Raw genomic sequence first — 110817 nt, forward strand, 5'->3', positions numbered from 1 at the left:
GGCCGCGCGCAGGCCGAAGCCGAGGCGGTCACCCAGGCCAGCGATACGCTGCGCGCCCGCACCCTGGCCGTCCTGCGCATCGCATTCCTGTCCTCCGCCGTGCTGGAGTTCTTCGCCGCGCTCGGCGTGGCGGGCGTCGCTGTCTACATCGGCCTGAGCTACCTGGGCTACCTGGATCTGCGCGGACAGGCCCTGTCCCTCCAGGCGGGGTTCTTCTGCCTGCTGATGGCGCCGGAAGTCTATGCGCCCCTGCGGCAGTTCGCCGCCCACTATCATGACCGCGCGGCCGCACGGGCCGCCGTCGCCCAGATCGAAGCGTCCTTCGATTCCCTGCCGGCCATCGACACCCCCCCGCAGGAGCGGCCAGCCGGCCCATCCGGGACGCGGCACCGGGACGCGCGCGAGGCCGGCATCTCCGTACACGCCGGCCCATTGCGGCTGAGCCTGCCGGAACGGCCCAGGCCCATCCTGGATGGTCTGTCATTGTCGATCCAGGCGGGCGGGCACGTCGCCCTGCTGGGCGGCAGCGGCGCCGGCAAGACGACCTTGCTCGAAGTCCTGGCGCGGCTCCAGACCGCCGAAGGCCCCCTGATGCTCGACGGACGCCCCCTGGCCGAATGGCCGGAGGAAAGCCTGCGCGATCGGGTCGTCCTGATCGGCCAGCGCCCCTTCCTGCTCCAGGGTTCGATCGCCGACAACATCCGGCTCGGGCGCCCCGACGCAAGCGCAGCGGAAATCGCCCGCGCCGCGCAACGGGCCTGCGTGACCGAATTTGCCCGGCATCTGCCCCACGGCCTGGACAGCCGGATCGACCCGCGCGGACACGGCCTGTCCGGCGGCCAGGCGCAGCGTGTCGCCCTGGCGCGGCTGTACCTGCGCGACCCCGGCCTCATCCTGCTCGACGAACCGACCGCCCATCTGGACGAGGCCATGCGCGATGCCGTGCTGGACGGACTCCTGGACTTCGCGCGCGGGCGCACCGTGCTGCTGGTCACCCATTCCGCCGAGGTGGCGCGCCGGCTGCCCCGCCGCGTCCGGCTCGCGAACGGCCTCATCGAGACGGCGGCATGAACTCTTCGGACCGCCCCGGACGCATGCCTGCGGACGCGAGACCAGGCGACCGCCCGATGGGCCGCGGGCACCTTCTGCGCCAGATCTACCGGCGCCATTGGCCAAGCCTGGCCGCCACCGTCGCCCTGGCCCTGCTGACCGCGGCTGCCGGCGCAGGCCTGCTGGGCGTCGCCGGCTGGTTCCTGACCGGCGCGGCCCTGGCCGGAGCCGCCTCGGCAAGCGCGGCCCAGACATTCAACCTGTTCGCGCCATCGGCGCTGGTGCGCGGGTTCTCGTTCATCCGCATCGGTGCCCGCTATGCGGAACGCCTGGCCGGCCATACGGCTACATTGCACCTGCTCGCGGAACTGCGCGGCACGCTTTTCCGGGCACTGGCCCGGTTGTCGCCACGCCAACTGGCCCGTTATCGCTCGGGCGACCTGGTGGCGCGCCTGACATCGGATGTCGATGCGCTCGACACTCTGTTCCTGACCCTGATGGCGCCCCTGCTCAGCGCGCTGCTGGCCGGTCTGGCCATGACGGCGATCCTGGCATGGCAACTGCCGGCAGCCGCCGGAGCCGTCGCCGCCGTTTTTCTCGCGGCCTGTCTGCTGGTCCCGGCCATCCTGCTGCACCAGGCCAAAGCGCCCGGCCAGGCCATACAGGACAGCGCGGCCCAATTGCGCACAGCGGTCCAGGAAGCCGCCGAAGGCCATGCGGACATTCTCTCTTTGGCGCTCTCGGCACCCGTCCTGCGGCATTTCGACCAGTCCTGCCGCCGGGCAGCCCGCGCCCGGGGCATCCAGACCGGCCTGGGCGCCGGCGGCCAGGGTCTGATCCACGCCGCCACCGGCGCCGCCCTGCTGGCCATCCTGTGGGCCGGCCTGGATGCCGTTGCGCGCGGCCTGATGCAGCCCCCCGTGCTGGCCGGGCTGCTGCTGGCCACCCTGGGCCTGTTCGAGACCGCGGGCCCCGTCGTCCGGGGCGCGGCCCGCATGGGCGCGGCGCTTGCGGCGTTGACGCGCATCGAGGCCATCACGGGCGCGGAACCCGACCTGCACGATCCGCCGGAGCCCGGCAAGCTGCCGACGGCAGGCGCCCTGCAGATTCGGGGCGTGCGCTATTCCTATCCGGAGGCTCCAGACAGGGTAGTCCTGGACGGGATCGACCTCGATCTCCCCCTCGGCAGCCGCACCGCCTTGACCGGAGCCAGCGGTTCGGGCAAATCCACCCTGCTTCACCTGCTGCTGCGGCTGGACGATCCCCAGTCGGGCTGCATCCGCTTCGGCGGGGTCGATGTGCGCGACTGCGCCCAGCGCGACCTGCATCGCCGCATCGCCCTGCTGGCCCAGGATGCGCCGCTGTTCCTCGGTACGATACGGACCAACCTGCTGATCGGCGATCCGCGGGCCGATGACGATTCCCTGTGGCACGCCCTCGACGCCGCGCGCCTGGGCGGCTTCGTCCGCGGCCTGCCGCATGGCCTGGATACCTGGATCGGGGAAACGGGGGCCGGCCTTTCGGTCGGCCAGGCACGCAGGCTGGCCCTGGCACGGGTGCTATTGTCGCCCGCGGTCGTCCTGCTGCTGGATGAGCCGACCGCAGGCCTGGACGCCGACACGGAGGCGGAATTTCTGGCCGACCTGCCCCGTGCGACCCAGGGCCGTACCGTCGTGCTGGCCACGCATGCGGCCCTGCCGCCCGGAGCGGTGGACCAGACTATGGCGCTGGATGCTCCGTCCCGGTCTCGAACTCACAGACCGTATACACCGGCAGGCCCGATTCCCGGACCGCCTTCGAGCCGCCCAGGTCGGGCAGGTCGATGATGGCGGCGGCCTCGGCCACGTTGGCCCCCAGGCGCTGCAGCAGGCGGGACGCCGCCATCATCGTGCCGCCGGTGGCGATCAGGTCGTCGATCAGCAGCACGCGCTGGCCGGGCCGCACCGAATCCGTGTGCATCTCCACCGTCGCGTTGCCGTATTCCAGGGCGTATTCCTCGGCCACCGTGCGGAACGGCAGCTTGCCCTGCTTGCGCACCGGCACGAAACCCAGGTTCAGCTCGTAGGCCAGCACCGAACCGACGATGAAGCCACGCGCGTCGATGCCCGCCACCAGGTCCAGGCGCTGGCGCATGTAGCGGTAGACGAACAGGTCGATCAGCACCCGGAACGAGCGCGGGTCCTGCAGGACCGGGGTGATGTCCCGGAACTGCACGCCGGGCTTCGGCCAATCGGGCACGGTGCGGATCGTGTCGCGGATGTACTGGGCCGGGTCGGTTTGCATGGCTGGATCCTGTGGGGGGGCATGGGGGCGGGCACAGTTTAACAAGCCGTCCCCCTCACCGGGGGGCCGGTTCCGCTTAAAATCGCGGGATGCATGCCCACCCCAAGCCCAGCCCGGAGGCGATCCGCGCCAGCGCCGACCGCACCTTCGGCATCGAGATCCAGGCCCTGCAATCCCTGCGGGGCCGCGTCGACGCGCGCTTCGACCAGGCGGTCGGCCTGATCCTGGACTGCCCGGGCCGCGTCGTCGTCACCGGCATCGGCAAATCCGGCCACGTCGCCCGCAAGATCGCCGCCACACTGGCGTCCACCGGCACGCCGGCCTTCTTCATGCACGCGGCCGAGGCCATCCACGGCGACCTGGGCATGCTCACCGGCCAGGACATCCTGCTGGCGATTTCCTATTCCGGCTCGGCCCAGGAACTGATCACCATCATTTCCGTGGCCAAGCGCATGGGCACGCGCATCATCGCCCTGACCGGCCATCCCGACTCCGAACTGGCCCGCAGCGCCGACCTGGCGCTGGACGCCGCCGTGGACCAGGAGGCCTGCCCCCTGAACCTGGCGCCCACCGCCAGCACCACGGCCGCCCTGGTGCTGGGCGACGCCATCGCCGTCGCCTGCCTGGAAGCGCGCGGCTTCAACCGCGAGGATTTCGCCCGCTCGCACCCCGGCGGCGCCCTGGGACGGCGGCTGCTGACCTCCGTGGCCGACATCATGCGCAGCGGCGCGGCCCTGCCGCGCGTCGCGCCCGGCACCCTGATCCCCGACGCCCTGACCGAAATGTCGTCCAAGGGCATGGGCATGGCCATCGTCCTGGAAGGCGAGCGCCCCGTGGGCCTGTTCACCGACGGCGACCTGCGCCGCATGATCGCCCAGCACGGCGACATCCGCGCCCTGCCGGTCTCCGCCGGCATGAGCCGCCACCCGCGCTCGATCGCGGCCGACGCGCCCGCCATCGAGGCCGCCTCGATCATGGACGCGCACAAGCTCAACCAGATGCTGGTGCTCGACGGCGACGGGCTATTATTGGGGGCTCTGCACATGCACGACCTCCTCGCCGCAAAGGTCATCTGATGAACGAACAACCCGGTTTCTCCCACCCCACCGAAGCCCAGATCCTGGCCCGGATTCCGGAAGCGGTCCGCGACCGGGCCCGCGCCGTGCGCATGATGGTGTTCGACGTCGACGGCATCCTGACCGACGGCAGCCTCTGGTACGGCGAGCACGGCGAGGCCGTCAAGCCCTTCAACGCGCTGGACGGCCACGGCCTGCGGCTGCTGCGCGAGCAGGGCATCCGCGTCGCCTGGGTCAGCGGCCGCAAGAGCGCCATCACGGCCCGCCGGGCGGCCGAGCTGGGCATCTCGCCCGTGCTCCAGGGCGTCCGCGACAAGATCACCACGGTCGAGGACCTGGCCCGCGAGGCCGGCCTGTCCCTGCAGGCCGTGGGCTACATGGGCGACGACATCATCGACCTGCCCGTGCTGCAGCGGGTCGGCTTCGCCGCCAGTGTGCCCAACGCCCCCTTCTACGTCGGCCAGGCGGCCCACTGGATCAGCACCCTGCGCGGCGGCGCGGGCGCCGTGCGCGAATGCTGCGACCTGGTCCTAGCGGCCCAGGGCCGCCTGGGCGCCTGCTTCACGGCGTCCCTGTCCACGCTGGGCGGGGCCATCCAGTGAAGGACCGCCTGCCCAGTCTCGTGGCCGTGCTGCTGCTCGGCCTGCTGGTGCTGGGCACCTGGTGGGCGTCCGACTACGCCCTGCGCTCGATCGAGGTCGACCCGCCCCGGCGCGTGACGCACGAGCGCGACTCCTGGTCGGACCGGTTCACGATGGTGCGCACCGACCCCGCCGGGCGCGCCATCAACCGCCTGGAAGGCACGGCCATGGAGCACTTCCCGGACACCGGCGCCTACGAAATCACCTCGCCGCGCGCGGTCGGCCACCAGCCCAACGCCCCCATCACCGAAGGCACCGCCGACCACGGCACGCTCGACGAACGCGGCGACCGCATCGTGCTGAACGGCAACGCCCACCTGAAGCGCCTGCCCGACGCCGACCACCAGTTGCTGGACGTGCGCAGCACCCAGCTCATCATCGAACCCAACCGGGACCTGGTCCACACGGACCAGCCGGCGCTGGTCGTCAACGGCCATTCCACGCTGCGCGGCAAGGGCATGCGCTACGATAACCGCACCCGCCAGCTCACCGTCACGGCGGCCAGCGACGTCAAGATCTCGGGCGAAGACCAGGCTGCCCGCAACGCCGGACCCAAAAAGAACGCTCAACCATGAAACTCCCGTCTTCCACCCTGATCGCATCGATCGCCGCCTGCGCCCTGTCCCTGGCCGCCCAGGCGGCCACCGCGCAGAACAAGCCCGCGCCGGCCAAGGACGAACCCGACACGGTGATCCTGTCCGACACCCTGCACTACGACGACGTCAACAAGACCAGCACCTTCACCGGCAACGTGGTCCTGACCCGGGGCGCGATGACCCTGCGCGGCGACAAGCTCGTCACCCGCGAGGACGCCCAGGGCAACCAGTTCGGCACCGCCACGGCCGCCAAGGGCAAGGTCGTCACCATCCGCCAGGAAAACCCCGAGAAATTCGAGACGCTCATCGCCACCGGCCTGCAGGCCGACTACGCCGGCGCCTCGGGCGACATCACCCTGACGGGCCAGGCGACCGTGACCCGCCAGATCTGCGGCGAAGCCTTCGACAACGTGCGGGGCGCCCGGATCATCTACCACGAGAAATCCGGCACCTACGAAGCGTTCGGCGGAGAAAACTCGGCCGCCGCCGGCGGACGCGTCCGGTCCCTGGCCCAGCCCCAGTCCCGCATCGACCAGGCCATCGCCCGGTGCAAGGCCAAGAAGGCGGGCCGCCCGTAACTCCCATGCCCGCACACGATCACCACGCCTCCGCCGACACCGCCCGCGTGTCCGGCAGCCTCCAGGCCATCGGCCTGGGCAAGACCTTCGGCCGCCGTGCCGTCGTCCAGGACGTTTCCCTGTCGGTCGACAGCGGCGAAGTCGTCGGCCTGCTCGGCCCCAACGGCGCCGGCAAGACCACCAGCTTCTACATGATCGTGGGCCTGATACCGGCCGACACGGGCCGGATCATGATCGACGAGCACGAAGTCACCGGCATCCCCATGCACCGGCGTGCCCGGCTGGGCCTGTCCTACCTGCCCCAGGACGCCTCGGTCTTCCGCCGCCTGACGGTGGAACAGAACATCCGCGCGGTGCTGGAACTGCAGCGAGACCCCCAGGGCCACGCCCTGTCGGCCGCCGCCCTGGAAGAACGCCTGGAATCCCTGATCGACGAGCTGCAGATCGAGCACATCCGCCGCAACATGGCGATTTCGCTGTCGGGCGGCGAACGCCGCCGGGTGGAAATCGCCCGCGCCCTGGCCACCCACCCGCGCTTCATCCTGCTGGACGAGCCCTTCGCCGGGGTGGACCCGATCGCCGTGATCGAAATCCAGCGCATCGTGCAGTTCCTGAAGGGCCGCAACATCGGCGTGCTGATCACCGACCACAACGTGCGGGAAACCCTGGGGATCTGCGACCGCGCCTACATCATCAGCGAAGGCCGCGTCCTGACCAGCGGCCACCCCAACGAGATCGTGGACAACGAGGCCGTGCGCCAGGTGTATCTGGGGAAAAATTTTCGAATGTAGGCAGCCTGGCGCAAGGCCAGCTGAATTGGGCAGGCCCGCCCACGTCGCGGCGTGTACGCCGCTCCGATTCGCCAGGCACAGCGCAGTCCGCAGGGACTGCCCTGTGTCCAGGCTCATCCCCTCGGGGCCGATCCCGCTATCCTACACCGAAAGCAGGCCCTTGATGTGGCGGGGGCAATGGGTACACTGGACCTGTCATCGAACTGTCAGAAAAGGAGGCTGATCCCGTCCGTACCCGGTTCCATCCGGAACCCTCCCCGTCTTTCCGCAAGGAGTCTGCACTATGAGCCTGACAATCACCGGTCGCAATCTGGAAATCACCCCGGCCATCCGCGAATACGTCCACACCAAGACGGCGCGCGTCCTGCGGCACTTCGATCAGGTCATCGACACACAGGTCATGCTCTCGATCGAGCCCCTGAAGCACACCGCCGAAATCACCATGCGCCTGCGTGGCAAGGACCTGCACTGCGAAGCCTCGGATGACAACCTGTACGCGGCCATCGATCTGCTGGTCGACAAGGCCGACCGTCAGGTCATCAAGTACAAGACCAAGGCTCAGAACCACGTCCACGAACCTCCCAAGCGCCAGGAAATCCCCGCCTGACGGCGGCTGGCGGGGCCGCTTCCGCGGCCCGGACAACCACATGGCCTCGAGACGATCGTCCGGGGCCATATTGTTTCCACGCGGCCCGTTTCATGCGGCCGCGCGCGCACGGCCCGGCGCGGCGCCCCTCCCCCGGCCATCCCTTGCGAGCCCTCCTCCGCCGGCGGCCCGCCCCCGGCGGGGGCATTCCTTCGATGGCCCATTTACCTATAATGGACGCCATGAATCTCACACCCCGCATCCTGCCGCCCGACAATATCGTCCTGGACCTGGCCGCCACCAGCAAGAAGCGCGCCTTCGAGCACGCCGGCCTGCTGTTCGAGAACCACCAGGGCGTCGCGCGCACCGCGGTCTTCCACAGCCTGCTGGCCCGCGAACGGCTGGGCTCGACCGCGCTGGGCCACGAGGTCGCCATCCCGCACGGGCGGCTCAAGGATCTGCGCGAGCCGCACGCCGCCTTCATCCGGCTGGCCGAACCCGTCCGCTTCGACGCCAACGACGGCCGCACCGCCCGCCTGCTGTTCTTCCTGCTGATTCCGGAAACCGCCACCCAGACCCACCTGGACCTGCTGGCCGGCATCGCCCGCCTGATGTCCGACGCCGGCATCCGCCAGGCCCTGACACAGTCCACGGACCCCCGGGAAGTCCACCACCTCATCCTGACTGGCGCGAGCGCCCCGGCCCCTGAACATGCTGACCATCCAAGAGCTGATTCGTGACAACGCCGAGAAGATCCCCTTCTCCTGGATCGCCGGCAAGGACACCGCCGGCCAGCGCCTGATTTCCGATGGCGGCGGCGCCGCCGCCGACCTGGTCGGCCACCTGAATCTGATCCACCCGGGCCGCATCCAGGTCTTCGGCGCCGAGGAAATGTCCTACTACCTGCGGCTCGAACCGCGCCGCCGCCGGCACCACCTGGACGAACTGGTGGCCGGAGGCGTGCCGGCCATCTTCCTGGCGGCCGGCACCCAGGCGCCCGACGATCTCCAGGCCTACTGCCTGGAACACGGGATCCCGCTGCTGGCGACGCCCACCGACGCCGCCCTGCTGATCGACCTGCTGCGCATCTACCTGGGCAAGCGGATGGCGCCCAAGACCACGGTGCACGGCGTCTTCATGGACGTGCTCGGCCTGGGGGTCCTGATCACCGGCGAATCCGGGCTGGGCAAGAGCGAACTGGCCCTGGAGCTGATTTCCCGGGGCCACGGGCTGGTGGCCGACGACGCGGTCGAACTCTCGCGCACCGCGCCGAACTTCGTCGAGGGCCAGTGCCCGCCCCTGCTGCAGAACCTGCTGGAAGTCCGCGGCCTGGGGCTGCTGGACATCCGCACGATCTTCGGCGAGACCTCGGTGCGGCGCAAGATGAAGATCAAGCTGATCGTCCACCTGGTGCGCCTGACGCCCGACACCTTCGAGCGTCTGCCCACCCAGGACGAATACCAGGACATCCTGGGCATTCCGATCCGCCGGGTGATGCTGCAGGTCGCGGCGGGCCGCAACCTGGCCGTGCTGGTCGAGGCCGCCGTGCGCAACACCATCCTCAGCCTGCGCGGCATCGACACCATGGGCGACTTCATCGAACGCCAGGCCCTGGCCATCATGGAAAGCTCCCGGGAGGCCCGGCCATGACCGCGCGCCCGGGCGCGGTCATCGTCGTCCACGGCGGCGCCGGGCCAGGCTTCCTCCACCCGGGGCCGCAGGCCCCCTCGCCGCGCGCGCCATGCTGAACATCGTCCTCATCACCGGCATCTCCGGCTCCGGCAAGTCCGTGGCCCTGCGCATGCTGGAAGACACCGGCTACACCTGCATCGACAACCTGCCGGTGCGGTTCCTGCATGAATTCATCGCCAGCACCCGGGACAGCGGCCTGGAGCGCGTGGCGGTCGCCATCGACGTGCGCACGCCGGGCGACCTGGACGACCTGCCCGGGATCCTGACCAGCCTGCGCGCCATGGGCACGGCGCTGCACGTCATCTTCCTGGACGCCGACGACAACACCCTGATGCAGCGCTATTCCGAATCCCGGCGCCGCCATCCCCTGACCGACCGCCTGCGGCACGAGGGCCTGGACCCCTCGCTGCAGGACTGCATCACCCGCGAACGGGAACTCCTGGCCCCCCTGCGCAACCAGGAGCACGTCATCGACACCTCGGACTTGGCGCCGGGGCAGTTGCGCGCCTGGGTGCGCGACCTGGTCCAGACCGATCGCCCCGCGGTGATCCTGACCTTCGAGTCCTTCGCCTACAAGCGCGGGGTGCCGCGCGACGCCGACCTGGTCTTCGACGTGCGCTGCCTGCCCAATCCCCACTACGACTCGCAGCTGCGTCCCCTGACGGGACGCGACGCCCCGGTCGCCGCCTGGCTGGCCCAGTTCGGCAGCGTCGAGGCCATGATCGACGACATCGCCGCCTTCATCCGCAAATGGCTGCCCCTGTACATGCAGGACACGCGCAACTACCTGACGGTGGCCATCGGCTGCACCGGCGGCCAGCACCGCTCGGTCTACGTCACCGAGCAGCTCGCCCGGCGCTTCGCGGATCACTCCCCCCTGCTGGTGCGCCACCGCAACCCCAAACTGCAGGAGCCCAGGCCATGAGCGCGCAGGGCCGTCCCAAGCGCGAATTCCCCCACGGGGGGATGGCGCGCCAGCGCCAAGGGGGCACCATGAACGCGCAGGGCCGCCGTCTTGGGCATCGGATCATCCTGGGCCTGCTGGGCGCCGCGCTGGTCGTCCTGGCGGGCTGCGCCTCGCGCTCGGGCGGCTACTACAAGGACGACGGCCCCGGCAGCGACATTCCGGCCGACATCGCCTCCATCCCGGACGCCGTCCCGCGCATCGAGCAGCATGCCCCGGCCAATTTCCGCCCCTACGAAGTCTTCGGCGTGCGCTACATCCCGATCGCCGAAGACCAGCCCTACCGCCAGGAAGGCCTGGCCTCGTGGTACGGACGCAAGTTCCACGGCGAGAAGACCGCCAACGGCGAGACCTACGACATGTACGCCATGACGGCGGCGCACCCGACCCTGCCGATCCCCAGCTATGCGCGGGTGACCCGGGTGGGCACCAGCCGTTCGGTGATCGTGCGCATCAATGACCGGGGTCCCTTCCATCCGGGGCGCATCATCGACCTGTCCTACGTGGCCGCCGCCAAGCTGGGCCTGATCGGCCCCGGCAGCGGCCGCGTGGTCGTGCAGGCCATCACCAACGCCGACATCCGCGCCGGCCGCTACCCGGCCGCCCCCCTGATGGCCTCGGCCTCGAACCCGACAGTCCCGGCCCCGGCGGCCCCGCCGTCCGGCGAGGCCCAGGCGCAGCCGGTCAGCCTGCCCGCCGGTCCGTCCGCCCCCCTGGCGCCATCGCCTTCGCCCGAGCCCGCGTCCCCGGTGTCCGACACGCGGCGGCCGGGCGGCATCTACCTGCAGTTCGGCGCCTTCTCCTCCGCCCAGAACGCCCAGGCGCTGGCCCGCCGCGTCAACATCGAGACCGAGGGCCAGGCCGGCCCCGCCACCGTCACCCACCAGCCGCCGCTCTACAAGGTCCGCATGGGCCCCTACCTGTCGCGCGACGAAGCCGCCCACACCGCCTCGCGGCTGGCGGAGTCCGCCGGACTGAACCCCGTGATCGCACTGGACCAGGGGCTGTAGGCCCTCAGCGGCCTTCCCGTGCCAATGCCCAGGCGTACAGCCGGTCGCGCGCCAGCCCCGTGGCCCGGGCCCCGATCCGCGCCGCGTCGCGCACGGACAGGTCCTCCAGCAGCGCCTCCATGACCCGGCGCTGCTCGGGCGACAGGTCCTCGTCCGGTTCCTCGATCCCCACGGCGGCGTGCACCACCAGCACGAACTCGCCCTGCTCCCGGTGGACGTCCCCGTCCAGCCAGGCGAGGGCCTCTCCCGCCGGCAGGGTCCGGATCTCCTCGAAGCGCTTGCTCAGCTCGCGCGCCACGGTCACCCGCCGGTCCGGCCCGGCTGCCGCCGACAGGTCCCGGAGGGCCGCGCGCAGGCGATGCGGCGTCTCGAACATCACCACCGGCACTGGCCAGGCGAGCCACCGTTCCAGCCATTTGCGGCGCGCCTGGGCCTTGGACGGCATGAAGCCGGCGAAGGCGAAGCCAGGCTCCTCGTCGCGGGTGGCGCCGCTCGCCATGAGGGCGGCGATGACGGCGCTGGGCCCCGGCAGCGGCACGACCCGGTGGCCGGCCGCCTGGACCTCGCGCACCACCCGCGCCCCCGGATCGCTGACCGCGGGCGCGCCGGCGTCCGACACCAGGGCGATGCGCTCGCCCCGGGCCAGCCGCCGGATCACCGCCTCGGCCGCCTCGCGCTCGTTGTGGCGGTGGGCCGCCAGCAGCGGCGTGGCGATCCCCCAGGCATCCAGCAGCGCCCGGGTGGTGCGGGTGTCCTCGGCCGCGATCGCGTCGCAGCGGCGCAGGGCCTCCCAGGCGCGCAGGCTCAGGTCCTCCAGGTTGCCGATCGGCGTGGCCACCACGTACAGGCAGCCCTCAGGCCAGGACTGGCCCGCCGCCAGTTCCGCGTGACGTTTCCACGTCGGTCCGGCCTTTTCCCAGTCTGCGCTGTCCGTCATACTCGATCCTTCCTCATGCCGATTGGATTTTCCATGCCCGCGGACCCCTACGAAGCCGCCCGGCAGGCCCAGCGCCGGGCGGTGGCGCGCCGCAAGCGGCGGTCGCGGCGCACCGGTCCGGCGGCCGCCGGACCCGCCGGCGAGCCGCCTGCCGGATCCCCGACCCAGCGCCAGGGCCGCGAGGCCGAGGCGCGGGCCGCGCGCCACCTGGAGGCGCGCGGCGCCCGCATCCTGGCGGCCAACCTGCGCTGTCGCGCCGGGGAAATCGACCTGGTGGCCCGCGAGGGCCGCCTGCTGCTGTTCATCGAGGTGCGGGAACGCCGCAATCCGGCCTTCGGCGGCGCCGCCGCCAGTGTAAACCGCCCCAAGCAGGCCCGGCTGATCCGGGCCGCGCGCCATTTCCTGCCCTGGCTCGCGCGGCTGCATTTCGACGGGGTCGCGCCGGCCTGCCGCTTCGACGTGGTGGCCTTCGACATGGACCGGCCCCTCTGGATCCGGGACGCCTTCCGCGCGTAAAACACCTAGGTTCTAAAATTGTCGCATCCCCCCACCTCCCGGCCTGCAGGCCGGTCGGATTCGTCAGGCATCGAGCAGTCCGCAGGGACTGCTCGATGTCCGGACTCATCCCGCAAACTGTTACGTTCACGTGTAACGGAGCCGCGCGCTCATGCGATAATCGGCGCCATGGACATGACCTCCCGCATGACGTCGCACTTCGACGACGCCGTCGACGCGTTTCGCTCCAGCGCCCGCGAACTGGCCCCCGCCCTGGCGGCCGCGGTCGACCTGCTGTTCGGCGCCCTGACCAACAACGCCCGCATCCTCGCCTGCGGCAACGGCGGCTCCGCCGCGGACGCCCAGCACTTCGTGGCGGAACTCGTCGGCCGCTTCGAGCGCGACCGCCTGCCGCTGGCCGGCATCGCCCTGAACACCGACACCTCGATCATGACCGCCGTGGGCAACGACTACGGCTTCAATTCCGTGTTCGAGCGCCAGGTGGCCGCCCTGGGCCAGCCCGGCGACATCCTGGTGGCCATCACCACCAGCGGCAATTCGCCCAACGTCCTGCGCGCCATCGAGGCCGCGCACGAGCGCGACATGCAGATCATCGCCCTGACGGGCAAGGGCGGCGGCCAGATCAATTCCCTGCTCTACGAGACCGACATCCACCTCTGCGTCCCGCACGACCGCACCATGCGCATCCAGGAAGTCCACATCCTGCTGCTGCATGCGCTGTGCGACGGCATCGACGCCCTGCTCCTGGGAGACCCTCTCTGATGACCGTTCCCGCCCGCACGCTCGCCCGCCTCCTGATCGGCCTCTCCTGCCTGTCCGCCCTGTCGGGCTGCGGCCTGTTCGTCGTGGGCGGCGCTGCCGCCACCTCCGCCGCCGTGGCCACGGACCGGCGCACCGCCGGCGAGCAGGTCGACGACCAGACGATCGAACTGCGCGTCTCCAGCGAAATGGACAAGGCCTTCGGCGACAAGGCCCGCATCAGCGGCACGTCCTACGCGGGCCGGCTGCTGCTGGTGGGCGACGTCCCCACCGAGGCCGACCGCCAGCGGGCCGAGACCATCGCCCGGGGCATCACCAAGGTCCGCTCGGTGGACAACTACATCCGCGTCGGGGACATCACCCCCCTCAGCGTGCGCACCAACGACACCTGGCTGACCTCCAAGGTCAAGAGCCAGCTGGTCGCCACCGAGAACGTGCCCTTCCGCACCATCAAGGTCACGACCGAACGCGGGGTCGTCTACCTGATGGGCAAGGTCACCGACGAGGAAGGCCGCCGCGCCGCCGCCGCCGCCTCGGGTATTTCGGGGGTCAACAAAGTCGTAAAATTGTTCACGATCGTGGCGCGCGAGACCCTGCTCACCGAACCCGGCAAGCAGGGCGCCGCGCCCGTCACCGATTCCAGTTCATCCGGCGCCGCCGCCCCGCCGCCCGCGGGCGATGACGGGGGCGTCCAGACCATGCCCGTGCAATGAAAAAGATATTGATCGGCCTGGCGGCCGTCGTGGCGATCGGCGCCGCCGCCCTCTGGCAGTTCCAGGGTTCCGCCCAGGCGGCGCCCGACGTCGCTTTCACCGACCTGAACGGCCACACCGTCACCACGCAGGACCTGCGCGGCAAGGTCGTGCTGGTCAAGTTCTGGGCCACCAGCTGCACCACCTGCGTGGCGCAGATGCCCGACACCATCCGCCACTACCAGGAACTGAAATCCCGGGGCTTCGACACCATCGGCGTGGCCATGCAGTACGACCCGCCCAACTACGTCAAGAACTTCACCGAAACGCGCCAGCTGCCCTTCCCGGTGGTCATCGACGCCCAGGGCAAGATCGCCCAGGCCTTCGGCGACGTGCGCCTGACCCCCACGGCCTTCCTGATCGACAAGCAGGGCCACATCATCAAACGCTATCTCGGCAACTACGACGAAAAGGCCTTCATGGCCACGGTCGAACAGGCGCTGGCTTCCTGACATGACGAACACCGCCCAGGACATCACTTCCCAGACTTCGGCCGCCCTCAAGGCCGAAGTCCTCTCCGAGGCCCTGCCCTACATCCGCCGCTTCCACGGCAAGACCGTCGTCATCAAGTACGGCGGCAACGCCATGACCGACGAGCACCTGCAGCGCAGCTTCGCGCACGACGTGGTGCTGCTGAAACTCGTCGGCCTGAACCCGGTGGTGGTGCACGGCGGCGGCCCGCAGATCAACAGCGCGCTCAAGCGCATCGGCAAGGAAGGCACCTTCATCCAGGGCATGCGCGTCACCGACGCCGAAACCATGGAAGTCGTCGAATGGGTGCTGGGCGGCCAGGTGCAGCAGGACATCGTCATGATGGTCAACGAGGCCGGCGGCAAGGCCGTGGGCCTGACCGGCAAGGACGGCTGCCTGATCCAGGCGCGCAAGAAACTCATGCCCGATCCCGACCACCCCGGCGAAATGCTGGACATCGGCTTCGTGGGCGACATCGAGCGCATCGAGCCGGCCGTGGTCAAGGCGCTCCAGGACGACCAGTTCATCCCCATCATCTCGTCCATCGGCTACGGCGAGGACGGCCAGGCCTACAACATCAACGCCGACGTCGTCGCCGGCAAGATGGCCGAAGTCCTGGGCGCCGAGAAGCTCGTCATGCTGACCAACACCCCCGGGGTGCTGGACAAGGACGGCCGGTTGCTGCGCAGCCTGTCGGCCCAGACCATCGACGCGCTGTTCCAGGACGGCACCCTGTCGGGCGGCATGCTGCCGAAGATATCCTCGGCGCTGGACGCCGCCCGGTTCGGCGTCAACTCGGTGCACATCATCGACGGCCGCGTGCCGCACTGCCTGCTGCTGGAAATCCTGACGGACCGCGGCGTGGGCACCATGATCAGCTCGCACTGATGTCCCGCACGGCGTCGGCGCGCATCGCCCGCGGGGACGGCCGGTGAGTCCGCTGCGAGCGCCCAGCCCCCTGCGGCGCCGGCGGGCCGCCGGGCCCGACGACCCGGTCTGGCTGTTCGACCTGGACAACACCCTGCACGACGCCTCGCGCGGCATCTTCCGCGCCATCGACCGGCGCATGGGCGCCGCCGTGGCCCAGGCCCTGGACCTGCCTCGGGACCAGGCCGACGCCCTGCGCCTGCGCTACTGGCAGCGCTATGGCGCCACCGCCATCGGCCTGGCGCGCCACCATGGGGTGAACCTGCGCCAGTTCCTGGCCACTTGCCACGATTTCGACATCGCCCCGCTGGTGCACTCGGAAACCGGCCTGGCCGCCCGGCTGCGCGGCCTGCCGGGCACGCGCATCGTATTGACCAACGCCCCGGCCCATTACGCCCGCCGCGTGCTGGACGCGCTGGGGATCCTGCAGGAATTCGACGGCCTGTGGGCCATCGACCACATGATGCCCATGGGGCTGGCGCGGCCCAAGCCTTCGCCCGGCCTGATGCGCATGGTGGCCGCCCGGCTGGGCGTACCGCCCCGCCGGATCATCCTGGTCGAAGACACCGAGCGCAACCTGAAATCGGCCCGCCAGGTCGGGATGCGCACCGTCTGGCTCTACCATCCCGGCACGCCGTTTTCCCGCCAGCGCAACGGCCGCGACCTGTACGTGGATGCGCGGATCAACCGCCTGGGGACGCTGCTGCTGCAGGCCCGCGCCGGGCGCATGCCGGGCAGCCGGGATCGCGCCTGAAGCGGATCGTGTGCCACTGCATGCGCAGGGCGTCGACCGACAGCAGCCGCCCGACCAGGGGCTCGCCCATGCCGGTGATCACCTTGATGGCCTCGGCCGCCTGGACGCTGCCCACCATGCCCACCAGAGGCCCCAGGACCCCGGTGGTGGCGCAGCGCAATTCCTCGACGTCGTCGGCTTCCGGAAACAGGCAGTGATAGCAGGGCGCGTCCGCGTCCCGCAGGTCGTAGACGCTGATCTGGCCGGAGAATTTGATCGCCGCCCCCGAGACCAGGGGCGTGCGGGCCGCCACGCAGGCGCGGTTGATGGCGTGCCGGGTGGCGAAGTTGTCGCTGCAGTCCAGAACCACGTCGGCATCCAGGGCCAGTTCGCACAGCCGGGCATCGTCCAGGCGCTCCACCAGCGCGCGCACCCGGACGTCGGGATTCAGGGCGAGCAGCGCATCCCGGCCCGATTCGGCCTTGGGCCGCCCCAGGCCGGTCATGTCATGCAGGATCTGGCGCTGCAGGTTGCTGAGTTCGACGAGGTCGTCGTCCACCAGGGTGATGCGCCCCACGCCCGCGGCGGCCAGGTACAGTGCCGCCGGGGATCCCAGGCCGCCCGCGCCGACGATGAGCGCCCGGGCCGCCAGCAGGCGTTCCTGGCCCTCGATGCCCAGCTCGTCGAGCAGAATGTGCCGGGCATAGCGCGTCAGCCGCGCGTCGTCCAGGACGGCCGCATCCCCCATCATGGGATCCGGATCAGGCCTTCCGGGGTGACGCGATAGCGTTCGACCCCGTCGCCGGCATTATTCAGGGTTTTTTTTTCCGCCGGAGCGGATTTCCCGGCCGCGCCGCCGGCCGCATCGGCCGCGGGCTTCGCCGCCGCGCCAGCCGGATTTTCCGCCTGGGCTTCGGCGCGCGCCTGCCGCACCTGGGCGGGATCGGACTTCTGGATCGGACGGCCCTGCAGGGCATTGACGGCCTGCCGCAGCTGCCAGTCGTCGGCGCCGCCGAATTCGAACATCTTGATCTCGCCCTGGACGAAATCGCCGTCGTCCGCATCGCCCGTCTGGGCGTCGGACTGGGTTTCCAGGTGGTGCTGCAGGTCGACTTCGCGCTGCATGCGGAACAGGTTGCCGGCGGCGCTGTCGTCCACGACGTGGTCGGGGGACACCCCCGTGTTCTGGATCGAGCGGCCGCTGGGCGTGTAGTAGCGCGCCGTGGTGAGCTTGATGCCCGTGTCCTTGTCCAGCTGCAGGACCGACTGCACGGAACCCTTGCCGAACGTGCGGTTGCCGATGATGCGGGCGCGCTTGTAGTCCTGCAGGGCGCCGGCCACGATTTCCGAGGCCGAGGCCGAGCCGACGTTGACCAGCACCACCATCGGCACCGTGCGCGTCCAGGAGGGCAGCTGCCCGCCGTCCTCGACGCCATGGCTGCCGTCCAGGGGACGGGCATAGAATTCCTCGTTCGAGGACGGAATGCGGCCCTTGGTGGACACGACCAGCTTGCCGGGCTCAAGGAAGGCGGAGGCCACGCCGATGGCGCCGTCCAGCAGGCCGCCCGGATCGTTGCGCAGATCCAGCACCAGGCCCTTGGGCGCCTGCTTCTTCGACAGGCTGGCCAGCATCCGCACCAGGTCGGACGTGGTGCGGTCCTGGAACTGGCTGATGCGCACGTAGGCGATGTCGCCGTCGAGCATCTTGCCGCGCACGCTGCGGGTCTTGATCATTTCCCGCACGATGCGGAACTTCAGGGGCTTGGGGCTGCCGGCGCGCTGGATCGTCAGGTTGATCGGAGTGCCGGGCTCGCCGCGCATCTTCTTCACGGCGTCGTTCAGGTTCATGCCCTTGGTGGGCTCGCCGTCGATCTGGGTGATCAGGTCGCCCGTCAGGATGCCGGCGCGCGCCGCCGGGGTGTCCTCGATCGGCGCGATGACCTTGGGCATGCCGTCCTGGGTGCCGATCTCGATGCCCAGCCCGCCGAAGCCGCCGCGCGTGATGTCCTGCATCTGCTTGTAGGCTTCCTCGTCCAGGTACACCGAGTGCGGGTCCAGGTCCGAGAACAGGCCCTTGATCGCGTCGTCGATCAGCGTCTGGTCGGGCACGGGCTCGACGTAGCTGGACTTGATCGCGCCGTAGACGTTGGCGAACTGCTGCAGCGCCCTGAGCGGCAGGGGCTCGCCCTTCTGGGCGGCCGCCGAGATGCCGAGGCTGACCAGGATCCCCCCCAGAAAGCCCACCAGAATCCAGCTCAACGATCGATTGTTTCGAGTGCCCATGCACGTTCCTAAGCGATGTCCGGGCCGTCGCGGCGGCGCGGGGCGCGCCTGGGACGGCGAATGACACATAGTACAGAAATTAGACTGCGGAAAGCCACCAGGCGCCTACCTCAACCATATTTCAGGATTGATCGGGGCCCCGTTGTGCCGCAATTCGAAATACAGGCCGGGCTCGACCTGGCCGCCCGTGGCCCCGACCCGCGCCACCTCGTCGCCGCGCGCCACCACGTCGCCGACCTGGCGCAGCAGGGACTGGTTGTAGGCGTAGATGCTGAGGTACTGCTTGCCGTGATCGATGATCAGCAGGTTGCCGAAGCCGCTCAGCCAATGGGCGTACACCACGCGGCCGGCGGCCACGGCGCGCACGGGCGTGCCCGCCGCCGCGCGCAGCACGATGCCGCGCCACAGGCCGCCTTCGGGCCGCTGCGTGCCGAAACGCCCCTGGACGTCGCCCGCCACGGGGCGGGGCAGGCCCTTGCTCAGCCCGGGAAAACCGCCATCGGGCTCGGTCCGGACGGCGGCCGCGCCGCCCGGCGAGGCCTCGTCCGCGCCCTGCCGGGCCTTTTCCTTCGGTTCCTCGTCCGGCCGGACTTCCCTCTCCCGGACCGGCGGCCGGACCGCGGGCGCCTCGGCGGCCTTCGTCCCGTCCTCTTCTTCCCGTATGTGGCGCTCGGCCTGCTCGCGCACCTGGCGCGCCTGTTCGGCGGCGCGCGCGCGCTCCTGTTCCTGGCGGGCCTTCTCGGCCTTGGCGCGCGCGGCCTGTTCGCGCGCGCGGCGTTCGGCCTCGGCCTTCAGGGCCGCCTGGCGCCGGGCCTCGGCCCGGGCGATTTCGGCGTCCAGGCCCTTGATCAGGTTCCCCAGGCGCGCATCGCGCGCCTGGAGCTGCCTGGCCTGGCCGCGCTCGTCCTCCAGCCGGGTGCGGATCTTTTCCAGCACCTCGCGGCGCTGCGCCTGCTGGTCCTGCAGGTCCTGGCGGCGCTTCTGGACGTCGGCGCGCACCTCGTCGAGATCCCGGCGGCCCTCGTCGGTCTGTCGCCGCAGGTCGGCCAGCCGGTCCAGCGTGGCCCGCAAGGCGTCGAGCGCCTGGGTGCGGGAACGGGTGACGTAGGCCAGCCAGGCCAGCTCGCGGCCGATCTCCTGCGGATCGCGGCCCGAGAGCAGGGCGGTCCAGGGCGACAGGCCGCTGGCGTACTGGGCGCGCAACTGGGCGGCCAGGGCCTGCTGCTGGCGTTCGAGTTCCTCGGACTGCTGGCCGCGGGCGGCATCCAGCCGGCGCAGGGTGTCCTGCAGCGCGGCCTCGCGCCGGTCCAGCTCGGCCAGCTCGCGGCTGATGTCGGAAATCGCCTGCTCGGAGGCCTGCAGCGCGCGGCTGGCGTCCTCGCGCGAGGATTCCGACGATTCGATGCGCTTCTGCAGCGTCTCGATCTGCTCGCGCAGGGCGGCCCGGTCCTCGCGGGCGCGCGCCTGGCGGGCTTCCAGGGCGGAATCCGCCCAGGCCGCCTGGCAGGCCAGGACGGCGGCCAGGCACAAGGCCGGCCCCGGCCACCCGCGCGCGCGCGGCTTGCGCCGGATGCGCGTGTTCGGGCGACCGCCCGCCCGGGCGATGAGGTTCATGATCTGGCCTGGGGTCGTCGGGCGCTAGACCGCCTTCGCCTTGCCCTGGTTGGCGACCGCTTCCATGGCGGCGCGGATCTGGTCCTCGTCGCCCAGGTAGTAATGGCGCAGGGGGCGCAGTTCGTCGTCCAGTTCGTAGACCAGCGGCTGGCCGGTCGGGATGTTCAGGCCGACGATGTCCTCGTCCGAGATCCCGTCCAGGTGCTTGATCAGGGCGCGCAGGCTGTTGCCGTGGGCCGAGACCAGCACCCGCCGCCCGGAGCGGATGGCGGGCGCGATGGATTCGTTCCAGAAAGGCACCACGCGGTTCACCGTATCGCGCAGGCATTCCGTGGCCGGCAGCTCGCCGGCCGGCACCCGGCGGTAGCGGGCGTCGAAACGCGGATGGCGCGGATCGTCCTCGGACAGGGGGTCGGGGGCGATCGCGTAGGCGCGGCGCCATTGCAGCACCTGGGCCTCGCCGTAGCGGGCGGCCGTCTCGGCCTTGTTCAGGCCCTGCAGCGCGCCGTAGTGGCGCTCGTTCAGCCGCCAGTGCAGGGCGATGGGCGTGTGCATGGCGTCCATGGCGTCCAGCGCGATCCACAGGGTGCGGATGGCGCGCTTGAGCACCGAGGCGTAGGCCAGGTCGAATTCATAGCCCTGCGCGCGCAGCAGCTCCCCCGCCTGGCGCGCCTGCTCGCGGCCGGTGTCGGTGAGGTCCACGTCGGTCCAGCCCGTGAAGCGGTTTTCGAGGTTCCATTGGCTTTCGCCATGGCGCATGAGTACCAGTTTGTGCATGATTCGCAAGCCCGCAAAGTCCAAAACTGCCGACCATTTTATAATCCCCCGGGCTTTCTTTTTTTGCCGCCGGGCCACCCCAAGGCAAAACGCCTCCCGTCACACGTTACAGGAACCGCCGTGGACTTCTTACTCAGCCAGAACAACCTCTGGATTCTGCTCATCGCCCTGGCTTCCGGGGGCCTGCTGCTGTGGCCCAGCCTGTCCAGGGGCCGCTCGACCGGGCGTGTCGCCCTGGCCGAGGCCATCCGCCTGGTCAACCAGGAACACGGCCAGTTCGTGGACCTGCGCCCCGCCGACCAGTTCAAGACCGGCGCCATCCCCCAGGCCCGCAACATCCCCCTGGACACGCTGGAATCGCACCTCAACAGCCTGCCCAAGGACAAGCCCATCGTGCTCGTGGACGCCCACGGGCGCGACGGCGCCAAGGCCGTGGCCCAACTGCGCAAACAAGGCTTCGATCGGGTATCCTGCCTCGAAGGCGGGCTGAACGCCTGGACCGAGGGCGGCCTGCCCCTGAAAAAATCCTGACCGGAATCCTCCCCCCATGGCTCAAGTCACCATGTACTGCACCTCCGTGTGCCCCTATTGCGTACGCGCCGAAATGCTGCTCAAGCAACGCGGCGTGGACAACATCCACAAGATCTTCATCGACCGCGATCCGGACCAGCGCGCCATCATGATGGAACGCACCGGCCGGCGCACCGTGCCGCAGGTCTACATCGACGAGCGCCACATCGGCGGCTTCGACGACCTCTCGGCCCTGGACCGCGCCGGCGGCCTGCTGCCCCTGCTGCAGGCCTGATCCCGCCACGGCCCCGGCCGCCTCCCCACTCCCCATACCGGAAACCCATCATGTCCGACGAAAACCACTCCCAGAACGGCCAGGCCCCCAGCTTCGGCCTGCAGCGCACCTACGTCAAAGACCTGTCGCTGGAAATGCCCAACGCCCCGGAAATCTTCCTCGAGCAGGAAGGCCCGACCGTCGAAGTCTCCATCCAGGTCGGCGGCCAGCAGCTGGCCGAATCCGTGTTCGAATCCACGGTGACCGCCACGGTGACCACGCGCATCGGCGACAAGGTCCTGTACCTGGTCGAACTCTGCCAGGCCGGCATCTTCGAAGCCTCCAACATCCCGGCCGAACAGCTCGATCCGCTGCTGGGCATCGTCTGCCCGACCATGCTCTACCCCTACCTGCGCGCCAACGTCGCCGACGCGATCACGCGCACCTCGATGCCGCCGCTGCACCTGAGCGAAATGAACTTCCAGGCCCTGTACGAACAGCGCCTGGCGCAGCAGCAGCCGGACGCGCAGGCCCAGGGCGAGGACTCCGGCCTGATCCTGCCCCCCGGCGCGCGCAACTGACCGGCGGGGTCCGCACGACATGGCGCCGGTCCGGCTTTGCGTCCTGGGAGCGGGCAGCTGGGGCACCGCCCTGGCGGCCCTGGCCAGCGCCCGGTCCGACGCCCTGATCTGGGCCCGCGACCCGGACCAGGCGCGGGACATCGACCGGTTGCACATCAACCCCCGCCACCTGCCCGACATCGCCCTGCCGCCCGCCCTGCGGGCGACCGGCGACTTCGACGCCGCGCTGGCGCACGTGCTGGACGGCCCCGATCCGGCCGACCGCCTGATCGTGCTGGGCGTGCCCATGTCGGGCCTGGCCGACGTCTGCCGGCGCATCGCGCGGGCGCTGCCGGCCCGCGCCCCCGACGCCCCGCCGGTCCATCTCCTGTGGACCTGCAAGGGCATCGCGCCCGACACCCATCAATGGCCGCACCAGATCGTGGCCGAAGCACTGTCCTGCATCGCCTGGCTGCGCACGGGCGTGCTGTCCGGCCCGTCCTTCGCCCGCGAAGTGGCGCAGGGCCTGCCGGTCGCCCTGACGGTCGCCGGCCGCGACCCGGACACCGGCCGCGCCGCCCAGGCGGCCTTCCACGGCACCCGGGCGCGCATCTACGGCACCCGCGACGTGATGGGAGTGGAAGTCGGCGGCGCCCTGAAGAACGTCATGGCCATCGCCTGCGGCATCAGCGACGGCCTGCGGCTAGGCACCAACGCCCGCGCGGCCCTGATCACGCGCGGGCTGGCGGAAATCCAGCGCCTGGGCGTGGCGCTGGGCGGACAGGCGGACACCTTCGTCGGCCTGACCGGGCTGGGCGACCTGGTCCTGACCGCCACCGGCGAGCTGTCCCGCAACCGCCAGGTGGGTGTCGCCATCGGCCAGGGCCGGTCGCTGGACGACATCCTGGCGGGCGGCATGACCGCCGAAGGGGTGCGCTGCGCGCGCGCCGCCCAGGCCCTGGGCCGGGAGCACGGGCTGGACCTGCCCATCACCGACGCCGTCTGCGGCGTGCTGTTCGGCGGCGTCGCCCCGCCCCAGGCCGTGGCCGCATTGCTGGCGCGCGATCCGCGCGACGAATGACGCCGGGCCCGGTCCCGGTCAGATTCCTCCGGCGTAGCCCGCCTGCCGCCAGGCCTCGAACACCGTGACCGCCACGGCATTGGACAGGTTCAGGCTGCGCTGCCGCGGCCGCATGGGCAGGCGGATGCGCTGCGCGGGGGGAAAGGCGGCCAGTTGCTCGTCCGACAGACCGGCGGTTTCCCGCCCGAACACGAACACGTCCCCCGGCCGGAACGCATGTCCGCCGATCAGGGACGACCCGCGCGTGGTCAGCGCGAAGCGCCGCGACGGATCGCCGCCGATCGCCGCCAGCGCCTCGTCCAGGCCGTCGTGCACCCGCATGTCCGCCCACTCGTGATAATCCAGGCCCGCCCGCCGCATGCGCGCGTCGTCCAGGGCGAAGCCCAGCGGACGCACCAGGTGCAGGAAGGCGCCGGTGTTGGCCGCAAGACGGATCGCGTTGCCGGTGTTGGGCGGAATTTCGGGTTCGACGAGGACGATGTGGAACATGGAATGGATTCGATGAAGACCGCGCGGCGATCCAGCGGACCGCTATTGTAGAACCCGGCCGGAGGCTGGCTCGCCGGGCGCGGCGCCATGGCCGGCCACGGCGCGGGCCAGGACCCAGCCCTCGATGCGCACGGCGCCGGCGTCCTTCAGCGCCGCCGCCACCGCCTGCAGCGTCGCGCCCGTGGTCAGCACGTCGTCCACCACCGCGATCCGCCGGCCGGCCAGCGGGCGGGAAAGATCCGCCGGAGCCCCCGGCGATCCGCCGCCCATCGGCGGATGCGCCCGGCGCCCGGTCCCGGCGACCGCAAACATCCCGGCCTGGGCCCGCAGGCGCAGCGCGCGGTCCAGCCCCGCCTGCCGGGATCCTTCGCGCGCCCGCCGCACCCCGTCCAGATGGCAGCGCAAACCCAGCCGCCGGGCCAGCAGGCGGGCCACCTCGGCCGGCGGGCTGAAGCCGCGCCGCAGCAGCGCCTCGCGCCGGGCCGGCACCGGCACGATCCAGTCCGGCCGGCGGTCCGCCGCCTCGGCGGCGGACACCGCCTGCGCCAGCAGGTCCGCCAGCAGCCGCGCCAGGGACAGGCGGCAATGGATCTTGTAGTCCCGGATCAGGTCCCGCCCCAGGCCCGCATAGTCGAAGGCCGCCACCACGCGGTCGTAGGCCGGCGCCCGCGGGCCGCAATCGGGGCAGCGCCCATCGGCCAGGGGATGCGCGCAACGCCGGCAGCGCGGCAGCGCCGCGTCCGGCCGCAGGCGCGCCAGGCACCCGGGGCACAGCCCCTGACCGCCCATGCGCCGGCCGCAGCCCGGGCAGTCGGCCGGAATCCAGTCGCGCCAGCGGTCGATCGGCAGATGCAGCATAATGGCGTGTCCTTCCGCAGGAAACCTCCATCACAGCACGCTTCGGGCCGTCCCGGAGCCGGCCTTGATCGTTTATGCCACAGCTTCCCCGTCTGCCCATCGACTCCCAGGCCGTGACGCGCCAGTTCGCCCGGCGCGCCCCCCTGGACGCCCCGCAGTTCCTGTACGGGGAAATCGCCCAGCGCATGCTGCGCCGCCTGAGCTACATCCGCATCGCCCCGCACGACATCCTGGACGCGGGCTGCGGCGCCGCCCATGCGCTGGACCCGCTGCGCGCCCGGTATCCCGACCAGCATTACATCGGCCTGGACGCCTGCGGCGCGCTGCTGGACACGGCGCGCGAGCGCTACTCGGCCAAGCCCGGCTTCTGGCACCGGCTGCGCAACAAGCCCACGCCGGCCGCCGATTTCCGCCAGGCCGACCTGGCCGAAACCGGCCTGCCGGACGAAAGCCTGGACCTGGTCTGGTCGAACCTGGCCCTGCACTGGCACCCGGAACCCCACCTGGTGCTGCAGGAATGGCGCCGCGTCCTGCGCAACGACGCCCTGGCGATGTATTCCAGCCTGGGACCCGGCACCTTCCGCGAACTGCGCGAGGCCCTGGCCGAGGCCGATCCGGACACGCGGCCCATGGAATTCGTCGACATGCACGATTTCGGCGACCTGATGCTGCAGGTCGGCTTCGCCGACCCCGTCATGGACCAGGAAATCATCACCCTGACCTACAAGACCGCCGACAAGCTGCTGGAAGACGTGCGCGCCCTGGGCGGCAACCCCCACCCCGAACGCCGCCGCGGCCTGCCCGGCCGCGCCTGGCGCGAACGCCTAGTCCACGCCCTGGAACGCCGCCGCCATGCCGACGGCATGATCCACCTGAGCCTGGAAGTCGCCTACGGCCACGCCTGGCGCGTCGCCGCGCGGCGCGGCGTGTTCGGCGACCTGCCCGTGACCACCTTCAAGCGCGCCCAGCCGCTGGAGGCCGGCAAGCCGCCCCCGCGCGTGGTGCCGCGCAAGCCGGACGGGGAAGACTAGGGAACCCGGGCGGGCTTCAGGAGGGCCTGCTCAACCGCCGGTGCAGCAAGCCCCGCAGATCCCGGCGGGTATTGCAGACGATATGGATGTAGAGCCGGTCTTCCCGGGTTTCATAAATGATCCGGTTCATGCCGGCGACGATCTGCCGGTATTGCGGCAGACCCAATTCGGCGAGTTCGTCCGGCAGGCGGCCGGCTAGGGGGAACGATTCGGCGGCACGCACCGCCGTCCTGATCCCCTCGAAAGATTCCCGCCAGGTGTGCGGCCCGAATTTCCGAAGTACATACCGCCGCAATTCACGTAAATCGACTTCGGCACCCGGCAGAAAAACCGCTTTCACGCACCCGCCTCGTCTTCCCGATCCAGATCGGCGAAGACGTCTTCGGCATCCCGCCAGAGGCCCGCATCGATATCCCGCTGCCCCATGGCCAGCAGCTTCAACAGCGCCAGGGCCTGCTCGTTCTGCTCATAGGCCGCCACGTCCATCAGGACCAGCCTGGCTTCTCCGTTCTGTGTGATCAGCATGGGCTCGCCGGTCTCGGCCACGTCCCGTGCGATCTCGGCGGCATGAGACTTCAGGTAGCTGATCGGTCGAACATGAGTGGCAAGTTTCATGGGCACGATTTCCTCATGCAAGATATCGTCATGGGGAAGAATATAGACCGAATCCAGTCCGACGCAAAGCCCGTGCCGGCCAGGCCCAAGTTCCACACGGCCGGCTCAGACCGGCACGCCGTACAGGTCGTATTCATCCGCGTCCTCGATCCTCACCTGAATCAGGTCGCCCGGCGCGCGGCCGGCGGCGTCGCGCAGCAGCACGCTGCCGTCGATTTCCGGCGCGTCGGCCATGGAACGCGCGGTGGCGCCGCCGTCCTCGTCGACCTCGTCCACCAGCACCGTCAGGGTGCGGCCGACTTTCGCCGCCAGGCGCCGCGTGGAGATCGCCTGCTGGTGCGCCATGAAGCGCTCCCAGCGTTCGGCCTTGACCTCGTCGGGCACAGGATCGGGCAGCTCGTTGGCGCGCGCGCCCTCCACGGGCGAATATTGGAAACAGCCGACGCGGTCGAGCTGGGCTTCGGTCATCCAGTCCAGCAGGTACTGGAAGTCCTCCTCCGTCTCGCCGGGGAAGCCGACGATGAAGGTGGACCTCAGGGTCAGGTCCGGACAGGCCTCGCGCCACTGGCGGATGCGGGCCAGGGTGCGGTCCTCGAAAGCGGGGCGTTTCATGGCCTTCAGGATGCGCGGGCTGGCGTGCTGGAAGGGAATGTCCAGGTAGGGCAGGATGCGGCCTTCGGCCATCAGGGGGATCAGCTCGTCCACGTGGGGATAGGGATAGACGTAGTGCATGCGCACCCAGACGCCGAATTCCCCCAGGGCGCGCGCCAGCGCCGTCAGCTGCGTCTTGACCGGGCGGCCGTCCCAGAAGCCGGTGCGGTACTTGACGTCCACCCCGTAGGCGCTGGTGTCCTGGGAGATCACCAGCAGTTCCTTCACGCCAGCGTCCACCAGGCGGCGGGCCTCGCCCAGCACGTCGCCGATCGGACGGCTGACCAGACGGCCGCGCATGGACGGGATGATGCAGAAGCTGCAGTTGTGGTTGCAGCCTTCGGAGATCTTCAGGTAGGCGTAGTGGCGCGGCGTCAGGCGGATGCCCTGGGGCGGCACCAGGTCCACGTAGGGGTCGTGCGAACGCTCGTGCGGGGCGGCCTCGTGCACGGCGCGCACCACCTGCTCGTACTGCTGGGGCCCGGTGACGGCCAGCACCGCCGGATGCACGGTGCGGATCATGTCGGCCTCCACGCCCAGGCAGCCGGTGACGATGACCTTGCCGTTCTCGACGATGGCCTCGCCGATGGCGTCCAGGGATTCGGCCTTGGCGCTGTCGATGAAGCCGCACGTGTTCACCACGACGACGTCGGCCCCTTCGTAGTCGGGACTGATGGTGTAGCCGTCGGTGCGCAGCTGGGTCAGGATGCGCTCAGAGTCGACCAGGGCCTTGGGACAGCCCAGGCTGACGAAACCGACACGGGGGGATTGGGTCATGGGAATACTCGGTGGAATGCGGCGGGAATGGCTCGGGGCCGCCCCGGCCATGCGGAGCCGGCGGGCGGGCCAGGCCGGGACAGCCCTCGATTTTAGCCAATCGGTGCTAAAGTCCCGCAATCCGCTCCGCAACATCCCCATTCTGGATCCATTTCGTGCCGGAATCGCCACAATCCCCCGCCCTGTCCGGCCAGTTGCTGGCCGCCGCCCGCGCCATCCGGGCGGTGCTGGACGGCCAGTCCCTGTCGGAGGCGCTGGAATCGATCCCCGCCGCGCAGCGCCCCGCCGCGCAGGCCCTGTCCTTCCACGCCATGCGCCGCCTGGGCCACGCCCGGGCGGCAAGCGGACGGCTGGTGCCGCGCCGTCCGCCGGAACGCCTGGTCGAGGCCATGATCCTGCTGGGCCTGAGCCTGCTGGAAGCCAGCCTGCGGCAGGCCGAGGGCGCCGCGCAGCCGCCCGGCACGCCGATCTATCATGAGCACACCCTGGTCCACCAACTGGTCGAGGCGGCCGCCGCCGACCGCCGCGCCCGGCCGGCCAAGGGCCTGATCAACGCCGTGCTGCGCCGCTACGGGCGCGAACGCGCGGCGCTGCGGACCGCGCTGGCGGCGCTTCCCGAAGCGGTCTGGAACCACCCCGCCTGGTGGATCGACACCGTGCGCGGCGCCTGGCCGGACGACTGGCGAACGATCCTGGAGGCCGCCGACCAGCCGCCGCCCATGGCCCTGCGCGCCAACGTCCAGCGCATCGCCCGGGACGCGCTGCGGGCGCGCCTGCAGGAAGCCGGCCTGGACACCCGGTCCGTGGGCGAGGACGGACTGATCCTGGACGCGCCCCGCCCCGTGCGCGACATCCCCGGCTACGCCGAGGGCTGGTGGTCGGTGCAGGATCCCTCGGCCCAGCGGGCCGCGCGGCTGCTGCCGCTGCGCGACGGCCTGCGGGTGCTGGACGCCTGCGCGGCGCCCGGCGGCAAGACGGCCCACCTGCTGGAGCGCCACGCGCTGCGCCTGACGGCGCTGGACAGCGACGCCCGGCGCCTGGAGCGCGTGGGCGACAACCTGCGGCGGCTGGGCCTGGAATCCCCCGACGTTTCCCTGCGCTGCGCCGACGCGGCCCGGCCCGCCGACTGGTGGGACGGACAATCCTACGACGCCATCCTGGCCGACGTGCCCTGCACCGCGTCGGGCGTGGTGCGCCGCCATCCCGACATCCGCTGGCTGCGCCGCGCCGACGACCTCGCACGCACGGCGGCCCTGCAGGCCCGCATCGTGGACGCGCTGTGGCCGCTGTTGGCCCCGGGCGGCCATCTGCTGTACGCCACCTGCTCGATCTTCCCCCAGGAAGGCGAATCGCAGGTCCTGGCCTTCCTGGACCGGCACCCCGACGCGCGACGGCTGCCGGCCCCCGGCCACATCCTGCCCGGCGGCCCCGACGAAGGCGACGGCTTCTTCTACGCCCTGCTGCGAAAACCGGCATGAACGCGCCGCGTCAACCCGGGCGCGGCTTGCGCTTTGGCGCGGGCTCAACAATACTGCGACTGTCCGTGACTTCCCGCTCCACCGCCGCCAGCGCATGCCACGCTTCCTGATCCTCCTGGCCTTCAGCCTCCTGTTCCTGGCCGCTCCGGCCGCCCGGGCCGACGACGGCCAGGTCACGCGCATCGAGCCGACGCTGCACCAGGGCCGGCTCCTGCTGGACGCCGACATCGACTTCACGCTGAGCGACGAACTGCACGACGCCGCCCGCAAGGGCGTCCCGCTGTACTTCACGGTGGACCTGGTCGTCGAGCACCCGCGCTGGTGGTGGTTCGACGAGACGGTCCTGTCGCTCAGCCAGACCTGGCGCATCCAGTACAACGCCCTGACGCGCCAATGGCGGGTCGGCACCAGCGACCTGTCCCTGCCCGCCACGTCCCTGGACGAAGCCCTGGACCTGGTGCGCCACATCCGCGACTGGCCCCTCGGGGACGCCGGCCGCTTCGCGCCGGACCAGACCTACCAGGGACGGCTGCGGCTGCGGCTGGACACCTCCCGCCTGGCCCGCCCCTTCCAGGTCGACGCCCTCAACAGCGCGGCCTGGACTCTGACGACCCCATGGAAAGACTTCACCTTTTCGATTTCCGCCGCAACGCCCCGCGGCTGATCCGCTGGGCGCTGCGCTCCGCGCTGGGGGTTGCCGCCGCCAGCGCGATCGCGCTGCTGGGCCTGCTGGTCTGGTCCACCGGCAACGCCTCGCGCTACGCTCAGCAGTACGACGTGCTGCTGCTGCTCAACGGCGTGCTGGCGATCGCCCTGATGTCCTGGGTGGCCATGCTCACGGTCCGGCTGCTGCGCCAGATCAGGCGGCGCCAGTTCGGCGCCCGGATGACCGCCCGCTTCACGCTGTACTTCACCCTGATCGGCATCCTGCCCGGCATGCTGATCTACGTGCTGTCGGTGCAGTTCATGTCGCGCTCGATCGAGTCCTGGTTCAACGTGCGGGTGGACACCGCCCTGGAAGCCGGCCTGAACCTGGGGCGCGCCGCCCTGGATGCCCAGCTCACCGAGCTCAGCGGCCGGGCGCGCAACATGGCCCTGCGGCTGAGCGCCGCCAGCGACTCCGAGACCGCCCTGCTGATCACCTCGCTGCGCGCCGCCAACGAAATCGACGAGGCGATGGTCTTCACCGGCAACGGCCGCCTGGTCGCCTTTTCCTCGTCGGCCTTCAGCCAGCTGCTGCCGGACCTGCCCCCCAGCAGCGTCATGAACCAGCTGCGGGTCGCCCAGGGCTACGCCGCCGCCGAGGCCGACGTGGCCGCCGGCGGCGGGCCGACCAGCGACGGCCTGCACCTGCGCGTCGTCATCCCGCTGGATTCCGCCGCCTCGGACCGGCTGGGCAACCCCATGAGCCTGGGCGGCGACTCGCGCTGGCTGCAGGTGATCCAGGCCGTGCCCGAGCGCATCGCCCACAACGCCAGCCAGGTCCAGCAAGGTTTCCGCGACTACCAGGAACTGGCCCTGTCGCGCCTGGGGCTGCGCAAGCTCTACGGCATCACCCTGACCCTGGCCCTGATCCTGGCCGTCTTCGCCGCCGTGGTCGTGGCGCTGGCCGTCTCGCGGCGCTTGGTGCGGCCCCTGCTAAGCCTGGCCTCGGGCACGCAGGCCGTGGGGGTCGGCGACTACCGCCCCCTGCCCGAACCGCCGGCGCGCGACGAGGTCGGCCAGCTGACGCGGTCCTTCAACGCCATGACGCGGCAGCTGGACGAGGCCCGCCAGATGGTCGACCGCCACCGCCGCCAGCTGGAGCAAAGCAACCTGTACCTGGAATCGGTGCTCAGCAACCTGTCCTCGGGCGTGCTGGTGTTCGACCGCGCCTTCCGCCTGACGCTGTTCAACCAGGGGGCCCAGACCATCCTGCACATCGACCTGCGCACCGTCCAGGGCCGCCCGCTGGAAACCGCCGACGGCGCCCTGCCGCTCGCCAACCTGATCCGCCAGGCGTTCTCCGCCCACGACGCGGTCGAATCCACGCGCCCCTACTGGCAGCAGCAGTTCGAGGTCGAGCTGCGGGACGCGCCGGACAACGAACGCAAGAAGCACGTCGTCACCCTGCTCGCCCGCGGCACCCGGCTGCTCATGGACGGCCACGAGGACGGCTACCTGGTGGTGTTCGACGACATCAGCGAGGTGATCTCCGCCAACCGCACGGTCGCCTGGGGCGAAGTCGCCCGGCGCCTGGCCCACGAGATCAAGAACCCGCTCACCCCCATCCAGCTGTCGGCCGAGCGGCTGGCCATGAAGCTGGCCGACCGTCTGGCGCCCGACGACGCCGCCATGCTGCAGCGGTCCACCCAGACCATCGTCAATCAGGTCGCGTCCCTGAAGCGCATGGTGGACGACTTCCGCGAATACGCCCGCACGCCGCCGGCGCAGATGCAGGACATCGACCTGAACGCCCTGCTGACCGAAGTCCTGACCCTGTACGGCTGGGATCCCGCCGAACCCGCGCCCCAGGCCGCCCCGGGCGCGGCCCGCTTCGACGCGATGCTGGCGGCCGACCTGCCTCTGATCCAGGGGGACCCGGCCCAGTTGCGCCAGGTCATCCACAACCTGCTGGCCAACGCCCGCGACGCCGCCTGCCAGCACGCCGCGCCCGGCACGGCCGAGATCCGCGTGCAGACCCGCCTGATCCGCCCGGACGACGGCTCGGGCCGCGCGCGCGTCCGGCTGACCGTCTCCGACAACGGTCCGGGCTTCGCGCCCGAGGTCCTGCACCGCGTCTTCGAACCCTACGTGACGACCAAGTCCACCGGCACCGGGCTGGGGCTGGCCATCGTCAAGAAGATCGTCGAGGAACATGCCGCCCAGGTGGACATTTCCAACCGGGTCGAAGGCGGCGCGCGCATTTCCATCCTGTTCTCCCGCCTCGCGGAAGAACCCGCCCGGCTGGACGCGCCCAGGCAAGCACACGATAATACGCAGAACAAAAAGTGAGGTGATATGGCCAGAATTCTGGTGGTGGACGACGAAATAGGCATCCGCGAACTGCTGTCCGAAATTCTCTACGACGAAGGCCACACGGTCGAACTCGCGGAAAATGCGGCGCAGGCTCGCGAATCCCGCCTACGCCAGCGCCCCGACCTGGTATTGCTGGACATCTGGATGCCCGACATCGACGGCGTCAGCCTGCTCAAGGAATGGTCCAGCCAGGGGCTGCTGAACATGCCCGTCATCATGATGAGCGGGCACGCCACCGTGGACACCGCCGTCGAGGCCACCCGCATCGGCGCCGTGGATTTCCTGGAAAAGCCCATCACCCTGCAGAAGCTGCTGAAGGCCGTCGCCGCGGGTCTCGCGCGCCCGGTGATCCCGGCCTCCATGCGCAGCCGCACTGAACGCCCGGCGGCGGCCGCCGATCCGGTCTTCACCCAGCCGCCCGCGCTCGCGGGCGGCCCCGCCGCGCCGCAGCCCATGGGCGCGGCGCCCGCCGCCCCCGTCCACGACGATTCGCACCTGGGCAGGATCTCGCTCAACCAGCCCCTGCGCGAGGCGCGCGACGAATTCGAGCGGATCTACTTCGAATACCACCTGCTGCACGAGAATCACAGCATGACGCGGGTGTCCGAGCGCACCGGCCTGGAACGCACCCACCTGTACCGCAAGCTGAAACAGCTCGGCATCGACACCTCGCGCAAGAAATCGTCCGGCGGCTGACCGGCCTCCGGCCCGGCCGCCGCGCGCCCGGGGTCCGGAACGCGCCACGGCCGCGCGGCTACCCGCGATACGACCGCATGAACTCGGCCACGGCCTGGCGCCGCCCGCCGGGCTTCTGCAGCGCCGTCACGCGCAGCACGCCATCCGCCGTCGCCACGTCGATGCCGTCCGGCCCCAGGCCCACGATCGCGCCGGGCGCCGGCGCATCGCCGCCCGCCGCACCGGCGGCCGGCAAGGCCCGCGCGCCCCAGACCTTCACCGGCTGGTCAAAGCCGGGCAGCGCCATCGTCGTGCCGGGAAACGGATCGAAGGCCCGCACCCGGCGCGCCAGTTCCGCCGCGGAGCGGGAAAAATCCAGTGCCGATTCGGACTTCAGCAGCTTGCCGGCATAGCACACGCCCGCCTCCGGCTGGGGCACCGGCACCGGCGCGTCCCCGGCCTCCAGCCGCGCGAGGACGTCCACGATGGCGCGCGCGCCGTCGGCCGCCAGTCCGTCATGCAGGCTGGCGCCGGTCTCGTCCGCCGCCAGCGGGCGCTCCACCCGATGCAGCATGTCGCCCGTGTCCAGGCCCGCGTCCATCCGCATGATGGTCACGCCGCTGACGGCGTCGCCCGCCTCGATGGCGCGCTGGATGGGCGCCGCCCCGCGCCAGCGCGGCAGCAGGCTGGCATGGATGTTCAGGCAGCCATGGCGCGGCAGGTCGAGCACCCATTGCGGCAGGATCAGCCCATAGGCCGCCACCACCATGACATCCGGCGCCAGATCCAGCAGCGCGGCCCGGGCGGCGGCGGCGTCTTCGGGATATTTGCCGTCCAGCCGCAGGCTGCGCGGCTGCAGCACGGGGATGCCGGCGGACTGGGCGGCCTGCTTGACGGGGCTGGGCGCGAGCTTCATGCCGCGTCCCGAGGGGCGATCCGGCTGGGTCAGCACGCAGGCGACCCGATGCCCCGCCCCGATCAGGGCGTCCAGTGCCCGCCGGGCGAATTCCGGGGTTCCCGCAAAGGCGATGCGCACGTCCTCAGACCCCGGCGGCTTCGCGCTGGGCCTCGCGCTGCTGCTTGCGCAGGCGCGTGCGGATCCGGTTCTGCTTGAGCACGGACAGGTATTCGACGAAGACCTTGCCCAGCAGATGGTCCAGTTCGTGCTGCACGCATACGGCCAGCAGGCCTTCGGCGTCGAATTCGTAGGGCTCGCCGCGCTCGTCCAGGGCGCGCACGTGGATGCGCGCGGAGCGTTCGACCTCGTCGTAGACGCCGGGCACCGACAGGCAGCCCTCTTCGTAGACCTGGAGCTCGTCGCTCTTCCAGGTGATTTCGGGATTGATCAGCACGTGCAGGTCGTTGCCGTCTTCCGAGACGTCGATGACCACGACCCGTTCGTGGACGTCCACCTGGGTCGCGGCCAGGCCGACGCCGGGCGCGGCGTACATGGTTTCCGCCATGTCGCGCACCAACTGGCGGATGCGGTCGTCCACCTGCCGCACCGGCGCGGCGACCGTGTGCAGCCGGGGGTCCGGATATTTGAGAATGGGAAGCAGAGCCATGTTGAAAACCGTGACGATGATGCCAAAGCTCCATGATAAATCAGGACCATGGCGCAGGACAGGAACATCCCGCCCGCCGCGAGATCCGGCCGCTTTCATGGCACACTGGCGCGATCCTCCCGACCCGAGCGAACGAGCCCCGACGCGATGCCCCTGAACGCCCCCGAAACCGAACTGCGCGCCTGGATCCGCCTGAGCCTCGAACCCGACCTGGGCGCGGCCCGGATCCGCCTGCTGCTCTCGGTCTTCGGCATGCCGCAGAACATCGCCGCGGCCACCACCGGCAGCCTGGCCCGCTATCTGGACCCGGCGCTGGCGGCCCGCCTGCGCCAGCCGCCCGGACCGGACATCCAGGCCGCCATCGACCAGGCGCTGGACTGGCTCCGGGCGGACGTGCACCATCTCCTGACCCTGGCCGACCCCCACTACCCGCGGGCGCTGTATGCGCTGGCCGACCCGCCGCCGATCCTGTACGCCCATGGCCGGCTCGACATCCTGAACCGCCCCATGCTGGCCATCGTCGGCGCGCGCCATGCCACGGCGGACGGCGAACGCAACGCCCACGCCTTCGCGCGCCACCTGGCCCTGCAGGGCTGGTGCGTGGTCAGCGGCCTGGCCAGCGGCATCGATGGCGCGGCCCACGCCGGCGCGCTGGACGCCGGCGAAGCCGGCGGCGGCACCCTGGCCGTCCTGGGCACCGGCATCGACCGGGTCTATCCGCCCGCCCACCACGCCCTGGCCCACCGCATCGCCACCCACGGCCTGCTGCTGTCGGAGTTTCCCCTGGGAACGCCGGGCCTGCCCTTCCATTTTCCGCAGCGCAACCGCATCGTCGCCGCCCTGAGCCAGGGCGTGCTGGTGGTCGAGGCCGCCGCGCGCAGCGGCTCGCTGATCACCGCCCGGCTGGCGGGCGAACTGGGGCGCGAAGTCTTCGCCATCCCCGGTTCCATCCACTCCCCCCTGTCGCGCGGCTGCCACGCCCTGATCCGCCAGGGCGCCAAGCTGGTCGAATCCGGCCAGGACATCGTCGAAGAGCTCCGGCAGGGCGCGCTGCCGGGCCTGCGGGCCACGCCGGCGCCCGGCGCGGATCCTGGCGCCGCGCCGCCCGGTGCCCCGCCTCCGGCCGCGCCGGACACATCCGCCACCGGCCCCGGCGTGGACACCGCCCCGGAAGCCGGCCTCGGCCCCGACGCCGACGCCCTGCTGCGGCGGATCGGCCTCGATCCGGTCGACCTCGACACCCTGCGGGCGGACCTGGACTGGCCCATCGACCGCCTGCAGGGCTGCCTGACCCCGCTGGAAGTCGCCGGCCGGATCGAGCGCACCTCCGACGGCCGCTACCGGCGCGGGACCCGGCCCCCGGCTGCGCTATGATGGATCCCTCTCCCGATCGGGGATCCCCACCGGACGACATCCATGGCCGAACACATCAAGATCGTCGAAGTCGGGCCGCGCGACGGCCTGCAGAATGAAAAGCAGTTCGTCGACACCGCCATCAAGATCGAGCTCGTCGACCGCCTGGCCGCCGCCGGCTTCGCCAACGTCGAGGCTGCGTCCTTCGTCTCCCCGAAATGGGTGCCGCAGATGGCCGATGGCGCGGAAGTCATGGCCGGCATCGCCCGCCGCCCCGGCACGATCTATTCCGTCCTGGTGCCCAACCTGCGCGGCTTCGAGGGCGCCCTGGCCGCCCGCGCCGACGAAGTCGTGATCTTCGGCGCCGCCAGCGAGGCCTTCTCGCAGCGCAACATCAACTGCTCCATCGCCGAATCCATCGCCCGCTTCGAGCCCGTGGCCGCCGCCGCGAAAGCGGCCGGGCTGCGCCTGCGCGGCAGCATCAGCTGCTCACTGGGCTGTCCCTACCAGGGCGAAACCCCGGTGGCCGCCGTGGTCGACGTGGCCGAACGCTTCCTGCGCCTGGGCTGCGACGAAATCGACGTGGCCGACACCATCGGCGTGGGCACGGCCGCCCAGGTCGGGCGCGTGCTGCGCGCCGTCGGCCAGGTCGCCGACCTGGGCACCCGGGTCTCGGGACATTTCCACGACACCTACGGCCAGGCCCTGGCCAACATCCTGGCGGCGCTGGAATGCGGCGTGCGCATCTTCCACAGCTCGGTCGCCGGGCTGGGCGGCTGCCCCTACGCCAAGGGCGCCACCGGCAACGTCGCCACGGAGGACGTGCTGTACCTGCTGCGCGGCCAGGGGCTGCACACCGGAGTCGACCTGGACGCCGTCGTGGACATCGGCCAGTGGATCTCCGAACGCATCGGCCGCCCCACGTCCAGCCGCGCGGGCCGCGCCCTGGCGCTGAAAAAGGCCTGACCCGCCGCATGAACACTCCGATATCCCCCTTCGGCCGTCCCTCCCCCGAGGAACACGACGCCCTCATGGCCCAGATCGGTCCGCTGCCGCTGCGCGGCCGCGCCTGGCCGCGCTGGATCGCCGCCATCGCCTGGATCATCATGGCCGTGATCGCCACGCGCCTGGTCATCGTGCTGGAGCTCTCGCCCGAACAGGCGCTGCCCATGCCGGTCATCGCCAGCATCGTGGTGTGCTTCGGCGCCCTGCTCTGGATGAGCGTCCACATGTGGACCTCGGTCACGGAAGTTTCCGACTGGGGCATCCGCCAGTCCTGGATCACGCGCCGCGAGGTGCCCTGGACCGAGATCCAGTCCACCAAGTTCATCCCGCTGCTCGCCTCGAAGAAGCTGGTGTGCTTCGTGCAGAAGGGCCGGCCCGTGACCTTCCAGGCGGGCACGCCGGAACTGCAGGCGGCCTTCGCCCGCATCAGCCTGGTGTACAGAAAAAGGACAATGTAAAAAGCCTGCGTCCCGAAGGAGGCAGGCTTCTGGCGAGCCCAAACGGGCGGTTTACCGGATCGGCAGCGGATAGATCAGGCCGCCGTCCTTCCAGAGGGCGTTCAGGCCGCGCTGGATCTGCAGCGGGCTGCCCATGCCGACGTTGCGCTCGAACGATTCGCCGTAGTTGCCGACCTGCTTGACGATGCGGTAGGCCCACTGCTCGTCCAGGCCCAGGTTCTTGCCCGCGCTGCCGGTCACGCCCAGCAGGCGCTGCACGTTGGGATCGGCGCTCTTCAGCTGCGCATCGACGTTGGCCGAGGTCACGCCCAGTTCTTCGGCGCCGGTCATGGCGTGGAAGCTCCATTTGACGATGTTCAGCCAGGCGTCGTCTCCCTGGCGCACGAAGGGGCCGAGGGGTTCCTTGGAGATGATTTCCGGCAGGATCACGTAGTCGGCGGGCTTGGACAGCTTGGAGATGCGGATCGAGGCCAAGCCCGAGGCGTCGGTGGTGAACACGTCGCAGCGGCCGGCCGCGAAGGCGTTGACGACCTCGTTGAACTGCTCGATCACGACCGGCTTGTACTGCACGTTGTGCGCGCGCGCCCAGTCGGCCATGTTCTGCTCGTTGGACGTGCCGGTCTGCATGCAGACCGTGGCGCCGTTCAGGTCGCGGGCGGAGGTGATGCCCAGGGACTTGGGCACCATGAAGCCCTGGCCGTCGTAGAAATTGATGGCGGCATGGACGGCGCCCAGCGCGGTGTCGCGCGACTGCGTCACGGTGGTGTTGCGCGCCAGCAGGTCGATCTCGCCCGACTGCAGGGCGGTGAAGCGCTGCTGCGCGTTCAGGGGCACGATCTTGACCTTGGACGCGTCGCCCAGCACGGCGGCCGCGACGGCGCGGCACATGTCCACGTCCAGGCCTTTCCATTCGCCCTTGGCGTCGGGCGCCGAGAACCCGGCGAAGCCGGTGGTGACGCCGCACTGCACGGCGCCGTGCTCCTTGACCACGGACAGGGTGTCGGCCTGGGCCAGGGGCATGCCGGCGCCCAGCAGGACGGCCAGGCCGGCGATCATCTTGAATCCACGCATGGAAGAGTCTCCCTCAGTCTGCTTCACGGATTTGCACATAGTAACTGAGGGAGCCCGGGAATCGATATGCCCGGACGCAATATGCCCATGGACGAGCCCACGTCGCGGCCTGCATGCCGCTCCGATTCGTCCGGCATAGGACAGTCCTCAGTGGACTGTCCTATGTCCCGCCTCATCCCTGCGGCGAAAAGATCATGCCGAGCCACGCCACCGCTCAATCGTAGCGGCGGACGTCCTCGATCACCTTGCCGTCGTTGGGCAGGCTGCCGGCCGCCACGATCTCGACGACGGCCCGCAGCTTGGTCTGCTCGCGCACCGTGGCGGCCACGGCCTCGGCATCGAGCGCGGCGTCGGCCTCGACCCGCAGCGTCATGACGTCGTGTCCCGCGTCCCCCGACACCACCAGGCGCGCCCGCCCGATTCCCGCGTGCCGGTCCAGCACGCGAGCGATCTGCTCCGGATGCACGAACATGCCGCGCACCTTGGTCGTCTGGTCGGCGCGCCCCAGCCAGCCGCGGATGCGCAGGTTGGTCCGGCCGCAGGGCGAGGCCCCCGGCATCAGGGCCGACAGGTCGCCGGTGCCGAAGCGCAGCAGCGGGTAATCCGCGTTCAGGGTCGTGACCACCAGTTCGCCGACTTCGCCGTCGGGCACCGGCTGGCCGGTGCCGGGCCGCACGATCTCCAGGATCAGGTCCTCGTTGGCGACCAGTCCTTCGCGCGCCGGGGTCTCGAAGGCCACCATGCCCAGGTCGGCGCTGCCGTAGGCCTGGAAGCCCTGGATGCCGCGATCCCGGAACCAGGCCTGCAGCGACGGCGGATAGGCCTCGCCCGAGAACAGCGCCCGGCGCAGCGACGGCAGCGCCACCCCCATCTCGTCGGCCTTTTCCAGGATGATGCGCAGGAAGCTGGGCGTGCCGGTGTAGGCGTGCGGCGCCAGGTCCGCCATGGCGCGCACCTGCTGCTCGGTCTGCCCGACCCCGCCGGGAAACACCGTGCAGCCCAGCGCGTGGGCGGCGGTCTCCATCATGGAGCCGGCCGGGGTGAAGTGATAGGAGAAGCAGTTGTGCACCAGCATGCCGGGACGCACCCCCGCCGCATGCAGGGCGCGGGCGAAGCCCCAGTAGTCCGGACGCGGGCCTTCGGGTTCGTAGATGGGCCCCGGCGAGGCGTACACCCGCCGCGCCTCGCCCCAGCCGACGGTGGAAAAGCCGCCGAACACGCGCAGGCGCTCCGCGTCGGCGGTGGCGCCCGGCGGCGCGATGCGGGCCGCGTGCTGGACCTGCAGCAGTTCGCTCTTGCGCAGCACCGGCACGCGGGCCAGGGCCTGGCGCGAATCCAGCCCCGCCGGATCGATTCCCCGGAGCTGCCGGGCGATGGCCGGCGCCCGCGCCCGGGCCCGCTCCAGGGCGGCGGGCAGGCGCTGGAACAGCAGCCGCTCGCGCTCGTCGGCGGGCTGGGTCTCGCGCGCATCGTAGTATGCCTGCATGCCATTCCCCCGTGTCAGGCCAGCCAGCGCTTGCGCCGGCGATAGAACTTGGTGTCGCGGAAGCTGGTGCGGCCCGCCCCCGAGACGCCCAGATAGAATTCCTTCACGTCCTCGTTTTCGGCCAGCGCGCGGGCGGCGCCGTCCATCATCACGCGGCCGTTCTCCAGGATGTAGCCGTAGTCCGCGTAGCGCAGGGCCACGTTGGTGTTCTGTTCCGCCAGCAGGAAGCTCACGCCCTCGCGCTGGTTCAGGTCGCGCACGATCTCGAAGATTTCCTCGACGATCTGCGGCGCCAGGCCCATTGAGGGCTCGTCCAGCAGGATCATGCGCGGGTCGGCCATCAGCGCCCGGCCGATGGCGGCCATCTGCTGCTCGCCGCCCGACGTATAGCCCGCCTGGCTCTTGCGGCGCTGCTTCAGGCGCGGGAAATAGCGGTAGACCCGCTCCAGGGCGGCGTCCAGGTCGGCGCGCCCCAGGCGCCGCGTGTAGGCGCCCGTGAGCAGGTTTTCCTCGATGCTCAGGTGGGCGAAGCAGTGGCGGCCTTCCATGACCTGGACCACGCCGCGCTGCACCAGGTCGGCCGGCGACAGGGACTCGATGCGTTCCCCGCGGTATTCGATCCCGCCCTTGGTGACCTCGCCGCGCTCGCCGCGCAGCAGGTTGGAGATCGCCCGCAGGGTGGTGGTCTTGCCCGCGCCGTTGGCGCCCAGCAGCGCCACGATCCTGCCTTCCGGCACGGTCAGGGACACGCCCTTCAGCACCAGGATGACGTGGTTGTAGATGACCTCGATGCCGTTGACGTTCAACAGCACCGCGGGTTCGGACGCCTGTGCGCTATCCATGGTTTCCTCTCCCAGGGGCCGCCCGGGGCCGGGCCGGACCCGGCCCCGGCGCGGCTTACTCGGCTGCGCAGTCGCGCGTCGGCAGTTTCTTCTCGGCGGCGTACTTGTCGCCCAGGGATTTCACCAGCGGCTGCACGTACTTCGGGTTGGACTGGTACCAGTCGGACACGACGTCGAACTTCTTGCCGTCCCACTGGATGATGCGCGCCCAGTCGTCGCCCATGTGGTTCTCGCACGAGGTCTTCACCGGACGCATCAGCTTGGCGAAGCCCAGCTGTTCCAGGCGGGCCTGGTCCAGGTTCAGGTTTTCATAGCCCCAGCGCACCTGCTCGGGCGTCATGTGCTTGCCCTTGCCGAACTTTTCCTGGGCGGTGCGGATGGCCTCGACCTGCAGCATGGAAATCATCATGCCGCGCGTGTAGGCCAGCGAACCGAAGGTGCTGCCATCCTTGTCGGCGCCCTCGCCCTTGTCGTAGACGTATTTCTTCACGTCGTCGTGCACCCGGCCGTGTTCCGCGCTGTTCTGGATGGTGATGCCGTTGTAGCCCTTGGCGACGTCGCCCAGATCCTTGACGTCGGTCTCGGAACTGGCCCACCAGATGCCGTACATCTTGTCGCGCGGGTAGCCCACGCCCTGGGCCTCGCGGATGGCGGTCGGGGTCATGATCCCGGCGCTCCAGAGGATCACGTAGTCGGGGCGGTTCTTGCGGATCTGCAGCCAGGTGGATTTCTGCTCGACCCCCGGGGCGGCGACCGGATAGAGCTGCAGATCGAAGCCGTTGTCCTTGGCGCGTTCCTGGAGCAGCGGGATGGGCTCCTTGCCGAAGGGCGAGTCGTGGTAGACCAGGGCGATCTTCTTGCCCTTGAGCTTGTCCTCGCCGCCCAGCTTCTTGGCGATGTCCTGGATCATGACGTCGGCCGCCGTCCAGTACGTGCCCAGCAGCGGGAAGTTCCACTTGAAGACCCGGCCGTCGGCCGATTGCGACAGGCCGTAGCCCACGGTGACCACGGGCTGTCCGTCGACGATCGCCTTGTCGGTCACGGCGAAGGTGATGCCCGTGGACTGGGTGTCGAAGCCGGAGGCCCCGCCGTTCTTGTTCTTCAGGCGTTCGTAGCATTCCACGCCCTTGTCGGTGGAATAGGCGGTCTCGCATTCCTCGTAGGAAATCTTGACGCCGTTGACGCCCCCGTCGCGCTCGTTGACGAGCTTGAGGTAGTCGATCTTGCCGTTGGCCCAGGGAATGCCGAGCGGGGCGAACGAGCCGGTCCGGTAGACCAGCAGGGGAACGAACTGCTCCTCGGCGGCCTGGGCCGTGCCGGCGGCGCCCGCCAACCCGACGGCGGCCAGCAGGGCGGTGGCGGCGGTCTTCGTCAATGCATGCTTCATCTGTAGCTCCTCCTGGTGCGTGTGGCACCTATCGTGTCAACAAAGAACGGGTCCGATCGAACGCCGCCCCAAAGCCCCCCTCGGTCCATCAATGGGGGAACGGCCAGATCCTGAGTTTTTCCTTGGCGATGCTCCACAGCCTGGCCAGACCGTGCGGCTCCGCGATCAGGAAGAAGACGATCAGGAAGCCGAAAACCATGTGTTCGATGTGCGAGGCCACGTCCACCGGCAGGTCCAGGCCCAGCCAGTGCGGCACGTTGGTCAGCAGCACCGGCACCAGCACCATGAAGGCCGCGCCGAAGAAGCTGCCGACGATGGAGCCCAGGCCGCCGATGATGATGATGAACAGCAGCTGCAGCGAGCGGTTCAGGTCGAAGGCCAGGGGTTCCCAGGAACCCAGGTGGATGTAGGCCCAGAGCGCGCCCGCCACGCCGATGATGAAGGAGCTGACGGCGAAGGCGGTGAGCTTGGCGTACACCGGGCGGATGCCGATGACGGCGGCCGCCACGTCCATGTCGCGGATCGCCATCCACTGCCGGCCGATGGCGCCGCGCACCAGGTTCTTGGCCAGCAGGCCGATGACCGCCACGAAGCACAGCACGAACAGGTATTTCTGCGCGGGCGTCGTCACCGGCAGGCCGAAGGCCTCGAGCGCCGGCACGGACACGTTGCCCGAGGACGAATAGTTGGTGAAGTAGGGAATGCGCAGGAAAGCCCAGTCCATGAAGAACTGCGCCGCCAGCGTCGTCACCGCCAGATACAGGCCGCGGATGCGCAGGCTGGGCACGCCGAACACCACACCCGCCAGGGTGGCGAACACGCCGCCCAGCAGGATCTGGACCACCAGCGGCAGGTCCAGGCGCACGCCGAAGTTCCAGGCGGCATAGGCGCCCACCGCCATGAAGGCCCCCGAGCCGATGGAGATCTGGCCACAATAGCCGACCAGGATGTTCAGGCCGATGGCCGCCAGCGACAGGATCAGGAAGGGGGTGAGGATCGCCTGCAGGAAGTAGTTCGACGCGCCCAGCGGGATGGCGACGAAGGCGACCAGCAGCAGGCCGGCGATGAACCAGCGGTCCTGGCGGATCGGGAAGATCTGCTGGTCCGAGCGGTAGGTGCTCTTGAACTGGCCGTTTTCACGATAGAACATGGGCGGGGCTTCCTGTCAGACGCGGTCGATGATTTTTTCGCCGAACAGGCCCTGGGGCCGGAACAGCAGGAACACCAGGGACAGCACGTAGGCGAACCAGATCTCGATGCCGCCGCCCACGAAGGGCCCCAGGTAGACCTCGGACAGCTTCTCGCCCACGCCGATGATGAGGCCGCCGACGATGGCCCCGGGCACCGAGGTCAGGCCGCCCAGGATCACCACCGGCAGGGCCCGCAGGGCGGCCGTGGACAGGGTGAACTGCACGCCGAACTTCGAGCCCCAGACGATGCCCGTGACCAGGGCCACCAGGCCGGCCACCGTCCACACCACCACCCAGATGCGGTTGAGCGGGATGCCCACCGACTGCGCCGCCTGGTGGTCGTCGGCCACGGCGCGCAGCGCCCGGCCCACCGTGGTGTACTGGAAGAAGAAGGCCAGCACCGCCACCAGCACGGCGGCCACGACGGCGGCCGTCAGGTCTTCGAGGCTGACCAGCACGCCGCCGTCGAACACCGTGTCCAGGATGATGACGGGGTCCTTGGGCATGCCGACGTCGATCGAATACACCGAACTGCCGAACAGGATCTGGCCGATGCCGTCCAGGAAATAGCTGATGCCGATGGTGGCCATCAGCAGCGTGGTGGCCTCCTGGTTGACCAGGTGGCGCAGCACCAGGCGCTCGACCAGCGCGGCGACCAGCCACATGAACAGGGCGGCCAGCACGAAGGCCAGCAGGTTGGCCAGCACGGGCGAGCTTCCGCCCAGCCAGGCGTCGATCCAGCCCGACAGGCGGGCCATGGCGAGCGCCGCGATCAGCACCATGGCGCCCTGGGCGAAATTGAACACCCCCGACGCCTTGAAGATCAGCACGAAGCCCAGCGCCACCAGGGCGTAGAGCATGCCGCTCATCAGACCGCCGATCACCGTTTCCAGAAAGAATCCCATCGTGGTTCCTCGAGTAGCGTGAATGGCCCTAGTGGCTGGCGCCCAGATAGGCCCGGATGACTTCCGGATTGCCGCGCACCTCGTCCGGCGTGCCGTCGCCGATCTTGCGGCCGTAGTCCAGCACCACGACCCGGTCGGAGATGTCCATGACCACGCCCATGTCGTGCTCGATCAGCACGATCGTGGTGCCGTATTCGTCGTTCACGTCCAGGATGTAGCGGCTCATGTCCTGCTTTTCCTCGATGTTCATGCCCGCCATGGGCTCGTCGAGCAGCAGGATGCGCGGCTCCATGGCCAGCGCCCGGCCCAGGTCCACGCGTTTCTGCAGGCCGTAGGGCAGGCGCCCGACCGGGGTCTTGCGCCAGGCCTGGATCTCCAGGAAGTCGATGATGTTCTCGACCACCTCGCGGTGGGCGATTTCCTCGCGCTCGGCCGAACCCAGCCGCAGCGCCTGGGCCAGCACGCCGCTCTTCATGCGCAGGTTGCGGCCCGTCATGATGTTGTCCAGCACGCTCATGCCCTTGAACAGGGCCAGGTTCTGGAAGGTGCGGGCGATGCCCATTTCGGCGGCGCGGCGCGGATTCATCCGGGCGAACTGCCGGCCCTGCAGCAGGATGCGGCCTTCCTGGGGCGTGTAGACGCCGTTGATGACGTTCAGCATCGAGCTCTTGCCCGCGCCGTTGGGGCCGATGATGGCGCGGATCTCGTGTTCGCGCACGTCGAAGGAAATGTCCGTCAGCGCCTTGACCCCGCCGAAGGACAGGGAAATGTTCTGCAGGTCCAGGATGACCTCGCCGATCCGCCCTGCCCGGCCGGCGGCGCCGTCCTGCGCCGTTTCGCGGTTCTGTTCCATCGCCAGTTCGGTCATTCAGGCCACCTTCTTCAGGGGTTCGGGCCGCGCGACGGCCGCGGGTTCGATGCGCAGGTCGGCGGAGATCCGGCCCGTGCGGCCGTCCTCGAACTTGACCTCGGTTTCGATGAACTGGCTCGCGCGGCCCTCGAACAGCGCTTCGACCAGCACGGCGTACTTCTGCGCGATGAAAGCGCGGCGGACCTTGCGGGTGCGGGTCAGCTCGTCGTCGTCCGGATCCAGCTCCTTGTGCAGGATCAGGAAGCGGCTGACCTGGGAGGCCGCCAGTTTCGGGTCCTGGGCAAGGTCGGCGTTGACCTGCTCGACGCAGTCCCGGATCAGGGCGTAGACCTCGTCCTTGCCGGCCAGGTCGGTATAGCCGGCGTAGGGCAGGCCGCGGCGCTCGGCCCAGTTGCCGACGGCCTCCAGGTCGATGTTGATGAAGGCACAGACCTCGGGGCGGTCCGCCCCGAAGGCCACGGCTTCCTTGATGAAGGAGAAGAATTTCAGCTTGTTCTCGATGTATTTCGGCGCGAACAGGCTGCCGTCGGACAGGTGGCCGACGTCCTTGGCGCGGTCGATGATCTTCAGCTGGCCGTCCGTATCCAGGTAGCCCGCGTCGCCGGTGTGGTACCAGCCGTCCTCCGTGTAGGATTCGGCCGTCGCCTTGGGATTGCGGTAATAGCCGGAGAACAGGCCGGGGCTGCGCAGCTGGATCTCGCCGTTCTCGGCCACGCGGATGTCCACGCCCTCGCAGGGCGGGCCGACCGTGTCGTCGCGCACCTGGCCGTTGGCCTGGACGCAGACGAAGACCGAGGTTTCGGTGGAGCCGTAGAGCTGCTTCAGGTTGATGCCGATGGAGCGGTAGAAGACGAACAGGTCGGGGCCGATGGCCTCGCCCGCCGTATAGGCCACGCGCACCCGGCTCATGCCCAGGGTATTGCGCAGGGGGCCGTAGACCAGCAGGTCGCCCAGTGCGTATTTCAGGCGGTCGAGCAGGCCGACGCCCGCGCCGCCGTCCAGGATCCTGTCCCCCACCCGCCGCGCCAGGCCCATCGCCCGGCGGTACAGCCAGCGCTTGAAGCGGCCGGCGTCCTCCATGCGGATCGTGACGTGGGTCAGCAGGCCCTCGAGCACGCGCGGCGGCGCGAAATAATAGGTGGGGCCGATGTCGCGCATGTCGATCGACACGGTTTCGGGCGATTCCGGATGATTCACGGTGAAGCCCGTGGTCAGGAACTGCGTGTAGGAAAACATGTTCTGCCCGATCCAGGCGGGCGGCAGGTAGGCCAGCACGTCCTCCCGGTCGGTCAGGCCCTCGAAGCGCTCGATGACCCGCGCCCGGTCGATGAGCGCGTGGTGGCTGAGGACCACGCCCTTGGGCTTGCCCGTGGTCCCGGAGGTATAGAACATCGCGGCCGTGTCGTCGGGGCCGATGGCGGCGATGCGGCCGTCGATCTCGTCCGGCAGCCGGTGGGCGCGCTCGTCGCCGCGCGACAACAGGGCTTCCCAGGCCAGCAGGCGCGGATCGTCGTAATGGCGCAGGCCGCGCGGATCGTCGTAGACGACGTGGCGCAACGCCGGGCAGCGGCCCGAGACTTCCAGCATCTTGTCGACCTGCTCCTGGTCCTCGGCCACCACCACGCCGACCTCGGCGTCCTGGAGCACGTAGGCCATTTCCTCGGCCACCGCGTCCTGGTAGAGCGGCACGGGAATGGCGCCCAGGCACTGGGCCGCCATCATCGCCATGTACAGCCGGGGGCGGTTCTCGCCGACCACGGCGACGTGCTCGCCCGAGCGGACCCCCAATTCGGCCAGCCCCGAGGCCACGCGCCGGACCTCGGCCGCCACCTGGGCCCAGGTCAGCGTCTGCCAGATGCCCAGGTCCTTTTCCCGGATCGCGGGCCGCGAACCGCGCGCCCGCGCATGGTGCATCAGCAGGGCGGGGAACGTCGTTGCGGCGGTGGTTTCCTGTACCATGATGTCTCCTCGGCCGTGCGCGGATCCTGCGCTGCGCAGGGCCTTCAGTGCGCCTCTGATGGGCGGTGTCGCGGACTAAGGTACAGGCAGCGGCCCGCCCCCGACTGTCGCACGTATGACATTCGATCTCGATCTAGGGTAAGTCCCCATGAACCTGACTCAGGCTTTGCCGGCGCGCGCCGCCTGGTTCGACCTGCTGGACGACGAGCAGCAGGCGCGCGTCCTGCAGGACACCGCCGTGGCGCACGTCGAGGCCGGCACCATCGTCGAGCACAAGGGCGTGGTCGCCTGCTCCTGGATCGGCGTGCTCGACGGGCTGGTGAAAGTGTCGGTGGGCAACGCCGACGGCAAGCTGGCGTCCCTGACCGGGGTGCCGGCCGGCGGCTGGATCGGCGAAGGCTCGCTGCTGAAGCGGGAAGCCCGCAAGTACGACATCATCGCCCTGCGCCGCAGCACCATCGCCCGCCTGCGCGGCGACACGTTCTACTGGCTGCTGGACGCCAGCATCCCCTTCAACCGCTACCTGCTGCACCAGTTGAACGAACGGGTGGCGCAGTTCATCGGCAAGGCCGAATACGACCGCCTGCTGGCCCCCGACGCCCGCGTGGCGCGCTGCCTGGCGGAACTGTTCAATCCGCTGCTGTACCCTGGCAATTCGATGCGCCTGGAAATCACCCAGGAGGAAATCGGCTTCCTGGCGCGCATTTCCCGCCAGCGCACCAACCAGGCCCTGCGCGCGCTGGAAGCCGCGCGATTGCTCAGGGTCGAATACGGCGCCGTCCAGGTGCTGGACCTGGACGGGCTGAAGCACTACACGGGCTCGGAAGACGTTCAGTGCCCGCCCAGGTAGGCCGCGGCCACGGCGGGATCGTTGCGCAGCCGCTGCGCGGGGCCTTCGACGGCGATGCGGCCGTTTTCCAGCACGTAGCCGTAGTCCGCGACCGCCAGCGCCGCCGCGGCGAACTGTTCCACCAGCAGCATCGTCACGCCCTCGGACTTCAGGCGCGAGATGATGCGGAACACCTCGTCGACCAGGATGGGGGCCAGCCCCATCGACGGCTCGTCCAGCAGCACGACCTCGGGGTCGAGCATGACCGCGCGCGCCATGGCCAGCATCTGCTGCTCGCCGCCCGACAGGGTGCCCGCCAGCTGCGCGCGCCGTTCCTTCAGGCGCGGGAACAGGTCCAGGGCGCGATCCAGGTCGCGGGCCACGTCGCCGCGCGCGCGGCTGCCCGTCAGGCGCGGAAAGGCGCCCAGCAGCAGGTTGTCCGTGACGCTCAGCGTGGGGAAGACGCGCCGGCCTTCGGGGGAATGCGCCAGGCCCAGGCGGGCGATCCGGTGGGATTCCAGCCCCTGGATCGCCCGGTTGCCCAGGACGATGGTGCCCGCCGAAGGCCGCAGCATGCCGGACACGGCCCGCATGGTGGTGGTCTTGCCCGCCCCGTTGGACCCGATCAGGGTCACGACCTTGCCGGCGGGCACGTCCAGGCTGATGCCGTGCAGCACCTTGACCTTGCCGTAGCCAGCTTCCAGGTTCTCGATCTTCAGCATGCCTGCGCTCCCGCCTGTTCACCGCCCAGATAGGCCTCCACGACCCGGGGGTCGGCCTGCACGTCGGCGGGCAGCCCCTCGGCGATCTTCTGTCCGAAATCCAGCACCGACACCGCGTCGCAGACCCCCATCACCACGTCCATGTGGTGCTCGATCAGGATCACGGTGAGGCCGCGCGCCTTGAGCTTGCGCATGATGTCCAGCAGTTCCTCGATGTCCGGGGCCGTCAGGCCGGCCGCCGGCTCGTCGAGCAGCAGCAGCTGGGGGTCGAGCGCCAGGGCGCGAGCGATTTCCAGCAGGCGCTGCTTGCCGTAGGGCAGGTTGCGCGCCTCTTCGTGGGCCAGCGGCGCCAGGCCGACGAATTCCAGCAGTCCGAGCGCCCGGGCGCGGGCCTGGCGTTCTTCCCGCCGCCAGCCGGGCGTGCGCAGCGCGACGCCCGCCAGCCCGCTGCCGAAGGAATGATGCAGCCCGACCAGCACGTTTTCCAGCGCGCTCATCTCGCCGAAGAGCTGCACGTTCTGGAAGGTGCGCGCCACGCCCCGCGAGGCGATCTGCGCGGAGGTCAGGCCGGCCAGGTCGCGGCCGGCGAAGACCACGGAACCGGACGTGGGCATGTAGATGCCCGTCAGCACGTTCATCATGGTGCTCTTGCCCGAACCGTTGGGGCCGATCAGCCCGTGGATCGTGCCGCGCCGCACTTCCAGGTCGACCCCGTTGAGCGCCTTGAGCCCGCCGAACTGCATCACGGCCTGGCCGACGGCGAGCAGCACGCCGTGCGAGGCGTCCGGCAGCCCGCCGTCCTCGGCCGCCGGGACGGCCTCCGCCCGCCCGGCCAGGGCCGGAGCCGGAGCCGCCTGGGAACGGCCCAGCGCGTGCGTCACGAAGCCGACGATGCCGTCCGGCAGGTAATAGACGACGAAGAGGATCATCAGGCCGAAGATCGACAGCCGCCAGTCGGTCATCTGGTCCAGCGCCAGCGAACCGCCGGCCAGGACCAGGGCGCCGATCACGGGCGCCGCCATGCGCGCGGGCGTGGCCCGGCCGCGCCGCACCGCCATCGCGGCGCCGGCCACGACCAGCACCGCCAGGCCCACGGCCAGCGGCCGGAAGGTGGACACGTCGTCGAGCATCTTGGGCAGCAGCACGATGATGGCCGCCCCCAGCAGCGCGCCCGAGCGGGTCTTGCGCCCGCCCATGATGAGGGCCAGCAGGAACAGCACCATCAGCTCGAAGGTATAGGTGTTGGGCGAGATGTATTGCTCGGAATAGGCGTGCAGCGCGCCCGACAGGCCGGCCAGGCCGGCGCTGATGACGAAGGCCACGACCTTGTAGCGGTAGACCGACACGCCCATGCAGTCGCAGGCGATGGGGCTGTCGCGCAGGGCCTCGAAGGCGCGCCCGTAGTGCGAGCGCGCGACGCGCTCGGTGAACAGCACCGCCAGTGCCAGCAGGGCCAGCACCAGCCAGAAGAACTCCGGGCCGCTCAGCATGTGGCCGGCGATGACGGGCTTTTCCAGGCTGATGCCCATGGGCCCCGCCGTGAGGAAGTCCATCTCGTTGATGAGGATCTGGATGATGGTGCCGAAGGCCAGGGTCACCATGGCCAGGTAGGGGCCCGTCACCCGCAGCGCCGGCAGGGCCAGGATCGCGCCGAAGCCCGCCGTCACCACGACGGCGGCGGGCAGCGTGATCCAGAACGGCATGTCCAGGTGCAGGACCAGGGTCCCGACGGTGTAGGCGCCGATCCCGAACAGGCCCGCGTGGCCGAGGGACACCTGGCCGGTGTAGCCCACCACGATGTCCAGCCCGAGCAGCAGGACCGCGTAGATCAGGATGGTCTCGATCAGGTGCAGGTAGTAGGGATTGTCGACGCCGAGCGGCACCATCGCCAGCACGGCGGCCAGCGCGGCGAAAGACAGCAGATGCTTCTTGTTCATGATGGGATCAGACCTTCTTGATGGCGGTCTTGCCGAACAGCCCGGCGGGCCGCACCGTCAGGACGAGCAGCAGCAGGATCAGGCCGGGGACGTCCTTGTAGCCGGTGGAGAGATAGAAGCCGGTGGTGGTCTCGATGACGCCCAGCAGCAGGCCGCCCACGATGGCGCCCAGGCCGCTGTTCAGGCCGCCCACGATGGCCACGGCGAAGGCCTTCAGGCCCAGCACCGCGCCCATGGAGGCGCCGGTGAGCGTCAGCGGAGCGACCAGCACGCCCGCGAAGGCGGCCGTCAGGGAGGACAGCGCATAGGAAAACGTGATGACCAGCTTGGTGTTGATGCCCATCAGGCCGGCGGCGTCGCGGTCGCCGGAGGTCGCCACCACCGCCTTGCCGTAGATCGACACGCGGTTGAACAGCTCGATGGCGCCCATGATCAGCAGCGCGCCCGCGACCACCAGCAGTTCCATCGGCAGGATGTTGGCGCCCAGCACGCTGAAGGGGGTTTCGGACACGGGCGAAGGGAAGTGCAGCGCGTCGCGGCCCCAGATGTTCTCGGCCGTGTTGCGGAAGATGATGCCCAGGGCGATGGTCGCCATGATCCAGCCGAACTCGGACCGCGCCTCGATCGCGGGGCGCACGGCCACGCGCTCGACCACGGCGCCCTGCGCCATGCCGAAGATGCAGACCAGGGGGATCATCAGCCAGTAGCTCACGCCCATCCCGACCAGGGTCAGGCCGACCAGCCCTCCCAGCATCAGGGCGTCGCCCTGGCCGAAGTTCAGGGTCTCGGAGGTGGCGTAGGTCAGTTGGTAGCCGAAGGCGATGACCGCGTAGATCATGCCCAGGGCCACGCCGCTATAGGCCAGTTGCAGAAAAATCGTCATGTTCTTTCCAGCGGGAACGCGCCGCCCGGGGCGAAGGCGCCCCGGGACCGCGCATCGGAACGCGCGTCCCGCCGCGAGGCGGGACGCGGCGGTGCGGCGGTGCGGTTACTGCGCGGACTGGCCGGCGTTGGCGACGCTGCGCTGCTCGTCCTCGGGGTGGGCGAAGACCACGCGGCCCTTGGACACCTCGCCCATGTAGACCAGGTCGGGACCGTCGATGGTCTCGTGGTCGGCCGTCGAGTAGGGTGCCTTGTAGGTCATGATCACGCCTTCGACGGGCTTCTTCAGGCTTTCGAGCGCGGCGCGGATGTCGGCGCCCTTGGTGTTGCCGGCCTGCTCGATGGCGGCCGCCAGCAGCAGCACCGAGTCGTAGCCCTGGGCGGCGGACACGGCCGATTCGATCCGGTCGTGCTTGGGCTTGAAGGTCTGCACGTAGGCGTCGATGAAGGCCTTGCGCTTGGGCGTGTTGGGGTTCTGGATGAAGGTCTGGGGCATCAGGGCGCCGTCGCCGTTGGCGCGCGCCGTGTCGATGAAGTTCGCCATGGCCAGCGTCCAGCTGCCGATCAGGGGCACCTTCCAGCCGAGCTTGGCCATGCCGTTGGCCAGTTGCGCGAGCTCGGGGCCGATGCCGTAGGTCAGCAGAGCCTCGGCGCCGGCTTCCTTGGCGCGCAGCAGTTGCGCGGTCATGTCGACGTCGCCGATGTTGAACTTTTCCACCGCCACCGGCTTGACGCCCAGCTTGTCCAGCGCCTTTTCCATGTCCTCGCGGCCCAACTGGCCGTAGTTGGTGGAATCGGCCATGATGGCGACCTTCTTGAAGCCGCGCTTGGTGACGGCCTCGGCGGCGATCATGGGCGCCTGGATGTTGTCGGCGGCCGACATGCGGAACACGTAGTTGTGCTCGTACTTCGGCGGCAGGAACTGCTGGGTGACCACCGAACCCGTCGCCACGTTGGCGATGGCCGGGATGGCGGCGTTCTGGTAGAAGCGGGTCGAGGCCAGGGCCACGCCGGTGTTGATGAAGCCCACGGTCGCGACGACCCGCTCGCGGTTGATCAGTTCCTGGGCGATCTGCACGCCGCGCTCGTTCTTGGCCTCGTCGTCGCGCTCGACCAGTTCGAGCTGGCGCCCCAGCACCCCGCCCTTGGCGTTGATGTCCTGGGCGGCCAGGCGCACGCCGTCGCGCATGCTCACGCCCATGGAGGAAGACCCCCCCGTGAAGGGCCCGGATACGCCGACCTTGATGGTGTCGGCCGCCTGGGCGGTCGCTGCCAGCGACAGGGTGATGGCCAGGGCCAGGCAGGTCTTTTGGAATGTCATGTCGTCTCCCGTTCTCGATGCGGCCGGCGGACGCGCCGGCCTGTTTCACATGCACGGCGGAAAGTCTATCGACCGTCCCGGAGCGCTGTCGGAAATTGCATCGGGCCAGGGTGGAAAGAAATTCCGCACCCCGGCGCAAGGCCTAGGAAGACTGGGAGATCCGGGCGCAGAGCGCCTTGATCCATAGGGAAAACGCTAAGTGCGCGCCCGTCAGCGGCGTGGAGGCCTCGCGGCACAGGTAGTAGTGGGAATCGGGCGCCGCCCGGATCCCGAACGGCGCGACCAGGCTGCCTTCGTCGAGGTAGGCGCCCGCCAGGCTGCGGCGCGCGATGATGACGCCCTGGCCCGCCCGCGCGGCGGTCATCGCCAGCCCCACGTCGAAGAAGCTCACGCCCCCTTCGGGTTCCGGCCAATCCAGCCCGGCGGCGTCGAACCAGGGCTTCCAGGGGTCCAGGGGGCAGCGCAGCAGGTTCGCGCCGGCCAGGTCGGCGGGACGGCGCAGGGCGCCGTGGCGCGCCAGGTAGCCGGGGGCGCACGCCGGGAACACGGCGTCGCCCGTCAGGCGCTCCGACACCGCGCCCGGATACCGGCCCAGGCCGAAGCGCACCCAGAAGTCCGCCTGCGTGGGGCCGATGTCCAGGTAGGGGATCGACAGCACCACGCTCATGTCGACGTTGGGGTGGACCGAGGTGAATTCGTGCAGGTGCGGGCCCAGGATGTAATGCCCGAAGGTCGGCGTCGTGACCAGCCGGATGCGCTCCCGGGGCCGGGACCGGCGATGCAGGGAAATGTCGGACAGCAGGTGCAGCGCGGTTTCGATCTGGTCCAGGTATTCGTGGCCCGCCGCGGTCAGCGCGACGCCCCGGCTGCCGCGGTCGAACAAGGGCTGGCCAAGCGCGGCTTCCAGCTGGGTGATGCGCTTGCCGATGGCGCTGGCCGTGATGCAGAGCTCTTCGGCCGCCCGGCCGAACGAACCCAGCCGGGCGGCGGATTCGAACGCCTGGATGGTGGCCAGGGAAGGCAGGCGGAGGTTCTGGTGGGCGAATCGGAGCATGTGGCTTCATGGCGACGGGCCGGACGCCGGCCACCCCGCGCCATTCTGGCACGGAGCCCCGCCGCCGCCCATCGGGATTCGCCCCAGCCCGGGACGGTTCCCGGACGGGGCGGGACCGCCCCGGATCGCGCGCTCAGCGCCGGACCAGTCCCGCCGCCGCCGTCTGGTTCGTGGCCGTGTCGATCAGGATGAAGGCGCCCGTGGCCCGCTGGTCGTCGTAGTCGTCCAGGACCAGGGGATCGCGGGCCCTCAGTTGCACGCGGCCGATGTCGTTCATGGCCAGGGTGCCGTTCCAGTCCACCGAGCGCAGCTCGTGGATGTCGCGCCGGGTGCGCACGGCCTGGACGCGGACCTGGGTCAGGCGGGTGCCCTGCTTCAGCCAGTACAGCCGCGCCGGATTCAGCGCCTGCTGGTCCAGCCAGCACAGGTCCGCCTCGAAGTCCCGGTCCAGCGCCGGCTGCGCCTGCGCGTCGACCAGCACGTCGCCCCGGGACAGGTCGATGTCGCGGTCCAGCACCACCGTGATGCTGTCGCCCGGCAGAGCCTGGTCGACCGCCTGCGCGCCGCGCAGCAGGCCCGCGATGCGGGCGGACTCGCGGCTCGGCAGCACCTGGACGGCGTCGCCGACCTGCCAGGCGCCGCCCCGCAACTGTCCGGCGTAGCCCCGGAACGCGTCGGGACCGCTGCCGTTGTGGCGGATCACCCACTGCACGAAGAAGCGCGCCTGCCCTTCCTCGCGCTCCGCGTCCACCGGCAGGTTCTCCAGCAGGGTCAGCAGCGGCGGCCCCTGGTACCAGGGCGTCCGCTCGCTGGGCCGCACCACGTTGTCGCCCGACAGGGCCGACAGCGGCACGATGTGGAAGGCCGGGATGTCCAGGCGCTCGGCCAGGTCGCGGTAGGCCGCGTGGATCCGCTCGAACACCGCCCGGTCCCAGTCGACCAGGTCCATCTTGTTGACCGCCACCACGATGTGGCGCAGCCCCAGCAGGCGGGCCAGGGTGCTGTGGCGCTTGGTCTGCGGCAGCAGCCGGCCGTCGCTCGCCCGGCTGGCGTCGATCAGGATCACGGCGGCGTCGGCCGTCGAGGCCCCCGTGACCATGTTGCGCGTGTACTGCTCGTGGCCGGGCGCGTCGGCGACGATGAACTTGCGCGCCGGCGTGGCGAAATAGCGGTAGGCCACGTCGATGGTGATGCCCTGCTCGCGCTCGGCCTCCAGGCCGTCGGTCAGCAGCGCCAGGTCGAGCCCGCTGTCGGGGGCGCGGGTGTATTTCGAGCCCGCGATGGCCTTGAGCTGGTCGGCGAACACGCCCTTGCTGTCGACCAGCAGGCGGCCGATCAGCGTGGATTTGCCGTCGTCCACGGACCCGGCGGTGATCAGGCGCAGCACACTGGTTTCCGGCGCGGCCTGCCATTGTTCATTGATTGCGTTCATGGTGGGGGATTCCTTTGTCCGGGGCGGGCCGCTCAGAAGTAGCCCTGCTTCTTGCGCCGTTCCATCGACGCCTCGGAGGTCTGGTCGTCCATGCGCGTGGCGCCGCGCTCGGTGATGGTGGTGACGGCCGTCTCGGCGATGATGTCGGCGGGCGTGGACGCCGTGGACGCCACCGGGCAGGTGCAGGACACGTCCCCCACCGTGCGGAAGCGCACGCTCAGGCGTTCGACCGGCTCGTCCTCGCGCGGCGGGGTCAGCGGCGTGACGGGCACCAGCAGGCCGTTGCGGCGCACGACCTCGCGTTCGTGCGCGTAGTAGATCGAGGGCAGGTCCAGGTTCTCGCGCTCGATGTACTGCCAGACGTCCAGCTCGGTCCAGTTCGAGATCGGGAAGACGCGGATGTTCTCGCCCGGATGCACGCGGGTGTTGTACAGGTTCCAGAGTTCCGGGCGCTGGGCCTTGGGGTCCCACTGGCCGAATTCGTCGCGGAACGAGCAGATGCGTTCCTTGGCGCGGGCCTTTTCCTCGTCCCGGCGGGCGCCGCCGATGCAGGCGTCGAAGCCGAATTCCGCGATCGATTCCAGCAGCGTCGTGGCCTGGGCCGCGTTGCGCGAATCATGGGCATGGCGCAGCACCACCGTGCCGCGCGCGATGGAGTCCTCGACGCCGCGCACGATCAGTTCCTCGCCCAGTTCCGCCGCCCGGCGGTCGCGGAAGGCGATCACTTCGGGAAAGTTGTGGCCGGTGTCGATGTGCATCAGCGGAAAGGGGAAGCGGCCCGGGCGGAAGGCCTTTTCCGCCAGGCGCAGCAGCACGCAGGAGTCCTTGCCGCCGGAAAACAGCAGCACGGGCCGCGCGCATTCGGCGGCGACTTCCCGCAGGATGTGGATGGCCTCGGATTCCAGCCAGTCGAGATGGGTCCGGGCGAGAAGGGCGGTGCTCATGATGTCAATGTTTCCGTAGTGTCCGTGGGGATGGGGTCGCGCGGGCGCACCCCGGGTCGTCCGGCCGCGCGCAGGTTGCCGGCGTGCAGGCCGCATTCGCGGCTGTCGCGCTGTTCCCACCACCAGCGGCCGGCGCGCGGATCCTCGCCGGGGTGCACGGCGCGCGTACAGGGTTCGCAGCCGATCGAGGGGTAGCCCCGGTCGTGCAGCGGGTTGTAGGGCACGCCCAGCGCGCGCACCACGCCCCATACCTCGTCGGTCGTCCAGAACGCCAGGGGATTGAATTTGCGCAGGCCGAAGGTGTCGTCCCATTCGGTCTCGGGCAGTTCGACCCGGGTCAGGGACTGCTCGCGCCGCTGGCCGGTGATCCAGGCCGTGCGGCCCGCCAGCGCGCGGCGCAGCGGCTCGACCTTGCGGATGCCGCAGCAGGCCTTGCGCAATTCCACGCTTTCGTAGAAGGCGAACTCGCCATGCGCGGCCACGTGGTCCCGCACGGCCCCGGGGTCGGGACGCATCACGCGCACCTCGATGCCGTAGCGCTCGCGCACGACGTCCACCATGGCCAGGGTCTCGGCGTGCAGGCGGCCGGTGTCGAGCATGAAGACTTCCAGCGGCCGGGAAAGCTGCGCCACGGCATGGATCAGCAGGGTATCCTCGACCCCCATGGACGACGCCAGCAGCGCGTCGGGATGCAGGTCCGCGATGCGCCACAGGCTGGCCAGCAGGGCCTCCCAGCGCGCCGCCAGCGGCGGGGACAGCGACATCGGCACGATCGATCTCCAACAGGACGAAGCCGGCCTTCCCGCCGGCGGAAGCACCCAGTGTGCCCGTCCGCCGTCCTGGCCGGAACGAAAAAAACGTTGGTTCCATATAACCGGAGCCCCCTCGTCCGGCCGATGCGGGCCACAGAATGCCGCCGCCGCACTAAAATGGGGCCGGTAGTATGTCCCTGACTGTTCTGCACTCATTACAAAAGGTCGCACACCATGCCCGAACCGATTTCCCAAGCCCTGCCCTCCTACATGGATCCGGCCCACCCCGGCCCCTGGGGCATCTATCTGGAACAGGTCGACCGCGTCACGCCCTACCTGGGCTCCCTGGCGCGCTGGGTCGAAACCCTGAAGCGCCCCAAGCGCATCCTGATCGTGGACGTGCCGGTCGAACTGGACAACGGCACGGTCGCCCACTTCGAGGGCTACCGGGTGCAGCACAACACCTCGCGCGGCCCCGGCAAGGGCGGCGTGCGCTACCACCAGGACGTGACCCTGTCCGAAGTCATGGCCCTGTCGGCCTGGATGTCGGTCAAGTCCGCCGCCGTGAACCTGCCCTTCGGCGGCGCCAAGGGCGGCATCCGCATCGACCCGCGCAAGTATTCCCAGGGCGAACTGGAACGCATCACGCGCCGCTACACCAGCGAAATCCACGACATCATCGGTCCCAACAAGGACATCCCCGCGCCGGACGTCAACACCAACGGCCAGATCATGGCCTGGATGATGGACACCTACTCCATGAACGAAGGCGCCACCACCACCGGCGTGGTGACCGGCAAGCCGATCTCGCTGGGCGGCAGCCTGGGCCGCGTCGAAGCCACGGGCCGCGGCGTGTACGTGGCGGCCTGCGAAGCCGCGCGCGAATCCGGCATCGACATCAAGGGCGCGCGCGTCGCCATCCAGGGCTTCGGCAACGTGGGCGGCACCGCCGCGCGCCTGTTCCACGAAGCCGGCGCCAAGGTCGTCGCGGTCTACGACCACACCGGCATCGTCCACAACGCCAACGGCCTGAACGTCCTGGCCCTGTTCGACCACGTGCGCGAAAGCGGCGGCGTGGCGGGCGCCCCCGACGCCCAGTCGCTCAGCCCCAAGGAATTCTGGTCGCTGGAAACCGAGATCCTGATCCCGGCCGCCCTGGAAGGCCAGATCACCCGCGACAACGCCGACCTGATCCGCACCCGCATCCTGGTCGAAGGCGCCAACGGTCCGACCACCCCCGAGGCCGACGACATCCTCTCGGCCAAGGGCACGGTCATCGTCCCGGACGTGGTCGCCAACGCGGGCGGCGTCACGGTCAGCTACTTCGAATGGGTGCAGGACTTCTCCAGCTTCTTCTGGACGGAACAGGAAATCAACCACCGCCTCGAAGCCATGATGCGCGCCGCCTACGCGGCCGTGTCCGCGGTGGCCCGCCAGCACGGGGTGTCGCTGCGCACGGCGTCCTTCATCGTGGCCTGCACCCGCATCCTCGAAGCCCGCCAGGTGCGCGGCCTGTACCCCTGATGCGGCCACGCCTGGTCCTGATCGGCACGGGCGGCACCATCGCCGCCACGGCCGGCGACGCCCGCACGCTGACCGGCTACCGGGTCACCCAGGGGATCGAGGCCATGCTGGCGGCGATCCCCGGGGCGGCCGACGTGGCCGACATCCGCTGCGAACAGCCGTTCAACGTGGACAGCCGGGACCTGGGCACCGCCCGGGTCCTGCGGCTGGCGCGCGCCGTGGAGCGCCACACGCGCGACGCGGACGTGGACGCGGTGGTCGTGACCCACGGGACCGACAGCCTGGAGGAAACCGCCTTCTTCCTGCACCTGACGGTGCGCAGTCCCAAGCCCGTCGTGCTGGTCGGCGCCATGCGCCCGGCCTCGGCCCTGAGCGCCGACGGGCCGCTGAACCTGGTCAACGCCCTGCTGACGGCGGCGGATCCCGCCAGCCGCGACCGGGGCGTGCTGGTGGTCATGAACGACCGCATCGTGGCCGCGAGGCACGCGGCCAAGCGCCACACCACCCGGGTCGACGCCTTCGGGGCGGACGGCGAGGGCGTCCTGGGCGCGGTCACCGACGGCCGGGTCCGCTATGCCCTGCGTCCGGACCTGCCCGACGCGGCGGAATTTTCCCTGGCCGGCCTGCGCGCCCTGCCCCCGGTGGACATCATCCTGGATTACCAGGACGCGCCCCCGCACCCCTACGCCGCCGCGATCCGGGCCGGATCGCGCGGCATCGTGGTCGCGTCCATGGGCAACGGCAGCCTGAGCCCGGCCGCCGCGCGGGGCTGCGCCCAGGCGATCCGCCGGGGGCTGGTCTGCGTGCGCGCCAGCCGGGTGCCCGACGGCCTGGTCACGGACTCCGGCGCCGGCGGCCCGCTGGCGGCCCATGCGCTCAATCCCCTGCAGGCGCGCATCGCCCTGCGGCTGGCGCTGGCGCGCGGGATGGACCGCGCTGAAATCGGCGACCTGCTGCGGCGGCTGTAGTCAGTCCCAGCTCAGGACGACCTTGCCGCTCTGCCCCGACAGCATCGCCTCGAAGCCCTGGCGGAAGTCCGCCACCGGATAGCGGTGCGTCAGGATGGGCGACAGGTCCAGGCCGCTCTGCAGCATGGCGACCATCTTGTACCAGGTCTCGAACATCTGGCGGCCGTAGATGCCCTTGATCTCCAGGCCCTTGAAGATCACCTGGCTCCAGTCGATGCCCACGCCGTCGGGCAGGATGCCCAGCATGGCGATCTTGCCGCCATGGTTCATCTGGTCCAGCATCGAGGAAAAGGCGCTGGGCACGCCGGACATTTCCAGGCCCACGTCGAAGCCCTCGGTCATGCCCAGTTCGCGCATCACGTCGCGCAGGTCCTCGCGGGCCACGTTCACCGTGCGGCTGGCGCCCATGCGGGCGGCCAGGTCCAGGCGATAGTCGTTGACGTCGGTGATGACGACGTTGCGCGCCCCCACGTGGCGGGCGATCGCCGCCGCCATGGCCCCGATCGGGCCGGCGCCGGTGATCAGCACGTCCTCGCCCACCAGGTCGAAGGCCAGCGCCGTATGGGTGGCGTTGCCGTAGGGATCGAAGATGGCGGCCAGGTCGTCGGACACGTCGTCCGGGATGCGGAAAGCGTTGAAGGCCGGGATCGCCAGGTAGTCGGCGAAGGCGCCGGGGCGGTTGACGCCCACGCCCTGGGTGTTGCGGCACAGGTGCCGGCGGCCGGCGCGGCAGTTGCGGCAATGGCCGCAGGTGATGTGCCCTTCGCCGGAGACGCGGTCGCCGATCCGGAAGCCCTGGACTTCCTGGCCGATCTCCACGACCTCGCCCACGTATTCATGGCCGACGTGCATGGGCACGGGGATGGTGCGCGCCGCCCAGTCGTCCCATTTCCAGATGTGGATGTCCGTGCCGCAGATGGCGGTCTTGCGGATGCGGATCAGCAGGTCGTTGTGCCCGATGACGGGCTTCGGGACATCCACCATTTCCAGCCCGGCGGCGGGCTGCGTTTTGGCCAAGGCTCTCATGGAGACTCCTGTTCCTGTATCAGGCGATCACGCCCAGTTCACGTCCCACGCGGGCGAAAGCCCGGACGGCGCGGTCGATGTCCTCGGGCGCGTGAGCTGCGCTCATCTGGGTGCGGATGCGGGCGCGGCCCTTGGGCACCACGGGATAGGAAAAACCGATCACGTAAATGCCTTGCTCCAGCAGGGCGTCGGCCATGCGGCCGGCCAGGGCGGCGTCGCCCAGCATCACCGGGATGATCGGGTGTTCCCCGGGCACCAGGTCGAAGCCCAGCGCCTGCATCTCGCGGCGGAAGTGCGCACCGTTGCGGTGCACGCGGGCGCGCAGTTCCGCGCCTTCGGCGTCCTGGAGCAGCCCGATCACCCGCCGGGACGCCGCCACGATGGCCGGCGCGAGCGTGTTGGAAAACAGGTAGGGGCGGGAACGCTGGCGCAGCAGGTCGACGATCACGGGATCGGCCGCGACGTAGCCGCCCGAGGCCCCGCCCAGCGCCTTGCCCAGCGTCCCGGTCAGGATGTGGACCCGGCCCGCGACGCCGCAATGTTCCGGCGTGCCGCGCCCGCCCGCGCCCATGAAGCCCACGGCATGGGAATCGTCCACCATCACCAGGGCGTCGAACTCGTCGGCCAGGTCGCAGATCGCCGCCAGGTCGGCAATGATGCCGTCCATGGAGAACACGCCGTCCGTGGCGATCATGACGTGCCGCGCCCCGCCGTCGCGGGCCGCCTGGAGCTGCGCGCGCAGGTCGTCCATGTCGTTGTTGGCGTAGCGGTAGCGGCGCGCCTTGCACAGGCGGATGCCGTCGATGATGCTGGCGTGGTTGAGGGCGTCGCTGACGATGGCGTCCTGCTCGTCCAGCAGGGCCTCGAACAGGCCGCCGTTGGCGTCGAAACAGCTGGAATACAGGATGGCGTCCCCCATTCCCAGCCAGCGGGCCAGGTCGGCTTCCAGGGCCTTGTGCCCCGTCTGGGTGCCGCAGATGAAGCGCACCGACGCCAGGCCGAAACCGTCGGCGGCCAGGCCCTCGGCGGCCGCCTGGATCAGGCGAGGATCGTTGGCCAGGCCCAGGTAATTGTTGGCGCAGAAGTTCAGCACCTCGGCGCCGCCGGCCAGCCGCACGCGCGCGGACTGCTGGCTGGCGATGACACGCTCGGACTTGTAGAAACCATCTTCGCGCAGCTGCCCGATCCGGGCGCGCGCATCAGCAAGGAATCGCTGGGACATGATTCACCTTTTGGGGGAATGCATCGGAATGGAAACGCGTGCCGGCATTGTACGCCGCCGCCCTCGCATCCCCGAAGCCCCGCGCATCCCCGGCGCCGGATCCGGCTGTCTTGACATTGTTCACAATCTCGACAACTGATGACAATCCTGCGGGCTGTGCAGCACTTTGCCGCGCCGCGCCCGGCACTATGATGTCCTCTTTTGGCTCCATGCCAGGACGCGCCGGAAACCGTTCCGCCATCGAGGAACCGCGCGCAGCCCAGCCGGGCACCCGGATACCGGACCGAACCCTATGGCCTCTCGCGACCGCACGCACCGCGGCATCCTCCTGCCAGCCCTGGCGCTGTGCCTGGGCATGCTCGCGCCGGCCGCTCGCGCCCTGACCCTGGATGTCGGCATCTACGACCAGAAGCCCGACGTCTACATCGCCCGGGACGGCCGGCCCGCCGGGATCCTGGGCGAACTGCTGAACGAAATCGCCCGCCGGGAAGGCTGGACGATCCGGACCCAGGCCTGCGCCTGGGAACAATGCATGCGGCTGCTGGCCGACGGCAAGATCGACCTGCTGCCCGACGTCTACTACACCCTGGAACGGGCCCAGGCATTCAGCCTGCACCACGTCCCCGCGCTGCACAGCTGGTCCCAGGTCTATGCCCGGCCGGACCATGTCCTGCGCTCGATCGAGGACCTCCGGGGCCACTCGATCGCGGTCCTGGCGGGCTCGACCCAGCAGGACTACCTGAAGACCACGTTCTCGGGCCTGCGGATCGACGCCCGCGCCGACGCCGTGCAGAACCTGGAAGTCGGCTTCCAGCGCGTGCAGTCCCACATGGACGACGCCGTGGTGGCCGATTTCTACGTCGGCGAACTGCTGGCGCAGGAATACAGGCTCGTCGCCACCCCCATCATCTTCCAGCCCACCCAGGCCTACTTCGCCTCCCCGAAAGGCCGGCACCCGGAGGTCCTGGCGGCCATCGACCGCCACCTCAGCGCCTGGCAGGCCACGCCGGGCTCGTTCTATTACCGCACGCTGGACAGCTGGCGCCTGCCGCGATCCCAGACCCTGCTGGACCGCCACGGCCTCTGGATCGTCGCCGGCCTGAGCGGCCTGCTGACCCTGGCCCTGATCGCCACGCTGCTGCTGCGCATCCAGCTCGGCCGGCAACGGCGGCGCCTGCGGCGCACCGAACGCCGCCTGGGCGCGATCATGGACGCCATCGACGCCTCGGTCGGCATCAAGGATCTGGACTTCCGCTACACCTTCGCCAACCGCAAGCAGGAGGAGTTCCTGGGGCTGGGCGAAGGCAAGCTCATCGGCCTGCGGGACGACGAGGCCCTGACGGACGCCGATTCCCTGGACAGCATCCACCGCAGCGACCAGGCCGTCGTGGATTCGCGCGAGCGCAGCGTATCCCAGATGACCATCCGGCCGCCCCACGGCGAACCCCGCACCTTCCTGACGATCAAGGCGCCCATGCGCGGCCCGGACGGCGCCCTGGAAGCCATCTGCACGGTCGCCACCGACATCACCGAACGCCTGCGCGCCGAGGAAACCGCCCACCACCTGGCCGTCTACGATACGCTGACCGGCCTGCCCAACCGGCGCACGGCGCTGGGCCACCTGACCCAGATGATCGAGGCGGCCCGGCAGGGCCGGTCCATCGGCGCCCTGCTGCTGATCGACCTGGACGGCTTCAAGCGGATCAACGACATGCACGGGCACGGCACGGGCGACCAGGTGCTGTGCGGCATCGCGGACCGCCTGCGGACCAGCGTGCGCGACCGGGACCTGGTGTCGCGCGTCAGCGCCGACGAATTCATCGTGCTGCTCGACGACCTGGGCGGCAACGTCAGCGACGCGGCCCGCAACGCCATGCACGTGGCCGAGAAGATACGGCTCGCCATCTGCAACAGCGCGTTCTCCATCCAGGACAAGCCCGCCTACGTCACCGCCAGCATCGGCCTGACCCTGATCCACACCGACAGCCAGACCACCGATACCGTGATGCGCGAGGCCGACATGGCCACCCACCGCGCGAAGCAGCATAGCGGCAACCAGGTCACCTTCTACGAGCAGAGCCTGCAGTCCGAGGTCGAGCAGCGGCTCTGGCTGGAGCACGACCTGCTGCAGGCCATCGGCACGCCCAGCCTCACCCTGCACGTGCAGCCGCAGTTCGGCCGCGACGGGCGCGTCACCGGCGGCGAGCTGCTGGCCCGCTGGACCCACCCCACCCGGGGCGCCGTCTCGCCCGCCCTGTTCATCCCCGTCGCGGAGGAAACCGGCCTGATCAGCCTGCTGGGGTCCTGGTCCCTGCAGTTCGCCTGCGACGCCCTGCTGGCCCTGAGGGAAGAAGGCGAAACCTATCCCCTGTCCCTGAACGTCAGCCCCCGGAGGCTGATGGAGCCCCAGTTCACCGAATACGTCCGCGACACGCTGGCCAGCAAGGGCGTGCCCGGCAACCGGCTGATCTTCGAGATCACCGAAGGCGTGCTGATCCAGGACATGCAGGCCGTGGCCCGGCGCATGCAGGCGCTGTCCCTGCTGGGCATCCGTTTTTCCATCGACGATTTCGGCACCGGCTATTCCAACCTGGCCTACCTGAAGCGCCTGCCGCTGTACGAACTGAAGATCGACAAGAGCCTCGTCCAGGACATCCCCAACGACAGCGACAGCGTCGCCATCGCGCAGCTGATCCTGGCCATGGCCGACCAGCTCAACCTGCGCGTGGTCGCCGAGGGCGTGGAGACCGAGGCGCAATCCCGGTTCCTGGTCGAACACGGCTGCCACGCCCTGCAGGGCTACCTGCTGGCCCGCCCCATGCCGCTCGAGGCCTGGCTGGACGTGGTGCGCGCGCGGCGGCGGCCCGCCGGCGATCCGGCCTGAGGCCCTCTCCGGGGAAGCGGACAAAAGGAAAGGGCCGGCATGCCGGCCCTTTCGACGGGAGGCCGCCCGGCCGGCGCCGCCAGGGCGGGACCGGCCGGGCGAGGCGCCCTACTTGAACATATTGTTGTAGTCCTGGTCCGACGTGCCCGGCGTCTGGCCGTCGGCCCCGGCGCCGTAGCCGCCGAAGTTGCCCATGTCGAGCTTGACGTCCTCGATGTTGACCTGGGGGCGGTCGGCCTTGTAGTGGGTGACCATGCCCGGATACAGCAGCACCAGGATCACCATGACGATCTGGATCGCGATGAAGGGGATCGAGCCCCAGTAGATCTGGCCGGTGGTGACCTTGGCGATGGTCTTGCCGGTGACCCGGTCCTGGTAGTCTTCCTTGGGCGCCACCGATCGCAGGTAGAACAGCGCGAAACCGAACGGCGGGTGCATGAAGGACGTCTGCATGTTCACGGCCAGCAGGATGCCCAGCCAGATCAGGTCGATGCCCATCTTGTCCGCCACCGGCCCGATCAGCGGCACGATGATGAAGGCCAGCTCGAAGAAGTCCAGGAAGAAGGCCAGGAAGAAGGTCAGGATGCTGACCACGACCAGGAAGCCCATCTCGCCGCCCGGCAGGCCGGTGAGCAGGTGCTCGACCCACAGGTCGCCGTTCACGCCGCGGAAGGTCAGGCTGAACACCGAGGAGCCGATCAGGATGAACACCACGAAGCAGGTCAGCGTCGTGGTGGTGTCCATGGCCTGGCGCAGCAGCTTGAAGTTCAGCCGCCGCTTGATCATGGCCATCACCAGCGCGCCGACCGCGCCCATGGCGCCGCCTTCGGTGGGCGTGGCCACGCCGATGAAGATCGTGCCCAGCACCAGGAAGATCAGCGCCAGCGGCGGGATCATGACGAAGGTCACGCGCTCGGCGATCTGCGACAGCAAGCCCAGGCGCAGGACCTTGTTGAGCCCGGCCATGACGAAGGCCGCCGCGCCCCAGACCAGGATGCTGGTGACGATCAGCTCGTCCACGTGCGCCCCGTCGTCCAGCATCAGTTCCACGCCGCCGACGGAAATGCCCACGGCCAGCGCCATCAGCACCAGCAGCGAGGGAATGCCGTGGCCGCCGTTGGGCTCGACGAAGGTGCGCGCCTCGGGCGGAATGGCCGGCGCCAGCTTGGGCCGGAACAGCGCCATCAGGACGACGTACAGGATGTACAGCCCCGTCAGGGCGAAGCCCGGCAGGAAGGCGCCCTTGTACATGTCGCCGATGGAACGGCCCAGTTGGTCGGCCAGCACGATCAGCACCAGCGACGGCGGGATGATCTGCGACAGCGTGCCGGAGGCCGCGATCACGCCGGCCGCGAGACGGCGGTCATAGCCGTAGCGCAGCATGATGGGCAGCGAGATCAGGCCCATCGAGATCACCGAGGCGGACACCACGCCGGTGGTCGCCGCCAGCATCGCGCCCACCAGGATGACCGCGATCGCCAGGCCGCCGCGCAGCGGGCCGAACAGCTGGCCGACGGTCTCCAGCAGGTCCTCGGCCATGCCGGAGCGCTCCAGGATCAGGCCCATGAAGGTGAAGAACGGCACCGCCAGCAGGGACTCGTTGCCCATCACGCCGAACACGCGCTGCGGCAGGGCCTGGAACAGGGCCGGGGACAGCAGGCCCATGTCGATGCCGATCAGGCCGAACAGGATGCCGTTGGCCGCCAGCGAGAAGGCCACCGGGAAGCCCAGCAGCAGCAGGACCACCAGCATGCCGAACATGATCGGCGCCATATAGGCCAGAAACAATGCTTCCATGGTCAGTGCCCCTCATGCGAGGCGGCCTCGCGCTGTTGCGCCTCGCGGGCGATTTCTTCGGCGAGCAGTTCCTCGGCGGACTTGCCCGTGTGCACGTCGCGGGGATCGGGGCACTGGCCGCGCAGGCAGCCGATGCACTTGATCAGGTGCGAGACGCCGGCTGCCACCAGCAGGGCGAAGCCGATGGGGATCAGCAGCTTGGCCGGCCAGCGGATCAGGCCGCCCGCGTTCGAGGACTGTTCATGATTGACGTAGGCGTCCATGAAGAACGGCCAGGACAGCCACATGATGAGCCCGCAGGCGGGCAGCAGGAAGAACAGCACGCCGATGATTTCGATCCAGAGCTGGGTGCGCCGGGGAAAGCGCGAGGCCAGGACGTCGACGCGGACGTGTTCGTTCTTGAGCAGGGTGTAGCCGGACGCCAGCAGGAAGATGGCGCCGAACAGATACCACTGCAGTTCGAGCCAGGCGTTGGAACTGACGTTGAACAGCTTGCGTACCGTCGCGTTGGTGGCGCTGACGAGTACCGCGAGCAGGATCAGCCAGGTCACGGCCCGGCCCACGCGGCGATTGACGGCGTCGATCGCTCGCGACAGGGCGAGAAGTGCATTCATGGTGAGAGCCGATGAAAAAAGTGTTGCGGCCGGACACGCGCAAGCCCCCTCGAGGGGGGCTGGTGCGCGATCCGGTCATGAGCGGCCTTCAAAAGCAGGCCGGCACGAGGCGTCGATTACTTGGCCGCCGTGGCCATGTATTGGTCGAAGCTGCCTTCGGCGATCCGGAACCACGGGATTTCATGGTCGCGGAAGCCCATGTAGGCGTCGTGGATCTTCTTGAAGCCGGGATCCTTGGCGGACAGTTCCGCATAGGTTTCCTGGGCGGCCTTGTAGCAGGCGTCCATGACGGGCTTCGGGAAGGCGCGCAGCTTGGCGCCTTCGGCGATCAGGCGCTTGAGGGCGTTCGGGTTTTCCGCGTCGTAGGTGGCGATCATGGTGTTGGTCGCCAGGGCGGAGGCCTGGTCGAGCACGGCCTGGTAGTGCTTGGGCAGGGCTTCGTACTTGTCCTTGTTCACGTACAGGGACACCTGCAGCGTGCCTTCCCACCAGCCGGGGAAGTAGTAGAACGGCGCCACGCGATGGAAGCCGAGCTTCTCGTCGTCGTAGGGTCCGATCCACTCGGCCGCGTCGATGGTGCCCTTTTCCAGGGACGGATAGATGTCGCCGCCGGCGATCTGCTGCGGCACCACGCCGAGCTTCATCAGCACCGCGCCGGCGAAGGCCGCCGTGCGGAATTTCAGGCCCTTGAGGTCTTCGACCGTCTTGACTTCCTTGCGGAACCAGCCGCCCATCTGGGTGCCGGTGTAGCCGCAGGGGAAGTTGACGATGTTGAACTTGGCGAACAGTTCGCGCAGGAGCTTCATGCCATCGCCGTGGCGCATCCAGGCGTTGTACTGGCGGGTGTTCAGGCCGAAGGGCACGGCGCCGTCGAAGCACAGGGCCGGGTCCTTGCCGTAGTAGTAGTAAGACGCGGTATGGCCGCATTCGACCGTGCCGTTCTGCACGCCGTCGAGCACGCCCAGGGCGGGCAGGATCTCGCCGCCGGGGAAGGCGCGGATCTGGAACTTGCCACCGGTCGCCTCGGACACGAACTTGGCGATGTTTTCGCCGCCCGAGTAGATGGCGTCGGCGCTGCGTGGGAAGCTGGAGGCCAGGCGCCAGGAGATGGCGGGGGATTCCTGGGCGAAAGCGGGAGCGGCCAGGGTGGCGCCGCCAGCGGCCGCGCCGAGGGCAGCCTTCTTGAGGAAGGAACGACGTTGCATGAGAGAGAGCCCCTAAGTTGGTTGGTAAACCGGTCAAATGTGCCGTTTTGTAAACGGTCGAGAGCGCGTGCATGATGCACGAAACTTGAAGCTTCCCGCAATCAGTAATAACGCCTAGTGTTTTTCCCGATTGAATCTGCCAATTTCCATGACGGCAATAGGGAAACCCACCTACCCGGCCGCCCCCGGGCATTTCCCCCACCCGTATGCGACAATGCCGATTTGGTCATCCCGACCCCCCGGCGTGCCACCCTCTTCCGATTCCTTCAGCCTGGTCCGGATCGCCCTGCCGGCGTTCGGCCCTTCCCTGCTCTTCGGCCTGGGCGAAGGCGCCATCTACCCTGTCCTCGCCCTGAGCGCCCGCGATCTGGGCGCCAGTTCCGCGCAGGCCGGCCTGATCGTGGCCCTGATCGGCATCGGCTCGATGATGGCCAACCTGCCAGCCGCTGCGCTGGCCAACCGCTATGGCGAACGCCGGGCCATGATCGGCGCGGCCGTCGTCAGCCTGGCCGCCCTGGTCCTGTGCCTGATCGCCCGCGCCCCCTGGGTCTTCGGCCTGGGCGTCCTGATGATCGGCCTGGCCAGCTCCGTCTTCCTGCTGGCGCGCCAGACCTACCTGATCGAGGCCGTGCCGCCCTCCATGCGCGCGCGCGCCATGTCCACCCTGGGCGGCACCATGCGGGTGGGCCTGTTCGCGGGCCCCTTCATGGCCGCCGGCTTCATCCACCTGATGGGGCTGCCGGGGGCCTACTGGGCCGCCATCCTGGCCTTCCTGGGCACGGGCATCCTGGCCTTCACCATCCCGGACCTCGAACCCCGCGACCGCGCCGCGAACCGCGACGCCCCGCCCCTGTCCCTGGTTAGCCTGGCGCGCACGCACGCCGGCGTCTTCCTGACGCTGGGGGTGGCCACCGGGCTGGTCTCGGCGATCCGGTCCTGCCGCCAGATCGTCATCCCGCTCTGGGCCGACCAGATCGGCCTGGACGCCACGGCGACCGCCCTGATCTACGGGGTCATGGGCGGCGTGGACATGCTGCTGTTCTATCCGGCCGGCCGGATCATGGACCTGCGCGGCCGCCACTGGGTCGCCCTGCCCTGCATGCTGATCATGGGCGCCAGCCTGGTCGCCATCCCCTGGACCACGGGATTCGCCGGCCTGCTGGCGGTCAGCATGGTGCTGGGCGTGGGCAACGGCATCGGCTCGGGCATCATCATGACCATCGGCGCCGACGCCTCGCCCGCCGCCGACCGCACCCGGTTCCTGGGCATCTGGCGGCTGATCACCGACCTCGGCGGCGGCGGCGGGCCTCTGCTGATGTCCGGCATCACCGCCGTCCTGTCGCTCGCCGGCGGCATCACCACCGTCGGCGCCCTGGGCTTCGTCGCCGCCTGGATGTTCTGGCGCTGGCTGCCCCGCAAAACCGCCCTCCCCTGACCATGCCGCACACAGCCCCCGAACCCCGCGCCGCCGACACCCATGCCGCCGTACGCGCCGCCCTGTTCCTGGTGCTGGTCGGCATGTGCGCCGCGCTGCACATCTGGAAAGTCCCCCCGGCCCTGCCCCAGCTGCAGGCCGAATTCCGGCTCAGCCTGGTCGAATCGGGCTTCCTGCTGTCGGCCGTGCAGCTCGGCGGACTGATCCTGGGCCTGCCGATCGCCCTGGTGGCGGAACGCATCGGCCTGCGCCGCTGCATCCTGGCCGGCCTGGCCATCCTGGCGGCCGCCTCGACGCTGGGCGCCTGGCTGGACTCCAGCCTGCTGGTGCTGCTGTTCCGCGCGGCGGAAGGCTGCGGCGTCCTGATGGTGGCCATGCCGATCCCGGCGCTGATCCGCCGCCTAGTGCCGCCGGACCGGCTGAGCCGCATCATGGGCCTGTGGGGCAGCTACATGCCGCTGGGCACCGTGATCATCCTGCTGGCGGGGTCCTGGATCCTCAGCCTGGGCAGCTGGCAGCTGCTGTGGTCGCTGCTGGCGGCGCTGACCCTGTGCTGCCTGCTGCTCACCCTGCGCCTCGTGCCGCCGGATCCCGTCGCCGCCGGCGGCCCGCCCCGGGACTCCCTGGCGCGGATGGCGCGCATGACCCTGGGGTCGGCGAGCGTCTGGCTGGTCGCCCTGATCTTCGGCCTGTACGCGGGCCAATGGATGGCGGTGATCGGGTTCCTGCCGACGATCTACGCCGCCCAGGGCATCGGCGGCACCACGGCGGGCCTGCTGACGGCCATCGTGGCGGGCGCCAACGCGATCGGCAATCTGTCCGCCGGCCGCCTGCTGCACCACGGCGTGGCCGGCTGGCAACTGCTGGTCACGGGGCTGGCGACCATGATCCTGTGCGCCTGGGCCGCATTCGGCGCCGGCCTGCCGGCCACGGGCCAGTTCGTGGCCGTGCTGATGTTTTCCATGGTGGGCGGCCTGGTGCCGACCACCCTGTTCGTGCTGGGGCTGACCCTGGCGCCCTCCCCGCAGACCGCCTCCACGACCATCGGCTGGATGCAGCAATGCTCGTCCCTGGGCCAGTTCGTCGGACCGCCCTTCGTGGCCTGGGTGGTCAACCGGGCCGGCGGCGACTGGCAATGGACCTGGACCGCCACCGCCGCCTTCGCGGCGACAGGCATCGTCCTGGCGGTGCTGATCGGCCTGCGGGCGCGGCCCGCTACACGATAGGCGGCACGGGCAGGCCCGACTGGGCCCAGTCCACGGGCGCGGCCACGGGCAGGAGGCGGCTGGGGCAGTCCGGATCGGCCAGGTTCACCCGGCGCTCCGGAATGGCATGGCTCCAGCGGATCGAGTAGAAGATCTTGACCACGGGCAGCTCCGGCGCCTCGGGATTCTGCGCCACCACCAGGCCCAGCTCGCTCTGCGTCAGGCTGACGATGGATCCCAGCGGATAGCGTCCCACCGTGCGCACGAAGGCGCCCAGCACGTCCATGTCGAACTGGCCTTCGGACTTCAGCATCTTGTACAGCGCGAAGGCCGGATCCCAGCCCTTCTTGAAGGGCCGCGTCGAAGTGACTTCGTCGTAGTAATTGCAGATGGCCGCCATCCGGGCCAGCAGGCTGAGGTCTTCGCCGGCCAGGCCGTCGGGAAAGCCCTTGCCGTCGATGCGCTCGTGGTGGTGCAGGCAGACGTCGACGACCTCGGGCGGCACGTCCGGATCCCGGCGCAGCACCTCGGCGCCGCTTTGCGGATGCTTGCGCAGCAGTTCCTGGGGCGGCTGGATCGGGCGGCCGAGCTTGCCGGGCGCCTCGTCGGGGTCGCGAACCTTGCCGATGTCGTGCAGCAGGCCGGCCATCCCGGCCAAACGCACCTGGTCCTCGGACAGCTCCAGGGTCCGCGCCAGCGAGGTCATCAGCGCCGCCACGGCCACGGAATGCGCATAGAGATACTGGTCGGCGCGCTTGATGCGCGCCAGGCTGGTGAGCGCGTCCGGGTGGCCGTCGATGGAATCGGCCATGTCCTGGACCAGGCCCTCGATCTGCCGCAGGTCGATCTTGCCCGCCAGGTCCACGTCGGCGAACAGCTGCTGGACCTGTTCCCGCGAACCTTCGATGATGTCCCTGGCGTCGTCGAAGGCCTGCTGCTCCGGCGTGGCGGGCGGGGGCGCCGCGTCGGCCGCCTTCGCGGACGGCCGCGCCGCGCCGGGAACCGCCGGCTCGGACCGGGGGGCGGCCTGCGGCACGGACGCGGCGGCGTCCGGCCCGCCGGCGGACACGTCCACGCCCCGGCTGGTGTCGATCAGCACCCATTCCAGCTTCGAGTCCCGCAGGCGGCGCAGCTTGCGCTCGTTCTGGATCAGGAAACGCGAACGCCAGAAGGAATGGTCCAGGAAGGAGCCGCCCAGGTCATGCACGTACATGCCGACGCACAGTTGGGACACGGGGACTTTTTTGATCATGCTCGGGTTCCGGGAAACGGGCGGGGACTGCGCATCAGGCAGCCCCGGCGCCTTGCGGGTGGATGCCCGGGCCGTCGAGGCCTTCCCACCGCGGCCCGGGCACATGGATGTCGAAGAGTTCCAGCACGCGGCACACGGTGTGGTCGATCAGATCGTCCAGCGTGGCCGGGCGCAGGTAGAACGCCGGCAACGGCGGGAAGATCACGCCGCCCATCTCGGTCACCGCCGTCATGTTGCGCAGATGCGCCAGATTGAAGGGAGTTTCCCGCACCATCAGCACCAGCCGGCGGCGTTCCTTGAGGGTCACGTCCGCCGCCCGGGTGATGAGGTTGTCGGACAGGCCGTGCGCCACGGCCGCCAGCGTCCGCATCGAACAGGGGACCACCACCATGCCGGCCGTGCGGAAACTGCCGCTGGCCAGCGCCGCGCCCACGTCGCGATGGTTATGGACGTGATCGGCCAGCGCATGGACGGCCTGGCGATCCAGGCCGAGTTCATGGCGGACGTTGAGCACCCCCGAGGGCGACATGACGAGATGGGTTTCCACCCCGCCGTGTTCCCGGGCGATTTCCAGCAGGCGGGTGGCGTACCGGACGCCGGTCGCGCCGCTGATGCCGACGACCAGCCGCCGGGGAGAACTCACTCGATCGCCCCGGCATCCTTCAGCAGTTGGGCCAGTTCGCCGTTCTGGTGCATTTCGTTCATGATGTCGGTGCCGCCGACGAATTCGCCCTTGACGTAGAGCTGGGGAATCGTCGGCCAGTTGGCGTAGTCCTTGATGCCCTGGCGGACCTCGGGATCTTCCAGCACGTTGACGGTGACCAGCTTGGTGACGCCGGTTTCCTTCAGGATCTGGATGGCGCGGCCGGAAAAGCCGCATTGCGGGAACTGGGCCGTGCCCTTCATGAACAGGACGACCGGGTGGCCGGTGACCGTTTCACGGATGAAATTCTGGACTTCGGATTGGACTGCTTCGCTCATGGTGGTCTCGCTGAATGAATGCCCCACGCCGCGCCTTCGGCTTGCCGCCCCGGAGGGGCGCTTTTTGCCTTAGGACGGCCTGGCGGCAAGAATGCCCCGGGTGACGCGTTCGATGCCGGACAGGTCCCGCTCGCTGGCGACGTCGGCGAACCCCCGGTGCAAGAACAGGGACCGGACGGCCGCCGCCTGGTCCCAGCCGTGTTCCACGCACAGGATCCCGCCCGGAGCCAGATGGTCGGGCGCGCCCTGCACGATCTCGCGCAGGGCGCGCAGGCCATCGGCCTCGTCGGTCAGGGCGCCCCGGGGTTCGAAACGCAGGTCGCCCCGCCCCAGATGCGCATCCCGCGCGTCGATGTACGGAGGATTCGACACGATCAGATCGAATCGCGCCGAGCCCAACTCGGTATCGTACCAATTCCCGTGTGAAAACAATAGTTTTGCCCCCAAGTCGCGTGCGTTCTTTCGCGCCACGTCCAGGGCCTCGGCGCTGAGGTCGGTGGCCCGCACCCGCGCGTCGGGCCGTTCCAGCGCCAGCGTCACCGCCACGATGCCGCTGCCCGTGCCCAGGTCCAGCACATGGGGCTCGCGCACGTCCCGGATCGCCCGCAGGCCGCATTCGACCAGCAGCTCGGTGTCCGGCCGGGGGATCAGCACCGCCGGGGTGACCTGGAAATCGCGCCCGAAGAATTCCCGGTGCCCCAGGATGTAGGCGATGGGCTCGCCCGCCGCCCGGCGGGCCTCCAGCGCCCGGTAGGCGGCGACCCGCGCCGGGTCCAGGGGATCGGCGTCGTGCGCGATCAGCCAGGCGCGCGTCACCCCCAGCACCCGCTGCCACAGCAGATGGGCCTCCAGGCGCGGCAGGGGGCTGGCCGCCAGGGATTCGCGCAGGGTCAGGGTCATTCCAGCGCCAGCGCGGCAAGCTGTTCGGCCTGGTGCTCGGCGAGCAGCGCGTCGGTCAGCTCATCCAGATCGCCGTCCATCACCTGCGCCAGCTTGTACAGCGTCAGGTTGATGCGGTGGTCGGTGACGCGCCCCTGCGGGAAGTTGTAGGTGCGGATGCGCTCCGACCGGTCGCCGGATCCCACCAGGCTCTTGCGCTGGGCGGCCTCGCGGGCATGGACTTCCCGCTGCTGCCGGTCCTTGAGGCGCGCGGCCAGCACCTGCAGGGCCTTGTCCTTGTTGCGGTGCTGCGAGCGGTCATCCTGGCATTCCACCACCAGGCCGGTCGGCAGGTGAGTGATGCGCACCGCGGAATCGGTCTTGTTGATGTGCTGCCCCCCCGCTCCGCTGGCGCGGAACGTGTCGATGCGCAGGTCGTTGGGATCGATCCGGATGTCGGCCTGGGGATCCGCCTCGGGCATCACCGCCACCGTGCAGGCCGACGTGTGCACCCGGCCCTGGGACTCGGTCTCGGGCACGCGCTGGACGCGGTGGGCGCCGGACTCGAACTTCAGCCGGCCGTAGACGCCGCCGCCCTCGACGTGGGCGATGACTTCCTTGTAGCCGCCCAGTTCGGACGCGCTCTCGGACATCAGCTCCACCCGCCAGCCGCGGACTTCCGCATAGCGGGTGTACATGCGCAGCAGGTCGCCCGCGAACAGGGCGCTTTCGTCGCCCCCCGTGCCGGCGCGGATTTCCAGGAAGACGCTGCGGTCGTCGTCCGGGTCCTTCGGCAGCAGCAGGATCCGCAGTTCGGCTTCCAGCGCCTCGATGCGGGCGTCGGCGCCCGCCAGTTCCTCTTCGGCCAGCGCCTTCATGTCGGGGTCGGACAGCATGTCGCGCGCCGCGTCCCGATCGTCGCATGCCCGCCGCCAGGATTCGAACACCCGCACCACGGGTTCCAGTTCGGCGCGCTCGCGCGTCCATTTGCGGAAGCGGTCCATGTCGTCGGCGCTGTCCGGTTCGGCCAGCAGGGCGTCGATCTCGGCCAGGCGATGGCCGAGCTGTTCCAGGCGGCTGCGCATCGAACTTTTCATGGAGGGAGGTTCCGGGAAATCACAAGGAAGCCAGGACCCGGCCCGCGCGGAACCGGATCGGCACGAAGAGAGGAGGATCGCCGCTACCGGCGGCGGGCGCCGGATTCGGGCAGCAGGCGGGGCAGCAGCGTCAGCAACTGGGCGCGCTCGGCGCCTTCGCTGCGGTTCAGGGCGGCCAGCGGGCCGTGCATGTACTTGTGCGTCAGGCTGTGCGCCAGGAGTTCGAGCACGGCTTCCGGGTCGTCGCCGCGGGCCAGCAGCCGCCGGGCACGGTCCAGCTCGGCCAGGCGCAGAGCGTCGGCGCTTTGCTGGTAGTCGATGATCGCCGGCACGATTTCGCGGTTGCTGAGCCAGTGCATGAAATGCCGCACCCGGGCTTCGATGATGGCTTCGGCCTGGACCACGGCGGCGCGGCGCGCGTCGGTGCCCGACTGCACCATGCGGCCCAGGTCGTCGACCGTGTACAGGTAGACGTCGGCCAAGCGGCCGACTTCGGGCTCGATGTCGCGCGGCACGGCCAGGTCGACCATCACCATGGGACGGTGGCGCCGCGCGCGCGCGGCCCTTTCCACCATCCCCAGGCCGAGGATGGGCAGGGACGAGGCCGTACAGGAGACGACCACGTCGAATTCGGCCAGGTGGTCCGGCAGCGCCGACAGCTTCAGCGTGCGGGCGTCGAACTGGGCGGCCAGGGTCTCGGCGCGCTCCAGCGTGCGGTTGGCCACCGCGATCTGGCGCGGCCGCACCGCCGCGAAGTGGGTGGCGCAGAGTTCGATCATCTCGCCCGCGCCGATGAACAGCACGTTGCTACAGGACAGGTCCCCCAGCACGCGCTCGGTCAGGCGCACGGCGGCGGCGGCCATGGACACGGAATGCGCGCCGATGGCCGTCTGCGAGCGGACTTCCTTGGCGACGGAGAAGGTGCGCTGGAACAGCTGGTGCAGCAGCGTGCCCAGCGTGCCGGCCTGTTCGGCCGTGCGCACGGCGTCTTTCATCTGGCCGAGGATCTGCGGCTCGCCCAGCACCATGGAATCCAGGCCGCTGGCCACGCGGAAGGCATGGCGCACGGCGTCGTTCTTCTGGTATTGGTAGAGATGCGGCGCCAGCAGGCCGGTTTCCAGGCGGTTGAATTCCGCCAGCCAGGCGGGCAGTTCCGGCGCGACGCCGGAATCGGCCGCGCAGTAGATTTCCGTGCGGTTACAGGTGGACAGGATGGCGGCTTCGCGCACGCCGCTGCCGAACGCGGACCGCAGGGCCGCCAGCGCGGGCTTGACCAGCTCGAGCGGAAACGACACGCGTTCCCGCACGGAAACCGGCGCGGAAACGTGGTTCAAGCCAAAGGTCAGGACGTCGACGGACATGCCCGCAAGAGAAAGTTGCACATGAAGTTGGACTGTATTATAAGGCGCAGCGGACGGCCATGGAATGCCGATCGTCTCTTTTGAGCGTCGTTGTCTGCACAGGATCAAATTTTCATGTATGATTCTGCGTCTTGGCCCGGTAGCTCAGTCGGTAGAGCAGAGGATTGAAAATCCTTGTGTCGGTGGTTCGATTCCGCCCCGGGCCACCAAGCATGCGCATCAGCCCTTGGTTCCGAACGGAATCGAGGGCTTTTCGCTTTTCGCCACCCGGAACCGCGCCGCCTCGCGGCGGCCATGACCTCCCGGCCGGTGCTAAGCTTCGAGATTGCCCACTCCCATCCCGGTATCCCCCTTGAATGCCCGTCAACTGCTCGGCCTCGTCCTGCTGACACTGATGTGGGGCTTGAACTGGCCCGTGATGAAGCTGGGCCTGCGCGAGTGGAGTCCGCTGTGGTTCCGCGCCGTCACCATGGCTGGCGGGGCCCTGGCGCTGCTGGCCTATTACTGGCGGCAGGGCGGGATTCCGCTGCTGCCGCGCGGCGCGCGGCAATGGCGCAGCGTCGTCGTGCTGGGCCTGCCCAACGTGATGGGCTGGCACGGCCTGTCCATCATCGGGGTCGCCCATCTGCCGGCCGGGCGCGCGGCCATCCTGGGCTTCACCATGCCCGTGTTCACCGTCCTGCTGTCGGTGCTTTTTTACGGCGAGCGCTTCACGGCACGCCTGGCCCTGGCCGTCGCCGCCGTCCTGGTCGCCATTGCCCTGCTGCTGTGGAACGAGCTCGGCACGCTGACCGGCAGCCCCGAAGGCATCGTGTGGATGCAGGCCGCCGCGTTCTGCTGGGCCCTGGGCACGGTCTGGATGCGGCGCGCGAAACTGCTGGCGCTGGCGCCCGAAACCCTGCTGATCTGGATGCTGGGGCTGTCTTCGCTGGCCCTGGGGCTGGTGGCCTGGGCCAGCGAGCCCGCGCCGCACTGGCCAACCGGCGCCGCCATGTGGGGCGTGCTGGCATGGTCGGTGCTGCTGAACTACGGCGCCGCCCAGGTCATCTGGTTCGCCATGGCGCGCGCGCTGCCGGCATCGACCAGCGCCATGAGCGTCACCGCCATCCCGATCGTCGGCATCCTGAGCAGCATGCTGATCGGCGAACAGCCCACCTGGCAGGACGGCCTGGCCGTCGTGTGCGTGGTGGTGGCCATCAGCGCCGTCCTGCTGCGGCGCCGCTGAAGCGCGCCAGGTACGATCATGAATTCCCGCCTGCTGCTGCTCAACAAGCCTTTCGGCGTGCTGACCCAGTTCAGCGACGACCAGGGCCGCGCCACGCTGAAGGACTTCGTCGACGTGCCCGGCGTCTACCCGGCCGGACGGCTGGACCGCGACAGCGAAGGCCTGCTCCTGCTGACCGACGACGGCCGCCTGCAGGCGCGCATCGCCGACCCCCGGCACAAGATGACGAAGACCTACTGGGTGCAGGTCGAAGGCGAGCCGGCCGAGGCCCAATTGCAACGCCTGCGGACCGGTGTGGACCTGAAGGACGGCCCCACCCTGCCCGCCCAGGCCCGCCTGCTGGCGGAACCGCGGCTCTGGCCGCGCGATCCGCCGGTGCGTTTCCGCAAAAGCATCCCGACCGCCTGGCTGGAAATCACCATCCGCGAAGGCCGCAACCGCCAGGTGCGGCGCATGACCGCGGCTGTGGGATTGCCGACCTTGCGCCTGGTGCGAATCGGCATCGGGCCCTGGCGCCTGGAAGATCTGCCGCCCGGCGCATGGCGCGAGGTCGATCCGCCACCCGGCACCAGCGCCCCGATGGCGGGCGCCCTTTGGGCCAAGGCGCCATTCCGTCTATGATGCAGAATCCGGAAACCGCGCCACCAGCGCCATGGATACTGCATTGCAAGGTCATGTTCTGCTGCTGGACCTGGACCGGTTCAAGCCCGTCAACGACACATTCGGCCATGCCGCCGGGGACGATTGCGCCGCCACCGCCCTGCTGCGAGCCGACGCCGACATGTACCGGGCCAAAGCGATGTCGCGCAAGCCCCGCCCATGACACGACACCGATATCCGATCCAGGCGCACGACGTCGAATTCACCGCCATCCGCGCTCAAGGCGCGGGAGGCCAGAACGTCAACAAGGTTTCCAGCGCCGTCCATCTGCGCTTCGACATTCATGCTTCCACGCTGCCCGAATCCGTCCGCGAGCGGCTGCTGGGCCTGCGCGATCATCGCATCACGGCGGCGGGCATCATCGTGATCAAGGCGCAATCCAGCCGCAACCAGGTGCAGAACCGGCAGGAGGCGCTGGCGCGCCTGCAGGAGATGATCGACCGTGCCGGCGACATCCCCGAAGCCCGGCGCCCCACGCGACCCACGCAGGGGGCCAGGCGTCGACGTCAACAGGCAAAGACCGAACGCAGCGCCCTCAAGCAGTTGCGCGCCAAGGTGGCGACGGACTGACCGTGTTCAGGCGCGCTGTGCCAGCGCCCAGGCCACGTGCTCGCGCACCAGGGCGCTTTCATGGTCGGCGCGGCCGAGCAAGGCGGCGCGCAGTTCCCCGGCCTGCGCCGCGTCGGCTTCGCGCAGCGCATTGCCCAGCGCCACGGCGATGTTGCGCAGCCAGCGCTCGTGATCGATGCGCCGGATCGGCCCGCCCTCGGTCCGCTTGAGGAACGTCTCTTCGTCCCAGGCGAACAGCTCGACGAGCCGGCGGCCGACCAGCGGCGCGCGCTCGTCGAAATCGGGCAATTCCGTGGTCTGCGCGTATTTGTTCCAGGGACAGAACGTCTGGCAGTCGTCGCAGCCGTAGATGTGGTTGCCCATCCGCGGGCGCAGTTCCTCGGGGATGGGGCCGTGGTTCTCGATGGTGAGATAGGAAATGCAGCGGCGCGCGTCCACCACGCCCGGCGCGACGATGGCGCCCGTGGGGCAGACGTCGATGCAGGCGGTACAGGTGCCGCAATGCGCGCTCACCGGATCGGAGGGCTCCAGCGCGAAGTCCACGAAGATCTCGCCCAGGAAGAACATCGACCCCGCATCGCGCGAGAGCACCAGGGAATGCTTGCCGCGCCAGCCCAGGCCGCTGCGGCTGGCCAGTTCCTTTTCCAGCACGGGCGCGGAATCGGAAAAGACGCGGTAGCCGAACGGACCGACCAGCGCCTCGATGCGGTCGCACAGCTTTTGCAGGCGCGCGCGCACGACCTTGTGGTAGTCGCGTCCCCGGGCATAGAGCGACACCACGCCCTCGCCGGGATCGGCCAGCCGCGCGCGTTCGCGGGCCTGCCAGTCGGGCGCGGCATCGCGCGGCAGGTAAGGCATGCGCGCGGTGATCACGCTCACCGTGCCGGGCACCAGTTCGGCCGGACGCGCGCGCTTGAGGCCATGCCGCTCCATGTAGTGCAGGTCGCCGTGATAGCCCAGGGCGAGCCATTGCAGCAGACGCGGCTCGGCCGAGGACAGATCCACCCCCGAGACGCCGATGTCGGAAAACCCCAGTTCCCGTGCCCAGGCCCGGATCTGGCGGCCCCACTGATTGTTGCCGTTCATCGGGAAATTATAGGGAAATCGCCTCCCTGGCCCACGGTCCGGAAAACCCCGGCGGGCATCGGCCATGCCGCGGCCCGAAGGCTCGCGCACGCGCATCAGTTTCGCTTCATCTTTCCGTCGTAAGATGCCCGGATGCGCATCCTCCTGATCGAAGACGACCCCTCGCTGGGCGATTCCCTGCAGTCATGGCTGCGGATGGACGGCTACACGGTGGACTGGCTGCAGCGCGGCGACCAGGCCGCCGCCGCGCTGGCCACGCACGAATACCAGTGCGTCCTGCTGGACCGCGGCCTGCCCGGCCTCGACGGCGACGCCGTCCTGCGGGCCCTGCGCGCGGCCGGGACGCCGCGCGCCCGCCTGCCGGTGATCGTGATCACGGCGCGCGACACGGTGGCCGACCGCGTGCAGGGCCTGGACCTGGGCGCGGACGACTACCTGGTCAAGCCCTTCGACCTGGAAGAGCTGTCGGCCCGCGTGCGCGCGGCCCTGCGCCGGAGCGCGGCGCAGGACACCCCCGAATTGCGCCATGGCGCGGTGGCCCTCGATCCGGCCGCCAAGCGCGTGACGCTGGACGGCGCGCCGGTCACGCTCACCGCGCGCGAATTCGCCGTCCTGCATGCCTTGATGCGCCGCCCCGCCCACATCCTGAGCCGCGCCCAGCTGGAAGAAGCCCTGTACGGCTGGGGCGAGGAAGTGGAGAGCAACGCCATCGAAGTCCATGTCTACAACCTGCGCAAGAAGCTGGGCAACCGGTTCATCGTGACGGTGCGCAATCAGGGCTACGGGCTGTGTCCCGCATGAATCCCCTTCGACGGCCTTGGATCCGGCGCCGGCCCGGAGCTCCGGACGCCACGCCGGCGCGCGGCGGCTGGTCGTTGCGGCGGCGCCTGCTGCTGGCCGTGATGGGAACCAGCGTCGGCCTGTGGCTGACCAGCCTCGCCATCGTGGTCGGGGTGGCCTGGTTCGCCACCAGCGAAGTCTTCGACGACGCGCTGGAAGAAGGCTCGCGCCTGGTCCTGCGGATCGGCCTGCCGGGAGAAGCCGCCGGCGGCATCCGGGATCCCCGCGCGGAGCGCGGCGACACGCTGAAGCTGCGCATGTACTACCAGCTCGTGGCGCCCGACGGCCGTGTGCTCCTGCGGGGCGAGGACACACCGAAAACCGCCTTCCTGCCCGATGCGCGGCACAAGACGATGATCACGGTCCGGGTCGAGGACGAGTTCTGGCGCGTGCACGTGCGTCCCGGCCCGGGCGGCGTCACCGCCCAGGTGGCCCAGCCGATGGAGGAGCGCCTGGACCTGCTGGAGGAGATGGCCGAGAACCTGGCCTGGCCCGCATTGGGGCTGCTGGCGATGCTCGGCCTGCTGAGCTGGTTCCTGATCCGGCGCCTGCTGCGGCCGCTGGAGGACACGGCCATGCTGATCAACGCCAAATCGCCGCATGACCTGACGCCCGTGCGGGCGCCGAACCCGCCGCGCGAACTGCAGCCGATCCTGGACGCGCTCAACGCACTGCTGGCGCGCCTGTCCACGGCGCTGGACAGCGAACGGCGCTTCACGGCCGACGCGGCGCACGAATTGCGCACGCCGCTGGCCGCACTGCGCATGCGCGTGCAGCTCATCGAGCGCGAGCTGCGGTTGCCCGACGCCCATCTGCGTCAGTTGCGCGCCGACCTGGACCGCTGCACCGCATTGGTGGAAAGCCTGCTGGCATTGGCCCGGCTGGAGCCGCAGGCCGAACCCCTGGTGCGCGAAACCGTGGACCTGGAAGCCCTGCTCGACGGCCTGAACATGGAAGCATCGGCCCCGGGCATCCGGATGGAGCGTGCCCTGGCGGTCCCGCGGCTGCGCGCGGCGCCCACGCTGCTGGCCAGCGCGCTGCGCAACCTGATCGACAACGCCGTGCGCTACGGCCGCGAAGGCGGCCGCGTCCGCATCGAATCCTCGCGGCTGCCGCAAGGCGGCACGCGCCTGGCCGTGCGCGACAACGGCGCCGGCGTGCCGCCCGATCAGCGCGCGCGCCTCGGCGAGCGGTTCTTCCGGGTACTGGGCACCGGACAGACGGGCAATGGCCTGGGCCTGTCCATCGTGGCGCGCATCGCGGCGCTGCACGGCGCCACCCTGCGTTTCGAGGACGGGCTGGAGGGCCGGGGGCTGGGCGTCGTACTGGATTTCCCCCCGGATTGAAGTGAAGCGCATCAGATTGCCTTCAGGTTCGTCCTGTCCAATGGAGTTGTCCCGCGAATCGCGGATTCTCACGCACCCATAGAAAGGAATCGCACCATGCGCCATACCGTATCCCTCCTGACCGCCGCCGCCCTGGCCCTGGGCGCCACCACGGCCATCGCCCAGCAATCCAGCTACACGGGCCCCAGCAACGCCCCCAAGGCCGCCGCGCAAGGCGGCTACTCGGGGCCCGGCGCCGCGCAGCTGACGACGGTCAAGCAACTGCTCGACACGGGCCGCGACGATCAGCCCGCCCGGCTGCAGGGCCGCATCGTCTCGTTCGAGGGCGACGAGCGCTACACCTTCGAGGACGCGACGGGCCGCATGATCGTGGAGATCGACGACGAGGACTTCCCGGCCGGACAGACCGTGAGCGCCGAGCAGCGCGTGGAGCTGATCGGCGAGTTCGACAAGGGGCTGACCCGGGACGAATTCGAAGTGGACCGCGTGATCCTGCTGCCCTGAGCCCGGCGGCACGCCCGCGCGCCGGGGGCGGACGCGGATCCGCCCTGCCTTTCCAACCCCCGGAGGTCCGCACGAGCGGGCCATCCGGATCGACAAGGAAATCGATGAACACTGAAGAAGTCCGCGCCATCCTCACCATCTGCCTGCTGGCCTCGTACGCCGACGGCGACAAGCACGACCGCGAGCGCGAGCAGATCCGCCAGGTCGCGCAAGGACTGGCGGAAGACCAGCGGATCAACCTGCCCGGCCTGTACCAGGAGGTGCTGATGCGCCGGGTGCGACTGGCCGACGTGCTGCCGAAGCTGTCCAGCGGCGAGGCGCGCCAGCTGGCCTATGAAATGGCCGTCTGCGTATGCGAAGCCGACGGCCGGACCAGCGAGCCGGAACAGGCCTTCCTCGCCCGGCTGCGCGAAGCGCTGGGCCAGGCGCCGACGGCATTCGACGCGCAGGCCGACACGCTGGCGGCCGCGCCGCTGGGCACGGCGCCCGTGATGGCCGCGGCGGCACCGGCAACCGCGGCGGGAGGAGGCGCGCCGCATCCCGCCGCGCCCGATGCGACCGATATGCCCGATGCGCCATCCGGCACCGCCGCGCAACGCCGCCCGGGCGCGCTGTCGGCGGCGGAGATGGACAGCAAGATCCTCAATGCGTCGATCCTCAACGGCGCCATCGAACTGCTGCCCGAGAACCTGTCCACGCTGGCCATCATCCCGTTGCAGATGCGGCTGGTCTACCAGATCGGCCAGAGCCATGGCTACGAGCTGGACCGCGGCCACATCAAGGACCTGCTGGCCACCCTGGGCGTGGGCCTGACGTCGCAGTACCTGGAACAGGCGGGCCGCAAGCTGCTCGGCGGCCTGCTGGGCAAGGTGGGCGGGGGCCTGCTCGGCGGCCTGGGCCGCCAGGCGGTCAGCAGCGGCATGAGCTTCGCCTCCACCTATGCGCTGGGCCACGTCGCCCACCAGTACTATGCCGGCGGCCGCGCGCTGAATACGCAGATGCTGCGCGACGCCTACCAGCACGTGATGGCGGACGGCCGCCAGATGCAGGACCGGTACCTGCCGCAGATGCAGGAAATGTCGCGCGGCCTGAACACCGCCAGGATCCTGCAGATGGTGCGCGGGGGCTGACCCCGCGCGCCGGCCAGTCGCGGGAGTTCACGCCGGCCGCGTGGTGATCACGGCCTCCAGGTATTCCCCCGGCACGACGAGCGAGCCATCGCCGCCCCGGTCATGGCCGCGCAGCAGGTCCAGAACCTCCCGGGCCAGCGCATCCCGCCGGCCGGGCGCGAGGGCGGCGAACACCTTGTGCGTCGGACCATAGCAGGCCTCGAAGACCTCCAGCCAATGCTCGGGAGACCGGTAGCGGAACATAAAGGATCGCGGCCGGATCTCCAGGGCATGCCCAGGGAACAGCCTGCGCAGGGCGTCCTCGCTGCCCCAGCGCGTGGGCGGGCGCAGGCCGGGCGCGGGCGGCGGGGCGTAGCGGCCGACCAGCGCCAGCAGCTTCCCGATGAAGCCCTCGGGGGTCCAGTTCGCCAGCCCGATGCGCCCGCCGGGAACGACGACGCGCACGAGCTCCGCGGCGGCCCGCTCCTGGTCCGGCGCGAACATGACGCCGAACGTGGACAGCGCGACATCGTAGCTGCCATCGGCGAATGGCAGGGCCTCGGCATCCGCTTCCTGGAACGAGATGGGCAGGCGCTCGGCCTCGGCCCTCGCCCGGCCCCGCGCGAGCAGCCCGGACACGTAGTCGGTGGAGGTGACCTGCGCGAAACGGCGCGCGGCGGCGAGGGAGGCATTCCCATTGCCGGCCGCCACGTCGAGGACCCGGCTGCCGGCGCGCAGGTCGACCGCCTCGCAAAGATTCTCGCCGACGATCTGCAGCGTGACGCCGATCGCGGCGTAGTCGCCCGACGCCCAGACGGCTTGCTGGCGCTGCTTGACGGCCTGGTAGTCAGGAACGAGATTTTCAGTGGACATGGCATGCTCCTGCGTGTCGATGGCGCGACCGGCGCATCCTTCGCCGGGCCGCGCCGGGATCCCTCCCCGCTCCGTCGGCCCATCATGTCCCCGACCGGCCTCGCGCGCCAGTTCTGTTTCTGAACCGCCCCCCGCCCGGCGGGGGCGTAAACTGGCACTGTCATGGCCGCCGTCGAACGGGAGGGACGCATGGCGCGAGGCAGCTACCAGCAGTTTTGCCCGATCGCGATGGCGGCGGAAGTCCTGTGCCGCCGCTGGACCCTGTTGCTGCTGCGGGAACTGCTGCTGGGATCGTCCAGGTTCAACGCGCTTCGCCGCGGCCTGCCGCGCATGTCCTCCGCCCTGCTCGCCAGGCGCCTGCGCGAACTGGAGGCGGCCGGTATCCTGGTCCGGTGTCCCATCCCCGACGAAACCGACGCCTGCGCATACCGCCTGACGGTCGCCGGCCGGGAACTGCGCCCCATCGTGGAGACCATGGGCGTGTGGGGACAGCGATGGGTCGCCGCCGAGGCCACGCTGCAACATCTCGATGCCGACCTGCTGATGTGGGACGTGCGCCGCCGCGTCGACGTGTCGTCGATGCCGGACCGCCGCAACACGATCCAGTTCATCTTCCCGGAACGTCCCGCCAAGGAACGCTGCTACTGGCTGATCGCCGAACGGGGGCGCGACACCGACCTGTGCACCTTCGACCCGGGATACGAAGTGGACCTCTACGTTTCCACGGACTTGCGCACGCTGACCGAAATATGGCTCGGCCATGCGAGCGCCGCCCATGCGCGCGGGACGGGGCGCCTGGCCCTGACGGGCAGCCGGCAGCTCGCAGGCACTTTCGACGCATGGTTCGCCCTGAGCCCATTCGCCCGCGTGAAGGCGCCGGCGCATCCCGGGCACACGCGACGAACGGCCTGATTCACACCCCGGTGGCGAGCCTCGCCATGACCACGATGATGGTGACCTGCATGACGCCCTGGCTGGCCACCACGTAATAGAACCGGCTCATCATGCGGCCGATCTTCGGACCATCCGGGGCGGGTTTCCGGAGCTCGAGGCACACGCGCACGCTGGTCGGCAGCAGATAGCCCAGGCCCTGGATCGTCATCAGCGTCACGAGCACCAGCGCGGCGGCGATCCAGCCGAACTGCGGCCAGGGCAGCTGCGTGAATCCCATCCGTACCGCGAGGAACCAGCCCGCGGTGCCCGTCAGGACGGACAGGGTCGGCATCAGGAACAGGGTGACCGGGGTCAGCCGGATGATGATTTCCTTGCGCACGGGAATCGACACGCCGCGGATGATCGGGCCGATGACGAACCCCATGAACAGGTCGATGCCGGTCCACAGCACCCCGCTCATGACATGGACCCAGTCGAGGAACCAGAGATTTCCGGCGAGGATGGCCGCCACCAGAACGGCCAGCGCCGCCGCGACATACCAGAGATAGCGCCACCGGATCAGCCCGGGCTCGCGGCCTGGGGGCGTAACAAGCGATGCATCCATGGATCCTCCGCTGTCCGATCGCCGCTTTCGGCACCCGGCGGCTCATACCATTTTAAACTTGAATATTTAGCGGAAAAACAAATAGGGACCGTTTCCGCCGCATCCGGCGCATGGATGCCGACGCATGCCCATCCCTGCATACCCGGAAGGGCCTCTTGCGCTTGCCATGGTGGCAAGGTTTAAGCTGGCCGGTCAATCCAGCACAAGGAGCCCACCATGCGCATCCGATCGATCGCTCTTCTCCCGGCGCTGCTTCTCGCCGCCGCCACGGCGCACGCCCATGGCGACTCCCCGCACGACATGGGCGCGATGCCGGCGCAGGCGCGAACCGCCCGCGTCATCGAGATCACCATGGACGACACCATGCGCTTTCACCCCGACCTGATCGCGGTGCGGCCGGGCGAGACCGTGCGGCTGAGGATCCGCAACGCGGGCAGGCTGCCCCACGAAATCGTCCTGGGAAAACTGGAAGAGATCCTGGCGCACGCCCAGGAAATGCGGGCGCACCCCGGCATGCCGCCGCACCACGAGGCCAACGCCCTCACGCTGGATCCAGGCCGCAGCGGGGAACTGGCCTGGACGTTCCCGCACGAGGGCACTCTCGATTTCGCCTGTACCATCCCGGGACACTACGAGGCCGGCATGAAGGGCCAGTTCGTGATCGGGTAGGTAGGCCCCGCCGACGTTCAGCGGCGGGAACCCGCCACCGGCCCGGGCCGGTCTTCCCGCCAGCGCAGCGTCTCGATCACCAGCGCCAATGCCGGCGCGAGCTGTCGGCGGTTGGCATAGTACAGGTGGTAGCCGGGGAACAGCGGCCACCAACCCTCCAGCACGGGGATCAGCCGCCCCTGTTCAATGTGCGGCCGCGCAAGATCGAACGGCACGTACGCGAAACCCACGCCGTCCAGCGCGGCCCGCAGCATCAGGAACGTATTGTTGAAGACCGCCTGCCCGTCCACGCGCACGGTGTATGCCCGGCCTTCCTTCTCGAAATCCCAGGCGTACAGGCCGCCGTGGGTCGGCAGGCGCAGGTTGATGCAGGGGCGGCCGGCGAGATCCTGCGGCGCGGCGGGCGGCGGCCCGCCGGCCAGGCACTCGGGCGACGCGACCACGGCCATGCGCAGATCCGGGGCGATGCGCACGGCGATCATGTCCTTGTCCACCCGGTTGCCGATGCGCACGCCGGCGTCGAAGCGATGCGCCGCGATGTCCGTCAGCGCGTAGTCCGCGCTGAGTTCGATCCGGATGCCAGGATGGTCCCGCAGCAAGGGCCGCAGCCGGGGCCAGAGGATGTGCGTGATGGCGTGATCGTCCGCGGTGATGCGCACCGTGCCGACGGGCTGGTCCCGCCGGGACCGCAGCGAGGCCAGTTCGGCATCGAGTTCGCTGAGCATCGGCGACAGCGTATCCAGCAGCCGCATGCCGGCTTCGGTGGTGGAGACGCTGCGGGTGGTGCGCGTCAGCAACCGCACGCCCAGGCGCGCCTCCAGCGCCGTCATGGCGTGGCTGAGCGCGGAACGCGACAGACCCAACTGCGCCGCGGCGCGGGTGAAGCTGCGCTCGCGCGCCACGGCCACGAAGGCCCGCAGATCATTGAGATTTTCTGCCTGCATTGTTGAATTAAATGCACCTATGCATGCCGATTCTTCTATCTTATCAGCCAAGTCGATGCGCAATACAGTGGAGGCACGCTCGTATCAGCCCAGGAGAACGCTCTCATGATCACCATCACCCCCATCGGCTCGCAAGCCTCCGCCCAGGGGCCCTCCGACCTTTTCACCGGTGCCGTCCGCATCGATTCGATGTTCCAGGCCGAAGCGCCCGCGCGCATCGGCGGCGCCACCGTGACCTTCGAGCCCGGCGCTCGCACCGCCTGGCATCAGCACCCGCTGGGGCAGACGCTGATCGTGACGGCCGGATCCGGCCTGGTGCAGGCATGGGACGGCCCCGTGCGCGAGATCCACCCTGGCGACCGGGTGTGGATTCCGCCCGGCGTGAAGCACTGGCACGGCGCCGCGCCCACCACGGCCATGACCCACATCGCCCTCGCCGAGGCGCTGGACGGCCGGGTCGTCGATTGGCTGGAGCTGGTCGACGATGGACAATACAGGATCGCGGGCAACCCCGACTGACGCTTGACGAGGAACAGGATCATGACCATCAAAGCCTACGGCGCCCATGCGGGCCACCTTCCCCTCGAACCTCTCGACATCACCCGCCGCGCGCCGGGCGCACACGACGTGCGGATCGACATCGCCTACTGCGGCGTGTGCCACTCCGACCTGCACACGGTGCGCGCCGAATGGGCGGGCACGCGCTACCCCTGCGTGCCGGGCCACGAGATCGTGGGCCGCGTGTCCGCCGTGGGCGCGGACGTGTCCGGCCACCAGGTCGGCGACCTGGTCGGCGTGGGCTGCATCGTCGACAGCTGCCGGCACTGCGCCGACTGCGACGAAGGCCTGGAAAACTACTGCGACCACATGGTGGGCACCTACAACGGCCAGACGCGGGACGCGCCCGGCCACACGCTGGGCGGCTATTCGCAGCAGATCGTGGTGCATGAACGCTACGTGCTGCGCATCCGCCACCCCGAAGAACAACTGGCCGCCGTGGCGCCGCTGCTGTGCGCGGGCATCACCACCTATTCCCCGCTGCGCCATTGGAACGTGGGCCCGGGCCACAAGGTGGGCGTGGTCGGCATCGGCGGCCTGGGCCACATGGGCATCAAGCTGGCCCACGCCATGGGCGCGCACGTGGTCGCGTTCACCACCTCCGAATCCAAGCGCGAGGCGGCCCGGGCGCTAGGCGCGCACGAAGTCGTGGTGTCGCGCGACGCCGACGAGATGGCCGCGCACGCCAAGAGCCTCGATTTCATCCTGAACACGGTGGCCGCGCCGCACGATCTGAACGCGTTCTTCGCGCTGCTCAAGCGCGACGGCACGATGACGCTGGTGGGCGCCCCGGCTTCGCCGCACCCCTCGCCCGAGGTGTTCGGCCTGATCATGAAGCGCCGCAGCCTGGCGGGCTCGATGATCGGCGGCATCCCCGAGACGCAGGAAATGCTGGATTTCTGCGCGCAGCATGGCATCGTCGCGGACATCGAGATGATCCGCGCCGACCAGATCAACGCGGCCTACGAACGAATGCTCAAGGGCGACGTGAAGTACCGCTTCGTCATCGACTGCGCCTCGCTCGCGGCCTGAAGGCGGATGGCCCGCGCGCCGTTTCCTGCCTCCTCTCGCCGTACTAGACGCCGGGTCAGGCCATCGCCCGCAGCCACGCCAGCAAGTCGGCCTGGGGGCTGCCGGCCCGCGCGGGCGTGCTGACGGCCCTGGGCATCGGCCTGGGCGTGCTGGTGCACGTCGCCTATACCCTGGTCGGTGTGAGCCTGCTGATCCAGCAGTCGCTGTGGCTGTTCGACGCCATCAAGCTCGCCGGCGCGGCCTATCTGATCCATCTCGGCGTGAAGATGTTGCGCGCGCGGCCCGGCGAAGTGTCAGCCGATGACCGTATCGCGCCGCTGTCGGACCTGGCGACACTGCGCACCGGCTTCCTGACCAACGCGCTGAACCCGAAGACCACGGTGTTCATCGTCAGCCTGTTCATGCAGGTGGTGCGGCCCGACACACCACTGGCCACGCAGATCGGCTACGGCGCGTTCATCTCCGTAACGCACATGGCCTGGTTCAGCCTGGTGGCCTCGTGCTTCTCGGCAGGAGCCGTGCGCGGCCGGCTATTGACCGCCCGCCACTGGATCGACCGCGCGTTCGGCGGGCTGCTGGTCGGTTTCGGGGTGCTGCTGGCGATCGCCCGGGAGTCACGCTGACCGCCGCGGGCACCGCTTCTCGAACCAATGGTGCGCATAGGGATTCGCGTTGTACGCCGCGATCTCCGCGTAGCCGTTGCGCGCATAGAGCGCGCGGGCCTCGGCGAGGCTGCGGTGCGTGTCCATCCGCAGTACGCTCACGCCCGCGTCGGCGGCGCGCGCCTCCAGGGCTTCCAGCAGGCGCTGGGCGACGCCCAGGCCCCGTGCGAACGGCGCGACCCACATGCGCTTGATCTCGCCGACGCCGCCGTCCTGGATCTTGAGCGCCCCGCAGCCCGCCGGGGCGCCCTCCAGCCGTGCGATCAGGAACCATCCCAGGGGCGGCACCAGTTCCTCCGGGCGGGCGGACACGGTCAGCGCGGGATCGAAGCCTTCGTCGAAACGTTCCTGAAGTTCCTGGAAATAGGCCTCGATGCAGGCGCGCGCCTCGTCGCCATGGGGATCGGCGGTCTCGATCGTCACGGTCGAAGCGCGCAGGAACCGTTCCACTTCGGACATCGCGGCCAGCAGGCGCTCGCGCTGCGCCGGCCCGAGCGGCTCCAGCAGCGAAGCGGCCAGGTCCTTCGACCGGCCGTCGAGCGCCGCCCATTCCCGACGGCCCTTGGCGGTCAGGCTCACCCGGCGCACGCGCGCGTCCCGCGCGTCCGGCCTGGAAACGATGAATTTCGATGCCTCCAGCGCGCGCAGCATCCGGCTGAGATAGCCCGAATCCAGCCCCAGGCGCGCGCGCAGGTCGCGCACCGTGGCGCCATCCGGACCGATTTCGTAGAGCAGCCGCGCCTCGCCCAGCGGGCGGCCCGTGCCCAGATAATCATCGCTCAGCACGCCGATCCGGCGGGTGAACATCCGGTTGAAGCGGCGCACCCGCAGCAGCTGGCTCTCGTCCATCATCGACCCTCTCTGATAATTTTCTGACTTTAGTCAGATATAAAGACGGGCGTCAATGGATCGTCTGCCGCACACCGCAAAAAAATGCAAAGGCTCCCGCTCCCCGATGGACGCGCCGGAACCTGGCATGGATAATGAACGCGAGCCACGGACGGCACGGCATCGATGCCCCGGGCCGAAACGGTGCATAAAAACAAAACCAGTCGGAGCGCATGCAATGCAGATGCCAGTTCTGAAACCCAGCCGGCGGACGATCAGGATCCTGGCGGGCATCGTGCTGGCGCTGCTGGTGCTGGCCGCGCTGGCCGCCTGGCTGGTGCCCAAGGCCGTGCGCGGCGCGCTGACCCAGGACGTATCGGACCTGCTGGGCCGACCGGTCCAGGTGGGCGAGATCCGCTTCAATCCCTTCACGCTGGCGCTGCGCGCGCAGGACATCGTCATCGAACAGCCCCAGGCCGATCCCCTGCTGCAAATCGGCGAACTCGACCTGCGCGTGGCCTGGCGCTCCATCGTGATGTTCGCGCCGGTGATCGACCGGCTCCACATCGACCGGCCCCGGATCGCGCTGGTGCGCCAGGACACCGCACGCTTCAATTTTTCCGACATCGCGGACCGGCTGGCCGCGCGCGCGGCCGAACGGCCCGCCGAACCGGAGCCCGCCGACGCCGGGCCGCCGCGCTTTTCCCTGAACAACCTGTCGCTGACGGAAGGCGTCGTCACCCTGGACGATCGCGTCACCAGCCGCCATCAGACGATCGACGAGCTCACGCTGGGCATCCCCTTTCTTTCCTCGTTCGGCTACGCCACCGACATCGACGTGCAGCCCGCGGTGCACATGCGCATCAACGGCAGCCCCTTCGACCTGAGCGGCACGGCGCGACCGTTCGAGGCAGTCCCCACGTCCACGCTGGACGTGACGCTGGACGGCGTATCGCTCGACAAATGGGCCGACTTCTGGCCGCTGCCCCTGCCCGTCAAGGTCAAGAGCGCCCTGCTGGATTCCAGGCTGCAGGTGCGGTTCGAGCAGCCGCCGGGCGCCGCGCCGCGCATCCGCGTGCAGGGCGGCCTGGGCCTGCGCCAGCTGGACGTGACCGAAACCTCCGGCGCGCCGCTGCTGGCCTGGGACGACCTTCGCGCCGAGGGCCTGGCGCTCGACCTGGGCGCGCGCACGGTGTCCATGGACACTGTGACACTGACGCAGCCAAAGGTAGAAGCGCACCGCGATGCCCAGCAACTGAACTGGCAGCGCGTGGCCGAGGGCTTCGCCAGGCTGGCAGCGCCCGCATCCGCCGACGCCCCGCCCGCCGCATCCGGACCCGCCGCCACGCCAGGCCCCGCGCCGCAAGAAGCCACCGAAACGCCGACCGCATCCACCGCACACCCAGCCTCCGAATCCCCCTGGAAGATCGCCCTGGGCGCCTTCAGGCTGGAAGCCGGCGCCGTGCATCTGCGCGATGATCCCAGCGGCCTGGACTATCCGCTGGACGGCCTGGGCGCCGAGGTCGAGCACATCACCTGGCCGCAGGCCGCGGACCAGCCCATGCAGGCGCGGCTGAGCATGGACAACAGCCTGGACGGCGGCACGCTGCGGGTCCAGGCGCCGATCGTCCTGCAACCCCTGTCGGTGCGGGCGCAGATCGCCCTGGACAACCTGGCGCTGGCGCCGTTCGCGGCGGCCGTGCGCCACTTCGCGCCGATCGCGCTGAAAGACGGCCGGTTGAGCCTCGAAGGAAAAATCGACGTGGCCGACGCCCGGGTCCAGGCCCGCGACGTGAAACTCGGCCTGCAACGGCTCGCGACGCGCGACGAATCCGCCAAGCCCGGCGTGGACCTGTCCCTGGGTTCGCTGGCGCTGACGGCCGACCGGCTGGCCCTGGATGACGCGCCGACTCATTTCACTCTACGGGCCGAGGGTCTCCAGAAGCACGGCACGCTGGCGCTCGACGGGACGCTGACGGCGCGGCCGCTCACGCTCAAGACCTCGATGGATCTGGCCAGGTTCGACGCAGCCTCCCTGGCGCCCTATATCGCATCCAGCCTGAATGCCACCGTGCGCAGCATCACCCTGGGCGCGCGCGGCCAGGCTGAATTCGCTCCGACCCAAGACGGCAAGCCGATGCGGGCGGACTGGCGCGGCGCCGTCCGGGTCGACGACCTGGATCTCCAGGACCGCGTCAACAGGGCCCCGTTCCTGAACTGGAAGCGCCTGGGCCTCGACAACATGCACGTCTCGGCGGCGGGACCGAAGCTCGGGCTGGACCTGGGCGACATCCTGCTGGACGACTTCTACGGCAACATCCTGCTCAACGGCAACGCGCGCCTGAACGTGATGGACATCCTGGTGGACGAGGGCACGGCCGCCGGCTCGATCACCCAGGACACGCAGACCCGCCGCACGCGCGCGGCCGGCGCGGCGCCGGCCAAGGCGAAAAAGCCCGCCGCGCGGTCCGCCGGCGCCGCGCCCGACATCTCGATCCGCAGCGTCACGCTCAAGCGCGGCCGCATGACGTTCAACGACCGTTTCGTGCGGCCCAACTACCGCGCCGAGCTGTCCGCCATCGAAGGCACGCTCACGGCCGTGTCCTCGACCCGGCCCAAGCCGGCCAAGGTCCGCGTCGCGGGCCGCGTGTACGGCACGGCGCCCTTCGCGGTATCGGGCACGGTGCAGCCCTTCGCGCGCTACCTGGCGCTCGACCTGAACGCCTCGGCCAAGGGCGTGGACCTGCCCCGCTTCACCACGTATTCGTCCAAGTACGTCGGCTATGCCATCGAACGCGGCAAGCTGTCGGTCGACCTGCACTACCAGATCAAGGACCGCGCCCTGCAGGCCAGCAACAAGGTGCTGCTCAACCAGCTCACCTTCGGCAAGCCGTCCGACAGCCCCGACGCGCTCAAGCTGCCGGTGCTGCTGGCCGTCGCCCTGCTGAAGGACTCCAGCGGCAACATCGACATCGACCTGCCGATCTCGGGCTCCCTGGACGATCCGCAGTTCTCGGTGGGCGGCATCATCGTGCGGGTGATCGTGAACACGATCGCCAAGGCGGCGACCGCGCCCTTCAAGCTGCTGGCCTCCGCCTTCGGCGGCGGCGAAGACCTGTCGCACGTCGATTTCGCGCCGGGCAGCGCCGCGCTGGACGACACCGCGAAATCGAACATCGCCACCCTGGTCAAGGCGCTGGCCGACCGCCCCGCGCTGAAGATGGACATCGTCGGCCGCGCCGACCCGCAGGCCGACGAGGCGGGCCTGCGCCAGGCCTGGGTGGACGGCAAGATCCGCGCCGCCAAGGCCAAGGCGGGCGGCAAGCGCGGCAAGCAGGCCGACGGGGACAGCGATCTGACCGACGCCGACCGCGCCAAGTACCTGGAAGACGTCTACGACGACACCAGGATCAAGGGCAAGCCGCGCAACGCCATCGGCATCGCCAAGTCGCTGCCGCCCGAGCAGATGAACGCCCTGCTGCTCGCCGCCGCCCCGCTGGGCAAGCAGCCCCTGAACGGCCTGGCGGAGGCCCGCGCCCAGGCCGTGTACGAGCAGATCATGGCGGCCGCGCCGGACCTGACCGACCGGGTCTTCATCGTGGCGCCCAAGACCGACGCGAGCGGGATCGAGGACGGCGGTGCGGCCACGCGCGTGGATTTCTCGCTGCACTGAGCGGCGCGCGGCGGCGGGCCGGCCTTCCCGCGGCGGCCCGGTCCCGGGGCGCACGCGACTCCGCGCGAGGGGCCGCCGCCCGCGCCCTCAGCGCCTACAGGCGAACTCCGGCCCGAAGGCCTGCTCCAGGGTCTGGACCTGCCCCATCAGGCTGCAGTCGTAGCCCACCAGGTCCCGCACGCAGGCCTGGTACGCGTCCCCGTTCATCAGGTCCAGCAGCCGCTGCAGGGACTGGGTGCCGACCAGTTCCTTGTTGATGCCAAAGAAATAGCGCTCCCGCGCCAGGGGAATGAATTCCAGCCCGCAGCGCCAGGCGGCGGTCTCGACCCCGATGCCGACGTCGGCCATGCCGCTGGCGATGTGGGCGGCGATGGCCATGTGCGTGAATTCCCCGCTGTCGAAGCCGGTGACGTCCTTCGAGTCGATGCCCAGGCGCTCCAGCATCAGGTGCACCAGGAAGCGCGTGCTGGAGCCGATCTGCCGGTTCACGAAGCGCACGTCCGGGCGCACCAGGTCGCTGATCGACAGGATGCGCTTCGGATTGCCGGGCTGCACGAACAGCCCCGTGTTGCGCTCGGCCAGGTGCAGCAGCAGCATGCGGTCCGGATCGAGCCAGCGCCTGTAGTGCTGCAGGATCGGCTTTTCGTATTCCGCGACCGGCACCTGGAATCCGGCCAGGTCGCATTCCCCGCGGTCCAGCGAGGCCAGCGCCTCGATCCCGGTGCGGTAGCGCAGTTCCAGCGGCAGCATGTCCTGGCCGTTGGCCAGGCGCATCAGGCCCTCGACGGCGAAGCCGTGGCTGGCGTGCAGGCGCAGCACGGACATTTCCTCGGAATACAGGCGCTGCAGCTCTTCCTGCAGTTCGGACGCCAGGCTCTCGAAGGTGGGCGCCAGGCGCGCGTCGATGCGCCGGTTGGCCCACAGCAGATGCTGCGCGAAGCTGGTCAGGCGCGAACCTCGCCGCCGGGACGTTTCGATCAGCGGCGCCTGGAATTCCGCCTCGGCCTTGCGCAGGATGCCCCAGGCATGCCGATAGGAGATCCCGCGCGCCTGGCAAGCCCCCGAAATATGGCCGTGCTCGTCGACGGCGGCCAGCAGCCGCAACACGTCGCCCATGGGCAGTATTTCCCCGGATTGCTTTTCCAGCACCCATTCGGAATGCAGCCGGGGCTTGAACCGGTAAACCGCCATGTCTCCTCCTGAAAGTCTTATTTATATGAATATAATTGCATATATAAAAGCAACCCTGATCCAAATATGTTTTTATTATCTTATTGAAATCAAATTATTTTCAAGAGTAGAGTAAATCAACGGCACTGATTTATATATGCATGAATAAACCTATTAAAGCGCATGCCCGCCGATCATGCGCCCGGAGACGAAGCCATGGACACCATCCGGTCCGATGCCGACGCAGCCCCGCATGACGCCGACCCGCTGGTGCGGGACATCCTGGCCCGGCACGCCGGCCGCCCCGGCGCCCTGCTGCCGATCCTGCACGACGTGCAGGACGCCCTGGGCTGGATCCCCGAGCCGGCCGTGCCGCAGATCGCCGCCGCCCTGCAGCGGTCCCGCGCCGAGGTCCACGGCGTGATCAGCTTCTACGGCCATTTCCGCACCGCGCCGCCCGCGCGCACGCATCTCGAAGTCTGCCGCGCCGAATCCTGTCAGGCCTGTGGCGGCAACGCCCTGTACGAGCACGCCCGGGCCCGCGTCGCCGCCGGGGATCCCGGCGAAGTCTCGCTGGCCCCGGTGTACTGCCTGGGCCTGTGCGCCCAGTCCCCGGCCGTCATGATCGACGGCCGCCCCCATGCGCGCGTCACCCCCGAGAAACTGGACGCCCTGCTGGCGGCGGCGAAGGAGGCCTGAACCATGGAACGCACGCTCTACGTCCCGCAGGACACCGCCGCGCTGGCCATGGGGGCCGACGCGGTGGCCGACGCCTTCCGCGCGGAAGCCGCCCGCCACGGCCTGGACCTGCGCATCGTGCGCAACGGCTCGCGCGGCCTGCTCTGGCTCGAACCCCTGGTCGAGATCGCGACGCCCGCCGGGCGGATCGCCTACGGCCCCGTCGCGCCGGAAGACGTCCCGTCGATCCTGGACGCGGCCTGTACGGACGGCGCCGCCCATCCCCTGTGCCACGGCCCGACCGACGAGATCCCCTTCCTGAAGAACCAGGAGCGCCTGACCTTCGCCCGGGTCGGCCTGATCGACCCGCTGAGCATCCCCGACTACGAGGCCCACGGCGGCTTCGCGGGGCTGCGGCAGGCGCTGGGCATGGCGCCCGGGGCCATCGTCGACGCGGTCACGGAATCCGGGCTGCGCGGCCGCGGCGGGGCCGCCTTTCCCACCGGCGTCAAGTGGCGCACCGTGCTGCAGACCCCGGCGGCGCAGAAATATGTCGTCTGCAACGCCGACGAGGGCGATTCGGGCACGTTCTCCGACCGCATGCTGATGGAAGGCGATCCCTGCGCGCTCATCGAGGGCATGGCGATCGCCGGCCTGGCCGTGGGCGCCACGCGGGGCTACATCTACGTCCGTTCCGAATATCCCCAGGCCGAACGGGTCCTGGCCGGCGCGCTGCAAGCCGCGCGCGAGGCCGGCTGGCTGGGCGGCGACATCCAGGGTTCGGGCCGCGCCTTCGACATCGAACTGCGGCGCGGCGCGGGCGCCTACATCTGCGGCGAGGAAACCTCGCTGCTCGAAAGCCTGGAAGGCCGCCGGGGCCTGGTGCGCGCCAAGCCGCCGCTGCCCGCCGTGCGCGGCCTGTTCGGCTGTCCCACCGTGATCAACAACGTGATCTCCCTGGCCACGGCGCCCTTCATCCTGGCCCGGGGCGCGCAGGCCTACCGCGACTTCGGCATGGGCCGCTCGCGGGGCACCCTGCCCTTCCAGCTGGCGGGCAACATCCGCCAGGGCGGCCTGGTCGAAAAGGCCTTCGGCCTGACGCTGCGCGAGCTGCTGTACGGCTTCGGCGGCGGCAGCGCCTCGGGGCGGCCCCTGCGCGCGGTCCAGGTGGGCGGCCCGCTGGGCGCCTACCTGCCCGAATCCCAGTGGGACACGCCGCTGGACTACGAAGCCTTCCTGGCGATTTCCGCCATGCTGGGCCACGGCGGCGTCGTGGCCTTCGACGACACGGCCGACATGGCCGCGCTGGCCGAATACGCCATGGAATTCTGCGCCATCGAATCCTGCGGCAAATGCACCCCCTGCCGCATCGGCTCGGTGCGCGGCACCGAGGTCATCCGCGCGATCCGCGACGGCCAGGACCGCGAGACCCGGGCCGAGCTCCTGCGCGACCTGTGCGACACCATGATGGCCGGATCGCTGTGCGCGCTGGGCGGGATGACCCCCTACCCCGTGCTGTCCGCCCTGCGCCATTTCCCCGAAGACTTCGGCCTGTCCCCGGTCCCCGCCCCCCGGACCGCCCCGCAGCCCGCCTAGGAGCCCGCCATGCTGGAAACCGTCCTGAAACGCGACCGCGACATGGGCACGCCCGAGTCCCCGTCCACCGAAACCGTCACCCTGACCATCGACGGCCAGACCGTCACCGTCCCGGCCGGCACCTCGATCATGCGCGCCGCCGCCGAGACCGGCATCCAGATCCCGAAGCTCTGCGCCTCGGACAACCTGGAAGCCTTCGGCTCCTGCCGCCTGTGCCTGGTCGAAATCGAAGGCCGGCGCGGCCACCCCGCGTCCTGCACCACACCCGTCGAGGACGGCATGGTGGTCCGCACCGAAACCGGCAAGCTGCACGAACTGCGGCGCAACGTGATGGAGCTCTACATCTCCGACCACCCGCTGGACTGCCTGACCTGTCCGGCCAACGGCGACTGCGAGCTGCAGGACATGGCCGGGGTGGTGGGACTGCGCAACGTGCGCTACGGCTTCGACGGCGCCAACCACCTGGACGACGCCGCCGACGCCTCCAACCCCTATTTCACCTACGATCCATCCAAGTGCATCGTCTGCAGCCGCTGCGTGCGGGCCTGCGACGACGTCCAGGGCACCTACGCCCTGACCGTGCAGGCGCGCGGCTTCGATTCGCGCATCGTCGCCGGCCAGGACGACGGCTTCCTGGCGAGCGACTGCGTGTCCTGCGGCGCCTGCGTCCAGGCCTGCCCGACCTCGGCGCTGATCGAGAACACCGTCATCGACCAGGGCCAGGCCGACCACGCGGTCATCACCACCTGCGCCTACTGCGGCGTGGGCTGCGGCTTCAAGGCCGAGATGAAGGGCGACCGGGTCATCCGCATGACGCCCTGGAAGGACGGCAAGGCCAATCGCGGCCATTCCTGCGTCAAGGGCCGCTTCGCCTGGGGCTACGCCACCCACGCCGACCGCCTGACCAAGCCCATGATCCGCGAAAAGATCACCGACCCCTGGCGCGAGGTTTCCTGGGAAGAGGCCATCGGCCACGCCGCGTCCGAACTGAAGCGGATCCAGGCCAAGTACGGCGTGGATTCGGTCGGCGGCATCACCTCGTCGCGCTGCACCAACGAGGAAACCTACCTCGTCCAGAAACTGGTGCGCGCCGCCATGGGCAACAACAACGTCGACACCTGCGGCCGGGTCTGCCATTCCCCCACCGGCTACGGGCTGAAGACCACCATCGGGGAATCGGCCGGCACCCAGACCTTCGACTCGGTGATGCACGTGGACGTGGCGGTGGTGCTGGGCGCCAATCCCAGCGCCGCCCACCCGGTCTTCGCCTCGCGCCTGAAGCGCCGGCTGCGCCAGGGCGCGCGCCTGATCGTGATCGATCCGCGCCGCACCGAACTGGTCGACGCGCCGCACGTGAAGGCCGACTACCACCTGCCGGTGCGCCCGGGCACCAATGTCGCGGTGCTCAACGCCATGGCGCACGTCATCGTCACCGAAGACCTGGTGAACCACGAATTCGTGCGCACCCGCTGCGAGGACCGGGCCTTCGACGAATGGATGCAGTTCATCCGCCGCCCGGAACACGCGCCCGAGGCCACGGAATCGATCACCGGCGTGCCGGCCGCCGACCTGCGCGGCGCCGCCCGCCTGTACGCCACCGGCGGCAACGCCGCCATCTACTACGGCCTGGGCGTCACCGAGCACAGCCAGGGCTCCACGGCCATCATGTGCATCGCCAACCTGGCCATGGTCACCGGCAACATCGGCCGCGAAGGCGTGGGCATCAATCCCCTGCGCGGCCAGAACAACGTCCAGGGTTCCTGCGACATGGGTTCGTTCCCGCACGAATTCCCCGGCTACCGCCACGTGTCCGACGACAAGGTGCGCGCCGAATTCGAGCGCGCCTGGGGCGTCCCGCTGCAGTCCGAACCGGGCCTGCGCCTGCCCAACATGTTCGACGCGGCCCACGGCGGCTCGTTCAAGGGCCTGTACTGCCAGGGCGAGGACATCGCCCAGTCCGACCCCAACACGCGCCACGTGGTGGCGGCCCTGCAGGCCATGGAATGCGTGATCGTCCAGGACATGTTCCTGAACGAAACCGCCAAGTACGCGCACGTCTTCCTGCCGGGCTCGTCCTTCCTGGAAAAAGACGGCACCTTCACCAACGCCGAGCGCCGCATCTCGCGGGTGCGCCAGGTGATGGCGCCCAAGGCCGGCCTGGCCGACTGGGAAGTCACCTGCGCCCTGTCCAACGCCATGGGCTACCCCATGCACTACGCCCACCCGGGCGAGATCCTGGACGAGATCGCCCGACTGACGCCGACCTTCGCCGGCGTGTCCTTCGGCCGCATCGCCGCCCTGGGCGGCAGCGTCCAATGGCCCTGCAACGACGAGGCGCCCGAAGGCACGCCCATCATGCACGTGGGCGAATTCGTACGCGGCAAGGGCCGCTTCATGATCACGCAGTACGTCCCGACCGAGGAACGCTCCACGCGCCGCTTCCCGCTGCTGATGACCACGGGCCGGATCCTGTCGCAGTACAACGCCGGGGTGCAGACCCGGCGCACCGCCAACAACGCCTGGCACAGCGAGGACATCCTGGAGATCCACCCCCACGACGCCGAGGACCGGGGCATCGCCGAGGGCGACCGCGTCGCCATCGAAAGCCGTGCCGGGGAAACCGTGCTGCGCGCCACCGTCACCGACCGGATCCAGCCCGGCGTGGTGTACACCACCTTCCACTTCCCGGAATGCGGCTCGAACGTCCTGACCACCGACAACACCGACTGGGCGACCGACTGCCCCGAATACAAGGTCACCGCCGTCCAGGTACGCAAGGTCACCGCGCCTTCGGCCTGGCAGCGGGACTGGACGGCGCACGACCGGCGCCAGGACGAGCTCCTGGATGCCCGCCGGCCCCAGGCCGCGCCCGCCGGCGCCTGAGGAGACCCGCATGCATCCCGCAGACTTCGATCCCTTGTCCGACTTCCCCGACCCGTCCGCCGGCCTCGCGATGAACGACATCGTGCGCGTCGGCGACCGGCGGGCCACGGCCGCGCAGGACGCCATCGCCTGCGAGCAGGCGGTCGCCCTGGAATACAACGGCATCGCGCACGCCGCCCTGCTGGCCTCGCCGCTGCATCTCCACGAACTGGCCCTGGGCTTTTCCTACACCGAAGGCATCATCCAATCCCCGGCCGACGTGCTGGACATGGACGTCGAAACCGCCCCGGACGGCCTGGTGGTCCGCCTGCGGATCGTCAACGCCCGGCTGCACGCCCTGAAGCTGCGCCGGCGCTCGCTGGCGGGCAGCACCAGCTGCGGCCTGTGCGGCGTGCAGAGCCTGGCGCAGGTCCGCCGCGACCTGCCGCCCCTGGCCGCGCCACAGCAGCCCTGGGCGATCGAGGCGGTCCAATCCGCGCTCGACCAGTTGCGCCGGCGCCAGCCGCTGCACAACCTGACCGGCGCCACCCACGCGGCCGCCTGGGCCGAACCCGACGGCCGCCTGGCCTGGACCTACGAGGACGTCGGGCGGCACAACGCGCTCGACAAGCTCATCGGCCGCCTGCTGCGCGAGCCGGTGGATCGCGGCCTGGGGTTCGTCGTGATTTCCAGCCGGGCCAGCTTCGAGATGGTGCAGAAGGCCCATGCCGCCGGCATCCGGGCGCTGGTCGCCGTCTCCGCCCCCACCACCCTGGCCGTGCGGCTGGCCCAGGAAGCGCCCATGATGCTGGCCGGCTTCGCGCGCGACGGCCGCTGCACGGTCTACAGCCGGCCCGATTACCTGGATCTGGACCTGGACGGGAGCCGCACGTGACCAACATCGAACACCTGATCCGCCTGGCCAACCGCATCGGTCTGTTCTTCGAAGCCATGCCCGACCGGGCCGCGGGTATCGACAGCATCGCCGACCACATCCGGCGGTTCTGGGACCCGCGCATGCGGCGCGCCCTGCTGGACTATCTCGGCGCGCACCCGGACGGGCAATGGGGCGACACCGTCCTGTCGCCCATCTGCCGGGAAGCCATCGCCCGGCACCGGGAACGCCTCTATCCCAGGCAAGGCGCCAGCCCCGCCTGACATTCCGCAGGCCCCCCTGCCTTTTTCCGACCTCAGCAGCACACACGGACATACCGGGCATTCGACCCAGGAGGAGACACCATGAGTACGGAAGCAACCCAGAACGGCTTTTTCAGCAAGGAACGCATCACCGCCCCGCCCGGCTTCAACCGCTGGATGATCCCGCCCGCCGCCCTGGCGGTCCACCTGTGCATCGGCCAGGCCTACGCCTTTTCGGTGTTCAACGGCCCGATGACCCGGCTCATCGGCATCCAGCAGCCCGCGCCGGACGACTGGGGCCTGCCCGCCCTGGGCTGGATCTTCAGCCTCGCCATCCTGTTCCTGGGCCTGTCGGCCGCCTTCGCCGGCAAGTGGCTCGAGGACGTCGGGCCGCGCAAGGCCATGTTCGTGGCGGCCTGCTGCTTCGGCGGCGGTTTCATCGTGTCCTCGGTCGGCATCTCGACCCACCAGCTCTGGCTGCTGTATCTGGGCTACGGCGTCCTGGGCGGGATCGGGCTGGGCATCGGCTACGTCTCGCCCGTCTCGACCCTGATCAAGTGGTTCCCGGACAAGCGCGGCATGGCCACCGGCATGGCCATCATGGGCTTCGGCGGCGGCGCCTTCATCGCCTCGCCGATGTCGGTGGCGCTGATGGAGCACTTCCGCACGCCGGACTCCATGGGCGTGGCCCCGACCTTCATGGTGATGGGCGTGCTGTACTTCATCTCCATGCTGATCGGCGCCTGCGCCATCCGCATTCCGGCGCCGGGCTGGAAGCCCGAGGGCTGGACCCCGCCGGCCACGCAGAAGGCCATGATCTCGCGCAACCACGTCCACATCGACCAGGCCCTGAAGACCCCGCAGTTCTGGCTGCTGTGGTGGGCGCTGACCCTGAACGTGACGGCCGGCATCGGCGTGCTGGGCCAGGCCTCGGTGATGATCCAGGAAAGCTTCCGCGGCGCCATCACGCCGGCCGCGGCGGCCGGCTTCGTGGGCCTGCTGTCGCTGGCCAACATGCTGGGCCGCTTCTTCTGGTCCAGCACCTCGGACTACCTGGGGCGCAAGGTCACCTACGGGATCTTCTTCGTGCTGGGCGCGGTGCTGTACTTCCTGGTGCCCGGCATGGGCGCCTCGGGCAACGTCGCCCTGTTCGTGCTGTTCTACGCGATCATCATCTCGATGTACGGCGGCGGCTTCTCCACCATCCCGGCCTACCTGGCCGATCTGTTCGGCACCCGCTACGTGGGCGGCATCCACGGCCGCCTCCTGACCGCCTGGGCCGCCGCCGGCGTGCTGGGCCCCGTGCTGGTCAACTACATCCGCCAGTACCAGGTGGATCACGGCGTCCCGCCGGGCCAGTCCTACACGGTCACGATGTACCTGATGGCGGGCCTGCTGGTCGTCGGCTTCATCTGCAACCTGCTGGTCCGTCCGGTCGCCTCGCACCACCACATGGCCGCCGAGACCGACACCGCGCCCCTGGGCGCCAGCCTGGCCCACCAGAAATAGGAGACTCCCATGTCCGCCACCACGACACACACGCCCTCGCCCGCCCTGATCGTCCTGTTCTGGCTCTACGTCGGCATCCCGCTGGCGCTGGGGATCTGGGAAACCCTGCTCAAGGCCAGCGCTCTGTTCCACTAGACCCGCCAGGCCGCGACGACGCCGCGCCGCCCTCCCCGAGGGCGGCGCACGGGGGGCCGCCGCCAGCGGCCCCCTACAGCCACTTGATCCGGCGGAATTTCCAGTACAGCAGCCCGCAGAACACGCCCGTCCCGGCCAGCATCGCCGGATAGCCGTAGGTCCAGCCCAGTTCCGGCATGTCGTGGAAATTCATGCCGTAGATGCCCGCCACCGCCGTGGGCACGGCCAGGATGGCGGCCCAGGCGGCCAGCTTGCGGGTGATGTCGGTCTGCTGCATCTGGCTGATCATCATGCTGGCCTCGAAGGCGAAGGCCAGCGCCTCGCGCAGGCCGGCGATGGATTCGACGATGCGCTGGACCCGGTCGGCGACCTCGTTGAAATACGCCCGGCTGTCGGCGCCGATGTTGCGCATGTCCACGCGGGCCAGGCGGCGGCAGATTTCCACCAGCGGCGCGATCGCCGTCTGCATGCGCAACAGGTCGCGCCGCAGGCGGTACAGGCGGCGGATGTCCAATTCGCGGAAGCCGCGCAGCAGAAACTGGTGCTCGACGTTCTCGACGCGGCCCTCCATGTGATCCAGCGCCTCGACGTAGCGGTCCGCCACGAGGTCCAGCAGCGTCGAAGCGACGTAATCGCTGCCCCGGCTCAGGAACTCGGGCGACTCGGCCAGCTGGCTGCGCAGTTCCCGGTGGGATCCCTCCGCGTGGCGGCGGATCGTCAGCAGGTAGCCCGGCCCGATCAGCAGCTGGGTGTCGCCGAAGCTGGGCCGGTCCTGGGCGATCTCGACCGTCACCACGACCACCAGCGTCAACTGGTCGTATTCGATGATCTTCGGGCGCCGGTGCGGGGAAATGATTTCCTCGATAGCGCGGCCGGGCAGGCCCAGCCGCCGACCCACGTCGCGCACCAGGGCCTCGTCGGGCTCTTTCAGCCCGACCCAGAGCAGGCCGGATTCCGTCGCGGCCGGCCCCAGGTCCGCCAGGCCGACGTCGCGGTTCGGCTGTCCGGACAGGTACAGGGTGGAGGCCACGGCGGATCGCCGGAAGGCCTCGTCCAGGCTGGCGCCGCCGGCGGGCGGCGGCCGGTCCGTCATCTCATCGGCGGGTGTCGGCGGATTCATCGCGATCTCCTCGAATGCGGACGCGCGCCTTGCGAGCGGCGGCGGGGGCCTAGTCCGTCCAGGCGCGCAGGAACGCCAGCAGCACCTGCGCGGCGTTGTCCGCGGCGATGTGCAGGAAGGCGTCCATTTCATTTTCGCCCGGTCCGCCGCCGGCCAGGTCGCTGAGCGAGCGGAAGGCGATGAAGGGCACGCCCGCGCGCCAGGCGACCTGGGCGCAGGCCGCGCTTTCCATGTCCAGCACGTTGGCCTGGAAGGTGCGGAAAGCGTAGCGGCGGAAATCCGCGTTGTCCACGAAGGCCTGGCCGGACACGCCGTTGCCGCCGACCACCAGGCGGGGGCGCTCGTCCAGGCAGCGGTCGTCGCGGTCGCAGGCGCGCAGGGGCACGGACTGGATGCCGCGCGCCACGGCCAGCATGCGCGGATCGGCCTCGAACCAGAATTTTTCCTGGATGCCCGCTCCGCCGGCCGGACGCACGCGCACGGCGCGCGGCTGCATCATGCCGTAGGGAGCGAACTCGAAGGTCCCCTTGGAGGCCGGCGCGCGATAGTGCCCCGGCGCGGTTTCCCGCATCATGACCACTTCCAGGTACTGCCCCCAGCGCTCCGGGACGCTGACGTCGCCGATGCGCAGGTCGGGATTCACGCCGCCCGCGATGCCGCTGAAGACCAGGTGCGTGACGTGGAAGCGGTCGAACAGCAGCTGGGTGTTCATGGCGGCGTTGACCATGCTGATGCCGCTGAGCGCCAGCACGACGGGCTTGCCTTCGAGGCGCCCGGTGGTGAACTCGACGCCCTGCGCGGTGTGGACACGCGGATCCCGCAGGCGGGCGCGCAGCAGGTCCAGTTCCGGCGCGAAGGCCGACAGGATCGCCAGGCGCGGGGTCTCGTCCAGCCGCCCGCCGGCCTGCGCGGCCACCTGGGCGGGCGCCGCGTCGGCGGCCGCCGGACCGGATGCGGCCCGGGCCGGAGCCGGCAGGCCCGTCCATCCGCCGGCCCATAGCAGGACGGCGGCCAGGATGGCGGCGGCGCGCGGTGCGGACAGGCACTTCATGGGTTCGGCTCCGGGGAAGAAGGGGAAGGATCGGATTCGGGCGCGACGCCGTCCAGCCGCTGGACTTCGAAATCCGCATGCAGGGGCTCCAGCGGCGGCAGCGGCCGGCCGGCCTTGGCCGACAGCTCGGCGAAACGGCCGACCTTGCCGTACAGGCCCCGCTGCCCCGCCACGGCCGTGACCGTGCTGTTGTAGTGCGTGGCCGCCGCCCCCAGGGCATGGCCCAGTTTCTGCAGGCGGTCGGCCACCACCTCCACCTGCCGGTACAGCCCGCCGGCCTGCTCGCTCAGCGCCCGGGCCTGCTCATTGCCGCGCGCCAGCATCCACAGGGACGCTACCGTGCGCAGGACCGGCATCAGCGTGGAGTGGGACACCAGGACGACGTTGCGGCGGTAGCCGTGGTCGAACAGTTCGCGGTCGCACCGCATGGCTTCGATGTAGGCCGGCTCGATCGGCATGTACATCAGCACGAAGCCGGGGCTTTTCATGCCGATCAGGCCGCTGTAGTCCTTGCGAGCCAGGTCGTCGATGTGATGGCGCACGGCGCGCACGTGCGCCGCCAGCGCGGCCTCGCGCGCCTCGGGCGTGGCGGCGGCCACGGCCCGGTCGTAGTCCACCAGCGAGACCTTGCTGTCGATGATCAGGTGCTTGCCGTCCGGCAGGCGGACGACGAAATCCGGCTGGCGCCGGTTGCCGGCCTCGTCCCTGAAGGGCGCCTGGGCCTGGTAATGGTCGCCCGCGATCAGCCCCGCCAGTTGCAGGCTGCGTTCCAGCAGGACTTCGCCCCAGTTGCCGGTGGCCTTCTTGTCGCCCTTCAGGGCCGTGGCCAGGGATTGGGCCTCGTCGCTCATTTTCAGGCCGACGTCCAGGACGCGGCGGATTTCCGCGTCCAGCCGGGCCTGGCCGCGCACCGAGGCGTCGTGGATCTCGTTGACGCGCCGCTGGAAGCTGTCGATCTGCTCGCGGAACGGCCGCAGCAGGCCGCCGAGCGTGTCCTGGCTGGACTGGGAAAAGCCGCGGCTCTTCTCTTCCAGCACCTGGCCCGCCAACTGCTGGAATTCCACCCTCAGGGCCGCCCGCGACTGTTCGAAGGCCTGGCGCAGTTCATCGAAGGCGGCGAGCTTTTCCTGGTGGGCCGCCTGCAGCCGGGCCAGTTCCAGCCGGCCGTCCTGCGCCCGGGCGCGCCAGTCTTCCAATGCGCGGGCCTGGGCGGACGCGTCCCGGTCGAGCTGCGCGATCCGCTCCTGCAACTGGTCGGCGCGCTCGGACTGGCGGGCGGCTTCCGCCGCCTGCGCCAGCAGCCGCCGCCGCGCCGGCCAGGCGCCGGCCACGGCGCCGACCAGCAACGCCAGCGCCAGCGCCGCCAGGGTTTCCGGAGAAAACGGGATCACGATGCCGTCCTATGCCGCATGAAGAAGACCCGACATCATCGCACAAGCCGGGCGCCGCGGCAGGCCCGGCCCGTCCCGGCGGCACGGCCGGGCATCAGGCCGAGCGCAGGATCTCGGTCTTGCTGGACACGCCCTGGCGCAGCCCGCTGGGATCGGTGTCGACGTAGTGGGGAACGCTGCTCTGGACATGCAGATGCAGCCCCTGGATCAGGCGCAGGGCGCCTTCCGGAAGCTCGTGCGTCGCCTGGGAAACGACGCCGATCATGTAGGCGATGTCGGTCTGGATGGGCCGCAGCACCACGCCCTCGAGCTGGGCGCCGCGGATCGAGAACGGGTCGATCAGCGCCACGCCCAGGCCGAGCCGCACCAGGGACAGCGCCGTCTGCTGGCTGCCGACCTCGATGTGGCGCCGGGCCTCGCCCGCCGTGGCCTGCGCCAGGGTGCTGGTCAGGTGATAGCGCATGCGATAGCGGCTGAGCAGCGTGATGACGTCGGTGCCGCGGATGTCTTCGAGCTGGACCGTGTCCCGGGACGCCAGCGGATGGGCGGCGGGCAATGCCAGCAGGCAGGGCGCCTGTCCGCACCAGTGCACGCGCAGGGCCTCGGCGTCGATCGGCAGGTTGATGAGCGCGAAATCCGACCGGCCCTCCGCGAGGGCGCCGGGCGGCACTTCGTGCACGACTTCCTCGATGATGAGCTTCTGGCGGAAGACGGGGCTGAAGCGGTCCATCCTGGCCAGCGCCTCGGGCAGCAGGCTGCGGGCGAGATCGACGGACGCCAGGATCCTCAGGGGGCGGACCTGGCCGCTGCGCATGCCCTGGACCCGTGATTCCAGCTGGTGCAGGTCGGCCAGGATGCCGCGCACTTCCTGGTAGAACTCGGCGCCCTGCTCGGTCAGGGTGATGGCGGGCCGGGTGCGGGCGAACAGCATGAAGCCCAGTTCGGCCTCCAGATCGCTGATCTGGCGGCTGACGACGGGCTGCGAACGGCCCAGCATGCGGCCGGCCGCCGTGACGCTGCCGCTGGTCACGATGGCGTTCAGAGCCTCGAGTTGGCGTATTTCCATGGCACCCGATGCGGATCGTCCCTGTCCGCATCCCAAAAAAGCCCCCACGCTGCGCCTTCGGCTCGCGTCCACCTCGCAGCTTGCATGCTGCTCGGATTCACCAGGCGCGAAATGGTCCGCGGGGACTATTCCGTATCCTGATTCATCTCCCCGAGGGGACGCTCTTGCCTTGGGGCGGCCCGGCGGCAAAAAATCGCCCGGATCAGCCGATGACGGCCCAGACGAAATATCTAGAAATGAATGTTATATGAATATTACTCCTTCGTCCGTACCCCAAAGCAATGAGCTAGCGTAGGAAAGGTCTCTTCCCGCACAGATTGGGCGTAATCCCGCGCCGCCTGCCGTATTACCTGCCCCGCATCGGCGAAACGTTGGGCGAATTTGGGAATCCGGTCGCCGCTCAGGCCCAGGATGTCCTCGGTCACCAGGATCTGGCCGTCGCACGCGGGCGAGGCCCCGATGCCGATGGTGGGGATGGACAGCGCCGCCGTGATTTCACGCGCCAGGGGCTCGCTGATGCCTTCCAGCACCACGCCGAACGCCCCGGCCTGGGCATGGGCCCGGGCATCGTCCATGATGCGGCGGGCGGCGGCGTCGGTCATGCCCTGGGCCTTGAAACCGCCCATGGTGTTGACGTACTGGGGCATGAGCCCGACGTGGGCCAGCACCGGGATGCCGCGCTCGACCAGGAAACGGGTCGTCTCGGCCAGGGGCAGGCCGCCCTCGAGCTTGACGCCGGAAACGCCGCTGGCCGCCAGCAAGGACGCGGCATTGGAGAACGCCTGGGCCGGGGACTGCTGGTAGCTGCCGAACGGCATGTCCACGATCACGCAGGCATGCCCGGTGGCCCGGACCACGGCGGCCGCATGCGCGGCCATCGTCTCCACCGTGATCGACAGCGTGTCGGGCAGCGCATAGCCGACCATGGCCGTGGAATCGCCCACCAGCAGCATGTCCACGGCTTCGTCCAGCAGGCGGGCGATCGGCGCGATGTAGGCGGTCAGCGCCGCGATCTTGCGCTCGCCCTTGAAAGAGACGAGCTGGGGTACCGTGACGCGCTGCGCCTGACTATGTACACTCATTTGACTGACTCCAAAGATTCGTTCATTGCCGGCCGCCCGCTCGCCGGCCAACCGGGCGCTGCCCCCACCGGAGACCCGCATGTCCACCAATCAACCCTATCTCACGTTTCATGATGGCCGCCGCGCGCCCCAACTGGGCCTGGGCACCTGGAAACTGACCGGAGACGCCGTCGTCCCGGCGATCCAGGCCGCCGTCGAAGCCGGCTACCGCTCCATCGACACCGCCGCCATCTACGGCAACGAGGCCGAGGTCGGCCGCGGCATCGCCCGGTGCGGCATCCCGCGCGAGGACCTGTTCGTGGCCACCAAGGTCTGGAACGACCGGCATGGTCACGATAGTACCAAGGCCGCGTTCCAGGAAAGCCTGGACCGGCTGGGGCTCGACTACGTCGACCTGTTTCTGATCCATTGGCCGGTCCCCAAGGAAAAGCGCTACCTGGAAACCTGGGAAGCCCTGATCCAGCTGCGCGACGAAGGCCGAGCCCGATCGATCGGCGTCTGCAACTTCCAGCCGGGCCACCTGCAAAGGCTGCTGGACGGCACCGGCGTGCTGCCGGTGGTCAACCAGATCGAGCTGCATCCCCATTTCCAGCAGGCCGAACTGCGCGCCTACCACGAGGACCACGACATTCGCACCGAAGCCTGGAGCCCGCTCAGCCAGGGCCAGGCGCTGCGGGATCCCGCGATCCTGGAACTGGCGCACCGGCTGCAGGCCAGCCCGGCTCAGGTGATCCTGCGCTGGCACATCCAGATGGGCCACATGGTCATCCCGAAATCCTCGAACCCGGAACGGCTCCAGGAAAACTTCAATCTATGGAGCCTGCACCTGGACGAGGCCGCCATGGCGCGGATCGCCGCCCTGGACCGCGCCGACGGCCGCCTCGGACCCGATCCCGAGACCTTCCACCTGCTGAAATGAGCCCGGCCGGCACGCGCGCCGGCGGCTAGTGTCCTGTCTGGTTAGTCCGGTCATTCAAATCCGCCGGCCAGGACACTAAACACCGTCGCGCCGCGCCCGCCATCCCAGGCGGATCGCCAGGGCCGGCGCGAAGGCGAACACGCCGTAGACCGCCCAGGCGGCCTGCCGCGCGCCCTGCCAGCCGCCCGGATCCGTGAAACCCGCGGCGTTGGCGGCCATGCCCGCCACGCTGGCCCCCAGGGCCATGGCGTACAGCTGCAGGGTCGTGATCGCCGCCGAGGCGATGTTCTGCTGGTCCGGCGGCGCGGCGCGGAACACGCCGGTCAGCAGGTGCGGCCAGCACAGCCCGACGCCCACCCCCACCCCCAGCAGCAGCGCGGCCAGCAGCGCCGTCGGCGCATCCGGATCGGGCATGAAGACGTACAGCCCCGCCAGGGACGTCGCCGACAGGACCGGCCCCAGCGCCAGCAGGCGGCCGACGCAGGCGGACCCGCGCCCGGAACTGGCCAGAGTGCCCAGCGTCCAGCCGGCCGACATCAGCGCCGACAGATAGCCC

The 110817-nt window shown here is 69.8% G+C and carries 110 protein-coding genes and 1 tRNA gene (2 of these 111 cut by a window edge); 59 read left to right on the top strand and 52 right to left on the bottom strand.

The genetic code is table 11. From position 1 onward, the window contains the following. Positions 1–1071, top strand: partial view of a thiol reductant ABC exporter subunit CydD gene (gene cydD / locus ACFO27_RS03240; RefSeq protein WP_376815977.1) — the 3' portion only. The gene continues 690 nt to the left of window position 1, outside the view; 1071 of the gene's 1761 nt are visible here — the last part of the coding sequence; its start codon lies off the left edge, out of view; its stop codon occupies positions 1069–1071. 56 nt (positions 1072–1127) lie between these two features. Then, on the top strand, positions 1128–2876 hold the full coding sequence (cydC, locus tag ACFO27_RS03245; protein ID WP_376815978.1) for a thiol reductant ABC exporter subunit CydC: 1749 nt from the start codon (positions 1128–1130) through the stop codon (positions 2874–2876). On the opposite strand, the gene ACFO27_RS03250 is transcribed toward cydC, so the two are convergent. Next, entirely contained in the window at positions 2770–3333 is a 564-nt protein-coding gene (locus tag ACFO27_RS03250; RefSeq protein ID WP_376815979.1) for an adenine phosphoribosyltransferase, read from the bottom strand. The genes cydC and ACFO27_RS03250 overlap by 107 nt on opposite strands. A gap of 89 nt (positions 3334–3422) precedes the next feature. Here ACFO27_RS03250 and ACFO27_RS03255 point away from each other — a divergent pair, with 89 nt between their 5' ends. From ACFO27_RS03255 to ACFO27_RS03300, 10 genes are all read left to right on the top strand, one after another. Beyond that, the gene (locus ACFO27_RS03255; RefSeq protein WP_376815980.1) at positions 3423–4409 is read left to right on the top strand and encodes a KpsF/GutQ family sugar-phosphate isomerase; all 987 of its coding nucleotides are present in this window, start codon (positions 3423–3425) and stop codon (positions 4407–4409) included. Then, positions 4409–5011 (top strand): KdsC family phosphatase, encoded by a 603-nt coding sequence (locus ACFO27_RS03260; RefSeq protein WP_376815981.1) that lies wholly within the window; start codon positions 4409–4411, stop codon positions 5009–5011. Before ACFO27_RS03255 ends, ACFO27_RS03260 begins: the two co-directional genes overlap by 1 nt. Beyond that, a complete protein-coding gene (gene lptC / locus ACFO27_RS03265) occupies positions 5008–5625 on the top strand; it encodes an LPS export ABC transporter periplasmic protein LptC (RefSeq protein WP_376815982.1) in 618 nt (205 codons plus the stop codon). The genes ACFO27_RS03260 and lptC overlap by 4 nt, the downstream gene beginning before the upstream one ends. Beyond that, positions 5622–6224: a lipopolysaccharide transport periplasmic protein LptA gene (gene lptA / locus ACFO27_RS03270; protein ID WP_376815983.1), complete on the top strand. Its 603-nt coding sequence runs from the start codon at positions 5622–5624 to the stop codon at positions 6222–6224. Before lptC ends, lptA begins: the two co-directional genes overlap by 4 nt. Positions 6225–6229: 5 nt before the next feature. Then, on the top strand, positions 6230–7015 hold the full coding sequence (lptB, locus tag ACFO27_RS03275) for an LPS export ABC transporter ATP-binding protein (protein ID WP_376815984.1): 786 nt from the start codon (positions 6230–6232) through the stop codon (positions 7013–7015). A 283-nt stretch (positions 7016–7298) separates the two neighbouring features. Beyond that, positions 7299–7622, top strand: a complete 324-nt coding sequence (gene hpf / locus ACFO27_RS03280; protein ID WP_323024944.1) for a ribosome hibernation-promoting factor, HPF/YfiA family — start codon at positions 7299–7301, stop codon at positions 7620–7622. Between the two features lie 221 nt (positions 7623–7843). Beyond that, positions 7844–8341 carry a PTS sugar transporter subunit IIA gene (locus tag ACFO27_RS03285; protein ID WP_376815985.1) on the top strand — a complete coding sequence of 166 codons (498 nt, stop codon included), beginning with the start codon at positions 7844–7846 and terminating at the stop codon, positions 8339–8341. Further along, a complete protein-coding gene (hprK, locus tag ACFO27_RS03290) occupies positions 8313–9251 on the top strand; it encodes an HPr(Ser) kinase/phosphatase (protein WP_376815986.1) in 939 nt (312 codons plus the stop codon). Before ACFO27_RS03285 ends, hprK begins: the two co-directional genes overlap by 29 nt. A 91-nt stretch (positions 9252–9342) precedes the next feature. After that, positions 9343–10218 carry an RNase adapter RapZ gene (rapZ, locus tag ACFO27_RS03295; protein ID WP_323024941.1) on the top strand — a complete coding sequence of 292 codons (876 nt, stop codon included), beginning with the start codon at positions 9343–9345 and terminating at the stop codon, positions 10216–10218. A gap of 68 nt (positions 10219–10286) precedes the next feature. Then, on the top strand, positions 10287–11267 hold the full coding sequence (locus ACFO27_RS03300; protein ID WP_376816397.1) for a septal ring lytic transglycosylase RlpA family protein: 981 nt from the start codon (positions 10287–10289) through the stop codon (positions 11265–11267). Between the two features lie 4 nt (positions 11268–11271). Here the strand turns inward: ACFO27_RS03300 and rsmI are convergent, their stop codons facing one another. After that, a complete protein-coding gene (rsmI, locus tag ACFO27_RS03305; RefSeq protein WP_376815987.1) occupies positions 11272–12204 on the bottom strand; it encodes a 16S rRNA (cytidine(1402)-2'-O)-methyltransferase in 933 nt (310 codons plus the stop codon). A 33-nt stretch (positions 12205–12237) separates the two neighbouring features. Here rsmI and ACFO27_RS03310 point away from each other — a divergent pair, with 33 nt between their 5' ends. The 6 genes from ACFO27_RS03310 to ACFO27_RS03335 all read left to right on the top strand — a co-directional run bounded on the left by ACFO27_RS03310 (position 12238) and on the right by ACFO27_RS03335 (position 16383). After that, positions 12238–12720, top strand: coding sequence for a YraN family protein (locus ACFO27_RS03310; RefSeq protein ID WP_376815988.1), 483 nt, complete (start codon positions 12238–12240; stop codon positions 12718–12720). Positions 12721–12888: 168 nt separating this feature from the next. Further along, positions 12889–13482, top strand: a complete 594-nt coding sequence (locus ACFO27_RS03315) for a phosphoheptose isomerase (RefSeq protein WP_323029876.1) — start codon at positions 12889–12891, stop codon at positions 13480–13482. Beyond that, positions 13482–14192, top strand: coding sequence for a BON domain-containing protein (locus tag ACFO27_RS03320; RefSeq protein WP_376815989.1), 711 nt, complete (start codon positions 13482–13484; stop codon positions 14190–14192). The genes ACFO27_RS03315 and ACFO27_RS03320 overlap by 1 nt, the downstream gene beginning before the upstream one ends. Next, entirely contained in the window at positions 14189–14683 is a 495-nt protein-coding gene (locus ACFO27_RS03325) for a peroxiredoxin family protein (protein ID WP_323024935.1), read from the top strand. The genes ACFO27_RS03320 and ACFO27_RS03325 overlap by 4 nt, the downstream gene beginning before the upstream one ends. A 1-nt stretch (position 14684) precedes the next feature. Continuing rightward, positions 14685–15590 (top strand): acetylglutamate kinase, encoded by a 906-nt coding sequence (argB, locus tag ACFO27_RS03330; RefSeq protein WP_376815990.1) that lies wholly within the window; start codon positions 14685–14687, stop codon positions 15588–15590. A gap of 43 nt (positions 15591–15633) precedes the next feature. Beyond that, positions 15634–16383 (top strand): pyrimidine 5'-nucleotidase, encoded by a 750-nt coding sequence (locus tag ACFO27_RS03335; RefSeq protein ID WP_376815991.1) that lies wholly within the window; start codon positions 15634–15636, stop codon positions 16381–16383. Here ACFO27_RS03335 and ACFO27_RS03340 read toward each other — a convergent pair. The 4 genes from ACFO27_RS03340 to gpmA form a co-directional block, all read right to left on the bottom strand. After that, on the bottom strand, positions 16313–17092 hold the full coding sequence (locus ACFO27_RS03340) for a HesA/MoeB/ThiF family protein (RefSeq protein WP_376816398.1): 780 nt from the start codon (positions 17090–17092) through the stop codon (positions 16313–16315). The two genes, ACFO27_RS03335 and ACFO27_RS03340, sit on opposite strands and share 71 nt — an antisense overlap. A gap of 17 nt (positions 17093–17109) precedes the next feature. Then, positions 17110–18645, bottom strand: coding sequence for a S41 family peptidase (locus tag ACFO27_RS03345; protein ID WP_376815992.1), 1536 nt, complete (start codon positions 18643–18645; stop codon positions 17110–17112). Positions 18646–18750: 105 nt separating this feature from the next. Then, on the bottom strand, positions 18751–20259 hold the full coding sequence (locus tag ACFO27_RS03350; protein WP_376815993.1) for a murein hydrolase activator EnvC family protein: 1509 nt from the start codon (positions 20257–20259) through the stop codon (positions 18751–18753). A 24-nt stretch (positions 20260–20283) separates the two neighbouring features. Next, positions 20284–21036, bottom strand: a complete 753-nt coding sequence (gene gpmA / locus ACFO27_RS03355) for a 2,3-diphosphoglycerate-dependent phosphoglycerate mutase (RefSeq protein ID WP_376815994.1) — start codon at positions 21034–21036, stop codon at positions 20284–20286. Between the two features lie 120 nt (positions 21037–21156). On the opposite strand from gpmA, the gene ACFO27_RS03360 reads away from it, so the two are divergent. Genes ACFO27_RS03360 through ACFO27_RS03375 form a run of 4 tightly spaced genes read left to right on the top strand, consistent with a single transcriptional unit; the run spans position 21157 to position 23461 of the window. Then, complete coding sequence (locus ACFO27_RS03360; protein ID WP_376815995.1) at positions 21157–21567, top strand: rhodanese-like domain-containing protein; 411 nt, start codon at positions 21157–21159, stop codon at positions 21565–21567. Between the two features lie 16 nt (positions 21568–21583). Further along, positions 21584–21841 (top strand): glutaredoxin 3, encoded by a 258-nt coding sequence (gene grxC / locus ACFO27_RS03365; protein WP_376815996.1) that lies wholly within the window; start codon positions 21584–21586, stop codon positions 21839–21841. 50 nt (positions 21842–21891) lie between these two features. Next, the gene (gene secB, locus ACFO27_RS03370) at positions 21892–22401 is read left to right on the top strand and encodes a protein-export chaperone SecB (protein ID WP_376815997.1); all 510 of its coding nucleotides are present in this window, start codon (positions 21892–21894) and stop codon (positions 22399–22401) included. 19 nt (positions 22402–22420) lie between these two features. Beyond that, positions 22421–23461: an NAD(P)H-dependent glycerol-3-phosphate dehydrogenase gene (locus ACFO27_RS03375; RefSeq protein ID WP_376815998.1), complete on the top strand. Its 1041-nt coding sequence runs from the start codon at positions 22421–22423 to the stop codon at positions 23459–23461. An 18-nt stretch (positions 23462–23479) separates the two neighbouring features. Here the strand turns inward: ACFO27_RS03375 and ACFO27_RS03380 are convergent, their stop codons facing one another. After that, positions 23480–23950, bottom strand: coding sequence for a tRNA (cytidine(34)-2'-O)-methyltransferase (locus tag ACFO27_RS03380; protein ID WP_376815999.1), 471 nt, complete (start codon positions 23948–23950; stop codon positions 23480–23482). Between the two features lie 42 nt (positions 23951–23992). Then, entirely contained in the window at positions 23993–24808 is an 816-nt protein-coding gene (locus ACFO27_RS03385; RefSeq protein ID WP_376816000.1) for a ComF family protein, read from the bottom strand. A 74-nt stretch (positions 24809–24882) separates the two neighbouring features. On the opposite strand from ACFO27_RS03385, the gene ACFO27_RS03390 reads away from it, so the two are divergent. Further along, on the top strand, positions 24883–25839 hold the full coding sequence (locus ACFO27_RS03390) for a methyltransferase domain-containing protein (RefSeq protein WP_376816001.1): 957 nt from the start codon (positions 24883–24885) through the stop codon (positions 25837–25839). Positions 25840–25855: 16 nt separating this feature from the next. Here the strand turns inward: ACFO27_RS03390 and ACFO27_RS03395 are convergent, their stop codons facing one another. The 3 genes from ACFO27_RS03395 to rimO form a co-directional block, all read right to left on the bottom strand. After that, positions 25856–26179, bottom strand: a complete 324-nt coding sequence (locus tag ACFO27_RS03395; RefSeq protein ID WP_376816002.1) for a type II toxin-antitoxin system RelE/ParE family toxin — start codon at positions 26177–26179, stop codon at positions 25856–25858. After that, positions 26176–26454, bottom strand: a complete 279-nt coding sequence (locus tag ACFO27_RS03400) for a type II toxin-antitoxin system Phd/YefM family antitoxin (protein ID WP_376816003.1) — start codon at positions 26452–26454, stop codon at positions 26176–26178. The genes ACFO27_RS03395 and ACFO27_RS03400 overlap by 4 nt, the downstream gene beginning before the upstream one ends. A 105-nt stretch (positions 26455–26559) precedes the next feature. After that, on the bottom strand, positions 26560–27882 hold the full coding sequence (gene rimO, locus ACFO27_RS03405) for a 30S ribosomal protein S12 methylthiotransferase RimO (RefSeq protein ID WP_376816004.1): 1323 nt from the start codon (positions 27880–27882) through the stop codon (positions 26560–26562). A 155-nt stretch (positions 27883–28037) separates the two neighbouring features. Here rimO and rsmB point away from each other — a divergent pair, with 155 nt between their 5' ends. The 4 genes from rsmB (at position 28038) to ACFO27_RS03425 (ending at position 33074) form a co-directional block, all read left to right on the top strand. Next, positions 28038–29360 (top strand): 16S rRNA (cytosine(967)-C(5))-methyltransferase RsmB, encoded by a 1323-nt coding sequence (gene rsmB, locus ACFO27_RS03410; RefSeq protein WP_376816005.1) that lies wholly within the window; start codon positions 28038–28040, stop codon positions 29358–29360. Between the two features lie 94 nt (positions 29361–29454). Beyond that, positions 29455–30024, top strand: coding sequence for a DUF4390 domain-containing protein (locus tag ACFO27_RS03415; RefSeq protein WP_376816006.1), 570 nt, complete (start codon positions 29455–29457; stop codon positions 30022–30024). Continuing rightward, the gene (locus ACFO27_RS03420) at positions 30024–32354 is read left to right on the top strand and encodes a sensor histidine kinase (protein ID WP_376816399.1); all 2331 of its coding nucleotides are present in this window, start codon (positions 30024–30026) and stop codon (positions 32352–32354) included. Before ACFO27_RS03415 ends, ACFO27_RS03420 begins: the two co-directional genes overlap by 1 nt. Positions 32355–32360: 6 nt before the next feature. Continuing rightward, the gene (locus ACFO27_RS03425; RefSeq protein WP_376816007.1) at positions 32361–33074 is read left to right on the top strand and encodes a response regulator; all 714 of its coding nucleotides are present in this window, start codon (positions 32361–32363) and stop codon (positions 33072–33074) included. A gap of 58 nt (positions 33075–33132) precedes the next feature. Here the strand turns inward: ACFO27_RS03425 and fmt are convergent, their stop codons facing one another. After that, positions 33133–34089 (bottom strand): methionyl-tRNA formyltransferase, encoded by a 957-nt coding sequence (gene fmt, locus ACFO27_RS03430; RefSeq protein WP_376816008.1) that lies wholly within the window; start codon positions 34087–34089, stop codon positions 33133–33135. Positions 34090–34093: 4 nt separating this feature from the next. Then, a complete protein-coding gene (gene def / locus ACFO27_RS03435) occupies positions 34094–34618 on the bottom strand; it encodes a peptide deformylase (RefSeq protein ID WP_376816009.1) in 525 nt (174 codons plus the stop codon). A gap of 147 nt (positions 34619–34765) precedes the next feature. Here def and dprA point away from each other — a divergent pair, with 147 nt between their 5' ends. The 3 genes from dprA to ACFO27_RS03450 are packed head-to-tail and all read left to right on the top strand — an operon-like array spanning position 34766 to position 37434. After that, positions 34766–35992, top strand: coding sequence for a DNA-processing protein DprA (gene dprA, locus ACFO27_RS03440; RefSeq protein ID WP_376816010.1), 1227 nt, complete (start codon positions 34766–34768; stop codon positions 35990–35992). A 42-nt stretch (positions 35993–36034) separates the two neighbouring features. Further along, positions 36035–36937 (top strand): hydroxymethylglutaryl-CoA lyase, encoded by a 903-nt coding sequence (locus tag ACFO27_RS03445; protein WP_323024915.1) that lies wholly within the window; start codon positions 36035–36037, stop codon positions 36935–36937. Between the two features lie 8 nt (positions 36938–36945). Continuing rightward, the gene (locus ACFO27_RS03450) at positions 36946–37434 is read left to right on the top strand and encodes a hypothetical protein (RefSeq protein WP_376816011.1); all 489 of its coding nucleotides are present in this window, start codon (positions 36946–36948) and stop codon (positions 37432–37434) included. A gap of 51 nt (positions 37435–37485) precedes the next feature. On the opposite strand, the gene ACFO27_RS03455 is transcribed toward ACFO27_RS03450, so the two are convergent. The 8 genes from ACFO27_RS03455 to ACFO27_RS03490 all read right to left on the bottom strand — a co-directional run bounded on the left by ACFO27_RS03455 (position 37486) and on the right by ACFO27_RS03490 (position 47145). Next, positions 37486–38505, bottom strand: coding sequence for an amino acid ABC transporter substrate-binding protein (locus ACFO27_RS03455; RefSeq protein ID WP_376816012.1), 1020 nt, complete (start codon positions 38503–38505; stop codon positions 37486–37488). A 214-nt stretch (positions 38506–38719) separates the two neighbouring features. Then, complete coding sequence (locus ACFO27_RS03460; RefSeq protein WP_376816013.1) at positions 38720–39991, bottom strand: phenylacetate--CoA ligase family protein; 1272 nt, start codon at positions 39989–39991, stop codon at positions 38720–38722. Positions 39992–40005: 14 nt separating this feature from the next. After that, entirely contained in the window at positions 40006–40833 is an 828-nt protein-coding gene (locus ACFO27_RS03465) for an ABC transporter ATP-binding protein (protein ID WP_043680029.1), read from the bottom strand. A 55-nt stretch (positions 40834–40888) separates the two neighbouring features. Continuing rightward, positions 40889–42220: an ABC transporter substrate-binding protein gene (locus ACFO27_RS03470; protein ID WP_376816014.1), complete on the bottom strand. Its 1332-nt coding sequence runs from the start codon at positions 42218–42220 to the stop codon at positions 40889–40891. Between the two features lie 88 nt (positions 42221–42308). Then, complete coding sequence (locus tag ACFO27_RS03475; protein ID WP_376816015.1) at positions 42309–43370, bottom strand: branched-chain amino acid ABC transporter permease; 1062 nt, start codon at positions 43368–43370, stop codon at positions 42309–42311. Between the two features lie 15 nt (positions 43371–43385). Beyond that, entirely contained in the window at positions 43386–44315 is a 930-nt protein-coding gene (locus ACFO27_RS03480; protein ID WP_376816016.1) for a branched-chain amino acid ABC transporter permease, read from the bottom strand. A 28-nt stretch (positions 44316–44343) separates the two neighbouring features. Then, positions 44344–45183 carry an ABC transporter ATP-binding protein gene (locus tag ACFO27_RS03485; protein ID WP_376816017.1) on the bottom strand — a complete coding sequence of 280 codons (840 nt, stop codon included), beginning with the start codon at positions 45181–45183 and terminating at the stop codon, positions 44344–44346. Beyond that, complete coding sequence (locus tag ACFO27_RS03490; RefSeq protein WP_376816018.1) at positions 45184–47145, bottom strand: AMP-dependent synthetase/ligase; 1962 nt, start codon at positions 47143–47145, stop codon at positions 45184–45186. Positions 47146–47293: 148 nt separating this feature from the next. Here ACFO27_RS03490 and ACFO27_RS03495 point away from each other — a divergent pair, with 148 nt between their 5' ends. Further along, positions 47294–47995 carry a Crp/Fnr family transcriptional regulator gene (locus ACFO27_RS03495; RefSeq protein WP_376816019.1) on the top strand — a complete coding sequence of 234 codons (702 nt, stop codon included), beginning with the start codon at positions 47294–47296 and terminating at the stop codon, positions 47993–47995. Here the strand turns inward: ACFO27_RS03495 and ACFO27_RS03500 are convergent. The 8 genes from ACFO27_RS03500 to ACFO27_RS03535 all read right to left on the bottom strand — a co-directional run bounded on the left by ACFO27_RS03500 (position 47977) and on the right by ACFO27_RS03535 (position 57030). Continuing rightward, positions 47977–48696 (bottom strand): ABC transporter ATP-binding protein, encoded by a 720-nt coding sequence (locus ACFO27_RS03500; protein ID WP_376816020.1) that lies wholly within the window; start codon positions 48694–48696, stop codon positions 47977–47979. The two genes, ACFO27_RS03495 and ACFO27_RS03500, sit on opposite strands and share 19 nt — an antisense overlap. Further along, complete coding sequence (locus ACFO27_RS03505) at positions 48690–50633, bottom strand: ABC transporter permease subunit (protein ID WP_376816021.1); 1944 nt, start codon at positions 50631–50633, stop codon at positions 48690–48692. The genes ACFO27_RS03500 and ACFO27_RS03505 overlap by 7 nt, the downstream gene beginning before the upstream one ends. A gap of 7 nt (positions 50634–50640) precedes the next feature. Beyond that, entirely contained in the window at positions 50641–51516 is an 876-nt protein-coding gene (locus ACFO27_RS03510) for a branched-chain amino acid ABC transporter permease (RefSeq protein WP_376816022.1), read from the bottom strand. Positions 51517–51621: 105 nt separating this feature from the next. Then, positions 51622–52836, bottom strand: coding sequence for an ABC transporter substrate-binding protein (locus ACFO27_RS03515; RefSeq protein WP_376816023.1), 1215 nt, complete (start codon positions 52834–52836; stop codon positions 51622–51624). A gap of 142 nt (positions 52837–52978) precedes the next feature. Further along, positions 52979–53890 carry a LysR substrate-binding domain-containing protein gene (locus ACFO27_RS03520; RefSeq protein ID WP_376816024.1) on the bottom strand — a complete coding sequence of 304 codons (912 nt, stop codon included), beginning with the start codon at positions 53888–53890 and terminating at the stop codon, positions 52979–52981. Positions 53891–54023: 133 nt separating this feature from the next. After that, a complete protein-coding gene (locus ACFO27_RS03525; RefSeq protein WP_376816025.1) occupies positions 54024–55322 on the bottom strand; it encodes a sulfate adenylyltransferase subunit 1 in 1299 nt (432 codons plus the stop codon). A gap of 32 nt (positions 55323–55354) precedes the next feature. Continuing rightward, positions 55355–56266, bottom strand: a complete 912-nt coding sequence (cysD, locus tag ACFO27_RS03530) for a sulfate adenylyltransferase subunit CysD (protein ID WP_376816026.1) — start codon at positions 56264–56266, stop codon at positions 55355–55357. After that, complete coding sequence (locus tag ACFO27_RS03535) at positions 56263–57030, bottom strand: phosphoadenylyl-sulfate reductase (protein ID WP_376816400.1); 768 nt, start codon at positions 57028–57030, stop codon at positions 56263–56265. Before ACFO27_RS03535 ends, cysD begins: the two co-directional genes overlap by 4 nt. A 222-nt stretch (positions 57031–57252) precedes the next feature. Here ACFO27_RS03535 and ACFO27_RS03540 point away from each other — a divergent pair, with 222 nt between their 5' ends. Both ACFO27_RS03540 and ACFO27_RS03545 read left to right on the top strand, forming a co-directional pair. After that, positions 57253–58542: a Glu/Leu/Phe/Val family dehydrogenase gene (locus ACFO27_RS03540; protein WP_376816027.1), complete on the top strand. Its 1290-nt coding sequence runs from the start codon at positions 57253–57255 to the stop codon at positions 58540–58542. Beyond that, entirely contained in the window at positions 58542–59510 is a 969-nt protein-coding gene (locus tag ACFO27_RS03545; protein WP_376816028.1) for an asparaginase, read from the top strand. The genes ACFO27_RS03540 and ACFO27_RS03545 overlap by 1 nt, the downstream gene beginning before the upstream one ends. Here ACFO27_RS03545 and tdh read toward each other — a convergent pair whose 3' ends face one another. Together tdh and ACFO27_RS03555 are read right to left on the bottom strand one after the other, a co-directional pair. After that, positions 59511–60536 carry an L-threonine 3-dehydrogenase gene (gene tdh / locus ACFO27_RS03550; protein ID WP_276808568.1) on the bottom strand — a complete coding sequence of 342 codons (1026 nt, stop codon included), beginning with the start codon at positions 60534–60536 and terminating at the stop codon, positions 59511–59513. It lies immediately after the preceding gene. Between the two features lie 19 nt (positions 60537–60555). Next, positions 60556–61758 carry a glycine C-acetyltransferase gene (locus ACFO27_RS03555; RefSeq protein ID WP_376816029.1) on the bottom strand — a complete coding sequence of 401 codons (1203 nt, stop codon included), beginning with the start codon at positions 61756–61758 and terminating at the stop codon, positions 60556–60558. A gap of 292 nt (positions 61759–62050) precedes the next feature. On the opposite strand from ACFO27_RS03555, the gene ACFO27_RS03560 reads away from it, so the two are divergent. After that, positions 62051–64642: an EAL domain-containing protein gene (locus ACFO27_RS03560; RefSeq protein WP_376816030.1), complete on the top strand. Its 2592-nt coding sequence runs from the start codon at positions 62051–62053 to the stop codon at positions 64640–64642. 108 nt (positions 64643–64750) lie between these two features. Here ACFO27_RS03560 and ACFO27_RS03565 read toward each other — a convergent pair whose 3' ends face one another. The 3 genes from ACFO27_RS03565 to ACFO27_RS03575 all read right to left on the bottom strand — a co-directional run bounded on the left by ACFO27_RS03565 (position 64751) and on the right by ACFO27_RS03575 (position 68258). Then, entirely contained in the window at positions 64751–66439 is a 1689-nt protein-coding gene (locus ACFO27_RS03565; RefSeq protein WP_376816031.1) for a TRAP transporter large permease, read from the bottom strand. Between the two features lie 2 nt (positions 66440–66441). After that, on the bottom strand, positions 66442–67053 hold the full coding sequence (locus ACFO27_RS03570) for a TRAP transporter small permease subunit (protein WP_376816032.1): 612 nt from the start codon (positions 67051–67053) through the stop codon (positions 66442–66444). Positions 67054–67169: 116 nt separating this feature from the next. Further along, positions 67170–68258, bottom strand: a complete 1089-nt coding sequence (locus tag ACFO27_RS03575; RefSeq protein WP_376816033.1) for a TRAP transporter substrate-binding protein — start codon at positions 68256–68258, stop codon at positions 67170–67172. Between the two features lie 214 nt (positions 68259–68472). Here ACFO27_RS03575 and ACFO27_RS03580 point away from each other — a divergent pair, with 214 nt between their 5' ends. After that, a complete protein-coding gene (locus tag ACFO27_RS03580; RefSeq protein WP_376816034.1) occupies positions 68473–69693 on the top strand; it encodes an MFS transporter in 1221 nt (406 codons plus the stop codon). 2 nt (positions 69694–69695) lie between these two features. Further along, on the top strand, positions 69696–70919 hold the full coding sequence (locus tag ACFO27_RS03585) for an MFS transporter (protein WP_376816035.1): 1224 nt from the start codon (positions 69696–69698) through the stop codon (positions 70917–70919). Here ACFO27_RS03585 and ACFO27_RS03590 read toward each other — a convergent pair. The 6 genes from ACFO27_RS03590 to hemA all read right to left on the bottom strand — a co-directional run bounded on the left by ACFO27_RS03590 (position 70909) and on the right by hemA (position 76468). Beyond that, positions 70909–72150 carry an HD-GYP domain-containing protein gene (locus tag ACFO27_RS03590; protein ID WP_376816036.1) on the bottom strand — a complete coding sequence of 414 codons (1242 nt, stop codon included), beginning with the start codon at positions 72148–72150 and terminating at the stop codon, positions 70909–70911. The two genes, ACFO27_RS03585 and ACFO27_RS03590, sit on opposite strands and share 11 nt — an antisense overlap. Before the next feature lie 34 nt (positions 72151–72184). Beyond that, on the bottom strand, positions 72185–72793 hold the full coding sequence (locus ACFO27_RS03595; protein ID WP_376816037.1) for a UbiX family flavin prenyltransferase: 609 nt from the start codon (positions 72791–72793) through the stop codon (positions 72185–72187). Continuing rightward, positions 72790–73131 carry a Grx4 family monothiol glutaredoxin gene (grxD, locus tag ACFO27_RS03600; protein WP_323024887.1) on the bottom strand — a complete coding sequence of 114 codons (342 nt, stop codon included), beginning with the start codon at positions 73129–73131 and terminating at the stop codon, positions 72790–72792. Before grxD ends, ACFO27_RS03595 begins: the two co-directional genes overlap by 4 nt. Before the next feature lie 69 nt (positions 73132–73200). Continuing rightward, positions 73201–74025, bottom strand: a complete 825-nt coding sequence (gene prmC, locus ACFO27_RS03605; RefSeq protein ID WP_376816401.1) for a peptide chain release factor N(5)-glutamine methyltransferase — start codon at positions 74023–74025, stop codon at positions 73201–73203. A gap of 2 nt (positions 74026–74027) precedes the next feature. After that, positions 74028–75107, bottom strand: a complete 1080-nt coding sequence (prfA, locus tag ACFO27_RS03610; protein WP_376816038.1) for a peptide chain release factor 1 — start codon at positions 75105–75107, stop codon at positions 74028–74030. An 83-nt stretch (positions 75108–75190) separates the two neighbouring features. Then, a complete protein-coding gene (gene hemA / locus ACFO27_RS03615) occupies positions 75191–76468 on the bottom strand; it encodes a glutamyl-tRNA reductase (RefSeq protein ID WP_376816039.1) in 1278 nt (425 codons plus the stop codon). A 133-nt stretch (positions 76469–76601) separates the two neighbouring features. On the opposite strand from hemA, the gene ACFO27_RS03620 reads away from it, so the two are divergent. The 5 genes from ACFO27_RS03620 (at position 76602) to arfB (ending at position 78923) form a co-directional block, all read left to right on the top strand. Next, positions 76602–76677, top strand: a tRNA-Phe gene (locus tag ACFO27_RS03620). 143 nt (positions 76678–76820) lie between these two features. Next, positions 76821–77693 (top strand): DMT family transporter, encoded by an 873-nt coding sequence (locus ACFO27_RS03625; protein ID WP_376816040.1) that lies wholly within the window; start codon positions 76821–76823, stop codon positions 77691–77693. A gap of 18 nt (positions 77694–77711) precedes the next feature. Further along, positions 77712–78314: a pseudouridine synthase gene (locus ACFO27_RS03630; protein ID WP_376816041.1), complete on the top strand. Its 603-nt coding sequence runs from the start codon at positions 77712–77714 to the stop codon at positions 78312–78314. A 43-nt stretch (positions 78315–78357) separates the two neighbouring features. Beyond that, positions 78358–78516 (top strand): diguanylate cyclase domain-containing protein, encoded by a 159-nt coding sequence (locus tag ACFO27_RS03635; RefSeq protein WP_376816042.1) that lies wholly within the window; start codon positions 78358–78360, stop codon positions 78514–78516. Further along, the gene (gene arfB, locus ACFO27_RS03640) at positions 78513–78923 is read left to right on the top strand and encodes an alternative ribosome rescue aminoacyl-tRNA hydrolase ArfB (protein ID WP_376816043.1); all 411 of its coding nucleotides are present in this window, start codon (positions 78513–78515) and stop codon (positions 78921–78923) included. Before ACFO27_RS03635 ends, arfB begins: the two co-directional genes overlap by 4 nt. 6 nt (positions 78924–78929) lie before the next feature. Here the strand turns inward: arfB and queG are convergent, their stop codons facing one another. Beyond that, complete coding sequence (gene queG, locus ACFO27_RS03645; RefSeq protein WP_376816044.1) at positions 78930–80009, bottom strand: tRNA epoxyqueuosine(34) reductase QueG; 1080 nt, start codon at positions 80007–80009, stop codon at positions 78930–78932. Positions 80010–80141: 132 nt separating this feature from the next. Here queG and ACFO27_RS03650 point away from each other — a divergent pair, with 132 nt between their 5' ends. From ACFO27_RS03650 to ACFO27_RS03665, 4 genes are all read left to right on the top strand, one after another. Next, on the top strand, positions 80142–80810 hold the full coding sequence (locus tag ACFO27_RS03650) for a response regulator transcription factor (protein WP_376816045.1): 669 nt from the start codon (positions 80142–80144) through the stop codon (positions 80808–80810). Further along, complete coding sequence (locus tag ACFO27_RS03655; protein ID WP_376816046.1) at positions 80807–82195, top strand: ATP-binding protein; 1389 nt, start codon at positions 80807–80809, stop codon at positions 82193–82195. Before ACFO27_RS03650 ends, ACFO27_RS03655 begins: the two co-directional genes overlap by 4 nt. 96 nt (positions 82196–82291) lie before the next feature. Then, on the top strand, positions 82292–82699 hold the full coding sequence (locus tag ACFO27_RS03660) for a YgiW/YdeI family stress tolerance OB fold protein (protein ID WP_376816047.1): 408 nt from the start codon (positions 82292–82294) through the stop codon (positions 82697–82699). Positions 82700–82803: 104 nt separating this feature from the next. Continuing rightward, a complete protein-coding gene (locus tag ACFO27_RS03665; RefSeq protein ID WP_376816048.1) occupies positions 82804–83829 on the top strand; it encodes a YcjF family protein in 1026 nt (341 codons plus the stop codon). 27 nt (positions 83830–83856) lie between these two features. Here the strand turns inward: ACFO27_RS03665 and ACFO27_RS03670 are convergent, their stop codons facing one another. Continuing rightward, positions 83857–84681: a class I SAM-dependent methyltransferase gene (locus ACFO27_RS03670; RefSeq protein ID WP_376816049.1), complete on the bottom strand. Its 825-nt coding sequence runs from the start codon at positions 84679–84681 to the stop codon at positions 83857–83859. A 162-nt stretch (positions 84682–84843) separates the two neighbouring features. On the opposite strand from ACFO27_RS03670, the gene ACFO27_RS03675 reads away from it, so the two are divergent. Further along, positions 84844–85593 carry a winged helix-turn-helix transcriptional regulator gene (locus ACFO27_RS03675; RefSeq protein ID WP_376816050.1) on the top strand — a complete coding sequence of 250 codons (750 nt, stop codon included), beginning with the start codon at positions 84844–84846 and terminating at the stop codon, positions 85591–85593. Position 85594: 1 nt separating this feature from the next. Here ACFO27_RS03675 and ACFO27_RS03680 read toward each other — a convergent pair whose 3' ends face one another. Beyond that, entirely contained in the window at positions 85595–86179 is a 585-nt protein-coding gene (locus ACFO27_RS03680; protein WP_376816051.1) for a hypothetical protein, read from the bottom strand. 216 nt (positions 86180–86395) lie between these two features. Here ACFO27_RS03680 and ACFO27_RS03685 point away from each other — a divergent pair, with 216 nt between their 5' ends. Beyond that, entirely contained in the window at positions 86396–86848 is a 453-nt protein-coding gene (locus tag ACFO27_RS03685) for a cupredoxin domain-containing protein (protein WP_376816052.1), read from the top strand. 17 nt (positions 86849–86865) lie between these two features. On the opposite strand, the gene ACFO27_RS03690 is transcribed toward ACFO27_RS03685, so the two are convergent. Continuing rightward, on the bottom strand, positions 86866–87792 hold the full coding sequence (locus ACFO27_RS03690; protein ID WP_376816053.1) for a LysR family transcriptional regulator: 927 nt from the start codon (positions 87790–87792) through the stop codon (positions 86866–86868). Between the two features lie 105 nt (positions 87793–87897). On the opposite strand from ACFO27_RS03690, the gene ACFO27_RS03695 reads away from it, so the two are divergent. The 3 genes from ACFO27_RS03695 to ACFO27_RS03705 all read left to right on the top strand — a co-directional run bounded on the left by ACFO27_RS03695 (position 87898) and on the right by ACFO27_RS03705 (position 90005). Then, complete coding sequence (locus ACFO27_RS03695; protein WP_376816054.1) at positions 87898–88311, top strand: (R)-mandelonitrile lyase; 414 nt, start codon at positions 87898–87900, stop codon at positions 88309–88311. 21 nt (positions 88312–88332) lie between these two features. Continuing rightward, positions 88333–89382 carry an NAD(P)-dependent alcohol dehydrogenase gene (locus tag ACFO27_RS03700; protein ID WP_376816055.1) on the top strand — a complete coding sequence of 350 codons (1050 nt, stop codon included), beginning with the start codon at positions 88333–88335 and terminating at the stop codon, positions 89380–89382. A 62-nt stretch (positions 89383–89444) separates the two neighbouring features. Beyond that, positions 89445–90005, top strand: a complete 561-nt coding sequence (locus ACFO27_RS03705) for a LysE family transporter (protein WP_376816402.1) — start codon at positions 89445–89447, stop codon at positions 90003–90005. On the opposite strand, the gene ACFO27_RS03710 is transcribed toward ACFO27_RS03705, so the two are convergent. Next, complete coding sequence (locus ACFO27_RS03710) at positions 89997–90896, bottom strand: bifunctional helix-turn-helix transcriptional regulator/GNAT family N-acetyltransferase (protein WP_376816056.1); 900 nt, start codon at positions 90894–90896, stop codon at positions 89997–89999. The two genes, ACFO27_RS03705 and ACFO27_RS03710, sit on opposite strands and share 9 nt — an antisense overlap. Before the next feature lie 214 nt (positions 90897–91110). On the opposite strand from ACFO27_RS03710, the gene ACFO27_RS03715 reads away from it, so the two are divergent. After that, positions 91111–94545 (top strand): DUF748 domain-containing protein, encoded by a 3435-nt coding sequence (locus ACFO27_RS03715; protein WP_376816057.1) that lies wholly within the window; start codon positions 91111–91113, stop codon positions 94543–94545. Between the two features lie 87 nt (positions 94546–94632). Here ACFO27_RS03715 and ACFO27_RS03720 read toward each other — a convergent pair whose 3' ends face one another. Beyond that, positions 94633–95736 (bottom strand): substrate-binding domain-containing protein, encoded by a 1104-nt coding sequence (locus tag ACFO27_RS03720; protein WP_376816058.1) that lies wholly within the window; start codon positions 95734–95736, stop codon positions 94633–94635. A gap of 162 nt (positions 95737–95898) precedes the next feature. Here ACFO27_RS03720 and ACFO27_RS03725 point away from each other — a divergent pair, with 162 nt between their 5' ends. From ACFO27_RS03725 to ACFO27_RS03755, 7 genes are all read left to right on the top strand, one after another. After that, positions 95899–96414, top strand: coding sequence for an NAD(P)H-dependent oxidoreductase subunit E (locus tag ACFO27_RS03725; protein WP_376816059.1), 516 nt, complete (start codon positions 95899–95901; stop codon positions 96412–96414). Between the two features lie 3 nt (positions 96415–96417). Beyond that, a complete protein-coding gene (locus tag ACFO27_RS03730; protein ID WP_376816060.1) occupies positions 96418–97989 on the top strand; it encodes a formate dehydrogenase beta subunit in 1572 nt (523 codons plus the stop codon). Between the two features lie 9 nt (positions 97990–97998). Beyond that, on the top strand, positions 97999–100872 hold the full coding sequence (fdhF, locus tag ACFO27_RS03735; protein ID WP_376816061.1) for a formate dehydrogenase subunit alpha: 2874 nt from the start codon (positions 97999–98001) through the stop codon (positions 100870–100872). A 10-nt stretch (positions 100873–100882) separates the two neighbouring features. Continuing rightward, complete coding sequence (gene fdhD, locus ACFO27_RS03740; protein ID WP_376816062.1) at positions 100883–101746, top strand: formate dehydrogenase accessory sulfurtransferase FdhD; 864 nt, start codon at positions 100883–100885, stop codon at positions 101744–101746. Beyond that, positions 101743–102009 carry a formate dehydrogenase subunit delta gene (locus ACFO27_RS03745; RefSeq protein ID WP_376816063.1) on the top strand — a complete coding sequence of 89 codons (267 nt, stop codon included), beginning with the start codon at positions 101743–101745 and terminating at the stop codon, positions 102007–102009. The genes fdhD and ACFO27_RS03745 overlap by 4 nt, the downstream gene beginning before the upstream one ends. Before the next feature lie 81 nt (positions 102010–102090). Further along, positions 102091–103497, top strand: a complete 1407-nt coding sequence (locus ACFO27_RS03750) for an L-lactate MFS transporter (protein WP_376816064.1) — start codon at positions 102091–102093, stop codon at positions 103495–103497. Positions 103498–103506: 9 nt separating this feature from the next. Then, positions 103507–103632: an MFS transporter small subunit gene (locus tag ACFO27_RS03755; protein ID WP_376816065.1), complete on the top strand. Its 126-nt coding sequence runs from the start codon at positions 103507–103509 to the stop codon at positions 103630–103632. Between the two features lie 73 nt (positions 103633–103705). On the opposite strand, the gene ACFO27_RS03760 is transcribed toward ACFO27_RS03755, so the two are convergent. From ACFO27_RS03760 to panB, 5 genes are all read right to left on the bottom strand, one after another. Then, on the bottom strand, positions 103706–104752 hold the full coding sequence (locus tag ACFO27_RS03760) for a magnesium and cobalt transport protein CorA (protein WP_376816066.1): 1047 nt from the start codon (positions 104750–104752) through the stop codon (positions 103706–103708). A 49-nt stretch (positions 104753–104801) separates the two neighbouring features. After that, positions 104802–105803, bottom strand: a complete 1002-nt coding sequence (locus tag ACFO27_RS03765; protein WP_376816067.1) for a 5'-methylthioadenosine/S-adenosylhomocysteine nucleosidase — start codon at positions 105801–105803, stop codon at positions 104802–104804. Next, positions 105800–107194 carry a DNA recombination protein RmuC gene (locus ACFO27_RS03770; protein WP_376816068.1) on the bottom strand — a complete coding sequence of 465 codons (1395 nt, stop codon included), beginning with the start codon at positions 107192–107194 and terminating at the stop codon, positions 105800–105802. Before ACFO27_RS03770 ends, ACFO27_RS03765 begins: the two co-directional genes overlap by 4 nt. A 94-nt stretch (positions 107195–107288) precedes the next feature. Continuing rightward, positions 107289–108260 (bottom strand): LysR family transcriptional regulator, encoded by a 972-nt coding sequence (locus ACFO27_RS03775; RefSeq protein WP_376816069.1) that lies wholly within the window; start codon positions 108258–108260, stop codon positions 107289–107291. Between the two features lie 254 nt (positions 108261–108514). Further along, entirely contained in the window at positions 108515–109342 is an 828-nt protein-coding gene (gene panB, locus ACFO27_RS03780) for a 3-methyl-2-oxobutanoate hydroxymethyltransferase (RefSeq protein WP_376816070.1), read from the bottom strand. 79 nt (positions 109343–109421) lie between these two features. Between panB and ACFO27_RS03785 the strand changes: the two genes are divergently transcribed. Further along, entirely contained in the window at positions 109422–110261 is an 840-nt protein-coding gene (locus ACFO27_RS03785) for an aldo/keto reductase (protein ID WP_376816071.1), read from the top strand. 75 nt (positions 110262–110336) lie between these two features. On the opposite strand, the gene ACFO27_RS03790 is transcribed toward ACFO27_RS03785, so the two are convergent. Next, positions 110337–110817 carry the final stretch of an MFS transporter gene (locus ACFO27_RS03790; RefSeq protein WP_376816072.1) on the bottom strand. It continues 914 nt past the right edge of the window, so 481 of the gene's 1395 nt are visible here — the last part of the coding sequence; its start codon lies beyond the right edge, outside the window; its stop codon occupies positions 110337–110339.

Origin of the sequence: Castellaniella denitrificans, from assembly GCF_042653765.1 — a bacterium.
GTDB lineage: Bacteria > Pseudomonadota > Gammaproteobacteria > Burkholderiales > Burkholderiaceae_B > Castellaniella > Castellaniella denitrificans.

Coding starts and splice junctions, on each gene's coding strand:
- ACFO27_RS03375 (WP_376815998.1), top strand. CDS start 22,421: ATGGCGCCGGTCCGGCTTTGCGTCCTGGGAGCGGGCAGCTGGGGCACC.
- ACFO27_RS03455 (WP_376816012.1), bottom strand. CDS start 38,505: ATGCGTGGATTCAAGATGATCGCCGGCCTGGCCGTCCTGCTGGGCGCC.
- ACFO27_RS03350 (WP_376815993.1), bottom strand. CDS start 20,259: ATGAACCTCATCGCCCGGGCGGGCGGTCGCCCGAACACGCGCATCCGG.
- lptA (WP_376815983.1), top strand. CDS start 5,622: ATGAAACTCCCGTCTTCCACCCTGATCGCATCGATCGCCGCCTGCGCC.
- ACFO27_RS03730 (WP_376816060.1), top strand. CDS start 96,418: ATGGAACGCACGCTCTACGTCCCGCAGGACACCGCCGCGCTGGCCATG.
- ACFO27_RS03445 (WP_323024915.1), top strand. CDS start 36,035: ATGGCCGAACACATCAAGATCGTCGAAGTCGGGCCGCGCGACGGCCTG.
- queG (WP_376816044.1), bottom strand. CDS start 80,009: ATGAACGGCAACAATCAGTGGGGCCGCCAGATCCGGGCCTGGGCACGG.
- fdhD (WP_376816062.1), top strand. CDS start 100,883: ATGCATCCCGCAGACTTCGATCCCTTGTCCGACTTCCCCGACCCGTCC.
- ACFO27_RS03560 (WP_376816030.1), top strand. CDS start 62,051: ATGGCCTCTCGCGACCGCACGCACCGCGGCATCCTCCTGCCAGCCCTG.
- ACFO27_RS03500 (WP_376816020.1), bottom strand. CDS start 48,696: ATGCTGAAGATCGAGAACCTGGAAGCTGGCTACGGCAAGGTCAAGGTG.
- lptB (WP_376815984.1), top strand. CDS start 6,230: ATGCCCGCACACGATCACCACGCCTCCGCCGACACCGCCCGCGTGTCC.
- ACFO27_RS03425 (WP_376816007.1), top strand. CDS start 32,361: ATGGCCAGAATTCTGGTGGTGGACGACGAAATAGGCATCCGCGAACTG.
- ACFO27_RS03710 (WP_376816056.1), bottom strand. CDS start 90,896: ATGATGGACGAGAGCCAGCTGCTGCGGGTGCGCCGCTTCAACCGGATG.
- ACFO27_RS03670 (WP_376816049.1), bottom strand. CDS start 84,681: ATGTCCACTGAAAATCTCGTTCCTGACTACCAGGCCGTCAAGCAGCGC.
- ACFO27_RS03680 (WP_376816051.1), bottom strand. CDS start 86,179: ATGGATGCATCGCTTGTTACGCCCCCAGGCCGCGAGCCCGGGCTGATC.
- def (WP_376816009.1), bottom strand. CDS start 34,618: ATGGCTCTGCTTCCCATTCTCAAATATCCGGACCCCCGGCTGCACACG.
- ACFO27_RS03260 (WP_376815981.1), top strand. CDS start 4,409: ATGAACGAACAACCCGGTTTCTCCCACCCCACCGAAGCCCAGATCCTG.
- ACFO27_RS03510 (WP_376816022.1), bottom strand. CDS start 51,516: ATGACGATTTTTCTGCAACTGGCCTATAGCGGCGTGGCCCTGGGCATG.
- arfB (WP_376816043.1), top strand. CDS start 78,513: ATGACACGACACCGATATCCGATCCAGGCGCACGACGTCGAATTCACC.
- ACFO27_RS03555 (WP_376816029.1), bottom strand. CDS start 61,758: ATGTCCCAGCGATTCCTTGCTGATGCGCGCGCCCGGATCGGGCAGCTG.
- ACFO27_RS03325 (WP_323024935.1), top strand. CDS start 14,189: ATGAAAAAGATATTGATCGGCCTGGCGGCCGTCGTGGCGATCGGCGCC.
- ACFO27_RS03590 (WP_376816036.1), bottom strand. CDS start 72,150: ATGATCAAAAAAGTCCCCGTGTCCCAACTGTGCGTCGGCATGTACGTG.
- ACFO27_RS03485 (WP_376816017.1), bottom strand. CDS start 45,183: ATGACCGAACTGGCGATGGAACAGAACCGCGAAACGGCGCAGGACGGC.
- hemA (WP_376816039.1), bottom strand. CDS start 76,468: ATGTCCGTCGACGTCCTGACCTTTGGCTTGAACCACGTTTCCGCGCCG.
- ACFO27_RS03575 (WP_376816033.1), bottom strand. CDS start 68,258: ATGCAACGTCGTTCCTTCCTCAAGAAGGCTGCCCTCGGCGCGGCCGCT.
- ACFO27_RS03685 (WP_376816052.1), top strand. CDS start 86,396: ATGCGCATCCGATCGATCGCTCTTCTCCCGGCGCTGCTTCTCGCCGCC.
- prfA (WP_376816038.1), bottom strand. CDS start 75,107: ATGAAAAGTTCGATGCGCAGCCGCCTGGAACAGCTCGGCCATCGCCTG.
- ACFO27_RS03775 (WP_376816069.1), bottom strand. CDS start 108,260: ATGGAAATACGCCAACTCGAGGCTCTGAACGCCATCGTGACCAGCGGC.
- ACFO27_RS03660 (WP_376816047.1), top strand. CDS start 82,292: ATGCGCCATACCGTATCCCTCCTGACCGCCGCCGCCCTGGCCCTGGGC.
- ACFO27_RS03665 (WP_376816048.1), top strand. CDS start 82,804: ATGAACACTGAAGAAGTCCGCGCCATCCTCACCATCTGCCTGCTGGCC.
- ACFO27_RS03385 (WP_376816000.1), bottom strand. CDS start 24,808: ATGCTGCATCTGCCGATCGACCGCTGGCGCGACTGGATTCCGGCCGAC.
- grxD (WP_323024887.1), bottom strand. CDS start 73,131: ATGAGCGAAGCAGTCCAATCCGAAGTCCAGAATTTCATCCGTGAAACG.
- ACFO27_RS03755 (WP_376816065.1), top strand. CDS start 103,507: ATGTCCGCCACCACGACACACACGCCCTCGCCCGCCCTGATCGTCCTG.
- ACFO27_RS03390 (WP_376816001.1), top strand. CDS start 24,883: ATGCCACAGCTTCCCCGTCTGCCCATCGACTCCCAGGCCGTGACGCGC.
- dprA (WP_376816010.1), top strand. CDS start 34,766: ATGCCCCTGAACGCCCCCGAAACCGAACTGCGCGCCTGGATCCGCCTG.
- ACFO27_RS03675 (WP_376816050.1), top strand. CDS start 84,844: ATGGCCGCCGTCGAACGGGAGGGACGCATGGCGCGAGGCAGCTACCAG.
- ACFO27_RS03570 (WP_376816032.1), bottom strand. CDS start 67,053: ATGAATGCACTTCTCGCCCTGTCGCGAGCGATCGACGCCGTCAATCGC.
- ACFO27_RS03565 (WP_376816031.1), bottom strand. CDS start 66,439: ATGGAAGCATTGTTTCTGGCCTATATGGCGCCGATCATGTTCGGCATG.
- panB (WP_376816070.1), bottom strand. CDS start 109,342: ATGAGTGTACATAGTCAGGCGCAGCGCGTCACGGTACCCCAGCTCGTC.
- hprK (WP_376815986.1), top strand. CDS start 8,313: ATGCTGACCATCCAAGAGCTGATTCGTGACAACGCCGAGAAGATCCCC.
- ACFO27_RS03255 (WP_376815980.1), top strand. CDS start 3,423: ATGCATGCCCACCCCAAGCCCAGCCCGGAGGCGATCCGCGCCAGCGCC.
- argB (WP_376815990.1), top strand. CDS start 14,685: ATGACGAACACCGCCCAGGACATCACTTCCCAGACTTCGGCCGCCCTC.
- ACFO27_RS03470 (WP_376816014.1), bottom strand. CDS start 42,220: ATGAAGCATGCATTGACGAAGACCGCCGCCACCGCCCTGCTGGCCGCC.
- ACFO27_RS03250 (WP_376815979.1), bottom strand. CDS start 3,333: ATGCAAACCGACCCGGCCCAGTACATCCGCGACACGATCCGCACCGTG.
- ACFO27_RS03495 (WP_376816019.1), top strand. CDS start 47,294: ATGAACCTGACTCAGGCTTTGCCGGCGCGCGCCGCCTGGTTCGACCTG.
- ACFO27_RS03400 (WP_376816003.1), bottom strand. CDS start 26,454: ATGAAACTTGCCACTCATGTTCGACCGATCAGCTACCTGAAGTCTCAT.
- ACFO27_RS03465 (WP_043680029.1), bottom strand. CDS start 40,833: ATGGATAGCGCACAGGCGTCCGAACCCGCGGTGCTGTTGAACGTCAAC.
- ACFO27_RS03720 (WP_376816058.1), bottom strand. CDS start 95,736: ATGGCGGTTTACCGGTTCAAGCCCCGGCTGCATTCCGAATGGGTGCTG.
- ACFO27_RS03460 (WP_376816013.1), bottom strand. CDS start 39,991: ATGCAGGCATACTACGATGCGCGCGAGACCCAGCCCGCCGACGAGCGC.
- ACFO27_RS03490 (WP_376816018.1), bottom strand. CDS start 47,145: ATGGTACAGGAAACCACCGCCGCAACGACGTTCCCCGCCCTGCTGATG.
- ACFO27_RS03450 (WP_376816011.1), top strand. CDS start 36,946: ATGAACACTCCGATATCCCCCTTCGGCCGTCCCTCCCCCGAGGAACAC.
- ACFO27_RS03765 (WP_376816067.1), bottom strand. CDS start 105,803: ATGAAGTGCCTGTCCGCACCGCGCGCCGCCGCCATCCTGGCCGCCGTC.
- ACFO27_RS03690 (WP_376816053.1), bottom strand. CDS start 87,792: ATGCAGGCAGAAAATCTCAATGATCTGCGGGCCTTCGTGGCCGTGGCG.
- cydC (WP_376815978.1), top strand. CDS start 1,128: ATGGGCCGCGGGCACCTTCTGCGCCAGATCTACCGGCGCCATTGGCCA.
- ACFO27_RS03525 (WP_376816025.1), bottom strand. CDS start 55,322: ATGAACGCAATCAATGAACAATGGCAGGCCGCGCCGGAAACCAGTGTG.
- ACFO27_RS03535 (WP_376816400.1), bottom strand. CDS start 57,030: ATGTCGCTGTCCCCGCCGCTGGCGGCGCGCTGGGAGGCCCTGCTGGCC.
- ACFO27_RS03630 (WP_376816041.1), top strand. CDS start 77,712: ATGAATTCCCGCCTGCTGCTGCTCAACAAGCCTTTCGGCGTGCTGACC.
- ACFO27_RS03520 (WP_376816024.1), bottom strand. CDS start 53,890: ATGCTCCGATTCGCCCACCAGAACCTCCGCCTGCCTTCCCTGGCCACC.
- ACFO27_RS03725 (WP_376816059.1), top strand. CDS start 95,899: ATGCCCGCCGATCATGCGCCCGGAGACGAAGCCATGGACACCATCCGG.
- ACFO27_RS03650 (WP_376816045.1), top strand. CDS start 80,142: ATGCGCATCCTCCTGATCGAAGACGACCCCTCGCTGGGCGATTCCCTG.
- fdhF (WP_376816061.1), top strand. CDS start 97,999: ATGCTGGAAACCGTCCTGAAACGCGACCGCGACATGGGCACGCCCGAG.
- ACFO27_RS03695 (WP_376816054.1), top strand. CDS start 87,898: ATGATCACCATCACCCCCATCGGCTCGCAAGCCTCCGCCCAGGGGCCC.
- ACFO27_RS03540 (WP_376816027.1), top strand. CDS start 57,253: ATGCCCGAACCGATTTCCCAAGCCCTGCCCTCCTACATGGATCCGGCC.
- ACFO27_RS03415 (WP_376816006.1), top strand. CDS start 29,455: ATGCCACGCTTCCTGATCCTCCTGGCCTTCAGCCTCCTGTTCCTGGCC.
- cysD (WP_376816026.1), bottom strand. CDS start 56,266: ATGAGCACCGCCCTTCTCGCCCGGACCCATCTCGACTGGCTGGAATCC.
- hpf (WP_323024944.1), top strand. CDS start 7,299: ATGAGCCTGACAATCACCGGTCGCAATCTGGAAATCACCCCGGCCATC.
- ACFO27_RS03700 (WP_376816055.1), top strand. CDS start 88,333: ATGACCATCAAAGCCTACGGCGCCCATGCGGGCCACCTTCCCCTCGAA.
- secB (WP_376815997.1), top strand. CDS start 21,892: ATGTCCGACGAAAACCACTCCCAGAACGGCCAGGCCCCCAGCTTCGGC.
- ACFO27_RS03475 (WP_376816015.1), bottom strand. CDS start 43,370: ATGTTCTATCGTGAAAACGGCCAGTTCAAGAGCACCTACCGCTCGGAC.
- ACFO27_RS03545 (WP_376816028.1), top strand. CDS start 58,542: ATGCGGCCACGCCTGGTCCTGATCGGCACGGGCGGCACCATCGCCGCC.
- rsmI (WP_376815987.1), bottom strand. CDS start 12,204: ATGACGGACAGCGCAGACTGGGAAAAGGCCGGACCGACGTGGAAACGT.
- ACFO27_RS03785 (WP_376816071.1), top strand. CDS start 109,422: ATGTCCACCAATCAACCCTATCTCACGTTTCATGATGGCCGCCGCGCG.
- gpmA (WP_376815994.1), bottom strand. CDS start 21,036: ATGCACAAACTGGTACTCATGCGCCATGGCGAAAGCCAATGGAACCTC.
- ACFO27_RS03505 (WP_376816021.1), bottom strand. CDS start 50,633: ATGAACAAGAAGCATCTGCTGTCTTTCGCCGCGCTGGCCGCCGTGCTG.
- ACFO27_RS03285 (WP_376815985.1), top strand. CDS start 7,844: ATGAATCTCACACCCCGCATCCTGCCGCCCGACAATATCGTCCTGGAC.
- ACFO27_RS03345 (WP_376815992.1), bottom strand. CDS start 18,645: ATGGGCACTCGAAACAATCGATCGTTGAGCTGGATTCTGGTGGGCTTT.
- rimO (WP_376816004.1), bottom strand. CDS start 27,882: ATGACCCAATCCCCCCGTGTCGGTTTCGTCAGCCTGGGCTGTCCCAAG.
- ACFO27_RS03300 (WP_376816397.1), top strand. CDS start 10,287: ATGAACGCGCAGGGCCGCCGTCTTGGGCATCGGATCATCCTGGGCCTG.
- ACFO27_RS03715 (WP_376816057.1), top strand. CDS start 91,111: ATGCAGATGCCAGTTCTGAAACCCAGCCGGCGGACGATCAGGATCCTG.
- ACFO27_RS03655 (WP_376816046.1), top strand. CDS start 80,807: ATGAATCCCCTTCGACGGCCTTGGATCCGGCGCCGGCCCGGAGCTCCG.
- ACFO27_RS03760 (WP_376816066.1), bottom strand. CDS start 104,752: ATGAATCCGCCGACACCCGCCGATGAGATGACGGACCGGCCGCCGCCC.
- ACFO27_RS03315 (WP_323029876.1), top strand. CDS start 12,889: ATGGACATGACCTCCCGCATGACGTCGCACTTCGACGACGCCGTCGAC.
- ACFO27_RS03310 (WP_376815988.1), top strand. CDS start 12,238: ATGCCCGCGGACCCCTACGAAGCCGCCCGGCAGGCCCAGCGCCGGGCG.
- ACFO27_RS03320 (WP_376815989.1), top strand. CDS start 13,482: ATGACCGTTCCCGCCCGCACGCTCGCCCGCCTCCTGATCGGCCTCTCC.
- ACFO27_RS03480 (WP_376816016.1), bottom strand. CDS start 44,315: ATGGGATTCTTTCTGGAAACGGTGATCGGCGGTCTGATGAGCGGCATG.
- ACFO27_RS03515 (WP_376816023.1), bottom strand. CDS start 52,836: ATGACATTCCAAAAGACCTGCCTGGCCCTGGCCATCACCCTGTCGCTG.
- ACFO27_RS03380 (WP_376815999.1), bottom strand. CDS start 23,950: ATGTTCCACATCGTCCTCGTCGAACCCGAAATTCCGCCCAACACCGGC.
- tdh (WP_276808568.1), bottom strand. CDS start 60,536: ATGAGAGCCTTGGCCAAAACGCAGCCCGCCGCCGGGCTGGAAATGGTG.
- ACFO27_RS03585 (WP_376816035.1), top strand. CDS start 69,696: ATGCCGCACACAGCCCCCGAACCCCGCGCCGCCGACACCCATGCCGCC.
- ACFO27_RS03750 (WP_376816064.1), top strand. CDS start 102,091: ATGAGTACGGAAGCAACCCAGAACGGCTTTTTCAGCAAGGAACGCATC.
- grxC (WP_376815996.1), top strand. CDS start 21,584: ATGGCTCAAGTCACCATGTACTGCACCTCCGTGTGCCCCTATTGCGTA.
- ACFO27_RS03580 (WP_376816034.1), top strand. CDS start 68,473: ATGCCGATTTGGTCATCCCGACCCCCCGGCGTGCCACCCTCTTCCGAT.
- rapZ (WP_323024941.1), top strand. CDS start 9,343: ATGCTGAACATCGTCCTCATCACCGGCATCTCCGGCTCCGGCAAGTCC.